The following is a 115343-nucleotide window of genomic DNA, read 5'->3' as shown; positions in this document are numbered from 1 at the left end:
GCTGCGATCCCGTAGAGGGCCAGTAGCGCTGGATCACGCAGTACTCGACCGGTCTGCATGAAGAGCTGTCGTGGACTGGCCGGGCTCGGGTGGAAGTTCCGTGACGACGGCAGCAGGAGCCAGACCAGCGCAGCACACAGGACGCCGACCAGGGCGATGCCGGCGGTCGCGACCCGCCAGCCGCCGAGGTCGTCGAGGCCTCCCGTGATCAGGCGACCCGTCATACCGCCTACCGCCGTACCCGCGATGTAGAGGCCGCTGGCGCGGGCGTGACTGGACGAATGCACTTCTTCTCTGAGGTAGGCCATCGCGACGGCGGGCAGCCCGGCCATGGCGACGCCTTGCAGACCGCGCAGTGCGAGCAGGGTGTGCCAGGTCGGTGCGGCTGCGGTGAGTACGGCGAAGCCGGAGGTGGCTGCTACCGACCAGCGCATCAGCGTGGTACGCCCGACCACTTCGGAGGCAGGGCCTGCGATGAGCAGAGCGATCCCGAGTCCGAGCGTGGCGATGGACACGGTGAAGGCGCTCTGGCTGGGGGAGACGTGGAACGCGTCGACCAGTTCGGGAAGCAGCGGTTGGGTGCTGTAGAGCAGTGCGAACGTCGCCAGGCCGGCTGCGAAGAGTGCGATCGAGAGTTTGCGGTACTCGCGGTCTCCAGGGCGGTAGCCGGGCTCGCTCAGGTGCGGGGCGACGTGCATGTCTTCGACGGTCGCATAGCTTGCGCCATACGTAAAATGTCGATCTCAACAGCTACCGATACGCTTTCGGTATGAATATCGAGGACCTGCGGTGGTTCGCCGTACTCGCGGAGACCGAGCATCTGACCGATGCCGCCGCGGCGCTGGGCACCAGCCAGCCGAATCTGTCCCGGTCGTTGCGGCGGGTGGAGAATGCGTTCGGGGTCCAGCTCTTCGAGCGCGAGCATCGCGGCGTACGGCTGAACCCGTACGGACGGCTCGTCCTCGAGGCGGCCCAGGCCGGTACGGCGGCGGTCGACTCGGCCCGGCGGCGGATCGACGCATTGATCGATCCGGAGTCGGGAATGGTCCGCCTCGGGTTCCTGCACTCGGTCGCGACCAGCCTGGTGCCGGACCTGCTGAAGGCGTTCCGTGAGGTGGCGCCGAGCGTCCGGTTCGCGCTGCGGCAGGAGCCGTCCCACGACATCGTCCAGGACCTCGTCAGCGGTGAGGCCGAGATCGGCATCATCGCGCCACGACCAGATCCGGAGGTGTTCGGCTGGCACCTGATGGAGCAGCAGCGGCTGTGCCTGCAGGTCCCGCCCGGGCATCCGTTCGCGTCGCGGCGGCGGGTGGAGCTGGCGGCGGCGGCCGACGAGCCGTTCATCGGGCTGCGGCCGGGGTTCGGCTTCCGGAGGATCAGCGATGAGCTGTGCCGGGCCGCCGGGTTCACGCCGCAGCTGGCCTTCGAGGCGACCGACCTGGCCACCATCGACGGTCTGGTCGGTGCCGGCCTCGGAGTGGCCGTCCTGCCGGCCGGTGCGGTCCGTGGCAGCGACAGTGGTGCCGTGTCGGTGCCACTGGCCGGTGTTCAGGCCCGGCGGGAGATCGGTATGGCGTGGCGGCTGCGGACACAGCTCACACCGGCCGCCGAGCGGTTCCGTACGTTCGTCCGTTCCCGGCCCGCGACGTCCAGCCGACTTTCGTAGCGTCCGTCCCATTTCTGCGGTGTCGACTTGCAGAGAGAGGGCTTTCCCCCGCACAGTTTCTCCGTGAGGAAGCGTCTCAGTTCGTTCAGGCCGAGCCGGCGGCTGCTGTTCGCGGCAGGTACGGCGGCCGCGGCGTCGACTGTCGCATCGGCCGCGACGGCGACCGCCACGAGCGCCGAGGCCAGCGCGGCCGGTGTCTACGGCTCGGGAGTGCTGGGCACCTGGGAGCGGCAGGCGTACGCGATCTCCACCGAGGCGCAGATCCGCAGGGCGCAGGAGACCGACGGCGTCTACATGTTCGGCGACAGCATCGCCCTCCAGGACGCTCGCTCGCTGGCCAAGCAGCTGACGCTGGTCGGCATCAACATCGCGGCCAACAACTGGGCCGGCCGTCCGGTCACTCCGGCCGTCGATGCGCTGAACACCTGGGCCCAGGACTACGGCCTGCCGCACCGCGTCCTGATGTCGGTCGGCTCCAACGACATCTTCACGCCGCCCGCGGTGGCCGCGCAGATCGAGCGGACGATGCAGATCGTCGGCGAGGACCGCACGGTCTTCTGGGTGAACATCCAGGCGGCCCGCACGCTGTACGGTCCGGCCATCCAGGTCGCCGACCAGCGCAACAGCGCCTGGATCAACCTGCAGCTGGCCGAGGCACAGCGCCGGCACGACAACCTCCGCATCATCCAGTGGGCCGAGCATCTGGCCGCGAAGCCCGAGCGCCTGCAGCTGTACCTGCGCGACGGCCTGCACCCCTCGGTCCCGCGCGGCCAGAACGCCCGCAACGCCCTCATCGTCAAGGCGCTCAAGTCCGGCTGAGCGGCGTACGGGTAACTGCCCCGTACGCCGCCGTACCGCTGCCGGTCAGAAGCCCGCGGTGATCCGGGTGAACTCCCAGTCGGGCTGTGCGATGCCGCTGCAGTTCGAGACCACGCCTCCGCCGGCGCAGCCGCGGTCACGGTTCACCGACCAGAACGCCAGCCGGCCGAGCCCGTTGCTCTTGGCCCAGTTGGTGATGTTCTGCCAGGTCGCCGTGGTGGTCATCTCCTGCTGGTCGGACAGACCGTTCATGCCGGAGATGCCCTGGTGGGCGTAGGCGTCGGCGGTGCTCCAGCCGAAGGTCGCCTTCAGCTTGTTGTTCAGGCCCTGTGACGCGGCCACCGTGTCGTTGTAGATGTTGGCGCTGCCGAAGTCGAACGGCATCAGCGTGAAGATGTCGATGTTCGCGCCGAGCGCCGCGGACCGCTCGATCAGCCGGTTGCCGTAGTAGTTCGGGCCGGTGGTCGAGGTGCCGAAGGTCAGGATCGTCTGGATCCCGGGGTTGTTCTGCTTGACGATCTTCAGCGCGGTCAGGATCCGGTCCTGGACGGCCTCGTTCTCGAACTCGTCGGAGTTCTCGATGTCGATGTCGATCGCCTTCAGGTTGTAGGCGCTGATGACCTGCTGGTACGCGCCGGCCAGTGCCTCCGGGGTGCTGCAGTTCGGGCCGAGCTTGTTGCCGCTCCAGCCGCCGATCGACGGCACGATGTCGCCACCGGCGGCCCGGATCTGCGCGATCGCGTTGGCGTCGGCGCCGCCTTGCAGCGGCCGGTTGCCGTCCCAGGCCGGGTTGCAGCCGCCGGACGAGAGGATGAAGGCCATCGTGAACCACTTGATGCCGGTGGCATTCATCACGGTCGCCGGGTTGGGCGGGTCGCCCCAGCCCATGTAGAGGTACGGCGCGGCCCGGCGGGTGCCGGTATTGCCGCCACCGGTGGAGGTCTTCACGGAGATCGTCGTGCTCTTCGGACCCTCGCCTGCACTGTTGGAAGCGCTGACCTGATAGCTGTACGTCGTGTTGGCCGCCAGACCGGAGTCCGTGTACGACGTACCGGTCGAGCTGCCGACCTTCGTGCCGTTGCGGTAGACGCTGTAGCTGGTCGCACCGCTGGGCGCTGACCACGTCAGGCTCACCGATGAGGAGGTCGCCGTACCGGAAAGGCCGGTCGGTGCACCGGGGGCGGTGCCGCCACCGCCGCCACTGCAGGAGCCACCGTTCAGCCGGCAGGCGGCCAGACCGGGGAAGTTGCCCGGGCTGCCGTTGAAGCCGAAGGTGACCGTTGCGCCCGGGGCGAGCGGTCCGGCCCAGCTGGGCGGGGTGAAGGTGTGCGTCTGGCCGCTGCTGCTCCTGGTCGCGTCCCACGAGCTCGAGATCGTGTAGCCGGACGGGAAGTCGAGTGCGACCGACCAGGTGCTCAGTGAACTGGTGGTGCCGTTGGTGACGGTCACCTTGCCTTCGAACCCGCTGCCCCAGTCGGACACCTTGGTGAAGGCTGCGGTGACTCCTGCGGCGTTCGCCGCCTGTGCTGTCAGCAGTGCGATGACCACTGCGGTGATGGCTGCTATCGCCAGAGTGATGCGTTTCATGATGCTCCGATCAGTGGGCGGTACGTGATCAGACCCGGCCCCAGAGTGCGGGGACGTTCGGCGGCTCCCAGCCGGTCAGGGACGTGTGGCCCTGGATGCACTTGTAGGTGACGCCGTTGTAGGTCACCAGTGCACCGGTCGCGTACGTCGTGTTCGGTGCCCACGGGGTCGCCGTGGGTGGCGTCGTCGGCGGTGTGGTGGGAGGCGTGGTCGGCGGTGTAGTGGGAGGTGTCGCGGGCGGGGTGGTGGGCGGCGTGGTGGGAGGTGTCGTGGGCGGGCCGCTGCAGCCAGGGGTGTCGGCGTTGACCGCGTTGATCACGTTGTTGAAGAGCGTGACGTTCGGGTCGAGGGCCTCGAGGGAGTACATCATCGCGCCGGCCAGACCGTTGCAGTGCTGATAGTCCGCCTTGGCCTTGATCGACTGGGCGTTGTCGCCGGTCCAGAAGGTCCCGTTGCGGTAGAACCACGACGACTTGGTGGCGTCGTCGAAGTACGTGGCCGAGGGGTCGTCGACGAAGCCGGTGAGCTCCTTGTAGAACGAGACTCCCGGTACGTTGCCGCTCAGCGCGTGTCCGTCGGCGGGACCGGTAGCTGTCTGGTACTTGCCGTTGGCTGTGCTCGGAACACCCTTCCATCCCCTGTAGTAGAAGGGATACCCGATCGTCAGCTTGTTCGCCGGGAACCCGCCCGGGATGCCGTACGCCGGGTCGCCGGTGGTCCACGCCTTCACGGCACCGTCCACGGAGTACTTGCTCGAGCCCGGCGGGATCGGGTTGCTCGGGTCGTTCGGCGCCTGGTAGAGCGGGTCCTGGAAGTTCGTCGGCCCGGTGGCCTCCCAGCCGCCGTGCATGTCGTACGACATCACGTTGTTGTAGTCGAGGTACTGCCCGATCTTGTTCGTCTCGATCGTGGCGATCTTGTCCTGCCCGGCCGGGGTGGCGGCGGTCAGGTAGTACCGCTTGCCGGTCTGGTTGCCGTAGGCATCGAGCTGCGCGCGCAGCTCGGCCAGCAGCAGGGTGAAGTTCTGTTTGTCCGCGGCACTGAAGTGGTTGCCGACGTGGCCGTTCGGCGAGCCCGGGTACTCCCAGTCGATGTCGATGCCGTCGAAGATGCCGGCCGCCGTACCGGGGCCGCCGAAGCCGTCGATCACGGGCAGGTCGCCCTTGAGGAACATGTTCACGCAGGAACTGACGAACGCCTTGCGCTTGGCATCGGTGGCGGCCGCGTCGGAGAAGTACTTCGAGTACGTCCAGCCGCCGATGGAGATCAGGATCTTCAGGTTGGGGAACTGCGTCTTGAGCTTCTTCAGTTGGTTGAAGTTGCCCTGGATCGGCTGGTTCCAGACGTCGCCGACGCCGTCGACGCTGATGTCCGAGCCGTACGACTTGCCGTAGTCGGCGAACGCGTCCCCGGCGCCATCGCCGGCGTTCGGGTTGTTCTCGTCCTGCGAGGCGGCCTTGTTGGCCATGAAACAGGTGTGGTCGGTCGGGTGGACATTGGCGAACGCGTAGTTCAGGAAGTCCAGCTTGCCGGCCACGCCGGTGGTGACCAGATTCTTCGGGTAGAACGCGTTGGCGTAGATACCCCACTGGGTGAAGTACGCCGTCTTCACGCCGCCGCTGGTAGCTGCGGGGGCGAGCGGCGCGGCTGCGGCACGGGGTGCTTCGGCGCTCGCCAAGGCGACGCCGGTGGCAGCGATCAGGGCAGTGGCGGCGACAGTGGCCGTGGCGGCGAGCAAGCGTAATCGACTCATGGGCGGGTCCTCCGGAGCTGGGACGGAAGCGGTCCGGTGAAATTTAGTTAAAGACGCTTCGAAAGGAACGGTAACCGGTCACGACGCGTTGGTCGCCGCCTCGCCGTGGCGGATTCCCGCTGCTGGCGGGAAGCCGACAAGCCTTTGTCCACAGGGATCCGGTTGGTTGTCCGGAGCGGGTCCGGGAACGGCATGTTCTAGGCATGGACACAACTTCGGTTCCCACATCGGTGCTCATGGCAACTACCAACGAGGTGCTGCTCGACGACCTGCTCCGGCTGGCGGCGGCCGCATCGATCACGCCGCTGGTCGAGCACGACCTGCACGGGCTGCGGCGCAGCTGGCAGTCCTGCCCGCTGGTCGTCGTCGGCCGGGACCTGGCCGAGTTGCTGGGCACCAGGCAGCCCGATCATCGACGAGGTGTTGTCGTGGTGGGTTCGGCGCTGGACGGCGACGAGCTGTACCGGTGCGCCTTCGACATCGGTGCGGATGCCGTGTTTCGCCTGCCGGCCGAGGAGCCCGCGCTGGCAGGCAAGCTCGCGGACACCCTGGACGGTGGAGTGCGGACGGCGCTCACGCTCGCGTTCGTCGGCGGGTGTGGTGGGGCGGGTGCGACCACGCTCGCGTCGGCGGTCGCGGTGTTCGGGAATCGGCGTGGGTTCCGCACGATGCTGATCGACGGTGATCCGCTCGGTGGCGGGATCGAGCTCGCCCTGGGGATCGAGCGTGACGTCGGCGACCGCTGGCCGAAGCTGCTCAACGCGTCGGGCCGGATCAGTGCGGCCGCTCTGCGTTCCGCCTTGCCAACGGTCGACGGTCTGGCGGTGCTGTCCTGGGACCAATCCGATGTCACGGTGCTTCCGCCGGAGACGATGAGTTCGGTGTTGGGTGCCGCGCAGCGCAGCAGCGATCTGGTCGTTGTCGATCTGCCGCGACGTGCGGATCCGGCAGTTGAGGAGGGCTTCATCCGTGCCGCTGCCACGTTGCTGGTCGTGCCCCGCGACGTCCGGTCCGTCGCCGCGGCCAAGCGACTGGTGGGTCCGCTGCGGGCCGTAGCCGGTGAGCTTCACGTCGTCACCCGCGAATCACGGGTGAAGGGTCTCGCTGCCACTGACGTCGCCTCGCACCTGTCTTTGCCATTGGCAACGAATATCGGGACGGAGCGCGATCTCCCGGCTGCCATGGACCAGGGCCGCTTCGATCCTCGGCCCCGAGGTCCGCTGGCCCGCGCGGCCACCGCGCTCCTCGACCTCTTCGGCCTCCTCGAAGTGGCCGCGGCATGAACGTGTCCCGAGAGGTTCTCGACCGGGTCCGCGGCAGTCTGGCAATCACCGGTGCCGAGCCGACTCCCTCCCAGGTGGCGGCTGCGCTCCGCGCCGATGGCAGGGTCTGCGGCGACTCGATGGTCCTCGCCGTCGTCGAGGCGCTCCGCCGCGACGCGCTGGGAGCCGGTCCACTCGACACCCTGCTGTCCGAGCCAGGCATCACCGACATCCTCGTGAACGGACCCGACGAGGTGTACATCGATCGCGGCTCCGGCCTCGAGCGCGTCCTGGTGCGAACCGGCGACGAGCCCGCGGTCCGCCGCCTCGCAACCCGCCTGGCGGCTGCTGCGGGACGCCGACTCGACGACGCCACGCCGTACGTCGACGTTCGCCTCGCCGACGGCACGCGCTTCCACGCTGTGCTCTCGCCGGTTGCGGCTCCAGGCACGTGCCTCTCGCTCCGCGTGCCGGCCCGCCACGTCTTCACCCTCGACGACCTGGTCACCGCGGGCGCCCTACCTCCAGCCGGTACGGCGATCCTGCGCGATCTGCTCGAAGCCCGGGTGGCGTTCCTCATCAGCGGCGGCACCGGGACGGGGAAGACGACGCTGCTCAACTCCCTGTTGTCGTTGGTGAATCCGTCGGAGCGATTGGTGCTGGTCGAGGACGCGAGCGAACTGCGCCCCAATCATCCACACGTCGTGCGCTTGGAGGCTCGTCCGCCGAACGTCGAGGGCAGTGGCGAGATCTCACTGCGCGACCTGGTGCGGCAAGCTCTGCGGATGCGACCCGACCGCTTGGTCGTCGGAGAGGTCCGAGGCTCCGAAGTGGTGGACCTGCTCACTGCCTTGAACACCGGCCACGAAGGTGGATGCGGCACGATCCACGCCAACTCAGCGTCCGACGTTCCCGCGCGTCTGGAAGCCCTCGGTGCCTTGGCCGGCCTGACCCGGGACGCCGTACACAGCCAGGTCGCGTCGGCCCTGCACGCCGTCATCCACCTGACCCGAGGAACGGACGGGGTACGCCGCGTCGCCGAGATCCGAACCTTCGACCGCCTCCCCGGCGGCCACGTCGTCACCCGCCCAGCCGTCGAGTTCCTCCCCACCGGCACCATCAACGTCCTCCCACCAGCCCATCACTTCACCAACCTGCTAGCCGGCGCAGCATGAACCCGACGATCCCTCGCCCCACCACGGTCCCTGTGGGTGCAGCATGAACCCAGCCTTCATCGCAGGTGCTCTCGCGTTCTTCGTGGTGGTGCTGGTTCTGCCGATCCGAGGCCGCGGCCTGCATCGCCTGACCGCACGAATCCCCAGCCGTTCCGATGCCCTCACCCGCCGCTGGCTGGCCGGTCCCATCGCCGTCACGATCGCTGTCGTCTTCGGAGCGCAGATCCTCGTATCGGTGATCGCCATCGGCGTAGTCGCCGCACTCGTCGTCGTACAGCGGGCACAGCACAAACATCGGGTCGCGACGGCTGCCCGGCGTGCACAGATCATCGAGGCACTCGACGTACTGGCCGCCGAACTGACCGCGGGCCGCCCGCCCATCGACGCGCTCGAAGGCGCCACAACCATCAGCCCCGACTTCCAGATCGCCCACGCCGCAGCCCGACTCGGCGGCGATGTTCCAGGCGCACTCGAGCTGGCCGCCGAAGCCCCGGGCGCCGGTGGTCTCCGCGCCCTGGCCGCCGCGTGGCGCGTGGCCGAGGAATCCGGCGCGGCCTTCGCCTCACTGACCGAGCGTCTCTCGGACTCGCTCCGCGCCGACGAGACCATCCACCGGCAAACCGCGGCCAGTCTCGCCGGCGCACACTCAACCGCCCGCATCCTGGCCGCGCTTCCTGTGTTCGGAATCGCCTTGGGCTACTCACTCGGCGCCAGACCCCTGACCTTCCTCACGGCCACACCCGCGGGCTGGGTCTGCCTGGCCGGTGGCCTGGCCCTGACCACCCTCGGCCTCAACTGGACCACCCACCTAGCAAAGGTCTCAACATGACCCCCACCCTGTCCTCGGGGCCTGCGGTGGCTGCAGTTGCCGGCGCTCTCGCGGCCTACCTCCTCGTCCCACCCCGCTCGAATCTCCGCCGCCTGACCCCGCGCTCCCGACGTACCCGCGGCCCAACCTCACGCACGCACCGGCTTGCTGCCATCGTCGCCGCGATCGGCATCATCGTTCTGATCGGCTTCCCATGGGGCGTGCTACTCGCAGCGCTCGCGTATTACGGCGTACCTCGGGCCTTGTCCCGCCTCGAACCTGCTGAATCCAAACAACGCGCAGCCCGGATCGGCCGCGACCTACCACTAGCCGTCGACCTACTGGCCGCCTGCCTCCGCGCCGGCCGCCCACCTCAACAGGCGCTCGGTGTCGTAGCCACCGCCGTCCGCGGCCCGCTCGCCGAGCTCTTCACCAAGGTGGCCCACCACCTGGCGCTAGGCGCAGACCCAGCCGACGCCTGGGCGCATCTACGCACCGAAGCAGCCTGTGCCCCCGTCGCCCGAGCCATCGACCGCTCGATCCGCTCCGGCGCACCCCTCTCGAGGACTCTCGAACATCTGGCCGACGACACTCGTCAGTCCCATCAGCACGCCGCGGACCAACGCGCCCGTGCCGCCGAGTCACGCTCCGCCCTGCCGCTCGGACTCTGTTTCCTGCCGGCCTTCATCCTGCTGTCGATCGTCCCCACGATCGCCGACGCGTTGATCCCCTACCTGCTCCAGCCCTGAGCGTCATCCACAGCCTGAAACTCCTGTGAAAAAAGGGCATTCGACGACTGCATGTTGTCAGTGAGCGATCCGGACGAGCCGAATCGCAGTCCCGGGAGGTATCACATGTCCAAGGCACTGGTGGCCGTTCGCCACCGTCTCCGCACCCGCTCCGAACGCGGCGCCGCAACCGCCGAGTACGCGGTCAGTGTCGTCGCGGCCTGCGGGTTCGGCGGCATCCTCGTCGCGCTGCTGAAGTCCGACGTGATGATGAACGCCCTGAAGGCTCTCATCAACTACGCGCTCAAGCTCGCCGGCGTCGAGGGCGTCCAGCTCTGACCTGAAGATCCGGCGGCCGGTCGCGGGTCACCCCTTCACCGCGACCGGCCACCGCCACCCCATCGAAGGAGTACTGGATGCCATCTCGCAGAACACAACGCGGCGCGATCACCGCCGAACTGGCGATCGCTCTACCGGTCCTCCTCACCCTGCTCCTGCTGGGCATCTGGGCCATCGGCCTCGTCATCCTCAACATCCAATGCATCGACGCAGCCCGAGACACTGCCCGCGCAGCCGCCCGAGGCGACCCCTTCGACCACGCGCAGGCGATCGGCCGCCGTACTGCCCCCGGCGCGACGATCACGATCACCCGCACGGGCAACGACATCCACGTCACCGTCACGGCCGCCCCACGCCACAAACCTCCACTCCTCACCCACCTCGTCCCCACCGAACTATCAGCCGAAGCCACCCTCCAGTCCGAGGCAGCCATCCCATGACGAACCGCGCCTTCCATCACCCCAGGACACCCAACGAGCGAGGCTCCGCCACCGTCCTCTCCCTTCTGGCTGCTCTGCTCCTCCTCACAGCCCTGACCGTCGCGACCCTCTGGTCGTCGATCTCCACGGCCCGCCACAAACTCTCAGCCGCAGCCGACCTCACAGCCCTGAGCGCCGCCACAGCCCTGAGCGCCGCCCAGGCCCTGACCGCCACCACCCAATCCGCCGCCCCATGCGAGATCGCCGACCGAATAGCCACCCTCCAGAAAGTCCACCTCACGTCCTGCCACCCCACCCCCACCGCGGTATCCATCACCGTCACCCTCCAACTCCACCTCCCACCCTTCGCCCACCCCACCCTCACCACCACAGCCCGAGCCGGCCCCGTGTGAGTCCGGTCGCCCTGGTCACAGCCGCGCCGCGTCCCGTTTGGCGTCAGCTCACAACGTCACCGATCGCACCCAGTCCGCCACCCAGGAACGTACCGACGAGGGCGTCTCCTAGACCCGTCCAAGGAAGTGACCGTCACTCGAGTCGACTGAGCCGGCAGCCTTCGGGGCGTCGTGCACGTGCGGGGTTCTGAAGCGGTCGCGATCTGGTCGCAATCTGGTAGAGATGCCGCGTTGATGTGGACGAGGCGTGGGAGCGGACTCCATGATCTGGACCGAAGACCTGCCCATCCTCCCGGACGCACTTCCCCGGCGCCCGGACGGTTACCCCGGAGGCCCGTTTGCCCGACCGCATCCGGCTGTTGCTGGTCGACGACCAGATCCTCAGCCGAGGCGTCCTCAGAACCGGTCTGGAGCGCGAGCGCGATCTGGAGATCGTTGCCGAGCTCAACAGATCGGACGACGTCGTGGGCGCCGCGAAACGTCACCGCGCGAACGTCGCCCTGCTCGACGCGGCCGGCCCGGGCCACGACAGCATCACCGTCACGACCAGACTGCGGACATCGATCCCGGAATGCCGTGTCGTCATGCTCACGACGTACGGCCGGCCGATCCACCTCCGGCGTGGTCTCGACGCGGGAGCCAAGGGGTTCGCTCTGAAGGGGAGCCCGGCGCCGCAGTTGGCCGACGCGGTACGACGCGTGCACCTCGGCCTCCGCGTGGTCGACGCCAACCTGGCGGCCGAGACACTCATGTACTCCGAGACCCCGCTGAGCGACGACGAGACCGACACCTTGCGGGCTGCCCGCGACGGTGGCTCGATCGCGCTGATGGCGCGCAAGCTCGAGGTCTCCGAGCGCGTCGTCCGCACCCGGCTCTGGTCGGCCATCGGTAAGACCGGCGCCCGTACCCGCTCCGACGCGATTCACATTGCCGACCGCAACGGCTGGCTCCTCGACTGACGCCGACCGCGGGAGTCGGTGGTGCGCTAGAGGCAGAAGGGGTGGGCTGCCGGGTCGGCGTAGACGTGATGGTGTGGGCCGGGTTGGAGTTCGATGGCGCCGAGGCTGCCTGCGAGCGCGCGGGCGGATTGCAGGCTGGGCTCGTCGGCGGCGGGGACGTGGAGGTCCAGGTGGACCTGTTGCGGGTAGGCAGGGTCGGGCCAGCGGGGTGCGGGGAACTGCGCGTGCTGGAACGCGAGAGTTGGTAGGCGTCCGTCGGTCCGGGTGATGACGACTCGCTCGGAGGTGTCCAGCTCGCGCTTCGGCATGTCGAGGAGGCCGGCGTAGAAGTCGGCAAGCGCCCGCGGACTGAAGCAGTCGATCACCACACGACCAACCCGCCCGACCCCACCGAGCTCATCGGATGCGTTGAGTGCGCCGGGTTTGTCTGGTGCGTCGGCTTGGTCGGGGCTGGGCTGGGACGGGCTGTTGGTGAGCGCGGTGCGGGGGCCGGTTCGGGATTCGGGGGTGGTGGGGTAGAGGCAGAAGGGGTGGCCGGGGGGTCGGCGTACGTGCGGAAGGTGTCTTTGTCCTGGAGTTTGGAGGCACCGAGTTGTACGACGCGTTGGTCGGCGGCGTCGAGGTCGTCGACGGTGATGTCGAGGTGCATCTGTTGTGGGTAGTCCGGGTCGGGCCAGCGGGGCGGCTGGTAGTCGATCGGTCCGTCGCCGAACGCCAGGCGGAGACCGTCCGGATCGTCCTCGTGAGCGATCACGAACCAGTCCTCGCGGACGATCCGCATGCCCAGGAGGTTCGCGTAGAACTCGGCCAATGGGCGGGCGCCGCGTTCGTAGGACTCTTCCGTGTTGCCGGGGCAGGCGAACACGACGTTCAGGAGTTCGATGGTCACGGGGTTCGTCATGGCGGTCCCTCCCCGGGAGCGGTTGGGTAGGTCAGGGCTGCTCGAGTTGGTCCAGGAGCCAGCGGGGGCCGGTGGTGGTGGCGCCGGTGGGTGCGAGGCGGTCGCGGAGGCCGCGGTCCGCGGTGACCACGGTGACGTGGGCGTTGGTGATGGCGGCAGTGGTGGTGACGATCGTGTCGTCGCCGGAGCCAGGGGCCAGGACGATGCGGAGGTCCGCGGTGTCGGGAGCGTCGGGGCCGGAGATGGCGGAGCGGGCTGCGCCTTCCAGGATGACGACGATCTCGGTGTCATCGAGGCGTTCCTGGAGGGCGGTGAGCTGACGTAGCAGTCGGCGAGCGGCGCCTGGCCGATCGCGCCACCACCCGTCAGGACGCGAGCCGACCACGTTCGCCGCGTCCACCACGATCACCTGATGCGCACCACTCACCATCAGGTCAGTCTGCCTCGTCCCCGGTTCGCCGCAGGTGAAGCGGGGCGCGCGTCAGGTGCAGGTGGAGGAGCGCGTCCACCACGATCACCTGATGCGCACCGGTCGCCATCAGGTCAGTCTGCCTCGTCCTCGGCTCGCCGCATGTGAAGCGGGGCGCGCGTCAGGTGCAGGTGGAGGAGCGCGTCCACCACGATCACCTGATGCGCACCGGTCGCCATCAGGTCAGTCTGCCTCGTCGCCGGCTCGCCTCGCGTGAAGCGGGCGGGGGTCAGGTGCAGGTGGAGAGGAATTGGCCGGTGTGGGTTATGAGGGTGTGGGGGCCGGGGGCGGCGGGGAGGCGGTGGTGGGCGGACGGGACGGGGTGGCGGGTGCCGTCGGGGGTGATGACGAGGGTGTTGGGGGCGTCCAGGGCGATGAGTTCGTCGTCGGCGCGGACCAGGATGGGAGCGGTGTAGGACGTGGAGATGGCGGTGCGGCCGGCGGACAGGGCTTCCAGGGTGGCGTCGCGGAGTTCGGCGGGGCTTTCGGCGGAGGCGTCGATGGCTAACCACGTGGTGGGGGTGCCTGGTGGGGTGAGGGACGTCGGGTTGTGCCAGTCGCTGCCGCCGATGGGGATGGTGTCGAGTCCCCACGCCTGCCACCAGGCGATCGGTCCACCCCAGTGGTGGTCGAGCCACGAGGAGTGCCAGACCTCGGCCAGCCGTGGATGTTCCGGGAGCGGGTGACGCCACGAGCAGTCGCCGCCGAGCGGGTGGTTGATCGACAGCAACCCACCACGCCGGGCAACCTCGGTCACCCACGTCGCGGCCGGCTGCCGGAAGTCGATCGCCCCGATCTCACCGAAGGCGTTCGCGTGACCGGTGTCGGTCGTCACCTCCTGCCCGGGGATCAGCCCGATACCGAACCGATCGCTCAGCCCAGGCAGCTCGAGGTGGTGCGCGACCGTGTTGTGATCGGTCACCGCCAGCAAGTCCAGCCCGGCCGCGACACCCAGTGCAGCGAGGTTCGCGATCGGAGTGGACCCGTCCGAGTGCAACGAATGCGCGTGGAAGTCCCCAGCGATCCACTTCAACCCGGCAGACGCGGGCAACGTCCGGCGCGGCGGCCGAGCTGGTACGGCGACAGCCGCGGTGGCGTCGGCGTACTCCGTCAGACCAGGCACCGACGACACCGGACCAGTCACAGCCTCGACGACAAGCTCGACGCCCTCGACCGGCACACGGTGCAGCCCGAGAACGACCCACCAAGTCCCCGGCTCGAGCTCACCGGCGACATACCCAGGCGTCGCCGCGTCCGGAGTGATCGCAAAGGTCTGACGCGCACCGCCGGACCACCCGCGCCAACCACCCGCACCCTCGCAACCGATGTCGATGACCGCACCTTCGACGGGCGGGATCGTGAGCGTGACCAGCAGACCAGGGCAGTCCGCCGGGATGTCGACCGGCAGCGAATGCCAGACCGACTCCGCCCGATCGTTGAGAGTCCAGGTACGGCGGTACGTCGTGACCGCCATCAGGCGACCGTGGCCGGTTGACGGGTGAGCAGGTCACCGGACTCCCGGTCGTACAGCAGTACCCGTGATGCCGGTGCGGTGAGGACGACCGTCGTACCGGGCTCCGGCTCGTTCTCCTCCGGCACGGTGACACCGATCAGGGTGCCGTCGCAGTCGACGCTGACCAGCGACTGGGTGCCGAGGTTCTCCGCCACCACGACCTGGCCACGCAGTGTCGGCCCGCTGACGTCGCCGCCGGCGAGGGTCAGGTACTCCGGCCGTACGCCGACCGTCACCTCAGCGCCCGCGGGAGCCGAGAAAGTGGCCGCAGACAACGATCCGCCGGCCACCGAGACCGTCCCGACCTCATCGACATAGGTCTCCGGCCCCGAGGTCGACGAGACAGTGCCGGGCAGAAGGTTCATCGGCGTCGAGCCGATGAAGTTCGCCACGAACGTGTTCGCGGGCCGCGCGAAGACCTCCCGCGGGCTGCCCAGCTGGCGGAGCTTGCCGGACTCCATCACCGCGATGCGATCAGCCAGCGCCAAGGCCTCGGCCTGGTCGTGGGTGACGAAGACCGTGGTGATGCCGAGGTCGCGCTGCAGCTTCTTCAGGAACGTCCGAGCCTCCAACCGCAGCCGTGCGTCCAGGTTGGACAACGGCTCGTCCAGCAGCAGGACCTTGCCCCGGGACGCGATCGCGCGCGCCAGCGCGACGCGCTGCTGCTGACCACCGGACAGCTGCGCCGGCTTGCGTTCCAGCAGCCCGTCCAGCGACAGCTCGCCCGCGGTCCGCTCCGCCGTCTCCGCGCGAGTCGCAGCCGAGACCCGCCGTACCTTCAGCGGATAGGTGATGTTCTCCGACACACTCATGTGCGGGAACAGGGCGTAGTCCTGGAACACCATCGCGACCCCGCGCTTGCCCGGTTCGGTCCGGGTCACGTCGGCCGCGTCGATCCGGACCGTGCCCTCGGTCGCGGATTCCAGGCCGGCGATCGTGCGCAGCAGTGTGGTCTTGCCGCACCCGGACGGCCCGAGCAGGGCGAAGAACTCGCCGTCGGCCACATGCAGGTCCAGCCCGTCGACGGCGCGTACGCCGTTGGGGTAGACGGTTGCCAGGCCTTCGATGTCGATGCCCGCCATCAGCTCTTGATCCCTCCGTGGAAGCGGAACCCGTACCGCGAGTTCACCAGCAGGTACAGCACGACGACCGGGATCGAGAACAGCAGCGAGAAGACCGGCAGCACCTGCAGGTTCACGCTGCCGCCTTCGTCGGTGAGGGTCTGCATCAGCACCGCACCGGGTTGCTTCTCGATCGACCGGATGAGCAGGAAGGGCACCAGGAAGTTGCCCCAGGAGTTCACGAACGCCCAGACCATGATGGTGGCCAGGCCGGGCCGCGCCACCGGGAGTACGACGTCGCGCAGGATCTGGCCGGTGGACGCGCCGAAGACCCGGGCCGACTCCTCGTACGACTTCGGCACCGCGTCGACGAAGTCCTTCAGGATGAAGATTGCCGCTGGCAACAGACCGCCGGTCATCACCAGCGCGACCCCGAACCGGGAGTCGATCAGCCCGAGCTGGAACATCATCACGAAGATCGGCACCATCGCCGCCGTCCCGGTGACCACCGACGACAGCAGCAACAACCCGTAGAGCAAGGCGTCGCGGCCCGGAATGCGGACCCGCGACAGGGCGTACGACGCCAACGCGGCGAACGCGGTCACGGCGACCGCGGTGGTCACGCAGATCAGCAGCGAGTTGACCATCGAGTGCATCGCGTACGGATGCTCGAGCGTCTTGCGGACGTTGTCGAGCGTCCAGTCCGGCCAGTGCACGCCGAGGCCGGGATTCTTGTCGAACGGCGCGGACGCGATCCACAGCATCGGCACCGCGAAGAACAGCGTGATCGCGCAGATCAGTACGTAGAAGCCGATCCGGCGAAGGACGAAGGACGGGGTCACGAGCGCCTCCTCAGCAGCCGGAGGTAGATCAGCGAGACCAGCAGGTTCGCGATCAGCAACAGGAACGAGATGGCAGAGGAGTAGCCCAGCTCACCGCCCTGCAGCGCCACGTTGTAGATGTACACCGGCACCGTCTCGGACTCGTGGTTCGGCCCGCCCTTGGTGAGCAGGAACGGCGAGAAGTCGTTCGCCGTCCACAGCGAGATCAGCAAGGTGTTCGTCAGCACGTGCCCGCGGATGTGCGGGAACACGACGTCCCGCAGCGTCTGCCAGCCCGACGCACCGACCATCCGGGCCGACTCCAGTTGCGACGGCGGTACGGCCTGCAGCGCGGAGGAGTAGAGCATCATCGAGAACGCCGTACCGCGCCAGGTGTTGAAGAACACCAGGCAGGCCATCGGGTAGTCGATCAGCCACGCGGTCCCCGGCGTACCGAGGATGTTGTTGAGGGTGCCGCCGTCGCGGTCGAAGAACGCGACCCACAGGTACGCGACCACCGTCGACGGCAGGATCCAGGCCAGCAGCACGAACGCCTCGACGGTACGCCGGACCGCCGGGCGGGTCCGCCGCATCACCCAGGCGAGGGTGAAGCCGAGGATGTTCTGGCCGATGATCGCGGAGCCGAGGACGAACAGCAGCGTCAGCCACAACGCGTTGTGGAACAGGGCGTCGTTGAGCGCCTTGGTGTAGTTGGACAGCCCGACCATCGACGGCGAGACCGCCTCGACACCGGTCAGCCGGTAGTTGGTCAGGCCGATGTAGATGGTCCAGATCGCCGGGAAGACCAGGAACGCGCCGATCAGCAGCAGGGCGGGCGCGACGAAGCCGAGGGCCCGGCCGACGCCGAGCCCTGCGACATCGCGTGCCGGTCCCCGCACACCGGTCCGGCCGCCCCGATCGACCGGACCACGTCCCTGGACCGGGTCTGCCGGTGCAGGTGGGGAAGCCGTCGTCATCAGTTACCGGCGACCTTGTCCTTGCTGCCGGCCGCGGCCTCGACTGCCTTCTGGTACGCCTTGGCCGCCGCGTCCGTACTCTTCCCGCCGATCACGTCCGCCGTCGCCTGCTGCAGCGCGGCCGAGACCTTCGGGTACTCCGCCAGGCCCGGACGGAACTGCGTGATCGGCAGCACCTTGGTGGCGACGAAGTTCAGCATCGGGTCGCCGGCCAGCACCTCGGCGTTGACGTCACTGCGCTGGGTGATCTTGGCGGCGCCGTCCAGCGATGCCTTCACCATCTCGGCGGAGTTCCAGAACTGCATGAGCTCCCAGGCCTGCTGCGGGAACTTGGTGTTCGGGTTGATCACGGTCGCGCCGCCACCCGACATCGAGACGAAGTCCTGGCCCTTGACGCCGCCGCCCGGCCTGGCGGCCGGGATCAGCGCGTAACCCACGGCGGAGTCGCGGTCGGCCATCTTGGCCACGCCCTCCTTGGGCTCCACCACGCTGCGCCAGAAGTAGTCGCTCTCCAGCAGGATGCCGACCTTGTTCGCGGCGAACTCGGCGAACGACTTGTCCCGGCCCTTGGCCTCGCGCTGCAGCACCGGGTCGCCGAGACCCGTGCTGTAGATCTGGTGGTAGAAGTCCAGCACCTGACGCACCTGCGGGGTGTCGCCGAGCCACTTGCCGTCGGTGTTGACGGTCGCGCCGGTACCGACCAGCAGCGGCAGCACGCCCTGCATGGTGGTCGCCTCGCCCATCGCCGTACCGCCGTTGATCTGGATCGGCGTGACGCCGGACAGCTTCTTCAGCGCCTGGCCGGCGGAGATGATGTCGTCCCACGACTTCGGCTGCCAGTCGGCCGGCAGCCCGGCCTGCTGGAACAGCTTCTTGTTGAAGAACAGCACCCGGCCGTCGGTCCCGCCGGGGACGCCGTACCGCTTGCCGTTGTAGCTGCCGAGCTGCTGCACCGTCTCGGGGATCTGCTTCCAGCCGTCCCAGTCGTCCACCTTGCTCGCCTCGCCGACGGTGTCGGTGAGCGGCTTGATGTAGCCGGCCTGGGCGAACTCGCCGACCCAGATGCCGTCGATCTGGAACAGGTCCGGACCGGACTTGTTCGACAGGTCGAGCGACAGCTTCTGCTTGTAGACCTCGTCGTCGGAGCCGTCACCCTGGAACTTGACGGTGACGTCGACGCCCTTGCCCTTCTGCTCGGCGACGAACTTCGGGATCAGCACGTCCTCGATGAACGTTGCCCCGGCGCTGCTCTTGCCGCCCTTGATCGAGTTCGACCCGATGGTCAGCTCGACCTTCTTGGCATCGGCGTTGCGGTTCGTGTCCTGGTCGCCGCTGTCGGATGCGGACGAGCCGAGGCAGCCGGTCAGCAGCAGGGTTGCGGCGACGCCGAGGAGGGCGGGCGCGGAGAACCGCGGGAGAGATCGCATCAAAGCTCCTAGCGAGATCGGTACTGCGGAGTGCCGGTCAAACATTGGCACTCGTCGGCGACTTTGTGAAGACTTTTTCCCAACCCGGAGGAGAACGTTGACAGGGGCTGTAGGCAACCAGTCGCGAACTGTCAAGTCGGGGTCCCACGGGAAGCGTTGCGGAAGGGTTAAAGGATGCTCAAGGTTGTGTGGCAACCAGTAGTGGACTAGATACAGAACGTGACAGCGAGCGGTACGGTCTTGCCGATCGGTTCAGCGGATCGGAGGTGAAAGACATGGGGCTGCTTTCTTGCCTTCTGGACGACCTGCTCAGTCATTGCCACCACTGGTGCCATCACCACTGTTGGTGGTGACACCGGCCGGCTGGTGACGGCCGCGGAGGAGGTGGGTCGACGGTGACGACGACGCAGGGCTCCCGCTGACGCGCAAGCAGCGGGTAGCTCGAGGTCACTCCCCGAGCATCGGATCCCACGACCGACGAGGTTCACCAGACACTGCACTACCGAACAACCGAATGGCGTCGATCACGAAGGAGTGAGAAAACAACCGGCCCCGACATCGTCGGGGCCGGTTGTCCTCTGTCCGGCTGAGGATCCTCCTTGCGGATCAGCGCTGTGCCAGCTGCATCATCTGCTTCGGCAGCACCGTCAGCTGAGCCGGGATCGGTGTCGCCGGCCGAACCAGCTCGAGCAGGCTGGACGCGGCCTTCGCGATCGGCAGCGGCAGGGCCAGGCCCAGGGACGCCAGCAGCGCGTTCACGAGTGCCAGTACCGCACCCAGGATGTCCAGGCCCGGCAGCGGCAACGCGCTCCAGCCCTGGACCGGTGTGCCGGCCGTGGACATGCTGCCGGTCGGCTGCGCCTGCTTGGCCTTCCCCTCGCCGAGCAGGGATGTCAGGGCGAGACCGCTGGCGGTGTTCACGAACGTGCCCGCGCTCTCGTCGTAGGTCCATTTCTGTCCGTCGCCGTCACGGCAGGGCAGCACCAGCAGTGGTGCCGAGGCCGGCACCTTGGCCAGGTCCGCACCGCTGTCCAGGCAGGCGCCGGTCTTGGCAAGGGCGCCACCGACGCTCTTGCTCATCGCGACCTGCAACTGGCCGGACTCGGTGTAGATCCACTCCTGGGTCTTGCCCTCCTTGCCCGGTGCGCACGCCATCATGACCGCCATCGGGACCTTGGCGGCCGCGACGAAGGTGAGGCAGTACCGCGTGTCGGCGCGGGTGGCGATCTGTTTGGCCACCCCGACCTCGACGCCCGGGGCCGCGGCCGATCCGCCCGTCGACGGGTTCGCCGCCTGGGCCGGGACCGCGGTGGCCAGTGCGACGCTGACCGCGAGCACGGCCACGCCGGTACGGCTCAACAATTTACGGATGATCAAGACAACCTCCAGAGGTCGTGCCATCTCGCGGCGTCAGGTCGTCGGGACCCCGTGGCGCGAGCCGGTCCGGTTCCGGGAACCGCGACGAACACCCTTTTGCGCGGAGGGCGAGCTGCGGGTCGATCCCCCGTGAGGAGGCGGTGTGGCCCGGAAGGCCGACTGTGACTCAACGCGACGTTGACGCCACAACCAGTAATGCACAGGTGGGTCGGCGGTGGTTATGGCGAAGCCGCGAAACTTGATGCCAATGGCAACTAACTGCCAGGCCAAAGTCGTTGCGTAGGGCACCGAAATCCGGCCGCAGGGCCGTCGTGCCACCGCTGAGCGGAGGCTGTGCGCCGATCGAGATGTTACCGTACGCCGGGGAAACTCCGGTGGCGCAACGCGTTAGTTGATGCCGTGGGCAACAGAGTGGTCAGTGGGGCTGCTTGGTGTCAGTGGGATCCTCGGCGACGTGCCGCTCAGTCGCTAGCCGCTCGTCGGCGCCAGGCTCGCGCTCAGGAACGGCGCGCTCAGGAACGGCGCGCTCAGGCCCGACCGGATCGGGCTCGGTGCGGTCGGGCACGGCGCTGTCGGACTCGGTGCGATCGGGCGCCGCCGTGACCTCGGGAGCGGTGTCACTCGTGGTGACCGCCGCCGGTTCGGTGGTCGCGGCCTGTGCGCGGAGCTCGCGCATCTCCTTGCGCCGCCGGTAGCCGCGGGCAAGTCCCTTCTTCGTCAGCCACAGCCCGAGGGCAAGTGCGATCCCGGTCAGCGCGCCGAGCAGGAACACGGTCGGCACCGAGACGCCGAAGTCGATACCGAACACCTCCATCGTGGTGGAGGCGGTCGAGGTCACCGAGACACCCAGACCGAACAGCACGGCCAGGACGATCAGGACGATTCCGAGGACGGCCATGGCATGCTGCCTCTCCGCCAGCCCGGGGCTGGCTGTTCAGGCCTCACTGCTGAGTAGTGCGGTGAGCAGCGCCACCGCGCCGCTCTTGTCGAGTGGGTTGTTCTGGTTCCCACATTTGGGTGACTGTACGCACGACGGACACCCATCAATGCACTCACAGTGTGCAATCGCCTCACATGTCGCCGTCAACCATTCGCGCGCCGCGGCGTAGCCGTGTTCCGCGAATCCGGCGCCGCCCGGGTGGCCGTCGTACACGAAGACGGTGAGGCGGCCGGTGTCGGCGTGCCGGGCGGTGGAGACGCCGCCGATGTCCCAGCGGTCGCAGGTGGCGAACAGTGGGAGCAGTCCAATCGACGCGTGCTCGGCCGCATGGGCCGCACCGGGTACGTCGTACAGCCCGAGTGCCTCGACCGCGGAGTCGGGCATGGTCCACCAGACGGCCTTGGTCCGCAGCGTGCGCTCCGGCAGGTCGAGGGGCTGCTCGTCGAGTACGTCGCCGGTCGCGATCAGCTTGCGCTGGTACGAGATCACTTGGCTGGTCACCTGGACCCAACCGCGCGACAACTCCGCCGTACCCCAGGTGCAGGTCTCCTCGGTCGCCAGGATGCTGATCTCGGTCACGTCCCGGGCGAAGGTGGTGTAGTCCGGCGAGGCCGGCTCGACCACGGCCGCGTGACCCTCGAGGTCCAGCGTGCGCACCAGGTACGACTCGCCCGCATGCACGTAGACCGCGCCCTCGTGGACCGAGGCGTGGGCCGAGCCGCCGTCGACTGTGCCGAGCAGCCGGCCGGTCTGGTCCTCGACGATCTGCACTGTCTTGCCGCCGGCCGACCGGATGTCGATGGCGTCCACAGCGCGCTCCCGCCGTGTCCAGAACCATCCATGCGGTCGCTCACGCAGCAGCCCTTGGCGGACCAACTGCTGGATCACGGAGGGCGTCGTACTGCCGAAGATGTCGTAGTCCGCGTCCGTCAGCGGCAGCTCCTGCGCGGCCGCGCACAGCTGTGGGCCGAGGACATACGGGTTCTCCGGGTTGAAGACAGTCGCTTCCACGGGTCGGCCGAAGATCGCGTTCGGGTGCCGGACCAGATAGGTGTCCAGCGGGTCGTCGCGCGCCACCAGCAGCGCCAAGGCATCCCCGCCGGCTCGACCCGCCCGTCCGGCCTGCTGCCACAGCGATGCGCGCGTGCCAGGCCAACCGGACAGCAGTACGGCGTCCAGTCCGGCGATGTCGATGCCCAGCTCCAGAGCGTTGGTCGCCGCGACACCGGTGAGCTCACCGCTCTGCAACATGCCTTCGAGCCGGCGCCGCTCCTCCGGCAGATAGCCCGCCCGGTACGCGGACACCTGGTCCATCAGCGAGGGGTGAACCTCGGCGAGGTTCTCGCGGGCTGTCATCGCGACTGTCTCGGCCCCACGCCGCGACCGCACGAACGCCACAGTCCGCACCCCGCTCACGACCAGATCGGTCAGGATGTCGGCCACCTCGGCCGTCGCGGAACGTCGTACCGGCGCCCCGTTCTCACCACGTACAGAGGTCAGTGGCGGCTCCCACAGACCGAAGGAGATGCCGCCGCGGGGTGATCCGTCCTCCACCACCTCCACCATCGGCAGACCGGTCAGCCGCTCACCGGACACCGCCGGCTCGGCCACCGTCGCCGATGCGCAGATGAAGATCGGATGGGCGCCGTACTGCGCACACACCCGCCGCAGCCGACGCAGTACGCCGGCCACATGCGCACCGAAGACACCGCGATAGTGATGACACTCGTCCACCACGACGTACTGCAGGCAGCCCAGGAAGCGGGCCCAGCGCTGATGGTTCGGCAGGACCGACCGGTGCAGCATGTCCGGATTGCTGAGCACGTACGTCGCGTGGTCGCGAGCCCAGTCGCGTTCGGAGCGTTCGGAATCGCCGTCCAACGTTGTCGGCCGCAGACCGGACACTGTGTACGACGACACCGCGCGAAGCTGGTCGTGCGCCAAAGCCTTGGTCGGCGACAGGTACAGAACAGACGCCACCCGTCGATGCGGTGACGCGGCCTGCGCGATGCTCAAGGTGGCAAAGGCAGGCAGCAAGTAGCCGAGCGATTTGCCGGACGCCGTCCCCGTCGCGACCACCACATGCCGGCCCGAGTACGCCGCTTCGGCGGTAGCGACCTGATGAGTCCAAGGCGCTGTGATGCCGGCCTCCGCGAGTTGCGCGAGAACCTCGGCCGGTGCCCAGCGCGGCCATTCACACGTTTGCCCCAGTCGCGGCGGCACGGTCTCGACATGCGTGAGCCGGTCGTCCCGGCCTGCTGCCAGGCGCTTCAGCACATCCGCCGCCTCACCACCTCCGCGCATACCGCGAGCGTAGTGCCGGCCACGGACAGCACGCGCCGGGAGTGCACGGGCGTGTGCACGCGGCGGATGCACGCCTCATTTTGCGGACGGAGATCGACTTCGGTGGGACGAGATGAAAGAGTTTTCGGCAACGGTCCTACTCACGGTCCGTACATGGTTGAATGCAGCAGTTCACGGGATCGGAGGCCGAAGTGGATCTGTCGCTGACCGCGCGCGCCGAGGGCGGGCGCACCGTCATCGAGGTGGCGGGGGAGATCGACGTCTACACCGCACCGAAGCTCCGCGAGAAGATCGCAGCGCTCGTCGACGAAGGCGACTACCACCTGGTGGTCGACCTGGAACGCGTGGACTTCCTGGACTCCACGGGTCTCGGCGTCCTGGTCGGTGGACTGAAACGGGTGCGCACCCACGACGGATCCCTGTCCCTGGTCTGTACCCAGGAACGGCTGCTGAAGATCTTCCGGATCACCGGCCTGACCAAGGTGTTCGACATCCATCCGGACGTCGCCTCGGCGATCTGACGACGTGACGACGAAGTGAAAACGTGTCCCCTTCAACACGAAGAGTGAGGTAGCTGCTCGTGTACTCGGGTATGGCGTAGACCACCCTGTCGTCAGGTCTGGTCGGATACCCGTTAGAGTGACCCACCGCGCCAAGTCTCTTTGGCGCTGTGCCGTATTTTCCCAACCCTTCGGTTGCGGCAGACGGGGGCCGTCAAGCCCTGAGGGGTTGCCTACAAGGAGGACGGATGTCCGCGCTGCTTGCACAAGCGGTGGATCTTTCGTCGAGCAACACCACACTGGTGATCGTCGTCGGAGTGATCGCGATCCTCGCGGTCGCCATTGCGATGGTCTTCCGGGGCCAGGTGCTTGCCGCGAACGATGGCACCGAGAACATGAAGACGATCGCCGCGGCGGTCCAGGAAGGCGCATCCGCCTACCTGAACCGGCAGTTCCGAACGCTGGGCGTCTTCGCCATCGTCGCGTTCCTGCTGCTGTTCCTGCTGCCCGCCCACAGTGACGGCGACAACGAGACCACGCTGAAGATCTTCCGCTCCGTCTTCTTCCTCATCGGTGCGGGTTTCTCCGCGCTGATCGGCTACCTGGGCATGTGGCTCGCGACGCGCGCCAACGTCCGGGTCGCCGCCGCGGCCCGCGACGAAGGCCGCGACCCCGCGATGCGTGTCGCGTTCCGCACCGGTGGAACCGTCGGCATGGCCACCGTCGGCTTCGGCCTGCTCGGTGCGTCGGTCGTCGTCCTGCTGTTCAAGGGTGACGCCCCGACCGTGCTCGAGGGCTTCGGTTTCGGTGCCGCCATGCTCGCCATGTTCATGCGTGTCGGCGGCGGTATCTTCACCAAGGCCGCCGACGTCGGCGCCGACCTGGTCGGCAAGGTCGAGCAGAACATCCCCGAGGACGACCCCCGCAACGCGGCGACCATCGCCGACAACGTGGGCGACAACGTCGGTGACTGCGCCGGTATGGCGGCCGACCTGTTCGAGTCGTACGCCGTGATGCTGGTGGCCTCGCTGATCCTGGGCAAGGCCGCGTTCGGCGAGCAGGGCCTGATCTTCCCGCTGATCGTGCCGGCCATCGGCGCCGTCACCGCGGTCATCGGCGTCTTCCTGACCCGTCCGCGCACCGGCGAGAACGGCCTGCGCACGATCAACCGCGCGTTCTACATCTCCGCGATCGTGTCCGGTGTGCTCTGTGCGGTGGCGGCGTTCGTCTACCTGCCGAGCAGCTTCAAGGACCTGACCGGCGCGACCGACGTGATCGCCGCGCACGACGGCGACCCGCGGCTGATCGCCACTGTCTCGGTGATCATCGGCATCGTGCTGGCCGCGATCATCCTGGCCCTGACCGGCTACTACACCGGCACCGAGGACAAGCCGGTCAAGGACGTCGGCAAGACCTCGCTGACCGGCGCGGCGACCGTGATCCTGTCCGGTATCGCTGTCGGCTTCGAGTCCGCCGTCTACACCGCCCTGGTGATCGCCGCGGCCGTCTACGGCGCCTTCCTGGTCGGCGGCTCCGGTGTGGTCGGGCTGTTCGCGATCGCGCTGGCCGGTTGTGGTCTGCTCACCACCGTCGGCGTCATCGTCGCGATGGACACCTTCGGCCCGGTCTCCGACAACGCGCAGGGCATCGCCGAGATGTCCGGTGACGTGGACGGCGAAGCGGCCCAGATCCTCACCGAGCTGGACGCCGTCGGCAACACCACCAAGGCCATCACCAAGGGCATCGCGATCGCCACCGCCGTACTGGCCGCGACCGCGCTGTTCGGCTCCTACACCGACTCGATCCGGTCCTCGCTGGGCGAGAACTACGCCAAGTTCGAGGCTGAGGCGCTGGTCTTCAACCCGGGCACTCTGGTCGGCCTGATCCTCGGTGCGGCCGTGGTGTTCATGTTCTCCGGCCTCGCGATCAACGCCGTCGGCCGCGCCGCCGGTGCGGTCGTCTACGAGGTACGTCGCCAGTTCCGCGACATCCCCGGGATCATGGACGGCACGGGCAAGCCGGAGTACGGCAAGGTCGTCGACATCTGCACCCGCGACTCGCTGCGGGAGCTGGCCACTCCGGGTCTGCTCGCGCTGCTCGCGCCGATCGCCGTGGGCTTCGGCCTCGGTGCCGCGTCGCTGGCCGGCTACCTGGCCGGTGCGATCGGTGCCGGCACCCTGATGGCGGTCTTCCTGGCCAACTCCGGTGGTGCCTGGGACAACGCCAAGAAGCTGGTCGAGGACGGCAACCACGGCGGCAAGGGTTCGCCCGCGCACGAGGCCACCGTCATCGGTGACACCGTCGGTGACCCGTTCAAGGACACCGCCGGCCCGGCCATCAACCCGCTGATCAAGGTGATGAACCTGGTCTCGGTGCTGATCGCCCCGGCGGTCGTCGGGCTGTCGGCGATCGGCGACGACACCAACAGGCCGCTGCGGATCGGTATCGCCCTGGTCGCGGTGGTCATCCTGGCGGCCGCCGTGTTCGTCTCCAAGCGCCGTGAGTCGGTCATTTCCGACACCCCGGCCGAGGTGAACGCCGCCGCCTGACCGCGGTAAACGCGCAGAAACGGCCCACCGGGTTTCCGGTGGGCCGTTTCGCATGTCTGGACCAAGACCGTCCGTCCCTTTTACTGTCGTTGTACGACGAACTGCGCTACGCCGAGCGTAGGGAGGTAGCGGTGCCTCGACGACCGGCCACGGGCTCTGCTTTCCCCCGACGGGCGACGCTCGCCCGTTTGTCGGCGCTGTTGCTTCTCGCCGTGGCGGGAGTGCTCGCAACAGCGCAGCCTGCGAGCGCGAGGGCACAGCAACCGGATGCCGACTATCTCAACGCCGCCCACCAGCTCGATCTGACGATCATCCAGGCCGCCCACTCGGGGACGATCCACGGCCGGACCTCGTGCCTGAAGAACGTCGCCGCCCAGGAGGAACGCGATCATCGCAGGCTCGCCGCGCAGCAGCTCGAGGTCGCCAATCAATTCGGCATCGGATTGGTGACGCTGCCTTCGGCGGCGCAGCGTCAGCAGCTCGCCGCGCTCGCGGCCAAAGCCGGGACCCCCGAGTACGACGCCGCCTGGGTGCAGTTGCAGCGGCAGCTGCACCAGCAGTACCTGGCATTGGTCGAGGGCGAGCTGCCGAAGAGCGCGTCGCCTGCCGTCGAGTCAGTGGCCAACGGCGCCAAGCCGGTCATCGAGATGCACCTGCGCACGGTGGCGGGTCCCTGCAAGGACGAGACCGGGCCCCCGGTCGTGTCGACCGGCGACGGCGGCCAGGTCGCCGATGCCGAGCAGACTCGTTCGCGGGCCGCGATGCTGCTGCTCGGCGTCGGCGTACTGCTCCTTCTTGTCGGTAAACCGGTCCCGGTCCGGCGACGTCTGCTCGGAGTCGTAGCGATCGGTGCCGCGCTGGTCATGGTGTTCGGAAGGCCCGGTGACAGCGGGCAGGTCCCGGACGCGAGTGCGTCGGCCGTGGACCGCGAAGCCGCCGTTCCGCCGGTGCGGCTGAAGCTGCCCGGCGTGCTGGAGGCATCGGTGCTGCCGGTGGCGACCGCCGCCGACGGCCGGCTGCAGATGCCGGCGTCGGCGGCCGACGTGGGTTGGTGGGCGGCGGGTGCGGCGCCGGGCTCGTCCGGCGGTACGGTGCTGCTGGCCGGCCACGTGGACACGGCTCGCGGTCGCGGAGTGTTCGCCGCGCTCTCGGGGGTGCCGGTGGGCGCGAGGGTTGCCGTGACGGCCGGGGGCGGAGACGTGCACTGGTACCGCATCGTGGCGCGCCGGACCTACCGGCAGGAAGCGTTGCCCGCAGACCTGTTCCACGGTGCGGTGAAGCCCCGGCTGGCACTGGTGACCTGCACCGGCTCGTACAACCACAAAACCCACCGCTACAGCAGCAATCTCGTGCTCTACGGTGTTCCGGTGGACTGAACCGCGGGCGGTCCTTTTGGTAGTCACTCCCATCTACTCCCAACCGAAGTACGGCCGGTCGTCGACTTTCGGCTGATGCGGGCAGGTGGCCGGGTGGGGGATCGTCGGGGTCGTGGTCAGGGCTTTAACCGATGGTCGCCTGGCCCGGGCGGACGGCAGAATCAACCCACGGGTGGACACACCGGATCCGCCCCGGGTCCGATGTTCTGCACCGGTCCGACCTCGATACTGAACTCAATGCGAGACAACCCGCCCGACCGGGAACACTGGCGCCACCGAACGAGGAGTAGGCGATGATCGAGGCAAAGGGCCTCACCAAGCGATACGGTGCAACTGTTGCCGTTGACAACCTGTCTTTCGAGGTGAAACCCGGCAAGGTGACCGGCTTCCTCGGCCCGAACGGGGCCGGCAAGTCGACCACGATGCGGATGATCCTCGGCCTGGACACCCCGACCTCCGGCGACGTCCGGATCGACGGGCAGCGCTACCGCGACCTGCACCAGCCGCTGACCAAGGTCGGCGCGCTGCTGGATGCCAAGTGGGTGCACCCCAACCGGTCGGCCCGGTCGCACCTGGCCTGGATGGCCGCGTCCAACAAGCTGCCGAAGGGCAGTGTCGACAAGGTGCTGGAGATGGTCGGCCTGACCGCGGTCGCGAACAAGCGGGCCGGCGCCTACTCGCTGGGTATGTCGCAGCGGCTCGGCATCGCCGGTGCGCTGCTCGGTGACCCCGAGGTGCTGCTGTTCGACGAGCCGGTCAACGGTCTCGACCCGGAGGGCATCGTCTGGATCCGCACCTTCATGCACCGGCTGGCCGACGAGGGCCGGACCGTGCTGGTGTCCAGCCACCTGCTGTCCGAGATGGCGCTGACCGCCGAGGAACTGATCGTCATCGGCCGCGGCCGGCTGATCGCCCAGAGCACCACCCAGGAGTTCGTCGACCGCGCCAGCGGTACGACGGTCAAGGTCCGGACTCCGCAACTCGACCAGCTGGCCGGTGTGCTGCAACAGCAGCAGCTGGTCACCCGGATCGAGGACGTCGAGGACCAGGGCAAGGTCCTGTTCGTCGAGGGCGATCTGAGCACCGACCAGGTCGGTGAGACAGCCGCCGCGCACGGCATCGTGCTGCACGAACTGACCCTGCAGCGCGGCTCGCTGGAGCAGGCGTTCATGCAGATGACCGGGGATTCGGTCGAATACCACGCGCACGACGAGATCGCTGCGGTGACCGCGCTGGACGCGCCGACCGCCACCGAGGTGGCCGCGGGTCCGAAGGAGGACAACTGACATGTCGGTGATCACAGTCGAGCGGATCAAGCTCTTCTCCACCCGCTCGCCGTGGTGGTGCATGGTCATCGCGGCGTTCCTGACGGTCGGTTTCGCCGCACTCACCACCGGCTTCCTGAACGCCACGGACGAGCAGCAGGCGACGATCTTCATCACCCAGCCGGGCGCGCAGCTCAGCCAGATGGTGATGATGGTGATGGCCGCGCTCGCGGTCACCACCGAGTACCGGTTCGGCACCATCCGGACCAGCTTCCAGGCAGTGCCGCAGCGGGCCGCACTGCTGCTCGGCAAGACCGCGGTCGTGGCCTTCCTGGCCGGGATCGTCGGCCTGATCGCGTCGTTCGGTGCCTGGGGCATCGGCAGCCTGTTCGCCGGCAACGCGGACCTGGCCATCAACACCGGGGCCGAGTGGCGGCTGCTGGCCGGCCAGGGTCTGATCTTCGCGCTGTCCGCGGTGATCGCGGTGGCGGTCGGCATCCTGATCCGGCAGAGCGCCGGTGCGATCGCGATCCTGATCCTCTGGCCGTTGCTGGTGGAGAACCTGGTCACCCTGATCCCCAAGGTCGGCGACGACCTGGCCAAGTGGGCGCCGTTCGCGAACGGCAGTTCGTTCCTGAACCAGGGCCAGGACTTCGGGCTGGCCGGCGCGAACGCCGGCGGCAGCGACTTCGCCCTCGGTCCCTGGTGGGCCCTGCTGTACTTCGCCGGCTGGGCGGCGGCGCTGATGGCGATCGCTCTGTTCACGGCGAGCAAGCGCGACGCCTGATCGCGATGACGACGATCCCGGCCGTGGTTGAGGGGCCCTGGCCGGGATCGTGAGGCCCGGCCGGGCTGAGGGGTCCTGGCCGCGCTGAGGCCCGTGGGACATCACGTTCCACGGGCCGACCCTTGTCCGGGGCGGTCGCCGTACCACTGCGTAGGGGTGGCGGGCGCGGCGGGAAAGCGTCTAGCCTGCCGCGCATGACCGACTGGGCGCAGGTGCGCGCCGATGACTTCTTCGTCCCGACCGATCGGCCGCTCACCGAGCTCGTCGCCGAGTTGTCCGCGCTGCTGCGCTCCCCGGATCCGGTGCTGCGCGACTCCCAGGCGTACTCGATCCTCGCCACCTGGATCGGCCGCGGCGTACTGTCCGCCGACCAGCTGCGTGCCCTCGGAGACGAGATGGTCGCGCGGTTCGCGGACCCCGAGACACAGGCGCGCACGTTCGCGCCATTGATCCTGGACTGCATCGTCACCGCGGGTGTCTTCGAGCCGCACTGGGTGCCGCCGTTCGAACGCTGGTACGTCGCCGAGGAGGACCTGCGCGGGTACGACGCCAAGCTCGGCTGGCTGCACGCGATCGCGCACGGCTCCGACCTCCTGGGCGCCCTCGGGCTGCATCCGGCCGTCGAGCCGGTGCAGATGCTCCGGTTGGGCATAGGCCGCATTCTGACGCCGACACAGCACGTCCTGCGGGACATGGAGGACGACCGCCTCGGCTACGCCCTGGCGACCACCCTGACCCGCGCGGACCTCACCGAGACCGATGCCACCGACTGGCTCGACCCCGCCGTCCGTATCCTCGCCAATCCGCCCAGCGAGGGCATCACTCCGGAGGTCACCAACACCATCCGCACGCTGCGGGTCCTCTACCTGCTGGTCGACCACGGCGTTCGCGTTCCGGCCTCCGGCCCGGTCACGCAGATCCCCCATCGCGACCTCGTGAAGGCGAAGATCACCGAAGTCGTTCGGATGGTGACGCCGTACTACCTGTGATCTCCGGGCGGACGGGTGTTGACTTGGTCACATCCATGACACGGTCGACGAAGGATGAGACCCGCATCCGACTTTCGGCTGAGATTTCCCTGAAGTGTCCCCGAGGTACGGCGTGCCGCGGTCCAGGGCGATGTACAGGTGGTTTCCGGTAGAAGCAGAGATCTCGTTCATGACAAGGTCTGTGCTGGCATTGCCGTGGTCCCCTCCCATGGTGGTGCCAACGCCACTATCGCAGTAGTGCCAACACCATCAGATCTGCTCCTTGGCAACGCTACTTTTTAGGTGACGAAAGCCGTCGGGGGCAAGCGGTTCAGAGAGGGCGCGTGGAAGTCATGGTTGCGACATACCTGAAGAGATGGGTCGGCAGCCGGATCTTGAACAGAACCACCCGCAAGGGTGGTCTCGACCTGTCGAAGATGCGGATGTTCCCCAGCCAGGTCTCGATGCCGCTGCGCCGTCACGGCGTGAACCCGGTGCCGGAGCTGGGCAAGGTGCGCGAGGCCGAGCCCGTGCACAAACTGGCGCATCTGTTCGGGCTCAACGTCTGGGTGGTGAGCGGGCACGCGGAGGCGAAGGCCGTGCTCGCCGACTCGACGAACTTCAGCAACGACATCCGGCCGCTGGTCGGCTCGGACCCGAACAAGCCGTCGGAGGGGATCGGGGGGCTCGGGTTCACCGACCCGCCGGACCACACCCGGCTGCGGAAGCTGCTGACACCGGAGTTCACCAAGCGGCGGCTGGCGCGGCTGGAGCCGGCGATCGAGAAGATCGTCCAGGACCAGCTGGACCTGATGGAGGCCAAGGGCCCGGTCGCCGACATCGTGTCGGACTTCGCCTTCAACGTGCCGTTCCTGCTGATCGCCGACCTGCTCGGTGTCGAGGAGTCGGACCGCGATCGCTTCCGGGCGCTCGGGCCGGCGCGGTTCGACCTGTCCGGTGGTGGGATCGGGGTGTTCGGTTCGGCCAGCGAGTCCCGCGACTTCCTGTTCGAGATCGTCCGCAAGCAGCGCAAGAACCCGGGTGACGGGCTGATCGGGTCGATCATCCGCGAGCAGGGTGACGACATCGACGACGTCGAGCTCGGTGGGCTCGCCGACGGCGTGTTCCTGGGTGGGTACGAGACGTCCGCGAGCATGCTCGCGCTCGGCACGCTGGTGCTGATGCGCAACCCGGAGAACTTCGAGCGGATCCGCAACGAGCCGGGTGCGGTCGACGCGATCGTCGAGGAGTTGTTGCGGTACCTGACCGTCGTCCAGGTGGCGTTCCCGCGCTTCGCGCGGCACGACCAGGAGTTGTTCGGTCAGCAGGTGAAGAAGGGCGACCTGGTCGCGGTGTCGCTGTCGGGGGCCGACCGCGACAAGGAGGTGTTCGGTCCGGACGCGGAGGAGTTCTGGCCGCGTCGTGCACCGGCGGCGCACCTCGCCTTCGGCCACGGCATGCACCGCTGCGTCGGCGCCGAGCTGGCTCGGATGGAACTCCGGGCCGCGTTCTCGGCGCTGGCTCACCGCTTCCCCGACCTGTCCCTCGCCATCCCCGAGGAACAGCTTCGTTTCCGCGACTTCTCCATCGTCTACGGCGTCGAGACTCTCCCCGTCCAGCTCCACGCCGCAGAGCCCGAGCAGGTAGCCGGCTGACGTGCAGTCCACCGAGCAGTACGCCGCTGGGTTGCCGCGGAAGCGGATGGCGGCGGGGGTGTTGTTCCGGGGTGAGGACGATCGCGTTCTGCTGGTGGAGCCGTCGTACAAGCCGAACTGGGAACTGCCCGGGGGTGTGGTCGAGGCGAACGAGGCGCCGTGGGTCGCGGCAGCCCGGGAGCTGAGGGAGGAACTCGGGGCGGAGCGGCCGATCGGCCGGTTGCTGGTGGTCGACCACGTGCACGCGTACGACGGCCGCCTCGAAGGCATGATCTTCGTCTTCGACGGCGGAGTGGTGACGGAGGCGGATCTGGCCGCGTTCACGTTCCCCGACGGGGAGATCCTGTCCGTGGGTCTCTACTCCCTGACCGACGTACGCGCGCGCGTCAAGCCGCTGTTGGCCGATCGCCTCGGCGCCGCTCTCGACGCCGTGCACGAGGGCACGACGGCCCTCTGCGAACACGGCGTACGCGTCGCCTGAGCTGTCAGCTCGGGGTCAGGGCGAAGCGTTCGGCGAAGGCGGAGAGCTGGTCGCGTTGCTCGGACAGGTCCGGGCTCGACGTGCCGACCACCAGACGGGTGACTCCCTGGGCGGCGTACGCCTCGAGCGAGGCAGGGGTCAGCTCGATCGAACCCCAGCGGGTGTAGTCGAGCCTACGGTCGCCTGCCGTGGATTGAGCCAGCTCCCATTGGGCCGCGCGTTCGTCGCCCATCAGCGCGCCGCCGGCGAAGTACCCGTCACCGCGCAGTCCCGCCCGCCGGGCCGCGGCGCGGCTCGACCCGCCGACGTGGATCGGCAGTGGGGACAGAGGCTTCGGAAAGCTGTAGACGTTCTTGAATTCGAAGAACTCACCGGAGTAGCTGGCACCGTCGGCCTCGTCGGACCAGAGCAGCCGCAGTACGTCGATCGACTCGTCGGCGCGGCGACCGCGGGTGCTGAAATCCACGCCCGCCGCGACTGCCTCGCTCGGCAGAACACCGACGCCTACGGTGAGCAGTCGCATCCGGCCCTTCGAGAGCACGTCGATCGTCGCCAGCCGCTTCGCCAGCATCACCGGCTGGTAGTACGGCAGCAGCAACACTCCGGTCCCCAGCAGGATCCGCTCGGTCGCGGCGGCGGCGTACGTGAGCAGGTCGAGCGGAGCGCCGTACGGCAGTGTCATCGGCAGCTCGGCACCGCCGAACGTGTCACCGGTGGTCAGCGCCACCCTCTCGGGCACGTAGATCCCTTCGAATCCGCACGCCTCCGCGTGCTGCGCGAACGCCGCCAGGTGGTCCGGATCCACCCCGAACATGGGCGTGCTGTAGCTGACCGCGAACTTCATCCCGTTCCCTTCCGCCGTGGGGGCAGCACCTTAGAACGTTGCCCCCAGGGTCAAGGCAACTGGAGGGGATCTTGCCGAGGCTCTGGATCGGAGTCGAGAGACCGTCGGCGTGGCCGGAGAGTTGCACCGCCGGGTTTTGGTGAACTTTGGGGTCCGGAATGGCGGTGGGTAGTTTTGGGGTGGCACTAGGTGGTCGTTGGCCGGATCGGGTCGTGACAGAGGTGGGGGTGGGTGGTCACAATGGGCGGTCCGGCCCGAGGTACGGGTGAGGATCAGGGAAGGCCGCCGGCGGGTATGGGGAGTGGCGAGATGGCGACGGGCGACGAACTGACCGCCCGGATCGCCGCCGCAATGACATCGGCTCAGTCCGGTGGGCATGCGAGCGCGGCTGCCGAGATCGAGCTGATCCGGGCCGAGCTGGGCGGCGTGCCGAGCTACCAGCTGGCCGCGGCGGAGTACGTGCGTGGTGTCACGGCGCACCATGCGAGCGACGCGGACGAGGCGCTCAAGGCCGTTGACGCATGTGTCGCGGTCGCGAAGGCGATCGATGAACCGGGCTGGGAAGCGAACGCACTGCCGATCCGCATCATCAACCTCGCCCGCAGTGGCCGAGGTGGTGACACGGTCAACGACCTCGTCGCCGCCGAGCACGCGCTGAGCCGCACGAAGGATCCCGGCCTGACCGCCTGGGCACACACCGGCCTCGGCTATGCGTACGACGTACTACGCCTCTTCGAGCTGTGCATCCCGCACTACGAGCAGGCGGCCCGGGCGGACGCGGACGTGTTCGAGCTGGCCGAGTCGGAGGCGATCGACCGGCTGAATCTCGCCGAGACCTATCTCCGCTGGGCGCATGAGCTCGAGCGGCTTGGCGATCCGTCGTACGTCGGGGAGATCCGCGAGCGGCTCGCATCGGCGGCGTACTGGGCGCGCGAAGGTGAGCGGGTGATCGTCGACGACGAGAGCCAGGAGTTCTGGCGGTTGAGTGCGCGGCTGTGGCTGGCCGGCGCGGCGACCGACCACGATCCGGATTCGGCGGTCGCCGAACTGACGGAATGCCGCGACGAGATCAGCAAGCTGGGTGAGACCGAGCGGCTCGCGATCGCCGGCGCCTACCTGGCCAGGGCTCTGCAGGCACAGGGCAAGTCCGAAGAGGCGAAGGCGGCGGCCGATCGGGCCGCGGACGACCTGATTCCCTTGGCGGATCCGGCCACGCACGTGCTGGTTCTGCAGACCCGATCGGAGATCGCGGCCGCGTCCGGTGAGCCCGGAGCCGTTGCAGGGTTGGAGTATGCGCGTTCGGTGGCCCGTGGTTGGTGGAAGGAGCGGCAGCGCGCACTGACCGCCGTACGGCATGCGCTTGCCGCGCGCGACCTTTCGGCGCGGCACGACGCCGAGTGGCATGCGGCGCGACAGGATCCCCTGACCGGCGTGGGGAATCGGCGCGCGCTCGACGAGCGGCTGACGGCGGCGCGTGACTCGGGGCGGGCCGTGACCGTGCTCGCCATCGATGTGGACAACCTGAAGGTGGTCAACGACACCTTCGGGCACGCCTGCGGGGACGAATTGCTGCAGGTTGTGGCAAACCTGCTGGTAGAACAGGCGCGAGCAACCGATGCCGTGGTTCGATCGGGTGGCGACGAGTTCGTCGTGGTGCTCGATCAGCCGGACGCCAAGGGCGGTGCGCTGCTGGCACTGCGGATCCGGACCGCGGTCAGGGCGATCGCGGCGGCGACGGACAAGCCGTGGCTGCGGCGGCTCGGTTTGAGCATTGGGTACGCCGCGACGGCAGAAGGTGTTGCGGTGGACCAGCTGATCGCGACGGCGGATCGGCGGCTGTACGGCGACAAACGCCGTCAGCGGTGAGGCAGGCACTCAGGGGAGGTTTCTTGCGCGAGACGTCGGGGGTGACGGCGCGGATCGCGGCGGCGATGACACGGGCCCAGTCGGGGAGTCCGGCCGAGGCGGCGACCGAGATCAACCGGTTGCTGGACGAACTCGGGCCGGAGCCCACACACGAGCGCGCAGCGGCCGAGTACGTGCGAGCTGTCGCGGCGCACCACGGCGCCGATGCGATGGAGGCTCTGGACGCGGTCGACGCCTGTATCCGGGTCGCGCGGGCGATCGACGAGCCGGGCTGGGAGGCCAATGGGATCGCGATCCGGATCGTCACGCTGATCCGGACCGGCGAGGGTGGCGACTCGGTGGCCGACCTGGTCGCGGCGGAGAACGCGCTGTCGCGGACCCGCGATCTCGGCCTGGCCGGCTGGGCGCACACCGGACTCGGGTATGCCTACGACCTGCTGCGCCTGTACGAGCTGTGCATCCCGCACTTCGAACTCGCCGCCGAGGGCGACCACGACCCGCTCGGGCTGGCCGAGGCTCCGGCGATCAACCGGCTGAACCTGGCCGAGTCAAACCTCCGCTGGGCGCACGAGCTCGAGCGGCTCGGCGACACGTCGTACGGGGAGGAGATCGCCGAACGCCGGCGGGAGGCGCGCCGATGGGCCGGTGAGGCGATCGAGGTGATCGTCGGCGCCGACCTGCTCGGGTACTGGCCGATCGCCGGGCGGATGTGGCTGGCCGCCAGCAACGACGACAGCGAGGCGGCCGAAGCCACGGTGATCCTGAAGGACTGCCGGGACCAGTTGGCGAAGCTGGGCGACCTGGAGCTGGCCGCGATCGCGGGCGCCTATCTGGCCAAGGCGTACGCCGCCATGGGGCAACTCGACGACGCGATGGAGGCCGCTGACCAGGCCGGCACGGATCTTCCGCCCACCTCGGATCCGCCGGTGGAGGCGTTGATCCGGCACACCGCCGTACAGATCGTCGCCGAGTCAGGTGACGCGGGAGCCGCGACAGGGCTGCAGTACGCGCGGGCGATCACCAGGGGGTGGTGGGCGGAGCGGCTGCGCGGTCTGTACGCCGTACGGACCGCACTGGCCAACCATGAGCTGTCGATCAGGCACGACGCGGAATGGCGTGCGGCGCGCGAGGATCCGCTGACCGGTGTGGGCAATCGGCGGGCGCTGGACGAACGGATGTCGGTGGCCCACGACGCGGCGCGGTCGGTCGCGGTGATCGCCATCGACGTCGACAACCTGAAGGTCATCAACGACAGCTACGGGCACGCCTGCGGCGACGCCGTACTGCGCCGGGTCGGCCAGCTCCTCACCGAGCAGTGCCGGGCCGAGGACGTGGTCGCACGGGCCGGTGGCGACGAGTTCGTCGTGGTGCTGGACAACCCGGACGAGCGCGGCGCGCGGGAGCTGGTCGAGCGGATCAAGTCCACGGCCGAGAGGGTCGCGGCGAGCGCGATCGAACCGTGGTTCACGATGCTGCGGCTGAGCATCGGCCAGGCCAGCAGCACCGACGGCATCGCGGTCGGCGAACTGCTGACCGAGGCGGACCAGCGGATGTACGCCGAGAAACGCCGCCGCCGCGGACAGGTCTAGTGCCCTGCGTCGGAGATCCCTTGGCGCTTGCGGCGCCCAGGCACTAGTAGTCCAGGAAACCTTCGACGACCAGGCGGCGAATCTGCGGCAGGTAGTCCTGCAGGACTTCCACCGCCGGACGGTCCAACAGGTCGGCAAGGGCAGCGAGGATCTGCCCCGCACTCAGGTCGCCGTCACACGCACCGACGAAGCCGGCCAGCACGGTGTCGACCTGCTCCGCTCGCCGCATCCCTCGCTGGCGCCGCAGCACGATGGCCGCGGGATCCTCCGCGCCTGGCCGTCCGGTCGTCTCCTGGATCACGTCGTCCGCGACCACCAGATGCAGTCCGGTCAGGTCGGCCGGCATTCCCTCCGCCCGCTCGAACCGCCGCAGGACGTGCGGACCGATCGGCTGCTCGATCTCGTACGGCCACTCCTCGGCGTCGAGCGTCCCTGCCACGTTGTGCAAGGTGATCCAGCCCATGCCGATCGCTTCCACCGCCTGTGCGTCCAGCCAGCGCATCCAAGCGTCGTACTGAGCGGTGTACGACGGTGTGCCGGGGACACCGGCGTCGCGGAGCCAGAGTTCGACGTACTCGGAGGGGTCGAGCAGCTCGCGCTGCACCGCCCAGGCGGACCGATCGCCTGTCCACGCAGCGATCCGGTCACGCCAGTCCTCGCCGCGGATGTACGTCCAGTTGGCGAGCAGCTGGCACCAGCCGCCGTCGGTCAGGTGGTTCGGCGCCTGCCGCACCAGTTGCTCGACGAGCGTGTCGCCGGCGAATCCGGTCTCGCGGTACGTCAGCTGATCCTCGCCCGGCGGTGAGATCACGTACGGCGGGTTGCTCACGATCAGGTCGAAGCGCTCGCCCCGGACCGGTTCGAACAGACTGCCTTCGCGGACGTCGAGCTCGATCCGGTTCAGCGCGGCCGTCCACCGGGCCAGCCGGAGCGCGCGCGGATTCACGTCGGTCGCGACGACCTGGTTCACCCGGTTGGACAGATGCAGTGACTGGATCCCGCTGCCGGTGCCGATGTCGAGAGCCCGTTCGGCCTTGATCGGCACCGTCAGGTTGACCAGGCTGAGGCTGGCTGACGAGATCCCGAGAGCGTAGTCGCTGCGCATCGGCTCACGACGTCCGTCCAGGCCGGGCGTCAGGTCCGCGATCACCCACCACTGCCGGTCGTCCTCGGCGTACGGCCTGATGTCGAGGAGTGCCCGGGCCGAGCCGCCGTCGACCGCGATGATGCCGAGAGCAACCAGATCTACGCCCGGAAAAGCCTGCAGGACAAGAGCTTCCGGTACGTCGCGTTGCAGCAGGAACAACCTGATGATCGTGTCCAGGGCGTCGCCGGACGAGGTGCGCCGGCCCGCGAGAGTGGTCTCGTTGCGGGCCAGCGCACCATTCGCCTGAGGACCGAGCCGGGCGGCAACTCCCTCAACCGTGTACCCGGCTTGTCCGAACGCCTCACGCAGCACGTCCACGTCGGTCCCCGTCAACTCGATCATCCCTCATCCTCCCATCCCCGGCCGCCCGCATTTGAACGGACAGCCCCCTGAGGTGGGCTGGGCGGGCGGTGTGCAGGTCGACAGGTAGTGCACCGGCGAGACGGTGTACATAGAGGGGCGCGAGCGCTCAGCTGCACTAGGTAGGGCTCGACATCTCCTGTCCATCTGCACGCCGTCCAGCCGAATCGACGGCGGGGTGGGGGCTATGGGTTGCAGCTCAGCTTGGCCTCCGCCCAGTCGGCGTGATCGCTGGTTACGCCGTCGCCGCCGTCGGTGACTTGCAGCGTGAGCGTCTGGCCTCCGGTCACGTCCACCGAGACGTCCGCGGTCGGCGACGTGCCGGTGAGCAGATCCGAGGTGTACTTCGCGGTCCCGTCGACGAGGACCTTGAAGCCGACCTTGCCGCGGTCCTCCATCTCGTCGTCGACCCCGGCCTTGGCGGTGAAGGTCTTGCAGTTGCCGCCCATCCGGACACTCACCGACGACGCCGCGTGGGTGCCGAGACCCTTCGCGTACTGCACGCCGTCGAGGGTGATCGGACCGCCGTCGCCGGCGCCGTCCTCGCCGTTGCTGTGGTCCCGTTCGACCGGACCCCAGCCGTTCGTCGAGTCGAGGAACTCCAGGTCGCTCACCCACTGTTCACCGGTCGGTGCCGGAGGCAACGGTTTGTCGGCGATCGTGGCGGCGAAGAACCCGAGCCCGCCGCCGGGCAGCTTGATCGCCTTCACCGTCTTGCCAGGATCGAGCGGTACGGCGGTGTAGAAGACCCGGTAGTCCGTCGTGGTGTTGGCGAGACCCGCGGGGGTGTAACGACCCTTCACCGACACCGCCAGCTTGGCGCCACCGGTGGCTGGGTCCTGACAGCACCAGTTCGGGAGCTGGAACGTGCCTTGGGATTCCGTCCCGTCGGTGTAGATGATCGTCACCGTGCCCCGGGCGTTGAGACTCGCGCCCGCGCCCAGGAGGGCGAGATGCGAACCGGTGCCGGAGACAAGGATCGGAGCGGGCTGGTTCTTCACCAGGTTGGGCGTTCCGGGTGCTCCGGTCGGCCAGGTGAACTCGGCATCCTGGACGGTCACCGTCGCGCCAGGTGTGTAGCCGACGGCCGCGAGTGCCTCGCCGTTGTAGCTGTTGCCGGATCCGTCGAAGTTGCCTTGGGCGTAGGTCGTCGCGTCGCTGATGCCGACAACATTCGCCGCCTGCGACAACGATGCATAAGGCAACTGAGCCGTCGCGACGGCACTGTTCGTGTAGCTCTTGCCCTGCGCAACATAAGACGCGGCCAGCTCGAGCGTGAAGCTCGCCGGTTTCACATCGGCGCCGGGAGTGACCTGCAGCTTGGTCGTGACGGTTTGCCCGGGCTGGACGGTGTCGAACACCTTCTGCCCGGCGACGGTCCAACCAGCCGGCGGCTGGAGCGCGAGGTTCACGTTGCGCATGGTGGTCGGGCTGCCGTTCCGGAACGTCGCAGTCACCTCGGTGGCCTGGCCCGGAGCGTTCCACAACGACGGCGTGGTGAGCTCTGGCGTGCCGAAGGTGTTCGCCACATCGGGACCACCGACGGAAGACGTCCCGCTGAGTCGGACCACCGCGGTGCGTGCGGTGGAGATCGGCGCGGTCTGTACCCGGACCACTCCGTTCTCATAGGTCCAAGTCGCCTTGCGGCCGTCCACGGTGACCTCGTGCGGTGCGGTGCCGGTGTGGACCGTCAGCTCGTACGGACGGGTTGCGGGCTTGCCGGCGTACGTCCCGGCACTGGCGCCGATCTTGACTGTCACGTCGCCGCGGGACTGCTTGGGTGCGTCGACCGTGAAGGTCTGGGTGGCGGAGTTCTGCGAACGAGTGACGCGGTCGTCCTCGTAGAGGCTGAACGACGACTTGCCCTGCGGGTAGATGTCGAGAGTGAGCCGATCCCCGAAGCCCTGCTCGGCCGCGGAGTTGATGCCCTGCTTCCACATCGGTACGACGGTACCCGCCTTCACGAACAGCGGCAGCGTGTCGAGCGCGGCGTGGTAGCCGTTGATGGTCGTCGGACCCTGGTAGACCCGGCCGGTCCAGTAGTCGACCCACTGGCCCTTCGGTAGGTAGATCCCGCTCTTCACCTCGTCCGCACCCCACATCGGCGCGACCAGGAAGTCCTGACCGGCGAGGAACTCGTACTTCGTGGTGTCGTCCCACGTCTTCGGGTCGTTCGGGTACTCCAGCACCAGCGACCGGTTCAGTGGTGCGCCGGTGCGGTGCGCCTCGGCGGCGTACGTGTAGAAGTACGGCAGCAGGCGCTCGCGGAGCTTGAGGTACTTGCGGTTGATCGAGGTGTACGGCTCGCCGTACGCCCACGGCTGCTTGATCGCCGGGGTGGCCCAGCCGGACATCGTCATGAACGCCGGGTTGAACACCTTCCATTGCATGTCGCGCACATACGAAGTGGCCGAGCCGCCGAAGATGCCGTCCACGTCGCCGGCGCTGTAGGCGATACCGGAGTTGCCGGAGCCGGTGATGGCCGGGATCTGCCACTTGATGGCGTCCAGCGAGCCGCTGTGGTCACCGGTCCATTGCACCGCGCACCGCTGCGCACCGGCCCAGCCCTCCACCATCCAGGCGAAGCCGCGGGCGTTGCTGTACTGCTCGATGCCGTCGTGTGCGGTGTCGCAGGCGCTCAGCGCGTGCCGGTAGCCCGGACCGACCCAGGCGACGTCCAGCTTGCGTACCCGCACTCCGGCCTCGCCGACCTCGTCCGGCTGCCGGTCCAGCGACGACTGCGTCCACAGACCCATCTGGATGTCGCGGTCGCGCAGTGCGTCACCGGTCTGCTTGAGCGCGGGGATCTCCCGCTTGCCCCACCAGGTGCCGTCGACCTGCTCGGAGTCGGTGTCGTCGGAGTAGCCGCAGCCGTAGTCGTCGTTGACCAGCATCCAGCCACCGGGCATGTCCTCGTCCTTGAACCGCTGCGCGACCTTGACCGCGTCCAGCGTCGTCACCTTGTCCGGGTGCACCTTCCAGTCGTTGCTGGGGTCGGGGTCCGTCCCGTAGTGACCGCGGTTGTAGCAGTCCGAGTCGCCGTACTCGAGTCCGTAGATCGGCGGCATGAACGGGCGGCCGGTGAGCTCGGTGTAGCGGTCCAGTGAGGTCTTGAGGTCGCCGATGAAGTAGTACGCGTCGAACCGCTTCTCGTCGTGCTTGGTGACGACGGGGTCGGTGAAGCTGTAGCTACCGGGGCTGAACGTGTTGCGCAGTACGCCGTACCCCGCCGTACTCATGTAGTACGGCGAAGCGTTCGGGTTGCCGCCGTCCTCCCAATTGAAGTCGCGGGCGATGGTGATGGTCTGGTCGCGGTGCGAGAAGCGTCCGTTCTGCATACCGCCGCCGAAGAACTGCTCGCTCGGTCCGCGGCCCAGCGACTGGGTGGTGGACGTGTCGTCCCAGGACAGCGGAGCCGTCTCGGCCCAGACCAGCTGGCCGTTGTCGCGGTAGACGCTGAACTTGAGCGGGTGCTTCTGCGCGCGGACCTCGACCTTGCCGCTCGTGAGCGAGTAGTACGAGCCGCGGTCCCGCCAGGACGTGTGCGGCGTGCCGTAGTCGGTCTTGGTGACGATTGTCGACGCGGGCTCGTTCGGGTCGGTGGGCGGCGTACCGGCCGGGTCGGTGAAGTTCCCGTCGGGCGCCAGCCAGAGCCGGAACACGTCGTCCTTCAGGAAGACGACACGGACCTTCGCGGCACCGGCCGTCAGTGTGTACGTCGCCTTGTCGGCGGTGAAGCCGGTGACGTCACCGAGCGCGGTGCTGTCGGCCCGTGCGGGGGCGGCCGTGTGCACAAGAGCGCCGGCGATCAGAGCCAAGGCGACTAATGAACGTTTCATGCGGGCGGAGATGTTCACGACTGCCTCACTTCACGCATCTATGAACAAGAGTGCGCTCATTGAAGCTCACCCGTCGGCGGTTGTCATCAGCTCGCCGTCATGAAGTTGAGACGAGGTCGCCATCACGGGGTGAAATGTGGCCGTGACGATGAGTCGCATGGCGAACAGGCGTCCCATCCGCACCATCAGTCACACAGTCACCACGCCGGTGACCAGGCCTGTGACAAGGCTTGTGACAAGGCGCGGTGTGCTGACGGCAGGGCTGGCCGCAGGCTTGGCGATGGCCGCTCCCGGCGTCGCGCGAGCCGTTCGGTTCGACCCGGAGCAGGATGACCCCGACTTCCACCCGGTGACCTTCGAGCTACCGGCGCCGACCGGGCGCAAGGCGCTCGGGACGACCGCCGTCCACCTGATCGACCAGTCCCGGCCGGACCCGAGCATGCCGAGCGGCCGGCGGGAGCTGATGATCAGCATCTGGTACCCGGCCTCGGTGGTCGGCTCGGCGCCGTTCGCGAAGTACATGCCGGCCCGGACCGCCCAGGAGGTGGACAACACCTGGACCGGTGAGTACGGCCTCGCGCTGCCGCCCGGCTCGTTCGACTTCGCCGGCACCGAGACGCACTCCCGCATCGACGCGCCGATGCAGCCGATGCGGCATCCCGTCGTACTGTTCTCTCCCGGCTACCAGTACAGCCGTTTCGTGAACACCGCACAGGTCGAGGAGCTGGCCAGCCGCGGGTACGTCGTGGTGACGATGGACCACACCCACGAGACTCCGGTCGAGTTCCCGGGTGGGCGGTTCCTGCCCGGTGTGCCCGCGTCCCAACTGCCGGATCCGGTCTTCACCCGCAAGGCGGTCGAGACCCGCACGGCCGACGCGCGGTTCGTGCTGGACCAGCTGGAACTGATCGCCGCCGGGCAGAATCCCGGTGCCGAGGGCAACGATCTGCCGCCGGGGATGGCGGCCGGACTCGATCCGCGGCGGGTCGGCATGTTCGGGTTCTCGCTCGGCGGCTACGCGACCGCGAACACGCTGCTCGAGGACCGCCGGATCTCGGCCGGCCTGGACCTGGACGGCACCTTGCAGGACGACCCCGCGAAGGGGCCGCTCGGCGAGGTCGCGCGCAAGGGTCTGGACCAGCCGTTCCTGCTGTTCGGCTCGGACACCACACAGCGGACCGATCCGGACCAGGAGTACTACGACAAGTCCTGGGCCGGCTTCTGGGAGGCCCAGCGCGGCTGGAAGCTGAACCTCAGGCTGGCCGGCGCCAAGCAGAAGGCGTTCACCGACTACCAGTTCGTCTTCGACCAGTTGTTCCGTTCGATCTACGGCGACGACCCGATCATCACCTCGGTGATGACGGCCCTCGTCGGCAAGGCCGACCCGGCCCGCAGCGTGCTCGCGCAGCGCGAATACCTCGTGGCGTTCTTCGACCAGACCCTGCGCCGCCGGCCCGGGCTGCTGCTGCGTGGCGACTCCCCGAAATACCCGGAGATCCGTTTCGCCCGCTGAGACGGCGTACCCTCGGGGCATCATCGGGGGCCGGAGGTGGCCTCGCCGCGACGCGCGACGACTGTGGGTGGTTCGCCACTTTCTGAAACCCTGGGAGGCGGACCGGGGGTGGCAGCGGTTACCGTGCGTTGAGAAATGTGTTGCCGTCGGCCGTACCCTGTCCTCGGACGGGGTCGGTCTGTGCCCGGGGGAACAGACGTCCGGTCATGGACGTTGCCGCAGGACGAGAGCGAGAGCAAGGAGCGCAGTGGCAGGGGCAGCAGGGACGAAGACATCGGCGGGCAGCCGCCTGGTGATCGTCGAGTCGCCGAAGAAGGCGCGGATGATCGCCGGCTTCCTGGGGTCCGGATACGTGGTGGAGTCGAGCTTCGGCCACATCCGCGACCTGCCGAGCGGGGCGGACGAGATCCCGGCGAAGTACAAGGGCCTGCCCTGGGCGCGGCTCGGCGTCAATGTCGAGGACCACTTCGACCCGCTGTACGTCGTACCGGCGGACAAGCGGGCCCAGATCCGCAAGCTGAAGGACCTGCTCAAGGGCGCCGACGAACTCTTCCTGGCCACCGATGAGGACCGCGAGGGCGAGGCGATCGCCTGGCACCTGCTGGAGGAGCTGAAGCCGCGGGTCCCGGTGAAGCGGATGGTCTTCCACGAGATCACGCCTAAGGCGATCCAGGACGCGGTCGGCAACGCCCGCGACATCGACGAGGCGCTGGTCGACGCGCAGGAGGCGCGCCGGATCCTCGACCGGCTGTACGGCTACGAGGTCTCGCCGGTGCTGTGGAAGAAGGTCATGCCGAAGCTGTCGGCGGGCCGCGTGCAGTCCGTCGCGATCCGGATGGTGGTCGACCGGGAGCGGGAGCGGATCGCGTTCCGCAGCGCGTCGTACTGGGACCTGGACGCCACCCTCGACGCGGGTGAGGGGCGCTCGCCCCGGCAGTTCCCGACCCGGCTGATCTCGGTGGACAGCCGACGGGTCGCCCAAGGGCGCGACTTCAGCTCGATCGGTGAGCTGAAGAGCCAGAACACGGTCCACCTGAACGAGGCGACCGCGACGGCACTGGCCGGCGCGCTGCGCGACTCGCAGTTCTCCGTCCGGTCGATCGAGTCCAAGCCGTACACCCGCAAGCCGTACGCGCCGTTCCGGACCACCACGCTGCAGCAGGAGGCCGGCCGCAAGCTCGGCATGTCCGCCTCGCAGACCATGCAGATCGCCCAGCGGCTGTACGAGAACGGCAACATCACCTATATGCGGACGGACAGCGTCACGCTGTCCGACACCGCGATCACCGCGGCCCGGGCCCAGGTCCGGGAGCTGTACGGCGCGTCGTACCTGCCGGACAAGCCGCGCGTCTACACCTCCAAGGTGAAGAACGCGCAGGAGGCGCACGAGGCGATCCGGCCGGCCGGTGAGGTCTTCCAGACCCCGGCGCAGACCGGTCTGTCCGGTGCGGAGTACCGGCTGTACGAGCTGATCTGGATGCGCACGATCGCGTCCCAGATGAAGGACGCCGAGGGCCGCAGCGTCTCGATCCGGATCGACGCGACCGCGTCGACCGGGGAGAAGTGCGAGTTCACCTCGTCCGGCCGGGTGATCACCTTCCACGGCTTCCTGAAGGCGTACGTCGAGGGCGCGGACGACCCGTCCGCCGGGACGGACGACCAGGAGACCCGGCTGCCCGACGTGAGCGAGGGCGACGTACTGCCCGCGGTCGAGGTGCTCGCCTCCGGGCACGAGACCAAGCCGCCGGCCCGCTACACCGAGGCCACGCTGATCCGGGAGATGGAAGAGCGCGAGATCGGCCGCCCGTCGACGTACGCCACCATCCTCGGCACGAACGTGGCCCGCGGGTACATCTACAAGAAGGGCCAGGCGCTGGTGCCGGCCTGGCTGGCGTTCGCGGTCGTGCGGCTGCTGGAGGAGCACTTCACCCGGCTGGTCGACTACACGTTCACCGCGTCGATGGAGGACATCCTCGACGAGGTCGCGGCCGGCAACCTGCAGCGCGAGGGCGTGCTCGGCCGGTTCTACTTCGGTCACGACGATGTCGAGGGCCTGCAGTCGATGGTCAGCGACCTGGGCGACATCGACGCCCGGGAGATGTCGACGTTCCCGGTCGGCGGCGACGACTCCGGGGTGGTGCTCCGGGTCGGTCGCTACGGGCCGTACGTCGAGGACAAGGACGAGCGGCGCGCCAACGTGCCGGAGGACCTGCCGCCGGACGAGCTGACCGTGGAGAAGGCCCAGGAGCTGCTCAGCCAGCCGTCCGGGGTCGAGCACGAGCTGGGTAACGCGCCCGACACCGGGCTGAAGGTGGTGGCGAAGGCCGGGCGGTTCGGGCCGTACGTGACCGAGGTGCTGCCCGAGGACGCGCCGAAGAGCGCCAAGCCGCGGACCGGCTCGCTGCTGAAGTCGATGACGCTGGAGAGCATCGACCTCGGCGACGCGATGAAGCTGCTGTCGCTGCCGCGGGTGGTCGGCAAGGATCCGGACAGCGGCGACGAGATCACCGCGCAGAACGGGCGCTACGGGCCGTACCTGAAGAAGGGCACGGACTCGCGGTCGCTGTCGTCCGAGGAGCAGATGTTCGACATCACCCTCGAGGAAGCGTTGAAGATCTACTCCGAGCCGAAGCAGCGTGGCCGTCGGGCCGCGGCGCCGCCGCTGAAGGAGCTGGGCGAGGACCCGGAGTCGGGCAAGCCGGTGGTGGTCAAGGAGGGCCGCTTCGGTCCGTACGTGACCGACGGCGAGACGAACGCGACCCTGCGCAAGGACGACTCGGTGGAGACCATCTCGCTGCTGCGCGCGGCCGAGCTGCTCGCCGACAAGCGGGCCCGTGGACCGGTGAAGAAGACGGCCCGGAAGTCGCCGGCGAAGAAGACCGCGGCGAAGAAGACGGCGGCCAAGAAGACCACCACCAAGAAGGCCGCCGCGAAGAAGACGGCGACCAAGAAGACGGCGACGAAGAAGTCCTAGGATCCGTCGTGAGGAGGCCGATGTGACGAGTGCTGTCGAGGTCACCGCGCAGCGGCTCCGGGACCGTGGCGAGCGGGTCACACCGGCACGGCTGGCGGTCGTCGAGGTGCTCGCCGGTACGGAGGAGCACCTCAGCGCCGAGCAGATCGGCGAGCGGGCAGAGGAGCTGCGTCCGGGGATCCACCGCGCCACCGTCTACCGGGCGCTGGACGCGCTCGGCGAGTTCGGCCTCGTCACCCACGTCCACCTCGGCCGCGCGGGGACGACGTACCACCTGGCCGGGGATCTCGCGCCCCGTCACCTGCACCTTCGCTGCTCCGAGTGCGGCACCGTGTACGACGCCCCCGGCGACATCCTCGAGGCCGCCCGCAAGAAGGTCCAACGCGACCTCGGCTTCCACCTGGCCCCCGAGCAGGTAGCCCTCGTCGGCGTCTGTGCGGACTGCCAGCGCTGACCCCACCCCCGCCCCGTACCCGACACTGCCGGCCCCCGTCTGGTGGGTCGGCCCATCAGAGCGTGGGTTGACCCACGGCGTGCGGCTGGCCGACCCCCCGTCTGATGGGTTGACCCACCAGGCGGGGGGACGGGTGGGGGTGTGAGGGCCTGGGGTGGGGTGGGGTTGTCCATATCTGTTCATCGGTGTGGATTCGTGAGCAAGGTTGGCTTAGGGTCGGTCGGTGTGACGGATGACCTGAGCTATGTCGAGGACTTTGCCCCCGGTGCGGGCGTACTTCCCCCGCGGGCCTGGCTGGACGACGACGCTGAGCGGATCCCGCTCAGCGGGGACTGGAGCTTTCGGCTGTCCCCGAGCGTGGCCGACGCCCCCGACGACCTGAAGGACCCGGACACCACCGGGTGGGACACCATCGCGGTGCCCGGGCATTGGCAGCTCAGCGGGTACGGCGCCCCGGCGTACACCAACGTGGTCTATCCGTTCCCGCTCGAGCCGCCGTACGTGCCGACGGACAACCCGACCGGTGACTACGTCCGGACCGTGACGATCCCGGCGGACTGGGCCGGTGCGCGGGTCGTGCTGCGGTTCGAGGGCGTCGACTCCCGGTTCGCCGTCCACGTCAACGGCTCGATGGTCGGCTGGTCGTCGGGTTCGCGGCTGCCGTCGGAGTTCGACCTGACGGAGTTGGTTGCTCCGGGCAAGGAAGCGCGGATCGCCGTCCGTGTGCACCAGTGGTCGGCCGGCAGCTATGTCGAGGACCAGGACATGTGGTGGCTTTCCGGGATCTTCCGCGAGGTGAATCTGCTCGCGCTCAAGCCGTCCGCCCCCACCGACGTCTTCGTGAAGGCCGCCTGGGATCACCTCGACGGCGCGGGCACGCTGCTCGTCGAGTCCGACGTACCCGGCACGGTCTCCGTGCCCGAGTTGGGGCTGGAGTTGCCGACCGGCGAGCACACCCGGATCGAGGGTGTGCAGCCGTGGAGCGCCGAGGTGCCGCGGCTGTACGACGGTGTGTTGCGGACCGACGGTGGTGAGGTGCGGCTGCGGATCGGCTTCCGTACGGTCGCGATCGTCGACGGCGTCCTCGAGGTCAACGGCAACCGGGTGCTGTTCAACGGCGTCAACCGGCACGAGTTCCACCCCGACCGCGGTCGGGCGCTGACCGAGCAGGACATGCTGGACGACGTACTGCTGATGAAGCGGGCCGGGATCAACGCGGTCCGGACCAGCCACTACCCGCCGCACCCGCACTTCCTGTCGCTGTGCGACTCCTACGGCCTGTACGTGATCGACGAGTGCGACCTCGAGACGCACGGGTTCGGGTACGAGCCCGAGCCGCCGAACCTGCCGAACCCGGTGATGGACCCGCGGTTCCGCGACGACCTGGTGGCGCGGATGGCGCGCACCGTGCACCGGGACAAGAACCACCCGTCGATCATCATCTGGTCGCTCGGCAACGAGTGCGGAATGGGCGAGAACCTCCGCGCGATGTACGACCTGGCGAAGGAGATCGACCCGTCCCGGCCGGTGCACTACGAGCGCGACACCGAGGCGGAGTTCGTCGACATCTACTCGCGGATGTACACCTCGCCGGAGGGGTGTGCGGAGATCGGGGCGGACACCTCGTTGTACCGCAATCTGCCGTTCATCCTGTGCGAGTACGGGCACGCGATGGGCAACGGGCCGGGTGGGTTGCTCGACTACCGCGAGGTGTTCGACAAGTACCCGCGCTGCCAGGGCGGCTTCATCTGGGAGTGGATCGACCACGGCATCCGGACCACGATCGACGGGCGCGAGGTCTACGCGTACGGCGGTGACTTCGGCGAGACGATCCACGACGGGAACTTCGTCTGCGACGGACTGCTGTTCCCGGACCGGACGCCGTCGCCGGGCATGCTCGAATACATCAAGGTGATCGAGCCCCTGCGGATTGTTGCTGACGGCAACGGTGGGGTCGCGGTGACGAACCGCTACGAGGTGCTGGACACGAGCCACCTGACGTTCCGGATGGTGCTGGAGGTCGCGGGTGAGCGGGTCGGCGAAGGCACGCTGCCGGTGCCGGTGCTCGCGCCGGGTGAGACCGCCACGGTCGTGCTGCCGCCGGGCGTGCACAAGCGGGTCGACGGGGGCGAGTCCGAGATCTGGGTGACCGTGACTGCTGAGCTGACCGAGGCCACCTCCTGGGCCGAGGCCGGTCACCGAATCGCATGGGGTCAGCTCCGGGTGGACGAGCCGGCTCGCCCGGCCGAGGTTGGCGCGGGGGTGCCGGCTACCAACGTGGTGGCCGGCGTCGGCGGGATCTCTTTCGGAGATGTGCGGAACGCTCGGCTGGATGTTTGGCGGGCGCCGATCGACAACGACGCGAACCCGGGGGTTGCGGACGCTTGGCGCGAGCAGGGACTGCACCGGGTGCAGCACCGGATCGTGTCGCAGGGCGAACGTGATGGTGTTTGGGAGGTCGTCACCCGGACCGCGCCGCCTCAGCTGCAGTGGGGTCTCGTCAGCACCTGGCGCTGGACCACTGTCGACGGTGCGGTCGTTCTCGAGCTGAACGTCGTACCTGAAGGGCAGTTCCCGGAGGTGCTGCCGCGGCTCGGCATCACGTTCGAGCTGCCGAAGGTGGGGCGGGTCGAGTGGTTCGGCACCGGCCCGAACGAGGCGTACGTCGACACCCGCGAGGCCGCGGCGGTCGGCAGGTACTCGGCCACGGTCGCCGAACTGCAGACGCCGTACGTCCGCCCGCAGGAGAACGGCCACCGCATCGACACCCGCTGGGCCACCCTCGACGGCCTCCGGATCGAAGCGCTCGGCCCCCTCTTCGGCCTCACCGTCCGCGACTGGACGACCGAGGCCCTGGAGACCGCTAAACACACAGCGGACCTGACCCCCGGTGACACCACGTACGTAACCCTCGACATCGCCCAAACCGGCGTAGGAACAGCCGCCTGCGGCCCAGCCCTCCCAGACCGAGACAAACTCAAAACCGCCCCCGCCACCCTCACCCTCCGCTTCACTACCGCGTAGGACGTGGACCGCCAGGCCATCACAACTGGGCAACCCGAGCGGCTCCCGCCCACGGGTCTCGACGACTCCGCGATTGTGATGGCCTGGCAACCCGCAGGTGGCTTCAGATCGCGATGGTCGGCCGGGGATGTACGCGGGCGGCTGGGGGGTGGTAGGTGGACCAGGCGGTGGTTAGGCGGGCCACTGCCTCTGTGAGGGCTTCGGGGGTGGCTCGGAAGTGGAGGCGGAGGTAGGGGTCGCTGGCGCCGGTCACGTCCAGGCCGGTGCCGGGGAGGATGGCCAGGCTGTGGCGGAGGGCGGATTGGGCGAAGGAGTTGCCGTCGCCGTGGGGGAGGCGGGCCCAGAGGGTCTGGCCGCCGCGGACGGGTGGGACGTGCCAGGTCGGGAGGTGCTCGGCGAGGAGGGCGTGCAGGTGGTCGTGGCGGGTCTCCAGCTCCTGCGGCAGGCCTAGGTCGTCGAGCTGCGTCACTAGGTGTGCGGCGGCCAGTTGGGTGGGGACGTTGCCGCCCAGGTCGTGGACGGCGCGGACGCGGGCCAGGCGAGTAACGAGCGGAGCCGGTGCGCGGACCCAGCCGATGCGTAGGCCGCCCCAGATGCTCTTGCTCAGTGAGCCGACCGAGATCACCGCATCGCTGTACGCCGCCAGCGGCTTCAACCGCGGCTCACCAGGAAAGCCGAGGTCCGCCGGCACCTCGTCCTCGATCAGCGGTACGTCCGCCGCCGCAGCCGCCCGCGCCAACCGCTGCCGGGCCAGCGGAGACAGCACGGACCCGGTCGGGTTGTGGTACGTCGGGATCACATAAGCCAACGCCGGACGCCGTTCCCGCACCGCCGCCTCGAAGCCCTCCAGACCAACCGGCAGCCCACGCAGCACCGCCGCCCCCTCCCGGAACGCCTCCAGCGCACCCGGGTACGTCGGAGCCTCGACCAGGACCTGATCCCCAGGAGACAGCAGCGTGTGCGCCAGCAACGAGAGCGCCTGCTGACCACCGTTCGACACCAGGATCTGCTCCGGCACCGTCGGTACGCCGTACTCCGCATAACGCCGAGCGATCGCCTCCCGCAGGACCGGTACGCCGTACGGGTAGTAGCCGATGTCGCCGCTGATCTTCCCGAGTTCCGGCACGATCCGCGCGTACGCCTCCGCGACCTGCGGCGGCGGATCCTCCGGCGCGGCACAGATCGCAAGCAGTACGCCGTCGTCGTGGGACTCCAGCGAGTCGAGGAAGATCGGGTCCACCGGCGCGTCCTCGACGGCGGCCCCAGACGGGACTCCAGCCACTCGCGTCCCGCTGCCCTGCCTCCGAGTGATCCGCCCCTCGGAGCGCAGCAGCTCGTAGGCAGCCACCACCGTCGTACGGCCGACCGCGAGCGCTCCAGCCAGCGCGCGGTCCGGCGGCAGCAGTGCGCCCGCAGGCAGCTCACCGTCGTCGATCAGCCGGCGCATCCTGGCCGCGAGCAGCACGTACAGCGGGCCGCGGCCCGACGACCAGCGCCCCAAACGCTCACTCAGCTCGATTGGTCTCATCTGCAAACCAATTGTGCCGGATTGGCTCTGGGGTCGCCAGGGCCGGTCCCGGACGATGGCGGCATGGCCACCTTCCCGCGCAACGACATCGTGTCCCTGACCGACGAAGAGTCCCGCCATGAGCTCGGCGAGAGCTACGGACCCGACCTCCGGCTCTCGGACCTGCTCACCCCGGAGCTGGGCGACCTGGAGCTGAGCTACGGCACCGCCGCCGGCGACCTCCGGCTGCGGACCGCGATCGCCGGCGCGCACGGCGTACGGCCCGATCAGGTGGTCGTCACGGTCGGCGGGATGCACGCGATCTTCCTGCTCGCCTATCTGCTCGCGGATCACGGCGGTGAGGTCGTCACGACCGCACCGCTGTTCCCGCTGACCAGCAACGCCTACGAATCCGTGGGTGCCGACGTCCGCGTGATCCCGCTGACCTTCGACGACGGCTACCGACTGACCGCGGACGCAGTCCGCGAACGCCTTACCCCACAGACGAAACTCGTCAGCCTGACGACACCGCAGAACCCGTCCGGGGTCGCCGTACCGCTGGAGACCCTGCGCGAGATCGTCGCCGCCATGAGCGAGATCTGCCCCGACGCGTATCTGATGGTCGACGAGACCTACCGCACCGCGACGTACGGCGATGATCCGGTGGCGGAGACCGCGATCCACCTCGGCGTGAAGGTGGTGACGGTCGCGTCGCTGTCGAAGTGCCACGGCGCGGCCGGGCTGCGGGTCGGGTGGATCGTCAGCACCGACGCGGATCTCGTCGATCAGCTCGTGACCGCGAAGTTCAATACGGTGGTGTCCGCGTCCCCGGTGACCGAGGCGTTGGCCGTCCGGGTGTTCGAGCTCGAGGACGAGATCCTCGCCGTACGACGCGCGTGGCTGGCCGAAGGAGTCGCCAGCACGGAGGAGTGGGTGCGGGCGCACAGCGACCTGATCGAGTGGGTCCGGCCGGATGCCGGCGCGTTGTGCACGGTCCGGCTCAGGCCGCAGGTCGACCTCGATCGGTTCCGGGCCGCGATCGCTGAGCTCGGCGTACGGCTCGCCGACGGCGACTGGTTCGGCGACGAGCCGCGGGTGTTCCGCCTGGGCTTCGGATTCCCGCCGCCAGTGGAGCTGAAGGCCGCTCTCGACGCCTTGGCGACCGCACTGCACCGGGCTGTCGATGCTGACGACTAGGCTTTGGGTGTGCCGGAGGTATATGACCCGCTGACCGATCCCGCACCGGCGCATGACGTGCGCGCGGTGTTGCGGATCCGGGCGTTCCGGCGGCTGTGGATCGCCTTCGGGCTCTCCAGCCTCGGTGACTGGATCGGCCTGCTGGCGCTGACCGCGATGGCGAAGGCGTTCGCCGGTGACGACTACCAGGCGGCGAACTTCGCGATCGGCGGCGTGCTGTTCCTGCGCGTGCTGCCCGCACTGGTGATGGGACCGGTGGCCGGCTGGATCGCGGACCGGCTGGACCGGCGCTGGACGATGATCATCGGCGATCTGGTCCGGGCCGCGTTCTTCGTCAGCATCCCGATCGTCGGCACCCTCACCTGGGTGCTGGTGGCAACGGTGCTGATCGAGATCGTGAGCCTGATCTGGGGCCCGGCCAAGGACGCTAGCGTGCCCAACCTGGTGCCCCGGCACCGGCTCGAGGCGGCCAACCAGATCAGCCTGATCACGACGTACGGGACCGCTCTGCCGGCCGCCGTCATCTTCACCGCGATCACCCTGATCTTCCGCTGGGCCGGCGACTTCTCCATCGACCTGGCCGTGTACGTGAACGCCGCGACCTTCGTGATCTCGGCTCTCGCGATCGTCTCGGTCGCGGAGATCGGCCGCGCGGTGCACGAGCACGAGGACCACCCGACGCTGTGGCGGACCATGGTCGAGGGCTGGTCCTACGTCACCGGTACGCCGGTGGTCCGCGGGCTGGTGGTCGGCATCTCCGGGGCGTTCGCCGCCGGTGCGGTGGTCATCGGTCTCGGCCGCACGTACGTCGAGGACCTCGGCGCCGGCGATCCCGGGTACGGCGTGCTCTTCGGTGCCGTGTTCGGCGGCCTGGCCCTCGGCATGGGGTTCGGACCGCGGCTGTTCTCCGGTCTGTCCCGGCGCCGGCTGTTCGCGGCCGGGCTGGTCGGGTCCGGGATCTGCCTGACCGGACTGGCTTTGATCCAGCAGATCGAGATCGCCACCATGATCGCGATCCTGCTCGGATTCTGCGCCGGTGCGTCCTGGGTCTCCGGGTACACGCTGCTCGGTCTCGAGGTGCCGGACGCGGTTCGCGGTCGCACCTTCGCCTTCGTGCAATCCGCCGTACGCACGGTGCTGGCGGTGACGTTGGCGATCGCGCCGTTCGCCGCCGGTGCGATCGGCCGGCACACGTACTCGATCGGCGGCAAGTCGGTCACCTACAACGGTGCCTCGATGACGATGCTGATCGCGGCGATCGTGGCCGGGGTGATCGGCCTGATCGCGTGGCGGCAGATGGACGACCGCCCGGGCGTCCCGTTCTGGCGTGACCTGCGGCGCAGCTTCGGCAAGACCCCGGGCGTGTACCCGACGACAGGCCTGTTCATCGCGCTCGAAGGCGGTGAGGGCGCCGGGAAATCGACCCAGTCCGCGCTGCTGGTGAAGTGGCTGAAGGAGCACGGCCAGCAGGTCCTGCTCACCCGCGAGCCCGGCGCGACCGACCTCGGCAAGACGCTGCGGCAGATCGTGCTGGACCCGGCCACCGGCGACATCTCGCACCGGGCCGAGGCGCTCATCTACGCCGCCGACAAGGCCGAGCACGTGGACTCGGTGATCAAGCCCGCGCTCAAGGCGGGCGCGGTCGTGATCACCGACCGGTACGTCGACTCCGCGCTGGCCTACCAGGGATCCGGGCGCGATCTGGACCTGTCCGACGTGGAGCGGGTCAACCGCTGGGCGACCGACGACCTGCGGCCGAACCTGACCATCCTGCTCGACCTGCCACCGCGGAGCGGGCTCGGCCGGTTCGCGGAACGGGATCGGATCGAGGCACAGTCGCACGACTTCCACGAGCGGGTCCGCAACGCGTTCCTCGAGCTCGCGGCCGCGGAGCCGCAGCACTACCTCATCCTCGACGCCACCCAGGACCGCGAGGACATCGCCCAGCAGATCAGAGCCAGACTCCAGCCGATGCTCCCGAAGGTGGACCTATGAGTGTGTGGGACGACCTCGTCGGGCAGGAACCGGCGATCGCCGTACTCAAGAAGGCTGTGGCCGGGGCAGAGGCCGGCATGCGCGGGGAGACCGGCGCGGCGGTGGCCGGGATGACGCATGCCTGGCTGATCACCGGGCCGCCCGGATCCGGCCGATCGAACGCCGGGCGTGCGTTCGCGGCCGCACTGCAGTGTGCGAACCAGGGCTGTGGCGAGTGCAACCAGTGCCGTACGGCACTCAGCGGTGCGCACCCCGACGTGTCGCTGATCCGCACCGAGCTGCTGTCGATCCGGGTCAGCGAGATCCGCGAACTCGTCCGCCGGGCCGCGATGAGTCCGACCCAGGGCCGCTGGCAGGTGATGGTGGTCGAGGACGCGGACCGGCTGACCGAGCAGGCCGCGGACGCGTTGCTGAAGAGCATCGAGGAGCCGGCGCCCCGGACGGTCTGGGTGCTGTGCGCACCGACCGTGGAGGACGTCGTACCGACGATCCGGTCGCGGTGCCGGCTGCTGGTGCTGCGGACGCCTCCGGTGGCTGCGGTGGCGGACATGCTGACGACCAAGCTCGGGGTGGACGCGGAGCTCGCCGGGTTCGCGGCGCGGGCCGCGCAGGGGCACATCGGCCGGGCCCGGGCGCTGGCGCGCGACGAGCAGGTCCGGGAGCGCCGTACGAAGGTGCTGGAGGTCCCGTTCGCGCTGCGGGACATCGGAGCTTGCCTGAAGTCGGCGCAGCAACTGCTCGACGCGGCCAAGGAAGAGTCCAAGGCGAGCGCCGAGAAGGTCGACGAGAAGGAGCGGACCGAGCTCGAGCAGGCGCTCGGCGTCGGCACGAAGGGCGCTCGGCCACGCGAGGCGGGCGCCGCGATCAAGGAGCTCGAGGAGCAGCAGAAGGCTCGGGCCAAGCGCTGGGAACGCGACGTGCTGGACCGGTCACTGGTCGACCTGATCGCGCTCTACCGGGACGTGCTGGTGGTGCAGACCCAGGCCGGCGCCGAGCTGATCAACGCCGAACTCAGTCGCCCGATCGAGCAGTTGGCAGGCCGGACCACACCGGAGCAGACCCTGCGACGGATCGATTCCCTGTCGGGCTGCCGGGAGGCGATCGTGACGAACGTCGCCCCGCTGATGGCGCTGGAAGCGGTCATGATCGCGCTGTTCGAGGGCTCGGCCAGCCCGTTCGTGAGACTGGCGTCCGACTAGCGGGCAGTCGTGGCGTCCGGTTAGCGGGCGGCCGATGTAACACCGAGACCGGCGAGTCCGATGACTGGGTGTCCGGGCAAAACAGAACGCTCGGCGGTTTTTGCCTGAACGGACCAACATGACCCAGCCGCCCTCTCCGATCCAGCCTGCGCGGCCGTCGCTGCCGTCAGCAGAGTCCTGGCTGGAGGGCGTCCCGACGCCGGCCCAGCAACGGCAGGACCGATACGCCGTTGCGGCTTTTGTGACAAGCCTGCCCGGCTTGGTGCCGGTGGCGCTGGTCCTGGCCGTGATCGCGCTGCGCCGGATCAAACGCACCGGCGCCCGCGGCAAGGGCCTCGCGTACGGCGCGCTGGCGATCACGCTCTGCTGGGTGATCGCTACCAGCGTCGCGGTCGGCCTCAACCTGTACGGCGAACGGAAGGCGGGCATCGGCCGCACGGTGGGCATCGCGGAGGTGCGCGTGGAGCAGTGCTTCGACGCGGACCTGGAGGCGGAGACCCTGCGGCTGGTGCGGATCCAGGACTGCGCGATCTCGCACACCGGCGAGGCGTACGCCAAGGTTCGGGCGAACCTGGCCGGCCTGTCCGCGGAGGAGACCCAGACGGTCGCGACGCAGCAGTGCGCGACGGCGTTCAAGACGTTCGTCGGGAAGCCGTACGAGCAGTCCGAGCTCGACATGTACTACGTGGTGCTGGAGGATCGCGCTGTTGCTGACGGCAACGTCCTGTGCCTGGTCGGGATGCCGGGGACCCGGTTGACCGGTACCATGCGCGGGTCGCAGCGGTAGCTGTCGCGGCGGATTGCTGGGGGAAGCGTGAGCCAACCACCGTACGGTCCGGAGCCGGACCGGCCACAGGACACGCCGAGGTCGTTCCCGACCTACGGCCGTGCCGGACGACCGCCTGCCCAGCAGCCAGGCCCCGGCCAGCAGCCGGGTGCTCAGCAGCCGGGAGCCGCGCCATGGGTGGCGCCGGGGCAACCGCAGTCACTCCCCGGGCAACCGGCTTACGGGCAGCAGCCTTATGGCCAGCAGCCTTATGGGCAGCCGGCGCCGTATGGTCAACCACAGCAGGGGTATGGGCAACCGCACTACGGGCAACCGCCGTACGGACCGCCTGCGTATGGGCAGCCGGGGTATGGGCAGTTTCCGGCGGCGTACGGGTACGGGTATCCGGGGGCGGCGACGAACGCCACCAATTCGCTCGCGACCGCGGCTCTGGTGACCGGTCTGGGCAGCATCGTGTTCTCGCTCGCGGCGCCGGTCGCGGTCGGTCTCGGCATCGCGGCCCTCGTGCAGATCAAGAAGCGCCGGCAGAGCGGTACCGGGCTGGCGATCACCGGCATCGTCGTCGGCGGCCTGGTGACGATCTTCTGGCTGGGCTTGATCGTGGTGATGATCGCGGTCGGTTCGGACCGCGACGACGACTACTACGGTGCGCCCCAGCCCACCTCGTCGTACCCCACCACGACGACCACCTACGTGGACGAGTTGGCCGTCGGTGAGTGCTTCGACGACGGGAACGTCGAGGGCGAGGCCGTTCGCCAGCCCTGCTCGGAGGCACACGACGGCGAGATCTTCGGCAACCTCCAGCTCGCGGACGGTCCGTTCCCCGGCGAGGACGAGGTGGACCTGGAGGCGGAGAGCACCTGCTCGGCGGCGTTCACCACGTACGTCGGCAGGAGCACAGCCACCTCCGAGCTCGAAGTGTCGTACTGGGCTCCGGACGAGTACCAATGGAACAACCACGACCGCCTCGCCGTCTGCGCCGCCTACGGCCCCGGAGGCGACACCCTCATCGGCACCGTCAAAGACAGCAAGCGCTGAGCATCTGAGGCCCTGGCCAGTACTCTGGCTGGCGTGGGCATGGTGATGGCGGTGTCGTTCGAGCGATACGGGCGGCTGTACTACCTGGACCCCGGCCCGCATCGTCCGCGCGTCGGGGACAAGGTCTTGGTGCCGACCGACGACGGGCCGGAGGTGGCTGAGTGCGTCTGGGCGCCGCAGTACGTGACGGAGGAGATCGGCGGGCTGCCGCTGTGTGACGGCATTGCCACCGCCGACGACCTGGACCGGGACGAGGCGAACCGGGTGCGCCGGGCCGATGCGCGGGTGATCGCGAAGCGGCTGATCCGCCAGCACGGGCTGCCGATGAAGGTGGTCGGCATCGACTTCGTCGACCGGCGGCCGGATGTGGACCAGCTGGTCATCGTGTACTTCTCCGCGCCGCACCGGGTCGACTTCCGCGAGCTCGTCCGGGATCTGGCCCGCGGGCTCAGGGCGCGGATCGAGCTGCGTCAGGTCGGTGCCCGCGACGAGGCCCGGCTGCAGGGCGGCATCGGGCCGTGCGGGCGGGACCTGTGCTGTGCGACGTTCCTGAAGGACTTCGAGCCGGTCAGCGTGCGGATGGCGAAGGACCAGGACCTGCCGCTGAACCCGCTGAAGATCTCCGGTGCTTGCGGACGGCTGATGTGCTGCCTGAAGTACGAGCACCCGCTCTACCAGGAGTTCAACGCGAAGGCGCCCTCCGTCGGTACGCCGGTGGAGACCCCCGCGGGTGACGGAGTGGTGGTCGGACACAACGTGCCGAGCGACACCGTGGTCGTCCGGCTGGCCGCATCCGGCCGGCGCTGTGCGTGCAGCCGCGCGGACGTGTGCTCGCCCCGCCAGCAGTACGAAGCCTCGAGTACGACGACGCCCGACGCGCCACTGCCCGAGGACCTGGCGGACGTCGTACCGGACGAGCCGGAGGCCGCGCCGAAGACGGTGCCGATGTCTGTGCCGACCCCCACTCCGGAGACCATGGCAGAGCACTCGGCCGCGGAGGACCCCGCGGCCACGGCGGAGGAGACCACGGAGCAGCGGCGCCGCCGCAAGCCCCGGCGCCGCCGGCGCCTGCACCACGAGGACGAGGGAGACGCCCCGCAGTGAAATTCCGCATGACTACCGTGTTGTTGGCAGCCGTTGCGGTACTGGCGAGTGGATGTGGGGTGGCGAGCCGGGCCCAGGATGGGGAGAACGGCGGGACGGCCGGCTCGAGTCCCGGCCAGCCGAAGGGGCCGGCCGGCCCGATCCCGGCGGGGCTCGAGAAGTTCTACCAACAGCAGCCGGACTGGGAGCGCTGCGGTTCCAACCAGCAGTGCGCGACCATCACCGTGCCGCTCGACTACTCGAAGCCGGCCGGTCAGACGATCGAACTGCGGGCGCGGAAGGTGCTCGCCCGGGACCGTGCCGGGAAGATCGGGACCCTGTTCATCAACCCCGGCGGGCCCGGTGGGTCGGGGCTGGAGTTCGCCGCCTCGGCCGGGTTCGTGCTCGGGCAGTCGCTGCTGCGGAAGTTCGACGTGATCGGCTGGGATCCGCGCGGCGTCGGCGAGTCGACCCCGGTGAAGTGCCTGGACACCGAGCAGCTGGACAAGTTCATCGCGGCCGACGGCAGCCCGGACGACGACGCCGAGATCAACGAGCTGAACAACGAGGCGAAGACCCTCGCGGACGGCTGTGAGCAGCGCTCCGGCGAGCTGCTGCCGCACGTGTCGACCAAGGATGCCGCCCGCGACATCGACGTACTGCGGGGCATCGTCGGCGATCCCCAGCTGTACTACCTCGGCATGTCGTACGGCACCTACCTGGGCGCGACGTACGCCGAACTGTTCCCCAAGAACGTCGGCCGGCTCGTGCTCGACGGCGCGGTCGACCCGTCGAAGACGTCGGAGCAGAACAACATCGCCCAGGCGAAGGGCTTCGACACCGCGCTGGACGCGTTCGCGGAGGACTGCGCGCAGCGGTCCTGCCGGCTGGGCAGCACCAAGGCGGAAGTGCTCGCGAAGGTCGACAAGCTGATCAACGACAGCGACGCGAATCCGCTGCCGGGCGACGGGAAACGCCAGGTCACGCAGGCCCTGGTGGTGCTCGGGGTGATCTACCCGCTGTACCTCAAGGACTTCTGGCCGCGCCTCGAGGATGCGGTCCTGGACGGCCTCGACGGCAAGGGCGCGCGCCTGCTGGCTCTCGCTGACGAGTACACCGGCCGCAAGCCGTCCGGGTACGAGAACAACCAGAACGAGGTCATCTACGCGGTCAACTGCCTGGACCGGCCGGACATCACCTCGGTGGCGCAGGCCAAGGCCGAGGAGCCGGAGTACCAGGCCGCCTCACCGCGGTTCGGGTCGTTCCTGTTGTGGGGCTCGGTGGCGTGCGCGAACTGGCCGGTGAAGCCCGAAGACAAGCCGCATCCGATCAAGGCGGCTGGGGCCAAGCCGATCGTGGTCGTCGGCACGACCCGCGACCCGGCCACGCCGTACGCGTGGGCCGTCGGCCTCGCGCACCAGCTGGAAAGCGGTGTCCTGGTCACCCGGGACGGTGACGGGCACACCGGTTACAAGGCTGGGAACGAGTGCGTCGACAACGTGGTGGAGACCTACCTGCTGCAGGGCACGGCCCCGACTGCCGACATCAAGTGCTGACGTCAGTTCGGGCGGTTGTCGCCGCTTGACGACGGCAGCTGGAGGGACTGGGTGGCGCGCTCGAGTACGGCGCGCAGGCCGGCCTCGTCCTGCGGGCGGCCGCCGACGGTGATCTCGATCGCGGAGCTCTCGCCGCCATCGGTGGAGACGAAGCGCGACAACCCCATCCGCGGGCCGCGGTTCTGGTCGACGTAGGTGTAGATCAGCGTGCCGTCGGCGCGGCTGATCACGTCCAGGTCCTGCTCGTCGATGCTCTTCGCGCGGTTGTCGACCAGCTTGTCCGGCGACGACTTGCTGCCGCGCGTGTCGAAGCGGATCTGCCAGACGCCGGCCGGATCCATGAAGCGCGGGCGGGTGCCGGCCTGGCTGCTCTTCCAGCCGGCCGGGACCTCGGCCGAGACGGGCGCCTTCTCGGTGCCGAACGTCTGCTCGGTGTAGCGCAGGGAGTCGGCCTGCAGTCCGTCGGAACGGGTCGTCGTGCCAGGGGTCGGTTGGCTGTTCACGATCCCGGCGGGCTTGTCCCCCGCCAGCGGGTTCCCGTTGATCGCCAGCACGCTGCCGAACACGGCTACGCCGACGGTCATTCCCGCCAGCGTCATCAGCAGCGCCTGGTGCCTGGGCGTGAGCATCCCGACCTCGCTTCCCGATTCTCGAGCCTGATTATCGTCCACACAGGGGGCGACCCCACAAATCGGCGCGTACGCTGGCACGTCGTGAACATGCTCGGCCCCCCACAAGATCAGGCTTTTCAGCAAGCACTCCAACGGTACGACGCCGGTACGGCCGAGCGCACCGACCTGAAGCTGCTCACCAAGCAACTGCTGAAACGCCTCGTCGCGAAGGCTCCCGGTCATGCGGTCGAGGTCCGCGTCCCGCCGTACGGCGCGGTGCAGTGCATCGAAGGCCCTCGGCACACGCGAGGCACCCCCGGCGCGGTGGTCGAACTCCCGCCGGAGCTCTGGATCGACCTCGCGCTCGGCCGCACCACCTGGATCGAGGCTCGCGCCACCGGCAAGCTCCGCGCCAGCGGTGAACGCACAGACCTGACCGCGTACCTCCCGCTGGCCTGAAGCGCGATCGACGCCAACGGCAACCAATCGGTCCCGAGGGATGGATAAAGCTTTTCGCCGGAGCCGCGATCCGATGTCACTATGTGCCGGTGGCGTCAAGTGTCCGTGAGCGGCTGGGCCGGCTGCGCGTCGATCTGACGCCCTGGCGAGGCTCTCGCGATTTCCGCATCCTGGTGGTCTCGGGCTCGGTCTTCTTCCTCGGCGGCATGGTCGGGTACGTCGCCCTGCCCTACCAGCTGTACCAGATCACCGGCTCCAACTTCGCAGTCGGTGCGATGGGTCTGGTGACGATCGCGCCACTCGTCGTGTTCGGCCTGTACGGCGGTGCCCTCGCGGACCACGTGGATCGCCGCAAGCTGCTGATCGGCACCGGGGTCGCACAGGCCCTCATCTGCGCGACCCTGCTCGGCAACACCCTCCTCGCCAGCCCGCGAGTGTGGCTCATCTACGTCTGTGGTGCCCTGAACGCGATCGCCTCGTCGCTGCAGCGCCCCAGCCGCGAAGCACTGCTCCCGCGGGTGGTCAAGCATGCTGAGATCCCGGCCGCTGTCGCGCTGAGCTCTCTGACCATGCAGGTCGGGCAGCTCGCCGGGCCGGCGCTGGGCGGCGTGCTGGTCGGGTCGGTCGGCGTGACCTGGGCGTTCGCGGTCGAGCTCACCGGGCTGGTTGTCGCCACCGGGCTCTACCTCCGCCTGGGTTCGTACAAGACGAGTGAGCACAGCACGCCGCCGAGCCTGCGCGCGATCGGCGGCGGGATCGTCTACGCGTTCCGCCGCAAGGACCTGCTCGCCACCTACCTGGTCGACATGGTCGGCATGTTCCTGGCGATGCCGATCGTGCTGTTCCCGGCGTTCGCCACCGAGATCCTGCAGCAGCCGAAACTGCTCGGTCTCCTGTACAGCGCTGAAGCGATCGGGGCGATGGTCGCCAGCCTCACCAGCGGCTGGGCGAAGCACGTCCACCACCAGGGCCGGGCCGTCGTACTCGCGACCATGACCTGGGGTGCCGCGGTCGGTGTCGCGGGGCTGGCACCGGACATCTGGTTCGCGATCGCCTTCTTCGCCGTGGCGGGCGCCGCGGACATGGTGTCGGTGCTGTTCCGGTCGGTGATCTGGAACCAGACCATCCCGGACGAGATGCGCGGTCGGCTGGCCGGGATCGAGATGCTCGGCTACTCGCTCGGCCCGCTCGGCGGCCAAGCGCGATCCGGTCTCGTCGCCGACCTCACCGGCGTTCGGACCGCGATCGTCAGCGGCGGCATCCTCTGTGTCGCCGGCGTGATCGGAACCGCGGTCTGGCTGCGCGAGTTCTGGCAGTACGACTCCCGCACCGACGAACACGCGGTGCGCGAAAGGGAGCTGCGCACAGCGGGTTAGGCTCGGTCATCATGCGTATCCGCCGTGTTGTGATCGCCGGGCTGACCATGGCCGCCCTTGCGGGTTGCGGCGGACCGGGTCAGGAGACGGCGCCGAACGTGCCGCCGCTGGTCTCGGTGAGCACGCCACCCACCGAGACGCCCTCGGAGACACCGTCGGCGACCCCGAGTGGTCCGGCCACCTCCAAGGTTGCGGACACCCTGTGCGTTCGGATGGATCAAACGCTCGTGCAATCGACGCTGGCGGTCCCGGTGGTGCAGATCCAGCCCAAGGCGATCCCGGCGGAGTTCGGCCTGCCGACGTACGACGTCTGTCAGCTCGGTCTGAGCGCCAACCCGAGCGGCCCGGTCCTGCGGGTCGGGATTTCGGTGCTTCCGGCAACAAAAGCGACACTGACCGCGACGCAGCGCGCGTACGCCGCGACCAAGCGGCAGCCGGCCAAGCCGGCGGCCGTCGGTGAGGGCGGGTTCGGGACCAGCACCTTCGTGGTGTTCCTGCTCGACGGACGGCTGTACAAGGTCAGCGGTCCGTCGGCGACGCTGGCGAAGTACGTCCTCCTCGGTCAGGAAGTGGCCCGGCAGGCGCCGGGACTGCCGGAGCCGCCGCCGCAGATCACCCGCCCGGACTGCGAACGCGGTACGTCGGCCGCGGAGAGGGTGCTCGGCGCGCCCGCGATGATCCGGCGCGACGGCGAAACCACCCTCGGCGATCTCGTCTGCGGCTGGGTCAACCCGACCAGCGTGCTCTCGACGTCAGTACGGCGTACTCCGAAGGCGGAGGCCCTGATGGCGCCGATCCGCAGGGCCGCGACCTCACAGTCGATCCCGCTCGGCGACGAGGGGTACGTCGACACCGCCACCGGCCGCACCATCATCAGGGTCGGCGACGACAAACTGGTCGACCTGGTCCCGCTTCCGGCCCGGGCGGTCGACCCCGACCTGATGACGAAGTTCGCCCTCGCCATGTCCCCGCTCTACACCCGCTGAGATCGGTACCGAAGGACGGGTAGTAGTGCGCCGGCTCGCGCCTCTTCACGCTGCGGAGGTGGCGCGGAGCCCCACTACTACCCGTTCTTGAGTACGCCTGCCACGGTGGCGATCGCCTCGGCGACTTCGGTGGGGGTGCGGGCGGCGTAGCCGAGGACGAGGCCGGGGGCGTGGGGGAGTTGGCAGTGCCAGGAGAGTGGGTGGGTCTTGATGCCCTTCTGGAGTGCCCGGGCGGCCAGATCGACGTCGTTCAGCGTGTCGTCGAAGGTGATGGTCAGGTGCAGCCCGGCCGCGGCGCCGTGGACTGTGGCGGTGGGCAAGTAGTTGCTGATGGCATCGACCATCGCGTCGCGGCGGGTCCGGTGGCGACGGCGGAGGAAGCGGAGCTGGCGTTCGAGCTCGCCGGACTCCATCAGCTGTGCGAGCGTGAGCTGCGGGAGCGCGGCGTTGCCGAGGTCGGCCAGGCGCTTCATGCCGATCAGCGCGTCCTTGTACTGCGGTGGCGGCAGCATCCACCCGATCCGCAGCGACGGAGCGAGCAGTTTCGACACGCTGCCCGCGTAGATCACCTGATCGGCCAGCATCGCGCGCAGCGCCGGAACCGGCGGACGGTCGTACCGGTGCTCGGCGTCGTAGTCGTCCTCGATGATCAGCCCACCCTCGGCCGCCCACTGGATCAGCTCCCGCCGCCGCTCACCTTCCAGTACGACGCCCGTCGGAAAATGGTGCGCCGGAGTCGCCATGACCGCTCGGGTACCCGACTCGCGCAGCAGGTCGACCCGCAGTCCGCCGGCGTCCACCGGGATCGGGGGCGTGCACATCCCCCAGTTCTGCAGATGCTGCCGGGATCCGAGCGACCCCGGATCCTCCACCGCGATCTCGTGGATCCCGCGGTCCTTCAGCACCTGCGCGACCAGCCCGATCGCCTGCGAGACCCCGGCGACGATGATCAGGTCGTCCGGGTCCGCCGCGATCCCCCGGTTGCGAGCCAGCCAGTTCGCGACCGCGCGACGGAGCGCCGGCGTACCGGACGGATCGCCGTACCCGAACTCGGACGACTCGAGATCGCTGAGCACCGCCCGTTCGGCCCGTAGCCAGGCGGCCCGCGGGAAGGCCGCGAGATCGGGTACTCCGGGCGTGAGGTCGATCCGAGCCGGAGCTGCCCGCAAACTGTCGAACACGTCCAGGCCGGGCTCCGGTACGACGGTTGGTGGCGTGATCCGGCCCGCTCCAACGCCCGGCTCGGCGACGACCGGAACTGCGACGACCACCGTGCCGGCGCGGCCGCGGCCGGCGACCTGGCCGTCCTCGGTCAGGCGCTGGTAGGCCTCGGTGACGACACCGCGGGAGAGGCGGAGTTCGGTGGCGAGGAGGCGCGTGGAGGGGAGCCGGCTGCCGATCGGGAGGCGGCCGTCGGAGATCGCGGCGCGGAGGCTCTCAGTGAGCCAGTCCGACAACCCGCCGGGCGGCGCGTCGGCAGGGTTCAGCTGCAAGAAGTCCGTACCGGCGTTGACCAGTCCTTTGGACCTACCACTTTGGCTCGGATTGGACCTGTTCACTGGACCATTGTGGCGGCACGTTGGAGGTATGGGAACTGACTACGTGCACGGCTACACCCCGGCCGAGACCCGCCGGCTGACCGACCAGGCGCAGACGCTCGCCGATCTCCTGCACGGCGGTACGACGTACCCGCCCGGGAGCCGGGTCCTCGAAGCGGGCTGCGGCGTCGGCGCGCAGACCGTCCAGCTGGTCACCCGGAGCCCGGGCATCGACCTCGTCTCGGTCGACATCTCCGAAGAGTCGCTCGCCCGGGCCAAGGCCCGCGTCGCCGCCGTCGCGCCCGAGGCGAGCGTCGACTTCCGGCACGCCGACCTCCGGGACCTTCCGGAGGAGGAGTTCGACCACGTGTTCGTGTGCTTCGTCCTCGAACACCTCGCGGACCCGCACACCGCCCTGGTCGCCCTGCGCCGCCTGATCAAACCCGGCGGCACGATCACCGCGATCGAGGGCGATCACCAGTCGGCGTTCTTCCACCCTCGCAGTACGGCGGCACAAGCGGTCATCGACTGCCTCGTCGACCTGCAGGCCGAGGCAGGCGGCGACTCCCTGATCGGCCGGCGGCTGCAGCCGCTCCTGAAGGACGCCGGGTACGCCGACGTCCGGACGCACCCGTGCACGGTGTACGCCGACGAGACCCTGCCGCACCTGGTCGACGGGTTCACCCGGAAGACGTTCATCGCGATGGTCGAGTCGGTCCGGGAGCGTGCCCTCGCCGCCGGGATGCGAACCCCGGCCGAGTGGGCGCAGGGCATCCGCGACCTGGAGAAGTCCGCGGAGTCCGGCGGGACCTTCCACTACACGTTCTTCAAGGCGGTGGGCGGAACATGATCGCTCTGCTGATTCTCGTCGTACTGATCTGCTGGGGACTCAACCGCAACCAGCGGCGACAGCTTCGGACCCTCTCGCCCAACGGCGTACCGGACCGGGATCTGGAGCGACTGGTCGCCGACCTGCGAGCGCTCGGCTGACCAATTCATGAACGCCTGGTAAACAAGAGGTATGGCGCCGACTGAGCAGCTCGAGATCGAGACCAAGTACGACGTCGACGACGGCGCGGGTCTGCCCGCGCTGCACGAGCTGCCTGGGGTCGCGAGTGTGGCGCAGCCGGTGGAGCTGGACCTCGAGGCGGTGTACTACGACACCGAGGCGCTGGACCTCGCCGCGAACAAGGTGACGCTGAGACGGCGGACCGGCGGCGAGGACGACGGCTGGCACATCAAGTTCCCGAAGGCCTCAGGCGAACGGCTGGAGATCCACCACCCGCTCGGACGGTCGGTGCGCAGCGTGCCGATCGCGCTGGTCCGCACAGTGCGGGTGCATGTCCGGGACCACAAGCTGATCCCTGTCGTCACGCTGCAGACCCACCGGGTCGTGCACAGGCTGCTGGATGCCGACGGCAAGGTGCTCGCGGAGCTGGCCGACGACCGCGTCACCGCGACGGTCGAGGGTGCCGAGCCGGAGAGCTGGCGGGAATGGGAATTCGAGCTCGTCACCGGCGAGCGTGAGCTCCTCGAGGCCGTCGACCCCGTACTGCGGTCGGCCGGTGCCGAGCCCGCAGCCGGACCGAGCAAACTCGCGCGGGCGCTCGGCGACCGTGTGCCCAGCCCGGCCGGCTGGGAGCTGCCGAAGAAGCCGCGGACGTCGGACATCTTCCGTGCGTACGCCGGTGAGCAGGTGCAGGCGATCCGGGACCGCGATCCGCAGGTACGCCGTGACGTCCCGGACTCGATCCACAAGTTCCGGGTGGCGACCCGGCGGCTGCGGTCCGCGCTGGCGACGTACCGGCCGGTCGTGGACCGCGAGGTGGGTGACGAGATCCGGGCCGAGCTGAAGTGGCTGGCCGGGGAGCTCGGTGTCGCCCGGGACGCCGAGGTGCAGCGTGAGCACTTCGCCGCGGAAGTGGCGGAGCAGCCCGTCGAGCTGGTGATGGGCCGGGTCGGCGGCCGGATCGACGACCATCTGCGCGGGGTGTACAAGGAGGGCCGGGCGGGCGCCCTGGCCGCTCTGGAGAGCGAGCGGTACTTCCAGTTGCTGGACACGCTCGACGAGCTGATCGCCAAGCCGCCGCTGACCGGCGACGACCGGAAGGCGGCCAAGCAGATCGGCGACCTGCTGCACCACGACTGGAAGCGGATGCGGAAGGCGGTCCGCCGCGCCCAGGACGCGGAGAGCTCGGCCGAGCAGGACCACGAGTTGCACGAGGTCCGCAAGGCAGCCAAGCGGCTGCGGTACGCCGCGGAGTCCGCCGTACCCGTGCTCGGGGACGAAGCGTCGGACCTGGCGGCTCGGACCGAGGAGGTCCAGGAGATCCTCGGCGAGCACCAGGACAGCGTCGTCTCCCGGGAGCTGCTCCGTCAGCTCGCGATCCAGACCCACCTCGACGGCGGCAACGCCTTCACCTTCGGCCGCCTGCACGCCGCCGAAGAACTCCGCGGCACCCGCTCCCGCGACACCTTCCTCACCCTCTGGCCCACCCTCAAGCTGTCCTGACAACGCGAGACGGACCCGGCCAGGGGTACCGGGTCCGTCTCGAGGGGCGGTGGTGGGGCTGCCAGGCAGGATCGCGTACGGTCCGCAGAGCCTGCCTGACAGGTCTGGAATCACCTCAGTGCTGGACCGCCTTCTCGGCGCCCGCGCCGGTGAGGGAGCGGACCTCCATCTCGGCGAACTTGTCGGTGTCGACCGGCTCCTTGCTGGTGACCGTGCCGAGCCAGCCGAGCACGAAGGCCAGCGGGATCGAGACGATGCCGGGGTTGTCCAGCGGGAACCAGTGGAAGTCGATGCTGGTGTCGGTGATCATCGACAGGCTCTGTCCGGTCTTCGCGTCGACCTTGCCGGAGACGACCGGGCTGAACGCGATCAGGATGATCGCCGAGCCCAGGCCGCCGTAGATGCTCCAGAGTGCGCCGCGGGTGTTGAACCGGCGCCAGAACAGCGAGTACAGGATCGTCGGCAGGTTCGCGCTGGCCGCGACCGCGAACGCCAGCGCCACCAGGAAGGCGATGTTCTGGCCGTTGGCGAAGATGCCGCCGATGATCGCGACGATGCCGATCACGACCGCGGTGTACCGAGCCACCCGGACCTCACCGTCGCCGCTGATCTGGCCCTTCTTGATGATCGAGCCGTAGATGTCGTGGGCGAACGACGTACTCGCGGTGATCGTCAGGCCGGCCACGACCGCCAGAATCGTGGCGAAGGCGACCGCGGAGATGACGCCGAGGAGCAGCTCACCGCCGAGCTCGAACGCCAGCAGTGGTGCGGCCGAGTTCGCCTTGCCGGGCGCGGCCTTGATCGCGTCCGGGCCGACGATCGCGGCAGCGCCGTACCCGAGCACCAGTGTGAACAGGTAGAAGATGCCGATGATCCAGATCGCCCAGCTGACGCTGCGCCGGGCCTCCTTGGAGTTCGGCACCGTGTAGAACCGCATCAGGACGTGCGGCAGACCGGCGGTGCCGAGCACCAGTGCCAGCGCCAGTGAGATGAAGTCCAGCTTGCTGATCCCCGTTGCGCCGTACTGCAGACCCGGGTTGAGCAGCTTCTCGCCTGCCGCCGGGCTGTTGTCGACGGCTGCACCGAGCAGACCGGACAGGTTGAACGAGTACTTCGCCAGCACCCACAGCGTCATGATGCCCGCGCCGATCACCAGCAGGACGGCCTTGATGATCTGCACCCAGGTGGTGCCCTTCATGCCGCCGACCAGGACGTAGGTGATCATGATCGCGCCGACCACCGCGATCACGATGCTCTGGCCGGTTCGGCCGGAGACGCCGAGCAGCAGCGCGACCAGACCGCCGGCGCCGGCCATCTGCGCCAGCAGGTAGAAGAAGCAGACGCCGAGCGTGGAGATCGCTGCCGCCATCCGGACCGGCCGCTGCTTGAGCCGGAAGGACAGTACGTCGGCCATCGTGAACCGGCCGGTGTTCCGGAGCAGCTCGGCGACCAGCAGCAGGGCCACCAGCCACGCCACCAGGAAGCCGATCGAGTACAGGAAGCCGTCGTACCCGTTCAGGGCGATCGCGCCCGCGATGCCGAGGAAGGACGCGGCGGACAGGTAGTCGCCGGCGATCGCGATGCCGTTCTGCGGGCCGGTGAAGGACCGGCCGCCGGCGTAGAAGTCGGCCGCGGTCCGGTTGTTCCTCGACGCCCGCAGCACGATCGCGAGGGTGGCCAGCACGAACAGCCCGAAGATGATGATGTTGACGGTCGGGTTGCCGATCTCGGTTGCCATGGGCAACATCAGTGGGGCGGTCACTTCGGCTCTCCCTCGATCTGGTGGCGCATCCGCTCGGCGTCCGGGTCGATCCGCCGGTCGGCCCAGCGGACGTAGATCATCGTGATCGCGAACGTCGACACGAACTGACCGAGGCCGAACAACAGGGCCACGTTGATGTTGCCGCCGACCTTGTGCGACATGAACCCGGGTGCGTAGGCGGCGAGCAGGACATAGAGGAAGTACCAGACCAGGAACAGTCCGGTCATCGGGAACACGAAGCGCCGGAACCGGCGACGCAGTTCGGAGAAGTCCGGCGAGAGCTGGACGTCCCGGTACGTCGTCAGGTCCGGGTCACCCGCGGATCGCGTATCGGACATCGCGGGACCTCCAGACGGTGATCAGGCCGGGCGGATGGGCCAGGCAGGGGCTGCTGCTGGTCCGTACTGTGTCCTCGGTCACTGTCGCCTGACAGCTCCCACACGCATCGAGCGCTCAGCGGACCACACCAGTCGCCCGGTGGATCACTCCGCTGCGGCGAGCGGTAGGAATCCCACGACGAGCGGTCTCAACGAAACGGCAGTCCGCGGTCGACGTCGACGGCTTCGGGGGTGTGGAGGCGGACCATGCTGCGGGCGGCGCCGGCGGGGATCTTGTCGGGGGTCAGCTTCGACACCACGATCACGGTGATGAACGCGAGCGGCATCGTCCACGCGGCCGGCTGACCGACCAGTGCCTTCGGCCAGCCGCCGTCGGGGCCGCCGAGCACGTTGATCAACGCGGCGGCACTCGCGGCGACTCCACCGACCACCAGGCCGGCCGCGGCGCCGGTCGTGGACATCCGGCGCCACCAGATCCCCAGCACCAGCAGGGGACAGAACGTCGACGCGGCGACTGCGAACGCGAGGCCCACAGTGTCGGCCAAACTCAGCGAGCCGGTCATCAGAAACGCCAAGTAGGGAACGGCCATCGAGAGCACCGCAGCGATCCGGAAGCTGTTCACCGCCACGTAGTCGCCGCCCGTCCACCGATGCAGCCGGCTCCGGAACAGGTCCTGGTCGATGACTCCGGCGATCGCGACCGTCAATCCCGACGACGTCGAAAGGAACGCGGCGAACGCCCCGGCCGCGACCAGTGCACCGAGCAGATCCCCTGCTGTGCCAGGAAGAATCCGGTTCGGCAGTTCGAGTACGACGGTGTCCGCGCCCTCACTCACCAGGTCGGGCGCGAACGTCCGGCCGAGTACGGCGTACATCGGTGGGAAGAGATAGAAGAGTCCGAGCAGTGCCAGGACGACGACCGTCGTACGGCGGGCCGCACGGCCGTCCGGATTCGTGTAGAAGCGGACTAGGACGTGCGGAAGGCCCATCGTTCCGAAACAAAGGGCCAGGAGCAACGAATAGGTCGCGTACAGCGGGTGGTCCCGGCCGCCCGCGCGGGACAGCGGTTCGGACCATTCGGCGGCCGCGCCCTGCAGCGACTGCAGTACACCGGCCGAGTGATCGCCGGCTCGCCACGCGATCAGGATGACGAAGATCGGCGTGGCCAATGCGGTGAGTTTCAGCCAGTACTGGAAGGCCTGGACGAAGGTGATCGAGCGCATGCCGCCGGCGGCGACGTTGAAGACCACGATCACCGCGACGACCGCGGCACCGACGTCGGGCGGCGCGCCCGTGACGGTCTGCACGGTGAGCCCGGCGCCGTGCAACTGGGGCAGCAGGTACAGCGTGCCGATGCCGACGACCAGACCCGAGCAGATCCGGCGGACCACAGCCGACTCGAACCGGGTCTCGGCGAAGTCCGGCAACGTGTAGGCACCGCTTCGCCGCAGCGGTGCCGCGACCAGGACCAGCAGCATCAGATAGCCGACGGTGTAGCCGACCGAGAACCAGAGCATGTCGGCGCCGTTGACCAGCACGAGACCGGCAACACCGAGGAACGACGCGGCCGACAGGTACTCACCGCTGATCGCGGACGCGTTCCAGCGTGGCGAGACCGCACGGCTCGCGACGTAGAAGTCGCTGGTGGTCCGGGAGATTCGCAGCCCGAACAGGCCGATCCCGATCGTTGCCAAGACCACCAATCCGATGGCGGTCAGACTCATCGCCGGTGACATCTACTGCCGTCCGACGAACTCGGTGAACTCGGCCTCGATCCGTTCGGCGTTGCGGACGTACACGCGGGCGGCGATGTACACGACCGGGTAGACCACGATGCCGAGGATGACCCAGGGCAGCGGCAGTCCGAGGACGGACAGTGTGCGGGTCGCGGGGACGAGAGCGAACAGTAGTGGGATGCCACCGAGGATGACGGCGGCGCCGGCGATCACCGCGAGGGTGAGGCGGAGCTGGGCCTGGATCAGCGAGTGCATGTAGATCTCGCCGAGCCGGGTCTGCTCGTCGATCTCACGGGTCCCGGTGGGGATCACGGGTCGCCGGGTGGCGGTTCTGCGCGGGCTGGTGACGCGAACCCGTCTCGGACTGTCCGGCGTACTCATGTCAGCCGCGCAGGGAGGTCGAGCGGACCAGGAGGTCGCGGAGCTCGCGGGTGTGGCGGCGGCTGACCGGGAGCCAGTCGTCGCCGACCCGGACCGCGCACCGGCCGCCGTCGACGCGCATCTCGTCCACATGTGCGAGGGCAACCAGCGTGCTGCGGTGGATGCGGGTGAACCCGGCGTCGCCCCAGCGTTCCTCCAGCGTGCTCAGTGGGATCCGGACCAGGTGCGAGTTCTGGCCGGTGTGCAGCCGGGCGTAGTCGCCCTGCGCCTCGACGTACCGCACCGTGGAGCGCTGGACGAACCGGGTCACCCCGGCGAGCTCGACCGGGATGACCTCGTCGTCGGTTTCGTCCGGCGTCTGCAGCGCCGCCGGCGCACCCGCGGTGACGACCCGGCGGACCGCCTCGGCCAGGCGCTCGGCCCGGACCGGTTTCATCACGTAGTCGGTGGCCTCGAGCTCGAAGGCCTCCACCGCGTGTTCGTCGTACGCCGTGACGAAGACGATCTGTGGGCGTGGCGGGCGGAACTTGGAGATGACGCTGGCCAGGTCGATGCCGTCGAGCCCGGGCATCTTGATGTCGCAGAACACCACGTCCAGGTCGGCCGCCTGCAGGATCTTCAGCGCGTCCGGCCCGTTCGACGCGGTCCGGATCTCCCCGATCCGGTCGTCCCGCTGGAGCAGATACACGAGCTCGGCCAGCGCGGGCTCCTCGTCGTCCGCGACCAGCACGCGCAGGGGAGTCTCGGCCATGGCATCACAGTAATGCCAGGGGATCCGGAATTGGAGCTGCCGGCGAGGCCCCCGCGACCGGCAGGCGGGCGCTCAGGACAGCATGTGCGGGGCGTGGTCGGGCTGGTGTTCCCAGCGGAGGCGGCTCGAGCCGAAGCCGGCGGCGTGGACGCCGTCGTGACCGCTCGGCCGCCGGCAGTAGTAGTGCGGCGAATACAGGTCGCGGCACGAATCCTGGTACGCCGTGTAGGCGAACTCGAGGTCCAGTCGCTCGTCACTGCTCATGAAAGTCGCTCTCGTCGAACCTGGCCTTCCTTCGCAGTATGACTCGGCCGGTGCGGACGACGGGAGCCGGACCCTGCGCCCGGCTCCCGTCCATCGCGCCTCTACTTGATCAGCCCGTGTGGGTCGAGCACGTACTTCCGTGCCGCGCCCTTGTCGAAATCGGCGTACCCCTGCGGTGCCTGGTCCAGCGGAATGACCGTGGCGTTCACGTTCTTCGCGATCTGCGTACGGTCGTGCAGGATCGCCTGCATGAGCTGGCGGTTGTACCGCATGACCGGACACTGGCCGGTCGTGAACGCCAACGACTTCGCCCAGCCCAGACCCAGGCGGATCGACAGCGAGCCGGTCTTCGCGGCCTCGTCGCTCGCACCGGGATCACCGGTGACGTAGAGGCCGGGGATACCGACTGCACCACCGGCACGAGTGACGTCCATGACCGTGTTCAGCACCGTGGCCGGGCGCTCGGACCGGGCGTCGGTCCCGTGGCCGTGGGCCTCGAACCCGACGGCGTCGATCGCGCAGTCGACCTCCGGTACTCCGAGGATCCGGTCGATCTGGTCCTTCGGATCACCCTCCGACACATCGATCGTCTCGCAGCCGAAACTGCGTGCCTGCTCCAGCCGTTCCTTCTGCAGGTCGGCGACGATGACCACCGCCGCACCGAGCAGGAACGCAGAGGTGGCCGCGGCCAGGCCGACCGGCCCCGCGCCCGCGACGTACACGGTCGAACCGGTCCCGACACCCGCCGTGACGGCACCGTGGTACCCGGTCGGGAAGATGTCCGACAGCATCGCCAGGTCGCGGATCTTCTCCAGTGCCCGATCCTTGTCGGGGAACTTCAGCAGGTTCCAGTCGGCGTACGGCACCAGCGCGTACTCCGCCTGGCCGCCGACCCAGCCGCCCATGTCGACGTACCCGTAGGCCGACCCGGGCCGGTCGGGGTTCACGTTCAGGCAGACGCCGGTCTTGCCCTCCTTGCAGTTGACGCACCGCCCGCAGGCGATGTTGAACGGGACGGACACCAGATCGCCGACCTTGATGAACTCGACGTCGCGGCCGACCTCGGCCACCTCACCGGTGATCTCATGGCCCAGAGCGAGTCCCGGCGGTGCCGTGGTCCGGCCGCGAACCATGTGCTGGTCGCTGCCGCAGATGTTGCTGGCCACCACCTTGAGGATCGCCCCGTGCGGAATCTGCCGCCCCACGTTCGCAGGATTGACTCCTGGACCGTCCTTGAGTTCCAGACTCGGGTAGTCGATCGTCTCGACCGCCACGTCGCCCGGCCCCTTGTAAATCACTGCCCTGTTACCTGGCACGAGTAGTGCTCCTCTCCATCCGGGCTCGACCAGCCCATCGGCACTCTTCGTGGGCCGCGATCGCCTCGTACAGAAAGCGATCCGGCCGTCACCCGCCCCGTCCAGGTGAATCCACTCGTCTCGACGCTCGCGCGGACGCGCATTCCCAGCGCCGTAAGGGGATTGCCATCGACGCTAGTCCGCGCCACTACTACGGTCAACGGCGCAGAGGACTACGGCGTGGCGTGTACTCCCGAGGAGTATTTGGGCACCCGGAAGGTGACCTTGGTGCCGGCGTCGACCGCGGTTTCGACGACCAGGCCGTACGTGTCGCCGTACACCTGCCGGAGCCGGGCGTCGACGTTGCCGAGGCCGACCGAGTCGCTGCCGGACTCGCCGGACAGCGCGGCCCGGATCACTTCCGGATCGCTGCCGGAGCCGTCGTCCTCGACGCTGATCTCGGCCTCGTTGATCCGGTCCCGGGCCCGGATCGTGATGTGCCCGACACCGGTAGTGCCCTCCAAGCCATGGCGTACGGCGTTCTCCACCAGCGGCTGCACAACCAGGAACGGGATGACCACCGGCAGTACCTCGGGCGCGATCTGCAGCGACACCTTGAGCCGGTCGCCGAACCGCGCCTGCTCGAGCACCAGATAGCGCTCGACGTTGCGCAGTTCGTCGGCCAGCGTGGTGAACTCGCCGCCGCGCCGGAGTGCGTACCGGGAGAAGTCCGCGAACTCCAGCAGCAGCTCCCGCGCGCGGCCCGGGTCGGTCCGGACGAACGACGCGATCGCGGCCAGCGCGTTGTAGATGAAGTGTGGGCTGATCTGCGCCCGCAGCGCACGCAGCTCCGCCTCGATCGCGCGGGTGCGTTCCTTGTTGAGCTCGGCCAGCTCCACCTGGCCGGACACCCAGCGGGCGACCTCCTCGGTGGCCCGGACCAGCGCTGCCGACGAGCGGATGCTGTACGCGACCAGTACGGCGACCACTCGCTCCTCGGTGACGATCGGCGCGACCACCGCCGTACGGATCGGGCACTGCGGGTCGCTGCAGGCCACGTCATGCGCTCCGAGCACCGCCGTACGTCCGGAGCGGAGCGTGGGCGCCGCGAGGGCCTTCGCATCGCCGCGGTGGTTGCTCTCGTACGGTCCGCCGACTCCGTCCCACGCCAGTACGCCGGACGAGTCGCAGATCGCGATTGCCGCCGTACCGAGGAGGTCTCTGAGGTGGCGGCTCGCCTTGCCGGCCGCTGCGGGCGTCAGACCCTCGCGCAGGTGGGGAGAGGCCAGCGAGGCGGTATGCAGGGTCGCATACGTCGCCTTGTCAGCCGGAGTCCCGAAATGCTTCCGCCGCCGTGCGAACACGTGTCGACGGTAGCCGGTCAACCCTCCGCGCGGGGTCTGAACGCGTCCAGGGCCTCGGTGTCGGAGTAGTTGGTCAGCAGGTACTCCTCCACCCACTCCTGCCGGCCCGGGTACGTCGACTCCGTGGTGATGCGCTCCGCGGCCTTGACGGCGTCGAGGGGTGCGCGGCGGAGCTGTACGCCGTCCGCAGTCAGGAACGCCCAGCTCGGGCCAGGAGCGCCGTACGGCATGCCGACGCTGCCGGCGTTGACCACGAGCCGCCGGTCCACCTGCCTGGCGAACGGCATGTGGGTGTGGCCGCACACCACCGTCCGGACGTCCTCAGACAGCCCGGTGAAGACCTCGGCCCAGCGGGAGATCGGGCTGTCGACCAGCACCATCTCCTCGTCGCCCCGTGGCGTCGCGTGGCAGAACAGCGCGTCCCCGATGGTCACACTGGTCGGCAAGGGCGCCAGCAACTCCACCTGGTCCGGCCGCAACTGCTCTGCTGCCCACGGGCTCACCGCATCCGGCGGTTCGCCCGTGAACGCGGCCCGGGCCATCTCCACCAGCTCCCGGTCGGCGTTCCCCCGCACCCACACCACGCGGTCGCCCAGTGACGTCAGCAGATCCAGAGTCTCGACCGGCTGCGGCCCACTGGCGATGTCCCCGGCCAGCACGATCGCATCGGCCGACCGTACGTCGTCCTCCGCCAGCACCGCCTCCAGAGCGGGCAACACTCCGTGCACATCAGCCAGCACCGCAATGCGTTCCATGCGGTCAGTCTGCCCCCGAAACCCTTGCGACACAGGGTGATCTGCTCTCGGCAGATCAGCTGCCGATCCGCAGATTGCCCTTGGCCGGCGGAGTTGCCTGCTCACACGCGCCGGTGACGGTCGAGCAACGGATGATCGAGGCCGCGCTGTCCGGGCCGTCGTCGGCGAGCAGGAGCAGGTGCTGGTCGTCCTCGGCGATCGACTGCCGGAACGTGCCGGTCCACTCGTGCAGCAACGCGCCGGTCTTCGCATCCAGGGCTGATGCGATGCCATCGGCGTACCCGTCCCGGTAGAAGGGTGCTCCGATCGCGGTGCGGCCGTCGCGGGTGAAGCCCACGACCTGGTACTCGCAGGTGCGCCAGAGGCGTTTGCCGCCCTCCACGGTGACGACGTTGGTGCAGCTGCTGTAGTCGGTGAGGTTGATCAGTGAGGCGGCCGTCGAGCCGTCGGCGGACAGCGCGGTCGGCTTCGGGATCGACTTGACCACAGTGGCCTTGGACGCACCCGGGACCCATTCGTACAGGTTCCAGGCGAGGGCGCCCTCGGCGGTCTCGGCCCGGAAGTAGACCTTGCCGTTGACGTAGCCGAGCGGGAACGCGTCCCAGACGTCCGGCACCGTGATCTTCCTGACCGATTCCTGCTCCGCGTAGACCACGGCACCCGGAAGTGCCGCGCTCTGCTCGGACCGGCGAGTGGCGACGTACGCGGCGGCCAGGCCGTCCTCGGTGGTCACGATCCCGGTGACGTCAGGGGTGGTCCGCAGGACCTTCCCGCTGCTGTCGATCGTCAGCATCTCCGTGTCGGTGCCCTTGCTGACGACGGCCAGCACGGACTGGTTCAGGCGGGCGACGTCCCCGATGTCACCCGAACCCGGGATCTTCACCTCCTGGCCGGGGCCACCCTCGACGGTGCGGCCGGACAGGTAGGTGACCTGCGGGCTGCGTCCCTTCGGCAGCTTGGCCAGGTTGACCTTCGACTTGACCGGACCGCTCTTGGTCGCCGTCGTGGACGGCGGAGGTTTGGGAGTCGTGGCCGATGGAGTCACCGACGGCGTGGGGGTGGGCGTCGCGATCGGCTCGGCCGTGGGAGACGGGGAGCCGCTGAGTGGGGCTGCGTCGGCTTCCGCGACCTGAGGGCCCTGGCGGTAGGCGATGGCTGCGCCGATGGCGACCGCGGCGACCGCGATCGACGCGACCAGGGCCACGAGGCGGCCGTTCTTGTTCCGCATCACGGCGCTCCTAACACGATGGACCCTGCTCTCATGATCCGAGCAACAGGGGTTCCGGGGACAGGGGTGTGGCCAGCTCGCACTGGCCGGTGCTGATCGTGCAGCGCACCACAGCGGAGCGGGACTGTGGTTCCTGCTGGTCGTGCCACTGCAGGAGGACGTGGTCGTCGTCCTCCGCGACCGCCGCGCGCAGGGACGGCGCGGTCCATTGCCGGAGCAGCTTGCCGGTCTTCCCATCCAGGACCGCGGTGCGCTTCTCGCCGTACGGCTCACCAGTGCCGGGCGGCAGGCCGACGACGTACGCGCCGCCCGGGCTGAACCGGTCGAGCCGGTACTCGCAGGTCCGCCAGCGTTGCAGTTGGCTGGCCACGTCCATGACGGCCGTGCACTGGCCGCTGTCGGTGAAGACGGTCATTCCAGCCGCCAGACTGCCGTCGGCCGTCATCGAGACGGGTGACGTGACCTTGGGCAGCTTGCGGACCGTCATCTTCTCGGTGTCCCAGCGGTACAGGTCCCAGGAGTCACCCGGCTTCGTGCCGCCGTGGAAGTACACGGCATGACCGACCACTGCCAGGACCGCGACATCGGTGAGCTTCGGTTGCCGCAGTACGTCGGCCGGCCCGGTGGTGTGCTCCTGGAAGTACAGCGTGCCGCCGGACCGGTAGTCGGAGAACCGGCCACCCGAGGCGAAGGCGACATACTTGCCGTCGGCACTGGTCACCAGGGAGTCGACGCTCCGGATCTCGTTCACGACCTTGCCGGTGTGGTCCTGCACCATCAGGAAGCTGCTGGTGGCGGTAGCGACCTGCACGGTCATGGTGGTGTCCCACAGCCGCGCCACGGCGATGATCTCCTTCGTACCGGGCACGCGGACCGGACTGCCGACTCCACCCAGGACCGTGCGGCCGCGGACGTACGTCAGCTGCGGACTCCTGCCGGTCGGGAGGTTCGTCGCGTCGATGATCCCGTTGGTGGCGCTCTTCGCTGCGACGGGGGAGGTCTTCGCAGCGGCGGATGCGGACAGGGGAGCGGCAGCAGCGCCGGTCTGGTCCTGTGGTCCGCGCAGCGTGGCCAGCAGCCCGCCGCCCACGACAGCGACCACCGCGATCGCGGCCGGCACCGCCACCAGCGACCGATTCCAGCTCGGCACCCGTCCCGTATCCATCCCCGTTTGTGACGCATCGGAACATGCTTTGGTTCGCTCCGGCGAACCAGTCGCACGAGCGATCGAGCATAATGCGTGCATGGACCAGCCAGCGCGGATCGGCCGGTACGCCCTGGTCCGCCGGGTCGGTGCCGGTGGTTTCGCGACGGTTTGGCTGGCCCGGGACGAGCAACTCGACGCCGAGGTGGCGGTCAAGATCCTGTCCGACCTGTGGGTCGACGACGAGGACGTCCGCCGGCGGTTCCTGGCCGAGGGACGCTTTCTGCGCAAGGTCGACTCGCTGTACGTCGTCGGGGTGCACGACATCGGTGAGGCCGAGGACGGACGCCCGTACATGGTGCTCACCTACGCCGACGGCGGGACGCTCGCGGACCGGATCAAGGCCGGCTCGCTCGAGCTCGGCGAAGCGGTCCGCGTCATCACCGAGGTCGGCAAGGGCCTCAAGCACCTGCACACGCGCGGCGTCCTGCATCGCGACGTGAAGCCGGCCAACGTGCTGTTCCGCACCGAGCCGGGTGGTGACCGCGCGATGCTCGGCGACCTCGGTCTGGGTAAAGCGGTTCAGGACGTGTCCCAGCTGACCATGCCCGGCGGCACTCCGGCGTACGTCGCTCCGGAGCAGGTGCGCGGTGAGCGGCTGGACCACCGGGCGGACCTCTACTCGCTCGGAGCGGTCGCGTACGCCGCCTTCACCGGCCAGGCACCGCATGGTGTGGCCAGCCTTGGCGCGGTCATGCGGATCGAGTCACCGCCGCCGTCGATGACGACGCTGCGCGCGGACGTCTCGGACGCGATCGACGTCGTCGTACGTCGTGCACTCGAGCCGGACCGGGACAAGCGGTGGCCGGACCTGGACAGCTTCCTCAACGCGTTGCGGGAGGCCCACACCACCGGCAAGGTCCCAGTCGGCCTGGTGCCTGCGGCCGAGATGCCGACGCCTGTGCCCAAGACGGCCGGTGGGGTCGACCAGGAGACCGCTCTGGTCAGTGCCAACGAGCCGACCGTCGCGGTTCCCCCGAAGCGGTCCGGCCGGTCCCGGGTGATCGCCACTGTGCTGGCCGTCGTACTGGCAGTCGGCGGCGGGTACGGCGGCTATCGGTACGTCTTGAGTCGCCCGGTGAAGGTGGAAGCCAACGGACTGTCGGTGGAGGTCCCGCGCGAGTGGTCCCAGAAGGCACAGGCAGACACTCAGTTGCTGGTGGCCACCGAGACCGCCGGATGGCAGACGGATACGAGCGTCGAGGGTGTCTACCTCGGTCTGGTGGCCTCGTCGACGCTGCCCACGAGCGCGACGGCGCCCGAGGGCTGTACGTCGCTGACTCCGGAAACCTCGGACACGACCGCGACCTTCCGGTACAGCTGCAACAACGTGCCGACCGTTGTGGAGCAGTACCGGAAGGTGGGCGCCTCGACTCTGCTCCGCGTCCAGGTCCGTGAGGACAACCCGAAGAAGCGTCAGGCAGTGCTGGACTCCGCGGAGTACAAGCCTTAGGGGACCAGGGACGTCAGGGACGAGATCGAGGCCTTGTGCAGCCGGGGAATGACGTTGAGGGTGGCCGGGTCCGAGGCGTAGAGGTGTGAGCCGGACTCGTAGACCAGGTACGCCGTTCCGTTGTACTCGGTGATGCCCTCGGTCATGCTCGGCGCCCGGAAGCAACTGAGTGCGGCCGCGTCCAGATCCTTCTGGCCGCGCTTCACGACGTACAGGTTGCTGCGGTTCCCGCGCCCGTACGACGTGCTGTAGATGAAGTGGTTGGCGGTGACCGTCAGGCCCTGCGTCTTGGTCGGCACCTCCCACGCGCCGGCCAGTGTGGTCAGCGTTCCGTCGTCCGCGATCTTGTACTCGTACATGGTCCCGCGGCCGGTGTCGTTGAACGTCCCGGAGAACAGCGAGTCCCCGTAGCTGCCGATGAACGACGCGCCGGCCACGTCCCGCGCGGTCCCCACCTGCGCGAGGTACGGCGTACCCGCTGCCTTCATGGCGTCGCGCAGCGAGGTGAGGCTGTACTTGCGGATGCTGCTGCCGGCGCCGGACACGAAGGCCCAGCCCTTGCTGACGGTGATGCCGCCGACGTGCGACTCGGCGATCGCGACCACGCCGACGGTCGATCCGGTGGCCGGGTCGATGCCGTAGATCTGCGAGTCGGCGCCGGCGCGGTACGAGCCGACCAGCAAGAGGTTCTTGCCGGAGCCGTCCCAGTTGTACCAAGTGCCCGCGCCCTGTGGGGTGTAGGTGCTCAGGTTGGGGATGCTCGCGCTGTTGCTGAACCGGGCGTCGTACTTCTTCGACGCGGACGGGCCGTCGTAGAACGTCGCGCCGCCGGTGGTGGCGGTGTCGCAGGTGATCGCGGCACTGGCGGGCAGTGCGGCGGTGAGTGCGGCCGCGGACGTGACGACGGCGGTCAGGAGGGCGAGGGGGCGACGGGCCATGAGTGAAGTCCTCTTCGGTCGGGCGGAAACCTACGAGAGCCTTAGGGTATGACGGCAATGACTAACATGACCAGTTACGAGCACAGCATTCCGGGCGGCAGGCCGGCGAACGGACGCCGTACGGTAGGCGCATGACCGATCTGTCCGCGGCGATCGACCGCGTTCTGCCCAGTGTCCGTGCCGACCTCGAGGACCTCGTCCGGATCCCGTCGGTCAGCTACGAACCCGCCCGCGCGGCCGACGTCCAGCGCTCCGCCGAGGCGACCGCGGCGCTGTTCGAGGCCGAGGGGTTCACGGTGAAGATCGTCCGGGCCGGCGACGGCGCGCCCGCGGTGATCGCGAAGAAGGCCGCGCCGGCCGGCAAGCCGACCGTGCTGCTGTACGCGCACCACGACGTCCAGCCGACCGGGCCGGTCGAGCAGTGGACCTCGGACCCGTTCGTGCCGACCGAGCGCGGCGACCGGCTGTACGGCCGGGGTGCGGCCGACGACAAGGCCGGCATCGCCGCGCACCTGGCCGCCGTACGGGCCTTCGGCAACGATCTGCCGGTGGGCGTGACCGTGTTCGTCGAGGGCGAGGAGGAGATCGGCTCGCCGACCCTGCTGCAGTTGCTGGACGAGTACTCCGAGGAGCTCGCCGCCGATGCGATCGTGATCGCCGACTCGGGCAACTGGGACGTCGGCCGGCCGGCGCTGACCGTGTCGCTGCGCGGCCTGGTCGAGGCGTACGTCGAGGTGCGGACGCTTGATCACGCGGTCCACTCGGGGTTGTTCGGCGGGCCGATCCCGGACGCGCTGTCGACGCTGTGCCGCCTGCTCGCGACCCTGCACGATGACAAGGGCGACGTCGCGGTGGACGGGCTGCATGCTTCGCGGGCGGCGGATGTGGACTATCCCGAAGCGCGGCTGCGCGCCGAGTCGAGTGTGCTGGACTCCGTCCGGCTGACCGGATCGGGTTCGCTCGTCGACCGCCTGTGGACGCGGCCGTCGATCGCCGTACTGGGCATCGACGCGCCGTCCGTGGCGGAGGCCAGCAACACACTCGTGCCGGTCGCGCGGGCCAAGGTGAGTCTGCGGGTCGCGCCGGGCGACGACGCGATCAAGGCGAGCGCGGCGCTGAAGGAGCACCTCGAGAACCACGCGCCGTGGGGTGCGCAGGTGACCGTCACCGAGGGACAGAACGGCCAGCCCTGCAGCGTGAACGCGCGCGGCGCCGGGTACGAAGCGGCCCGGTCCGCCTTCCAGACCGCGTGGGGTGTCGAGCCGATCGACATGGGCATGGGCGGGTCGATCCCGTTCATCGCGGAGTTCCAGCAGACCTTCCCGGAGGCCTCGATCCTGGTCACCGGCGTGGAGGATCCGGACACCCGCGCCCACGGAATCGACGAGGGCCTGCACCTCGCCGAGTTCACCAAGGTCTGCCTGGCCGAGGCCCTTCTCCTTCAGAACCTGGCGAACCAAGCGTGACCGGGCTTTCCGGCGACCCAGTGTTTGGCATAGGTTTCGGCGAGTGAAGATCGCAGTCGTACGGGAGACCAGACCGGCGGAGCGCCGGGTTGCGCTGGTGCCGGAACAAGTCGCGAAACTCATCGAGCTCGGCTACGAGGTGGCGGTCGAGCCGGCCGCCGGCGAACGGGCCCTGTACTCCGACGACCAGTACCGCGATGCCGGCGCCGAGGTGGCCTGGGGTGCCGACCACGCGGCCACCATCGTGGCGTCGGTCCAGCCGTTGGAGCGGGAACGCCTGCAGCGGCTGCACGCTGGTACGGCGCTGATGTCGTTCCTGCCCACGAATCCACCGGATGTGGTCCGCACCGCAACCACGGCGAAGCTCACCGCGTTCGCGATGGAGCTCGTCCCGCGGATCTCGCGCGCCCAGTCGATGGACGCACTGTCGTCCCAGGCGCTGATCGCCGGGTACCGCGCCGCGATCGTGGCGGCCGAGCGGCTGCCGCGATTCTTCCCGCTGAACATGACCGCGGCGGGCACCGTGCCGCCGGCCCAGGTCCTGGTCCTCGGCGCCGGCGTCGCCGGCCTGCAGGCCATCGCGACCGCCAAGCGGCTCGGCGCCGTCGTCAGGGCGTACGACGTCCGGACCGCGGCCGCCGAGGAGATCGCCTCGATGGGCGCGCAGCCGATCGAGCTCGAGCTCGGCACCCTGGACGGCCCCGGCGGGTACGCGCGCGAGATGACGCCGGAACGGGCCCAGCTCCAGCGTGAGCTGCTGACCCCGTTCGTCGCCGCCGCGGACGCCCTCATCACGACCGCCGCCGTCCCCGGGCGGACCGCGCCGGTGCTGGTGTCGCGAGCGATGGTCGAGCAGATGAAGCCGGGTTCCGTCGTCGTCGACCTGGCCTCCGAGCAGGGCGGCAACGTCGAGGGTTCGGTGGCCGGCACCGAGCTCACCATCGGCAACGCGCTGGTCTGGGGTGGCGCGAACGTCGCCAGCCAGATGGCCGGACCGGCCAGCCGGCTCTACGGTCAGAACATCGCGAACCTGATCCGCCTGATGACCCGGAACGCCTCGTTCGATCCGGACTTCAACGACGAGATCGTCCGCGGCTGCTGCGTCACCCACGACGGCAGCGTGCTCCACGAGCCGACCCGCGAGCTCCTGAAAGGACAGTCCCTGTGACCGAGTCCATCGCGCTGCTGACGATCTTCGTCCTCGCGGCGTTCGTCGGCGTCGAGGTGATCAGCAAGGTCTCGTCGACCCTGCACACCCCGTTGATGTCCGGCGCGAACGCCATCCACGGCGTCATCCTGGTCGGTGCCATCATCGTCACCGGGCAGGCCGACTCCGCGATCGTGGTGGTCGTCGGGCTCCTGGCCGTCGTCCTCGCGACCGTCAACATGGTCGGCGGGTTCGTCGTCACCGACCGGATGCTGCAGATGTTCAAAGGCCCGGGGGCACGCAAGAAGGAGCTGCGCAAGTGATCCCCACCTGGGCCCAGATCGGTTACCTGGTCGCCGCGGTCTGCTTCATCGTCGCGCTGAAGGCGCTGTCGTCGCCCCGCAGCGCGCGGGCCGGCAACCTGCTCGGCGCCGCCGGTGCGGTGCTCGCCGTGATCATCACCTTCGTCGCCTACAAGCCCGATCACCTGACGCCGATCCTGATCGCGCTGGCGGCCGGCACGGTCGTCGGTGTGGTCGGGTCGCGCCGGGTGCAGATGACGCACATGCCGCAGCTCGTTGCCCTCTTCAACGGTGTCGGCGGTGGCGCGGCCGCGCTGGTCGCGTTGATGGAGCTGAGCGAGGTCAGCGACGACGCGACGGTGGCCGCGATCGCGACCGCGTTCACCATCCTGGTCGGTGCGGTCAGCTTCTCCGGCTCGATCGTGACGTTCGCCAAACTGCAAGAACTGATGACCACCCGGCCGGTGACGTTCCCCGGTCTGCCGGTGCTCTTCATCGCCTCGGTCATCGGCGGGATCGCGCTGGCCGGCTGGCTCGTCTCCGATCCGCGTGTGTGGGTCGGCGTACTGCTCTGCCTGGTCGGTCTCGCGGTCGGTGTGATGCTGGTGCTGCCCGTGGGCGGTGCCGACGTACCGATCGTCATCTCGCTGCTGAACGCCTTCACCGGCCTCACCGTGGCCGCGGGCGGTTACGTGCTCGGCAACACGCTGCTGCTGGTGGCCGGCACGCTCGTCGGCGCCGCCGGTACGTTGCTGACCAAGCTGATGGCGGACGCGATGGGCCGGTCCGTCTTCAACATCCTCTTCGGCGCCGTCCGCGGCGGGTCGACTCTGGGCGGCGGTACGGCGTCCGAGCGGCCAGTCATCTCCGGTGGCGCGGAGGACGTCGCCATCCTGCTCGGGTACGCGAACAAGGTCATCATCGTGCCCGGGTACGGGCTGGCCGTGGCGCAGGCGCAGCACACGCTGCGCGACCTGGTCGACGAGCTCCAGAGCCGCGGCGTGAAGGTCGACTACGCGATCCACCCGGTGGCCGGCCGGATGCCCGGCCACATGAACGTGCTGCTGGCCGAGGCCCAGGTGCCGTACGACCAGTTGCGCGAGATGGACGACATCAACGGCGACTTCAAGTCGACGGACGTCGTCCTGGTGGTCGGCGCCAACGACGTCGTGAACCCCGCCGCCCGGAACACGCCCAGTGCCCCGATCTACGGCATGCCGATCCTGAACGCCGACGAGGCGCAGCGGGTGATCTTCCTCAAGCGCTCCATGCGTCCCGGATTCGCCGGCATCGAGAACGAACTCCTCTACGACCCCCGAACGACCCTGCTGTTCGGCGACGCCCGCGAATCGCTCACCAAGCTTCTGGCCGCACTGAAGACCGTCTGAGCGGGAGCGGTCAGACCCAGCCGCGCTTCGCTGCCGCCACGCCCAGCTCGAAGCGGCTGGCGGCGTTGAGGCGCTCCGACAGGGTCGCGGTGATTCGCCGGGCCGTCCGCAACGAGATGCCCAGCAGCCGCGCGACCTGCTCGTCCTTCGCGCCGCCCGCGAGCAGCCGTAGTACTTCGGCCTCGTGGGGCGTCAGGGGTGCGTTGTCCTCCCGGTCGTCCGCGTCGAAGAGCTCGGTGGCGCGGGCCCAGTAGGAGTCGAACAAGGCGAGCGCGACCGAGACCACGGCGGGGCTGCGGTGGATGACCGCGCCGATGGTCGGGTTCTCCGGGTCCATCGGCATGACCGCGATCTCCTGGTCGAAGATCAGCAGCCGCAGCGGCAGCGTGGGCGTGGCCCGGATCTCGCCGCCGAGCTGGTGCATGGCCGCGGCGTAGTCCAGCGCCTGCTTGGACGAGGTGATGCTCTGGAGATAGACGGTCCGCATCCGTAGCCCGCGCTCGAGCAACGGGACATCCGGCGACTTGTCGAACGGGTGGGTGACGTCGTCGATGTGCGCGGGCACCAGGCCCCACAGCGTGTCCTTGGCCTTCAGGCCCAGCTCTTCGATCCGCCGGGAGGCGTTCGCCCGGCCGTTGAGCACCTCGACGTCCCCACTGCTGCGGGCGGTCAGGAGCTCGTTGTACTGCTCGGCCAGCACCTCGGCCGAGGCTTCGGCTTCCTTGAGCTCTCCGAGCATCTTGTTCAGCTCGGTCCGGCGCCGCTCGGCCAGGCCGGTCAGGCCGACCCGCGGGTGCACCGCGTGCTCACCGTCGGGGTTCGTCCAGGTCGGGACGAGCAGCTCCAGCTTGCGGAGCTTCTCCATCAGCTCGTGAACCTCGGTCACCGGCCTTTTTACTAGCGCGGCAATGTTCTCGGGCGTACTGTCTGGGTGGCTGAGAAGGGCGTGATAAACCGCGAAGGTGGCTTCATCAACACCCAGCGGCTCGAGCACGTCCTCCTCCTTCTCAGTCTTGTCGGAACCGACCATATACAGAGCGCGTCGACACAGAGCACTCCTCAGCCGGTTCCGGCTCATTTTCGAAGGGACAGATGTGTGATCAGGAAATTGCTCATTGTAGTTGGTGTGGCCGCGGTGCTGACACTGGGCGGCGCCCCACTGACCGCGTCGGCGGCCGGAGGCAGTGAACCGGGCTGTATCCCGGTGCTCTGCTGGTGACCGTAGCTTTCCACTGAGTAGTCGTACGACGGGTTCCCTGTGCCCGGCCACCGGATCGGGCCAGGGCACCCCGTGACGTCCCGTAGACTGACGCCGTGGCTCGTGGCGATGGTCGGCTAACCCATGACCTTGACCCGCAGGACCTTGGACCCCAGGACGCGTGTGGCGTCTTCGGGGTCTGGGCGCCGGGGGAAGAGGTTGCCAAACTCACCTACTTCGGGCTCTACGCCTTGCAGCATCGAGGGCAGGAGTCGGCTGGCATCGCGGTCAGCAACGGAAGCCAGATTCTGGTCTACAAGGACATGGGTCTGGTCAGTCAGGCGTTCGACGAGGCGACTCTCGCGTCGCTGCGCGGACACATCGCGATCGGCCACTGCCGGTACTCGACGACCGGGTCCAGTGTCTGGGCCAACGCGCAGCCGACGTTCCGGTCCACCGCGACCGGGTCGATCGCGCTCGGGCACAACGGGAACCTGACCAACACCGGTGAGCTGGCCGAGAGCCTGAACGGCGGCGGCGACCTCGATCTCGGCCTGGACGCCGACGTCGAGCACGCCAAGGCGAACGCGAAGCACGGCGCCTCCTCCGACACCGACATCCTCACCTCGATGCTCGCCGGGTACCCGGACCTGACCATCGAGCAGGCGGCCGCCAAGGTGCTGCCGAAGGTCAAGGGCGCCTACAGCCTGATCTTCATGGACGAGAACACCCTGTACGCCGCTCGCGACCCGCAGGGCATCCGCCCGCTGGTGCTGGGCCGGCTGGAGCGCGGCTGGGTGATCGCCAGCGAGACCGCCGCCCTCGACATCGTCGGCGCCTCGTTCATCCGCGAGGTGGAGCCGGGCGAGATCGTCGCGGTCGACGCCGACGGCCTGCGCTCGACCCGGTTCGCCGAGCCGGACCCGAAGGGCTGCCTGTTCGAGTTCGTCTACCTGGCCCGCCCGGACACCCAGATCTCCGGCCGGCGGATCTACTCCACCCGCGTCGAGATCGGCCGCCGGCTGGCGGGCGAGCACCCGGCTGACGCCGACCTGGTCATCGCCACCCCCGAGTCCGGGACGCCCGGCGCGATCGGGTACGCCGAAGCCTCCGGCATCCCGTACGGATCGGGCCTGGTCAAGAACGCGTACGTCGGCCGCACGTTCATCCAGCCCAGCCAGACGATCCGCCAACTGGGGATCCGGCTGAAGCTGAACCCGCTGCGCGAGGTGATCGAGGGCAAGCGGCTGGTCGTGGTCGACGACACGATCGTGCGCGGCAACACCCAGCGCGCGGTGATCCGGATGCTGCGCGAGGCCGGCGCGAAGGAGATCCACGTCCGGATCACGGCGCCGCCGGTGAAGTGGCCGTGCTTCTACGGCATCGACTTCGCCAGCCGCGCCGAACTGATCGCGAACGGGCTGAACACCGAGGAGATCTGCCGCTCGCTCGGCGCCGACTCGCTCGGCTACATCAGCCTGGACGGCCTGATCGCGGCGACCACAGTGCCGAAGGACAAGCTCTGCCGCGCATGCTTCGACGGGGTCTACCCGGTCGCGCTGCCGGATCCGGAGCAGCTCGGCAAGCACCTTCTGGAGCTGCCGGTGTCCACCGACGTCGACGGCCTGGCCACGGTCTCCGGTGGCGCCGGTGCCGCCGACGCCCTGAGCCGTCCGTAGGCAGATCAGACCGGCGTACGTCGTACCGCCGGAGTATCGAGGAGATGAACGTGAGCGAAGGCGCGAGCTACGCCGCTGCCGGAGTCGACATCGAGGCCGGTGACCGGGCCGTCGAGCTGATGAAGGAGTGGGTGGCGAAGGCGACCCGCCCGGAGGTGGTCGGTGGGCTCGGCGGGTTCGCCGGGCTGTTCGACGCGACCGCGCTGACGTCGTACCGGCGGCCGCTGCTGGCGACCTCGACGGACGGGATCGGGACCAAGGTCGCGATCGCGCAGAAGCTGGACAAGCACGACACGATCGGGTTCGACCTGGTCGGGATGGTCGTCGACGACCTGGTCGTCTGCGGCGCCGAGCCGCTGTTCATGACCGACTACATCTGCACCGGCAAGGTGGTCCCGGAGACGATCGCGCAGATCGTGAAGGGCATCGCCGAGGCGTGTGTGGAGGCCGGTACGGCGCTCGTCGGCGGGGAGACCGCGGAGCACCCGGGCCTGCTCGAGCCGGACGAGTACGACGTGGCCGGTGCGTCGACCGGTGTGGTCGAGGCCGACGAGGTGCTCGGTGCGGAGCGAGTCCGCGCGGGCGACGTCGTCGTGGCGATGGCGTCCTCCGGCCTGCACTCGAACGGGTACTCCCTCGTCCGCCACGTCTTCTTCAACCGCGCCCGCTGGACGCTGGACCGGGTCGTGCCGGAGCTGGGTACGACGCTGGGCGAGGTGCTGCTGACTCCGACTCGGGTGTACGCCAAACACTGCCTCGAACTGATCGCGGAGCTGAACGGCGACGTCGAGGGTGACGCGAAGCCGCTGCACGCGATGTCGCACATCACCGGTGGTGGGTTCGCGGCGAACCTGGCGCGGGTCATCCCCGACGACCTCTCGGTCCGCATCGACCGGTCGACCTGGGCGCCGGCGCCGATCTTCGGCCTGGTCGGGCTGCTCGGCGACGTCGCGCTGCCCGAATTGGAGAAGACGCTGAACATGGGTGCCGGCATGATCGCCGTACTCGACCCGTCGTCGGCTGACGCCGCGATCGCCGAGCTGGCGTCCCGCGACATCCCGGCCTGGGTCTGCGGCGAGGTCACCGCGACGCCCGGCGGCACGGTCGCTCTGGAAGGCACCTACGCCAAGTAAGGACCCGCGCAGGTAGCTCTCAGCTGGTGCCGGCCCAGTCGCCACCCGCTCGAGCAACCGATTTCTGGGTAGGCTCGATCGCTCCGGGTGGTGCTGGTGTGGTGGAACACGTCGGGCGCACGGTCGACCTGCTCAGCGCCCGAGGGCACTGAGCAGGTCAGCCGAGCTGTCGTTGCTTACCGACGGGGGTGGTATTCGTCGGCGTCGTATTCGTCGCCGTCGTTGTCGCCGTTCGCAGAACGGTCGCCACCCTGGTCACCGGACAGCTCTTTCTTGAGCTGGTCCAAGTCGGTGTCCCAGGTGCGGTACTTCAGGTCGCGAGCGACCTTCGTCTGCTTGGCCTTTGCACGGCCGCGCCCCATAGCGTCGACCCCCTCGCACAAGTCAACCGGGTACGCAGCGTGGCGCCCACGGATCAGTCGTCAGTAATCGTGCTTCTAGGTTACCCGGACCCGGGGATCGACACACGCACCGCCCCCTGGCTGAACCACCGAAGAGGTCCGATCACCCCGTCGGCGGGGTGGGCCGGTCCCCTCAAACCGGCCCACTCCGCCGCGTCGGACCCCGTTTACTTGACCTCGCGACGTGAGCTTGCCCACAGTCCGACGATGGTCGGGACAACGATCCAGACTGCGATCGCGGTCAGCGTCTCGGGCAGCATGCCGTGCAGGTCACGGTCCGCGATCCGGCCGAAGGCGCCGAACACGTCCAGCCAGTTCGCGTTGTCCATGAACAGCGCCGGCCCGGCCAGCGACCACGCGGTCGGGGCGATGAAGTAGACCAGAATCGCGACAGCGGTCTGGGCGATCACAGCGCCGAAGGCAGCGGCCATCACCACGTTGAGCGCATTGGTCAGGTACGACCCGGCCAGTGCCCCGCCAAGTCCGGAGTACGACGCACCGTCGCCGCCGACCGCGCCGCCGACCGCGGTGCCGGCCAGCGCCAGCAGGTTGGTCACGGTCAGGACGACGACGCTCATGATGAGCGCGGAGACGAATTTGGCGATCTGCACCCGGACCCGCCGGGGCGACAGCGTGAAGGTGGTCAGCGCGGTGCGCTGGGTCCACTCACTCGTCATCGCCATCACGCCGATGACCGGCAGCAACAGCATCACGCCGGTCGAGGCGGCACCGAGGAAGCGGTCGGCGGCGGCCGGGCCGTCCGGCAGGTGGGTCAGCTCCCAGCCGATCGCGAGCAGGGCCAGCGCCACGATCGCGCCGATCAGCAACTTGCCGCTGCGGGTGTTCACGGACTTGCGCAGTTCGATGCCGACGAGTTTCAGGAAGGACTGCCCGCGGACGGGCGGAAGACTGGTCGTCGCCTCGGCCCGGTGCTTCGCCGGGGTGGTGGGCGCGACGTCGGTCACGGTGGTCATGGCTGTGAGCTCCAGGAAGTAGAAGTGGTCAGGCCGCTTCGGCGGCCGGAGTGGTGAGCTGGAAGAACAGGTCCTCCAGGCCGGCGCCGTCGCTCTGGCGCAGTTCGAGCAGGACCTGGCCCGCGGCCGCCGCGGCCCGGCCGACCTGCTCGGCGGTGGCGTCGACGCGCAGCGCGCCGTCGTGCAGCGGCTCCGGCCGCAGACCGGCCGCGGTCAGGGCCTCGTTCAGGCCGATCGGGTCGAGGCCGCGGACGAGCGTGCCGCTGCCGGCCAGCAGTTCTTCCAGCGAGCCGTTGGCGACGATCCGGCCGCCGCCGATCACGACCAGCCGGTCGACGGTCGCCTGGACCTCGCCCAGCAGGTGGCTGGACAGGATGACCGTGCCGCCGCGGGACGCGAAGTCCTGGAGCAGTCCACGCATCCACCGGATGCCCTCCGGGTCCATCCCGTTGGCCGGCTCGTCCAGGATCAGTACGGCGGGATCGCCCAGCAGCGCACTCGCGATACCGAGCCGCTGCCGCATGCCCAGCGAGTACTGCCCGACCCGGCGCTTGGCGGCGTGGCTGAGGCCGACGGCCTCGAGCATCTCGTCCACGCGGGTCTTCGGCACCCCGAGCAGGCTGGCGTTGAGCAGGAGCGTCTCCCGTCCACTCCGGCCCGCGTGCTGCGCGGCGGCGTCCAGCATGACCCCGACGACCCGGCCCGGGTTCGGCAGGTCGGCGTACTTCTTGCCGTTGATGGTCGCGGTGCCCGACGAGGGCGGCGTGAGGCCGGTCAGCATCCGGAGGGTGGTGGACTTGCCGGCGCCGTTCGGGCCGAGGAAGCCGGTGATGCTTCCGGGCTGGACGGTGAAGGACACGTCCTGGACGGCAGTGGTGCTGCCGTACCGCTTGGTCAGGTTCTCGACGGTGATCATGACGTCGAGTCAACCGTCACCGACCCCCTCGGCACATCGGACGACAGGCTCGACCAACCCCCTACGAAAGTCTCTCGGGGACATCCCCGACCCCCACCTGATGGGGGACGAGACGGCGTACTCCGGGCAACTACGCTGACAGAATGCGACGGTTGCGCCGGTGGTACGCCTGGTGGGTCAGGCATGCCCCGCGCCTGCGCGACTTCCTGTACGTCGGCTTCAGCCTGCTCACGATCGTTCTCCAGGCGGCCTCCGACAACGGCGGCTGGGACGTCAAGGACTGGTACGTCCTGGGCGCCGGCGTGGTGGCGTCGGTCGCGCTGTTCTGGCGCCGGCGGTTCCCGGCCGTCGTGACCGTCATCGGCGTGCTCGCGATGCTGACGGCGGGTCTCGTCGTACCGATGGGTCTCGCCCTGCTGACCCTGGCGATCCGCCGCCGCGATCTCGTCCTCGCGATCCTCGGACTGGCCGGCTACGCCGCCTACGTCCTCAACATCTGGAGTGAGGGCGGCGGGTTCTGGGTGTCGGTCTTCAGCGGACCGTTCCTGATCGGGAGCTGGATCGCGGCCGGTGCCTACATCGGCGCCCGCCGGGATCTGATGGTGTCGCTGCGAGACCGGGCCGAGCGCGCCGAGGCGGAGCGCGAGTTGCGCAGTGAGCAGGCGCGGCTGGGCGAGCGGGCCCGGATCGCCCAGGAGATGCACGACGTACTGGCGCACAAGGTGTCGCTGATCGCCCTGCACGCCGGCGGCCTCGAGGTGAACCCGGCCGTCGGCCCGGACAAGGTCGAGGGGTCGGCCCGGTTGATCCGGGAGACCGCGCGGCAGGCGATGGAGGATCTCCGCGAGGTTCTCGGCGTACTGCGATCCGACGTCAGCGTCGACGGGGCCGACCTGACCCCGGTGCCGCGGGCCGCGGACCTGGAGCGCCTCGTGACGGCGTCGCGGGATGCGGGCGTGAGTGTGGCAGGCGAGTTCACGCTGCCGGACGACGTACCGGTGTCGATCGGACGGACGGTCTACCGCGTCGTCCAGGAGTCGCTGACCAACGTGCACAAGCACGCCCGGGGTGCGTCGACCGAGGTCCTCGTGTACGGCGACCGCGGCGACGGCGTGACGGTGAGGGTGACGAACGTGCGTCCGGTGGCTGCTGGTTCACTGCTCCCGGGCGCCGGTGCCGGACTGGTAGGGCTGCGTGAGCGGGTCCAGCTGGCCGGTGGGCGGCTGTCGACGGGACCGACGCCCGAAGGCGGCTGGCGGGTCGAGGGCTGGCTGCCCTGGCCGGACAACCGGGAGAGTGCCGAGCCTGTGCGTGTGGACGAAGGGGAACGATGACGCGGCTGCTGATCGTGGACGACGAGGCGCTGGTCCGAGCCGGACTGAAGATGATCCTGGAGTCGGACGACGAGCTCGAGGTGGTCGCCGAGGCCGAGGACGGTGCCGACGCCGCCCGCATGGTGAAGGAGCACCGGCCCGACGTCGTACTGATGGACATCCGGATGCCGCGGCTGGACGGGCTGGCCGCCACGCGTGAGGTCCAGGCGTTGCCGGATCCGCCGAAGATCGTCGTACTGACGACGTTCGACCTGGACGACTATGTGTTCCGGGCGCTGCAGGCCGGCGCGAGCGGGTTCCTGCTGAAGGACACTCCGCCGCGCGAGCTGGTGCAGGCGATCAAGGTGGTGGCGGCCGGGGACGCGATGCTGTCGCCGGCGGTGACCCGGCGGCTGATCGGGCACTTCGCCGCCGACCCGCGGGCGGACCGCCGGCGGGCGGCGAAGGAGCGGATCGCCAAGCTGACCGATCGCGAGCGCGAGGTGCTGGTCGAGGTCGGCCGCGGCCTGCAGAACTCCGACATCGGCAGGACGCTGTTCATGAGCGAGGCGACGGTCAAGGCGCACGTGTCGCGCGCGCTGGTGAAGCTGGATGCCACCAACCGGGTCCAGGTCGCGATCCTCGCCTACGAGGCCGGTCTGCTGGACGGATAGAGAAACCGGCCCAGGCCGTCGGAGGGGTGGGGGACGACGGCCCGGACCGGTTTCGGGGTCAGCGGCGCCCGTGGGGGGAGGAGACGCTGACGGGTCGGACTCAGACGCGGCCGAAGGCCACCTTGCTGGTCCAGATCTTCGCCTTGGCGACCGGGCGGCCCGGCCTCGAGGCGTGCCACAGCAGGTTTCCGCCGGCGTAGATGCCGACGTGGTAGACGCGGCCACCGCTCTTGAAGAAGACGAGGTCACCCGGCTTCGCGGACCTGCGGCTGATGTGCTTGGTCGCGGAGTACTGTGCGCGCGACGTACGCGGCAGCTTCTTGCCGGCCTTCTTGTAGACGTAGCCGGTGTAGCCGGAGCAGTCGAAGCCGCGCGGGGTCGTGCCGCCGTAGCGGTACGGCCTGCCCTTCAGCTTCGCGGCCTCCCTGAGCACCCTGGCCCGGAAGGTCGACGCGGCGGGCTTGCCGTACGGACCGTAGAGGATCCCGCGCTTCGCGGCCCAGGTAAGCCGGCCCCAGGTCTTCGGGTCCGTGTACCCGGTCGCGCGAATGCCCCAGGAGCGCTGGAACTTGATCAGCACCCGGTAGGTGCTGGTGCCGAAGTAGCCGTCCGGCCCGAGGTGCAGGGCACGCTGCACGTACGAGACCGTCTTGCCCTTGTCCCCGCGCCGGAGGTACGGGTGGCTGTTGATCGGCGCGTTGCCGCGGATCTGGGCCGGGGTCAGGGCGGTGGTGGCCGCCGAAGCGGGCGCCGGGCCGGTGGTGACGCTGATCGCGGCTCCACCGCCGACAGCAAGGCCGACCGACAGGACTGCGGCGGCCGCCCCCCGGGGTGCGCCGGACTTGGTGTTCTTGCGGTGTTTGGCGACGGTCCGGCCGATCGGCCGGACGGTACTGGCCTCGCTGGGCTGGCTGACGGCGCGCGAAAGCGACGTCCGCCGGGCAGTGACGGGCATGGTTGTCTCCCGACGCCTGTGAAGTTAGCTGTCGGGTTCGGGCTGGGAAATCATCGCCCGGTCCGCTCCCGCGGACTTCACCCCAGGGTTCCGACCACTCACGGTCGAGACCCAACCTCCTGGGTCCCCCACCTCTGCCATGGTTCTTGAGGGGAGCACAGGTGCCTGGCAGAGCTCGGCGCTGACACATGTGCGGTCCGTGTTGTTTACCGAACCGCCGACGACTGTATTACAGAACGATCACGGCGCAAACCCTCAGATCCACAGGGACCCTCTGGAAAGGCCCTCAAGGGGTCTCTGACGGATCAGGAAGTCCGGGTGAACACCACGTGTCCTGAGCGCGTCTGAGCGAGGCTCAGACGCCAAATCAGCGGACTAGTGTGACCTCGGTCACATTCCCTCGTGGCACTCTGTGACAATGGGCACAGCGAGTACACAGGGCTGCCTAAGGTGCTTGCGGATTCAGCTATCTCCGAGCAGCTCGCGGAACCGGTCCAGCCCCACGTTCCCGCCGGACAGCACCACCCCGACACGCTCCGGCAGACCCTGGATCCGCCCGGCCAGTAGTGCCGCCAACGCGCTGGCCCCGCTCGGCTCCAGCACGATCTTCAGCCGCTCGAACGCGAACGCCATCGCGGCCACGATCTCGTCGTCACTGACCAGCTCGAAGCTGTCCACCAGCCGACGGTTCACCGCGAACGTCAGCTCGCCGGGTGACGAGATCGCCTGCCCGTCCGCGATCGTCCGCGGTACGTCGATCTCCACCCGCTCGCCCGCGGCCAGGGACCGGGCATGGTCGTCGCCCGCCTCCGGCTCGACGCCGATCATCCGGATCCCCGGCGACAACAGCGTCGCCGCGGTGGCGCAGCCGGCCATCAACCCACCACCCCCGACCGGGACCAGCAGCGCGCCGAGTCGGCCGACCTCCTCGATCAGCTCGAGCGCAACCGTCCCCTGCCCCGCCATCACGTCGTAGTGGTCGTACGGCGGAATCAGCGTGAGTCCGCGTTCGGTGGCCAACTCCTTGGCCAGCGCGGCCCGGTCCTGCGTGTACCGGTCGTACGTGACGACCTCGGCGCCGTACCCACGGGTGGCCGCGAGCTTCGTCGGGGGAGCGTCCTCGGGCATCAGGATCACCGCGGCCGTCCCCGCGATCCGGGCCGCGAGAGCAACGGCCTGCGCGTGATTCCCCGACGAGTACGCCGCCACGCCGTGCTGGAGCTGGTCGGCGGACAACCGGCTGACCGCGTTGTAGGCGCCGCGGAACTTGAACGCGCCGATCCGCTGGAAGTTCTCCGCCTTGAGGAAGACGTGCGCTCCGACCCGCTCGTCCAGAGTCCTCGAGGTGAGGACCGGCGTACGGTGGGCGACCCCGGCGATGCGCTCGGCGGCGGCCCGGACATCTGTGAGACTCAGCTCGGCCATGGGGCGACGCTATCGCGATGTCAAGATCGCCCGGGCGGCTCCGTACTCATCGTCGAGAGGCCCCGAACCGGGGCTGTGGTGAAGGAGAGATCGTGAAGTACCTACTGATCATGAACATCAACCCCGACGTTCTCGCCGCGCTGAGTGAGGAGGAGCAGCAGGCGATCGGCGCCGGTCACCAGAAGGTGATGGCGACCATGAAGGAGTCGGGCGAGTTCCACAGCACCGTCGCACTGGCCGAGCCGGCCAGGTCCACGGTGGTCAAGGTCCGCGACGGCGTACCGGCGGTGACGGACGGGCCGTTCGTGGAGGCGAAGGAGTTCCTCGGCGGCTACTACCTGATCGACGTGGCCTCGCCGGAGCGGGCCCAGGAGCTGGCGGCGATGATCCCGGACGCCGCGATCGAGGGCCTCGGCGTTGAGATCCGGCCGGTGGTCTTCGAGGAAGGTCTCTGACCGTTGCCGACAGCAAAGGGGTTCTCCACAACCTGTGGAGAACCCCTTGTTTTCTGTGGGTTTCAGTCCGTCTGGTCGTCGATCTTCGCCTCGGCGGCGTTCTTCTGGATCGACTCGATCCCGTTCAGCGCCGCGGCCTTGCTCGAGTAGCTCTCGCTGCTGGTCGCGATCACCTCGCCGTTGCCGGCCTTCAGCCGGAACCGGAACTCGCCCGACTTGTCCTTGTAGAGCTCGAACTTCCCCGCCATCGGTCTACCTCCGTGAGGATTGGTGTCACTGTCCGTGTCGGGAGCGTAACGCTGTCAGCCCGCCGGAACCTCGCGCACCACGCCGGGCGGGCCGGACCAGCCCGGCCACGGACCGGGCGACGGGCCGTCGCCGTCGGGGCGTTCCTCTTCCACTGTCTTGTACGGCTTCAGCCCGCGCGCCTGGTAGTTGGCCAGCGCGGCCGGACCGTCGAGCGTGTTCGTGTTCACCCAGACGCGGGTGATCGGATCGACGCCCTCGTGCCGCTCGTGCATGGTCCACGCGTTCCGCAGACCGACCGTCAGCAGGTGGCCGCCGAGTCCGCGGCCGATGAATCCGCGCAGCAGTCCGAAGTTCTCGATCTCGACCTCGCTGCCGACCCCGCGCAGCGCGACGTACCCGGCCGGAACGCCGCCGGCCCACGGGACGTAGGTCTCGAAACCGGGACGGCTCAGCCAGTCGACCCACTGGTCCCAGTTCCAGCCGAGCTTGCCGATCCAGTGCCAGTGGCCGCCGACCGCGGTGTAGAGGTACCGCGCGAACTCCGGTGACACCTCCTCGACCCGCCTGATCTCCACCGGCTGCTCCCGGGCCGGGATCAACTCGTCCGGGCTGTGCTGCTGCAGGTAGGTCATGACGCTGAGTGCCAACTACTGCTCCTTCTTCAGTACGCCGCAGATGCCGGCGACCACCAGTTCGATCCCCAGGGCGTAGTAACGGTCGGGCGAGGTCGGGCAGATCAACGTGTCCGCGGCAGCCGTGATCAGCGGGTACTTCCGCGGCGACAGGGCGGCCAGGGAGGCACGCTTCATCCGCAGAGAATCCTCGCGCGCGACCGGGTCAGTCACCTCGCGAGTGATCGGGTCCGTGGTCACCAGGGAGATCAGCGAGCAGACGGACTGCCTGCCGACCTCGGCCGCGTCGTCGATCGAGAATCCGCCCTCGGTGAGCAGTTCCATGATCCGCTCGGACATCGCCAGTCCCGCCTCGGAGACCAGGATCCGGGTCAGCGTGAGGTCGGCCAGCTTCGGGTGCGCACGGAGCGCCGTCACGAACGCCGTGAGCACCTCGGTCAACTGCTCGTCCCAGCGCGCGCCGGTCGGCTCCGGCACCACGACGTCCGCGAGCAGCCGGTCGCCGAGGGCGGCCAGCAGATCGTCCTTGTCCTTGAAGTGCCGGTACAGCGCCATGGGCGTGACGCTGTGCTGGGTCGCCAGACGGCGCAGGGTGACCGAGGCCGGTCCCTCCACGTCCGCGAGGGCCAGCGCGCTGTCGACGACCTTGTCCGGATCCAGGCGGCGAACGGGTTCTTTGGCAATCACGTTGACAAGTTTACACCGTAGACCTACCGTCTACAGGGTACGCATACAGCGTATACATACAACGTAGACTCTCGTTCTGAGTGAGGTAGGCATGCGACGCAGTCCCTGGGCCACCCTGGCGGTGCTGGCCCTAGCGCAGTTCATCGTGGTGCTCGACGTGACGATCGTGAACGTCGCGCTGCCGCACATCCAGGCGGACCTGAACTTCTCCGCCGACTCCCTGCAGTGGGTGATCAACGCCTACACCCTGCTCTTCGGCGGCTTCCTGCTGCTCGGCGGCCGGATGGCCGACCTGCTCGGGCCGCGCCGGGTGTTCGTCGGGGGCCTGCTGCTGTTCGGTGTCACCTCGCTGGTGGCCGGGTTGTCCAACTCACCCGAGTTCCTGATCGGTGCGCGCGCCGTACAGGGTCTCGGCGGTGCGCTGTTGTCGCCGGCGGCGCTGGCGATCCTGACCATGACGTTCGCGCACGGGCGGGAGCGGAACATCGCGATGGGCGTGTGGGGCGGGCTCGCCGGTCTCGGTGGAACGCTCGGCGTCGTGGCCGGCGGTCTGCTGGTCGACTCGCTCAGCTGGCAGTGGGTGTTCTTCGTCAACGTGCCGATCGTGCTCGCACTGGTCGCGCTCATCCCGGTGTTCGTCCCCGACGTACGGCACCACTCCGGACGGCGTACGTTCGACACGCTTGGCGCAGTGCTCGGTACGGCGGGTCTGATGGCGGTCGTGTACGGCGTCGTGCGGTCGGAGCCTGCTGGTTGGGGTTCGTTCGAGGTGGTCGGCGTACTGGTCGCCGGAGTGGCGCTGCTGATCTCCTTCGTCGTGGTGGAACGACGGTCTGCTGCTCCGTTGGTGCCGCTGCGGCTGTTCCGCTCGCGTGCGTTGAGTGTTTCGAGCGCATCGCTTGCTCTGAACGGTGCTGGGTTCCTCTCCATGTTCTTCCTGACTGCTATCTACCTACAGCAGGTCCGTGGAGACAGTGCGCTCGACGCCGGTGTGCACTTCCTGCCCATGGGTGGTGCGGCGATCGTCGGTGCGATCCTGGCTTCGCAGCTCGTGCAGCGCGTCGGTACGCGCACCGTGCAGCTCTCCGGCGCAGTACTGAGCGTGGGCGGTCTGCTGCTTCTCTCGCAGGCCGATGCGTCCGGCAGCTACGCTTCCCAGTTGCTCCCCGGGTTCATCATCTTCGGCTTCGGCATCATCGGGGTCGGCGTACCTGGTCAGATCACGGCTGTCTCCGAAGTACAGCCGCAGGAGGCAGGCGCTGCTTCCGGTGTGGTCAACGCGATGTACCAGGTCGGTGGCGCACTGGGTCTGGCCATCGTCACCACGCTGTCCATCACCCACACCACGAACGAACTGGCCGCCGGCGCCACCCAGCAACACGCCCTCGAGGCCGGCTTCCAACGAGGCCTCCTGGTAGCCGCCGCCTTCGCCGTGGCCAACGTCCTCCTCACCCTCGCATCCCCCCAGCTCCAACCCACCTCAGAACAACTAGCCGAAGCCACCGCCGCCGCCTGACCCACCCCACAGCCCCGGCCACCCGCGGCCGGGGCTGTGGGTTTCAGCCGGTCAGCGGGATGTTGCGAGCAGGGCGGCGTTCTGGCGTTCGAGTGCTTTGACCGAACCGGCGGTCCAACCCGACTCCAGAGCTGCTGACAACGGGTCGGGGAAGATCTCCTCGTCGCCGGCCGCCACGCCGTCGAAGATCGCTCGTGCGACCGACTCCGGAGTCGCCTTCGGTATTTCGAGGTCGCGGGACATCTCGGTATCCACCGGCCCGGCCAGTACGGCGTACACGCGGACACCGCTCGGGGACAGCAACGCGCGGAGGGACTGGGTGAGCGAGAACGCCGCGGCCTTGGAGATCGAGTACGCCGGGCTGACGGGCACCGACGCAAGCGCCGCCGCCGACAACACGTTCACGACGGCACCCCGCGATCGCGTCAACTGAGGCAGGAACGCCTGGGTGGTGGCGTGCGTGCCGAAGAGGTTGACCGCCAGGTGCCGCTCGAGGATCGCGCGATCTCCGAGGTCGTCGTACTGCAACAGGCCGGCGTTGTTGATCAGGACGTCGAGCGCGTCGACGCTCTTTGCGGCGAGCTCGATCTGGACGTCGTCGGTCACGTCCAGACTCAGCGCGGTGACGCGTTCGTCCGGGTGATCGAGCGGCCGCCGGGCGCGTACACGCGGGACGCGCCGCGACGCAGCGCCTCCTCGACCAGGGCCTGGCCGATGCCTCGATTGGCGCCGGTGATCAGGACGGACCGGTTCGCGATGGGGTCTTCCGACATGGTGTCTCTCTCCTTCGGATTTGGCTTGCTGAGGAGACAGACAGGGCGGGCCCGGGAAACTGGGCGCTGCGGGAGCGACCAGTTCTGTCCATGGCCGGTGTCAGTATCGGTATGGAGGTGACGGATGGACTCGTTGTTGCAGCGCGCGCGGGCGGGTGACCGGGACGCGTTCGCGGAGTTGGTGGAGCCGCATCGCCGGGAACTGCAGGTGCATTGCTACCGCATGCTCGGATCGTTGCAGGACGCCGAGGACGCGTTGCAGGAAACGTTGCTCTCGGCATGGATCGGGCTGGACGGGTTCGAAGGGCGGTCCTCGGTCCGGACCTGGCTGTACCGGATCGCGACCAACCGTTGCCTGAACGTCCTGCGATCGTCTTCACGCCGACCGGTGGCCGCGACACCGTTCCCGGTCACGCCACCACCGGAGCCGTCGCGGATGGGTGAGGTCCCGTGGCTGCAGCCGTATCCCGACCTGCTGCTCGACGGTCTGCCGGACGACGACCCCGGGCCCGAGGCTCGCTACGAGTCCCGCGAGGCGATCTCGCTGGCGTTCGTGACCGCCGTACAACTGCTGCCGCCGAACCAGCGCGCGGTGTTGCTGCTGCGCGACGTCCTCGGATACCGGGCTCGCGAAGCCGCTGAAATCCTTGGCCTGACCGAGCCCGCCGTGAACAGTGCACTCAAACGAGCCCGTACGACGATGGACGCTCAGTCAACCGGCAGGCCGGCGCGCGGTCCTGAGGATCCTGACCTGGTCGAGCGCTTCGTCGCCGCCTTCACCGCGCAGGACGTCGACGCACTCCTCGCTCTGATGGCCGACGACGTCTGGGTCCGGATGCCACCGCTCCCGTTCGAGTACGGCGGCACCGAAGCCGTCCACCGCTTCTTCACCGTCCTCGCCGGACATCGCCGCGAGATCGCGAAGATGGTCCCGGTCGGCGCGAACGGCCAACCAGCTTGGGGCGAGTACATCCGCGACCCCGTCACCGGCGCCCTCCACATCGTCGGCGTACTCGTCATCGGCATCAGCGGAACCCACATCCACGAACTGACCCACTTCGAAACAACCCTCGCGCCGTACTTCGGCCTGCCCCGGACCCTGGACTGACACCTGTGCTGAACTGGCCGAACTGCACCAACGCGCGAGACCTCGGCGGGCTGCCCTTGACCAACGGCGGCCGAATCCGCGCCGGCACGCTCATGCGCAGCGACAACCTCGATCAGCTCACCGACGCCGGCGTGGCCGCCGTTCGTGCTGCCGGTGTGAGCCGCATCGTCGACCTGCGCAGTGCCTGGGAGTGCGAGACGTTCCCGTCCCCGTTCACCCACGACGACCGCTGGCTCAACGTCCCCCTCACCGACCCCGCCGATCCCGACGTACCTGAACTCGACCTCTTCGAGCTCTACCGCATCCTGATCGACAGCTACCCTGAGCGCTTCGCCGCCGCCATCACCGCGATCGCGGAGGCGCCACCCGGCGCCGTACTCCTGACCTGCCACGCCGGCAAAGACCGCACCGGCCTCGTCACCGCCCTCACCCTCGCCTTGACCGGCGTACCTCACGACGCCATAGCCACCGACTACACCATCACCAACCTCACCGAACCCCGCCCCGGCTTCGCCCTCCCCACCGCCGAAACCATGCTCCAGCTCCTCGCCCACGTGGACACCAAGTACGGCGGCCCGGCCCCGTACGTACTGGCAGCCGGCACAACTCCCACCCACCTGACGTCCCTCAATGCCCGCCTCCGATGAACTCGGTGTCGTCAGACCGCGCCAAGGTCTGGCCTGCGCCTGAACCGCGTTCTGCGTCTCGCCGGCTTCGTACCGAACCCGCATGACGTCCAGGTCGACAGCCCGAGGTCGGCGAGTGCATCGGGTTCGCTGCGAACGTGGATATCGCGCTGGAGCGTTCGCTGCCAACTGGCCTCATCCTCCTGCCACTGCATGACGAACTCCACACAGAGCTTGGCCGGGATGCTCGCTGCTCGCGTCTTGGCCGTCTGCAGGGATTGCTGCGCGTCCAGCATGTCCAGGTAGTCGACCGGACTGACGCTGGGCTGCTCGCGGGCGAGTGCATCGAGGGTCTCATCGATCAGGGCCAGCCGAATCTCGGTGAAGTCCTCCCAGTAGCTTGGTCGCTTGGCGGCTGCCAACTGCTCTTCGAAGGTCCAGCCAGGCGTGTTGTCGAAGATCGCATAGAGCCCCTCCGCCAGCAAGTCGCCGAACTCTTCTTGATCCGCGCGCGTCGGTTCGCCGAACGGCTCGTACTTCGCTTGCCTCACCTCACCGACCTTCGGCAAAGATCGAGCGGCGGCGTGACGTGCGAAGAAGAACCAGTCCTCGTTGTAGATGTCCGCGAAGAAGGACAGCCCGGGCTCGCGCAAGTTGACCCCCAGCGTCGCGCCACTGACGAACACATCCTGCTTGAACCCGGCGAGGCGACGCGCGTGGCAGACCACCGAGTTGTCGGGGAAGTACCGGGAGATCATGGACGCCACCGGATGCCGATTGAGGTGGCCGGTCATCCGCGCGACAGCCAACGGAGTGATCCGACTGATGTCGTCGTCGACGAACATGATCTTGTTCCAGCCGCGCATCAGCCCGAGCAGCAGGCCGAGGTTTCGCTTGACACTGAGATCGCTGGACCTGCCGGCCGAAGCCTCCTTGAACTCCGGTCTCGAAGTCCCCGGGCTCAAGTAAGGCAAGCTGTAGTTCTCGGCCACCTCGACCACGAGCGCGCGTGCGTTGAACGTCCTCTCCACGCGTTCTACAACCTGGGCGACCTGTGCTTGCCGGCTGCACAGGATGACGAGCGGTAGTGACACTGAAGCGGACAGGGTGATGATGTCCTATAAACCCGACGCCGGTCGTGCGGCCGGCACCACGATGGCGTCCAGTCGCGTGCGCGCTCGCGGCACCCGGCGCGCCTGCTCATCGCGAAGCAGTGATGCGTGCGACGGCCCCTGGCCGAACTGGCGGCTCACCCGTCCGGCTCCTCTGGACACCACTCGAAGAGTCGGTTCTGCGGGATCTCGAGATCTGGAGTCATGGCTGTGCCGTTGACCACCGGGACACGGAGGAGCAGCGCATAGGATCCGCCGGGGAAGCGGTGCGCGAGGTACGCCTCGTTTTGCTCGCGGACCGCGGCATCGGTGAGGGTCCGGACGGCGCCCACTACGCCGCGACTGTAGACACCGTTGCAGATGGTGATGGTCCGGCTGTGGTTGAACGGATTGCGCAGCCGGACGAGGAGCGCCACGTCCTCGACCAGTTCTCGCGGTTGGCTGTCGCCCGAGGCGTCCCACAACGGCCGATACTCCGCGCCGTCGCGTGATCGGAAGATCTCGCCGTCGTTCAGGTCGGGTGCTGCCACCTGCCGGATCGGGAGTTCGTCCAGCACGCGCATCAGCCGGCCGGTGAGGCTGTTGAACGCGATGCCGCCGAGCAGAATCAGATGACCGGACAGATCGTCAGCGTTGATCTCGGTGGGCAGACGGTGCTGTACGGGAAGCTCTGGGTTCGAAGCGCGTAGGTGACCCCATAGCTCGATCAGCGCGTCGAGGTCGGCATACCTGTACAACCGCGTGTGGTTCGCGTTGTCCTGCTCCGCCAGTGGAGAACGAATCTCGGCCGGCAGCTCCGGACAGATCACCGTGACGGGGCCGGATTCGAAGTCGAGGGTGTATTGCGCATCGATCAGCGGATCGACCTGGTGGCGAACGCAGTCACGCAGGCCGAGCAATTCACGATGCAGCGTCTGGAAGCGTTCCCGCTCGTCGGCAGTCAACTCATGCTCACGGCGTACTCGCGGAGACGTGTCGTCAGTCAGCGTCGTGGAGAAGAGCAGGGCGTACGCGCGTAGCCGTTCCTCCGGAGGCAGTTTGGGGCTGGACTGCGACTCCCACGAGCTGATCGTCGCAACCGCGACACGTGAGTCGGTACTGAGTGCGCGCGCCAGGTCGGACTGGGTCAGTCGCTGGGATTCCCGTAGCTCTCGAAGTCTCCTGGCAAGTCGCACGGCCTCGGGCGAAGGGGCCAAGATGCACTCCCGGGAGATCTCTCGTCATGCCAGCCATTCGCGCCGCCGCGCGGAAACGCTGCTGAGCGCTCGGTCACCTAAATTATGCCCTAGGCGACCAAGCGCTGAAAGCGCTACTCCGAGTGCGCACGCGACCCGACTGGCTCGAGGTGCTTTTGGTACTCTTGTTCGCGCCTGCGGCGGCCGTTCGACTTGATATCTTGTACGACCGGCGTTCGGGTGTAACCCAGTCGTAAATAGAAATCTCGAGCCGAGTGATTCTCGATGAAGACCCAGAGTCGCAGCTCTGGCGCTCCCTCCGTCGCCGCAACGCTCTCCAGCGCCGAGACCAGGATCCCGCCGACTCCCCGGCGCCGCATGTCCGGAGTCACCCACAGCGCCTCGAGATGCAGGTCGTCGAGTGCGCGAGCGTTGCAGTTCAGTTTTACAAGACCGATTTGTCTCGTATTCGACGTGGCCGTGAGCCAAACGTTGAGATCAAGCTCCTGGCGCCAGTGTTTCTCGCTGTAGTCCCGCTCGGCGGACATCTCACCGAAAAATGAGTCAGGGGAATCCGCCAGTGCCTGCAGTCGCAATTCTCTGAGGGTCCGCCAGTCGTCCGCACCCAAGCGGAAGACAGAAGTCCGCGATTGGCCAACCTGTAGGATTTCTTGCACCGTAGATCCTTTTGTAGGTCGACGCTTCCAAGTCGGTCGAAGCGGCGACGCCGGCAAGCAACTGTTTGTCTGAACTGTCCTGATGCTGCTACGTCTGGCCGTACGGACGGCTCGAGATCACGTGGCGACGATCCAAGGTCACTCGCCCGCCTCATCGTCCGGTGACCACTCGAACAGACGGTTCGCGGGCGTCTGCAGGTCAGGCGCCACCGCGCCGCCGTTACTCGTCATCTCAACCCGCAGGAGCATCGCGAACGATCCACTCGGGAATCGATTGGCGATGTAAGCCTCGTTCCGATCGCGGACCTTGGTGTTCGTGAGCGCACGAACCGCTCCCAGCACTCCTCGGCTGTACACGCCGCTGCAGATGGTGACGGTGCCTTGGGCCATGTAGGGATTGCGCAATCGGGCGAGGAGCGCGACGTCCTCGACCAGTTCGCGGCGGCGGCCGTCACGCCATACGTCTTCGGCCTGCTCCGCTGCGATTCGCCTCTGGTCAACGGTCTTCGGGCCGTCGTTCTCGATCTCCATCCACTCAGGACGGAACTCTCGACCGCCCCGCGCGCCCAGCCTGAAGATTTCGCCGTTCTCCAGGTCCGGGACGACAACCTGCCGAATCGGGAGATCCGCCAGCTTTCTCTGGAGACGAACAGCGACCCGGTTCCAGCCGATGCCGCCGAGCACGATCAGGTGACCGTTCAGGTGGCTGTCTCCGACCTCTGTCGAGAGCACGTGCTCCACCGGCAGTTTCGGATTGGAGGCACGGACCTGGCCCCAAAGCTCGATCAACGCATCGAGGTCTGCGTAACGGTACGCCCAGGCATAGTTCGGATTCTCCTGCTTGGCCAGCGGAGAGCGGACACTGTCCGGCACCTCGGGGCAGACGATCGTGATCGGGCCGCTCTCGAAGGTCCAGATGGAGCCGCCGGACGATGGCGCGACCACGCCGCGAACCGCGTCGCGAAGGTCGATGAGCTCTTGATGTAGCGCGTTGAACTGGTCGCGTTCGGTGGCGGTCAGGTCCTGCTCGCGGGGCAGACGTGGAGTGTCGCCCGCGCTGGTCTTCGAGAAGACAAGAGCATAGGAACGCAAGCGGTCCTTGGGGGGCAGCTTGGGGTTGGTCAACGACTCCCACGAGCTGATCGTCGGCACAGCAACCCGGACGTCCTTGCTGAGCGCTTCCGACAAGGTCGCCTGAGTCAGGCCGCGAGATTCGCGCAGATCCCGCAGACGTCTGGCGAGTCGCTCCGCCTCTGCTGAGGGCGCCACAGTCACTCCCGAAGGTCAGCCGGCGCAGGTAGCCAGCATCCGATCACCATACTGTCTACTTCTCTACCGGGCCACAGCCGAAGCCCGGTAGAAGGAGAGTTGCTGGCTACCTCCCTTGGCGAAGGGGTCAAGGCTGATCACTAATAGTATCGTCATGTGACTCTAATGTGACGACACGCGATATTGCAAGCGAGGATCGAGTCCGCGTTCTATCTTTATACCTAAGTACACCTGAAGACAGGTGAAGCCACGCGGTTCAGAAGGAGAGATTCACTTCGATCTCAGCCGGCGTCATCGTTTGACCGAAGCAGGTGCCACATGAGCAGGTTCTTCGCCGCAGCACACATGCTCACCGTGAAGCCTTCGCCCTTCGTGGGCGTTCGGCCCCACCTCGTTTCATCACAGCGAGGAAGCTTCGTCATCCAGGACCACGGCGCAACGGGGCGCGTAGGTCACGACGTACTTTCACGGCCATGAACGCCGCTCCAGGCGAGATCGCCGCGATCAACGAACTGGAGCTCGGCAACTGGCGCACCGCCTGGCGCATCCTCGCCGCAGGCGACTTGACGGATGCGTACACCGGCGCCGATCTGAGGACGATCGCCCGAGCGATGTCGTATCGGGCGGCCGGTGACTTCAGCCTTGCCTGGTCGGCGCTCGGCGTCGCGGCAGCGAGTGTCCATCGCCGTCAGCCGGGCATCCCTGTCGCATCGCCGCAAGGGACCGATGTCGTCCGGTTCGCCTTGCCTCCGGACCCCGGTCCGCGGGCGGGAGCGGCGTACCGGACGGTCCGGCTGATCTGGCGCGAGCAGGGCGAGTTGCACCGGCTACGTCGTCAAGCGGCCGAGCGCCCGATCGGCATGACCCAGGACAGGCACATCCTTCTGCTGGCATTCGTCGAGTACCTGTGCTGGGTCGAGTGCGATCGAGAGAGCTGGCTGCAAGAGGCGGCCACGGACGACGAGAGCGCGTCGGTCGAGGCGCGAATCCACGAGTTCCGCGAACGCCGGCGCGAAGGCTTCCTCCGTGGTGCCACCGATCTGCGACGGCTGGATCGTCCCACGGCCGGGGTGATGACTCGGACGGTCTGGGATCGCATCGACCAGTACTACGGGCTGCGCCGGCTGGCGATGCAGGAACTCGGGCGACGTCCAGCACCGCCATGGGTCGACTCGGTCGTACCGGAGGGGACGCCGGCACGCAAGGGTGCCTCGGTCGCGTGGACGATGGCTCAGCCCGCTTGAGCCGCGCGGTCTTTACCTGCCGATCGTTGGGCCATAACCTTTGGGGAACCGTGTTCCATCGCATGGTCGCCGTTCAGATCGTTGAGATCGTCAACGATCGGAAGACCGGTCGGCAGCGCGCGAGGAGGGGTCGAGACGATGATCGCGATCCTCACCGCGCCCGGGACCTGCACCTCCGAGCCCGAGATTCGCCTTGCCGGGTCGAAGCCTGCCGATCTGTTCAGGACGACTGACCTCGGTTCCGGCATCGGGGTCGAGGTCGACCTGTCCGAACCCGAACGATGGCGTTCCGTCACTGTGCACCGCTGGGAGCGGGCCGACCTGGTTCTGCTGCGCGCGGTCATCGGACCGGACGCCGTACAGGATCTCGAGCGATGGCGCGACGAGCGGATCGCCGCGGGCTCCCGACGGCTCGAAGCCGATCTGTCTGTCGACTTCGCCCCTGCCCGTCCCTGGCTCAGGGCCGCCGTGATCGATGCGCTGGACTGGTGGCTTCAGCTTCCTCTCGATCAGGCCTTGCTCGACGCCGAGCGGGCGGTCGTCCGCGCCCGGGCGGCACGGTCGCTGCCGGCCGGCTCACTCCGCCGGGACGTCGCGGACCAGTCGCTCGTCCTCGCGCGGCGTTCCGCGAGCGGATTCGTCGACTATCTGGACGGCCTGACGGGATCGGCAGAATCGTTGCCTCGAGCCCTGTTCTCCGGACTCTCCCGCCTCGCCAACGGATATGCGGCGCTCGGTCGGCGGGTCGTCGACGGCCCGGACGACGACCTGGACGCTGTGGCTGATGCGTGGCTCAGGCTGAGGGCGGTTGTTCCCGTTGTCGCGACGTTCAGGCTGCCCGATCACTCCATGACCTATCGGCTGAGTGATCGGCCGCTGATCAACACGACACCGCTGAGGAGCTCGGTGGACCCGCGTCAGCTGCGGGCGCGCATCGTCGATACCGACGTACAGGCGCAGGAGATTCGCATGGTCATGTCAGGCGAAGGCTCCGTGCGCGTGATCGTGCCGGCCTTCGGTACGCGTCAGCAGCCGGCCCTCCTGGCGGATCGCCTGATGGTCCGACTGGTCGACAGCCGGTCGGGCGCGGCACAGGAGCCGGTGCTGCTGACTTTGAGGTCGGGCAGCGAAGCCGAGCGGTTCGGTGTGGCGACTCCGGTGTTCACCGAGATGGTTCCGCTGCGCGGCGCATCGCCTGAGTACCTGCGCGCGGATGTGTTCGACCCCGACAGCCAGGCTTCGCCGGCGCGAAGCGACACCGACGACGAATTGCTGCGCCAGCGCCGGGCGCAGTTCGTCCTGGGTGAATGGCGCCGCGCTGCGGCCGAGTCGCGCCTCTCCCGGGGTGTGAGGGTACGGCGACGCCGTCTGACGCAGTTGCTCGACGTGCTGACGCAGGCGAGCGCTGACTCCGAGCAGCCGGCGTTCCTCGGAGGTCCGACGCCGGCGGAGATCGCACAGCTGATCGGCCACGCAGGCGCGGGGCCGGAGACCGGTCACCCGTGGTTCGCGTCGACCGAAGGAGCCGGGGAACTGCTCGTCGCCGAGCTCGCAGCGGTGCACGCAAACCGTTGATCGGGTTTGGGCTTTCGGCTCGGCGATGCCGTCGCGGCATCGTTGTTGGCCCTGCACACCAGGGGTACGGCGTACTGGGAGTCAGGAGCGCGGCCGTGAACGGGCACAGGCCGCGCTCCGTTGACCCGGGAGCACCCCATGGCCCTCACCAGAGCAAGAAGGCGGGATCCGGCGCTGGTCCGTCCGGCCGGCGCCACCGACGTCCAACGGCCGGATGGCCTGATACAGCTGGGGACGCGAATGGCTTCCCGACCTTCGATCTCGCTCTGGTTCGTGATGGCCGCCGACCTGGCAACGGTGGTCTGGATGTACACGGTCGGTTCCTGGCTGGACCACACCTCGAAGTTCACCGCCACGTCGACACTAGGCGGCCATCACATCCTCGTTCTGGTGCTCGCCGCCCTCGCCTTCGCGACACTCGCAGTCCTCGCCCTGATCACCGACGGCTTCACGAACACGACCCCACGCCTGTCCCTCATCAAGAACTTGGCCTGCATCCTCTCCGTCGTAGCGCTGACCGGCCTGGTAGCCCTTATCCTCGCCAGCCTTCTCAGCCGAATCGTCTTCGGCCGCCTACGTCCTTGAATCCGCCCGCCCGCACCCCTACTTCGCCCTACCCCCGCACATCGACTGGCAACCGGCGTACTGTCGGAGTAGGGGACGGAGTTGGAGGCTCCGTGGGGGAGGTAGTCATGACTGCAACACAAGGCGATCTCGCACTTCTGCAGGATCCGGTCGCACAACGACTCCTGGGATCACGTGAGCCGGCACGGCTGGCGTACACCTGGACCGATGGGACTCCGCGCGTGGTGCCGATCTGGTTCACCTGGACCGGGGACGAACTCGTGTGCGGTACCCCGCCGAGGGCGCCGAAGCTGAAGGCGTTGGCGGAGGTCACCGACGTCGCGGTCACGATCGACGACTCATCCGCGTGGCCGTACAAGGTGTTGCTGCTGCGCGGGATCGCGAACGTCGAGATGTACGACGACGTCGTACCGGAGTATGCGCGATCCGCCGATCGCTACCTCGGCGCCGAGCAGGGTGCGGCGCTGATCTCGCAGATGCGGGGCCAACCGATGGCCCGCGTCGCCGTCAGGCCGACCTGGGCCGCGGTCCTCGATTTCGAGACCCGGTTCCCGAGCGCGCTTTCGCTGTAGTCAGCACGCCTGGGAGGGCGCGGATAGGCTGCGGCGTATGGCATCCGAGACGATCGATATCACCATGCCCGACGGCGTCGCGGACGCCTACCTCGCACGACCCTCTGGCGACGGAGATCATCCCGGCGTGCTGTTCGTGATGGATGCGTACGGCGTGCGGCCGCAGATCGAGCGGATGGTGGATCGGATCGCCGAGCACGGGTACGTCGTACTCGCACCGAACGTCTTCTACCGCTCCGGACGGTCGCCCGTGGTCCCGCTGGACGAGATCAGCGATCCGGGACTGTTCGCGCGGCTCCGGCCGATGTTCAACGAACTGACGCCTGAGCGGATCGTCAGTGACGGCCGCGTCTACCTGGACACCTTGGAGCGCGTCGCACCCGGCCCGGTCGCGATCACCGGCTACTGCATGGGCGGGCGGGTCGGCTGGCGGATCGCAGCGGCGTACCCGGATCGCGTCTCCGCACTCGCCGGATTCCACGTCGGCGGCCTGGTCGCCGATGGCGACGACAGCCCCCACCTGTCTGCCGGCAATCTCACCGCCGAGGTCTACCTGGGCTTCGCAGACAACGACCGCAACGCCACCTCCGAGCAGATCGCCGAACTCGACCGCACCCTCACCGACGCCGGCGTCCCGCACCGCGCCGAGGTCTACCCGGGCGCCGCCCACGGCTACACCATGGCCGACACCTCCGCTTACAACGAGGCCGCTGCCGAACGCCACTACACCGAACTCTTCGCCCTACTCGACCGGACGCTGCCGTCTAGCTGAAGCGGTGCTGATACTCAGCCGGTGTCATCCCGAGGCTCCTCTGGAAGTGCCGATGCAGATGGCTCTGATCGGCGAACCCCGTAGCTTCGGCGGCTTGGGCGATGGGCATGCCCGCCTCGAGCAGACGACGGGCCGCCCGGATCCGATGAGCAAGCTGCAGCGCATGAGGTGGAAGCCCAGTGCGTTGCCTGAAGAGCCGAATGAGCCGGAACTTCCCGATCCCCGCCACCCCGGCAAGCTCGTCCAGCCCGACGTTCCGCTCAGGCTGATCAGCGAGGTACTCGAAGGCTCGGTGCAGCGCCCGCCCGTCGTGCGGGGTGAGCGGTGGGTGCGCTTTTTGGATGGATGAGGTTCGGTCGATGAGGAGGCGTAGCCACTCGACCAGCTGCTCGTCCTGCTCGAGCCGTGAACTCGGCCCCTCGAGCGTGGCATGCAACCGCAGGAACCCGGCAGCCAACTCGGGATCACTCAACACCGGCTCCGGGAACAGTACGTCGGCCAACGGATCAGCCTCCGCATCCTCAGCCAGCGCCGCCAGATCAGCCACCTCGATGACCATCAACCGCGCATCCCACGGCCGGCCCTCGTCGACCGATCGCCCCGAATGCGCGTACGACGGATCCCAGGCAACCAACTGCCCCGGCCGCACCACCCGCTGCTCCCGCCCCCGCCAGGACCGCATCGGCTCGCCACCGACGACACCGAACACGTACTCACCCCGCGGATCCACCGCGTACCGAGTGGTGCGCCCCGCCATCAGCAGCACCCGCCCTTCACCCGGCGCCCGCCACATCCGAACCTGCTCCACCTCGCCATGCTAGGCGCCCGCAAGAACGTTCAAGACACCCTCGACGGCGGCGGCCTAGGTTGCTCGACATGTCGATCACCCCGCACATCGTCGTCCAGAACGCCGACCGCGCCGCGGCCTTCTACCGCGAGGCCTTCAACGCCGAAGAACTGGAACGAATCCCCACCCCCGACGGCCGACTCATGTCTGTCCAACTCCGCATCGGCGACTCCCTTCTCCACCTCGCCGACGAGTTCCCCGAAATGAACGTGCTGGCGCCGCCCACCATCGGCGGCACCGCCGTAGTCCTGGCCCTCGACGTGGCGGACGCCGAAGCCGCCCTGGCCCAGGCTCTGACCGCCGGCGCCGAGATCCGGCATCCCCTCCAGGAAACCTTCTGGGGCACCCGCCACGCTCAACTGACCGACCCCTTCGGCCATATCTGGAACATCGACCAGCACCTGCACGACGTACCTCACGAAGAAGTAGTAGCCGCCGCGGCCCGAGCCTTCTCCTGACCTACCTGAACGTCTTCTTGTAGAACGTGGCGGAGTCTTCGTAGCCCAAGGCAACGTAGAAGTCGCCCGCCCGCCGGCTGGCGAGTGCAAGGTAGGCAGCGCCGGTCGACTGGGCCCAGTCCTCGACATGCTCCATCAGTTGGCGCCCCACGCCCATCCGACGGGCACCCTCGTCGACCATCACTTCCTCAACCCAGGCGACAGGACCGTTGGCGAGAAAGGTCGTATGACTGTTACCTAGCAGGTACCCGACAACACCCCGGCCAGGCACCTCTGCAACCAGCAACAGCGTGTGCGCCGCGGTCAGAAGCCTCGCAAAGGATTCGTCGAACGCCGAACGCTCGGGCACGAACGAGGTTGCGAACTCCCGCGCAAGCCCCCAGACCTCGTCCCGATCGCCCGCCCCAGCACCCCGAACAACCACCCGATGATCAGCCACGCGGCCCACCCTGCCAGGCAGACGCCTCTGGGCGCATCCGATTTCAGCCGCCGGCGCCCGATCCGGGCATATGCAGCAAGCATTTGATCACTACCGCTGCTGGTATTTGAGCGAGCACTCAAGGTCGTCGATGTGACGCTCATTAAAATGCCTGTGTGCCGACGCGGGTGCAGCGGTATTATTGGATTAGGCGAAATATCAATCCGCGGTGCGAGTCTTCGGCCGGCGGAAACGAAGTGGCCGTGCCTCGGGCCACCGAGCCTCAGCGAAGGCCCTGTGCCTGTTGCGCGACCTGGCATCATCTGCCGGTCGTCGCGGATCGCGGCCGACCGGCCGGGGGAAGGCAGGGTGCAGGATGTCCGATGATCCTGCGGTGCGCGCGGAGTTGCGCGCTCGAATCGACACAAGGCGGGCGGGTATCACCGCCTTTCTGCACGACGTCCGTCCACGCCGCAATCGACTGACCAATATCAGCATCGTCAGCAGCGCGCTGGCGGCGGTTTTGGTGGCAGGCCCGGCCGTCGGCGGCCTGGCATTCACAAACAGCGTAAAAGAAGAACTGTCAATCGCTACCGCTGCGGGCGTTTGGAGACCGCTCTGCGTGGCCGCATTGATCGTCTCTTTGGTGTCGGTGATTTCCGCCAACCTGAGCAAGTCGCAGGATCTCGCCGCACGCGTCACCGCCGCGGAGGTCTGCAACACGGAGCTCGAGGGGGTGGCGACTTCCCTCCAGTTCGGCCACCTCACCGTGGAAGAGGCTGCCGAGCAGTACCACCAGTCCGTCAGCAAGATCCCCTTCGTAGAGGACCTGTCGGACAAACCGCGTACCTTCGAACAGACCTGATCCCCGCTCCGGCAGCATCGAGACTTCGAGCCTGCCGGAGCGAGTCAGCTTGCTTCGAGAACGAAGGAACCACTCCGGTGGTGGGCGGTAGCAGCTAGCGCGGAGCCTCGGGGGAGAACGGCGCCTCGGCGAGACCGGAGCTGCGAAAGCTCGCCTCGGTGAACGCTTAACGCGCCCGCGGGGGTGCCGTCGAACCCAGTCACGATGGACCCCTTGGCTCGCAGCGCCGCAGACAGAGGCCCAGAACCGCACCCAGCATCGAGAACCCGGCGCGCCTTGACGTCCCCCGCTCTCAGCAAATCCGTCATAGTGATCAGCCTTCACCAAGTCCTGACTCATTCGAGTCTGCCAGCGGCTGCGATGCCTTCAGCCCGCCAACCTGATCGCCGCGCTAGGCCACCTTGGCAATCTTGCATTCAATGCCTGCCGGTCCGATGGGAGCTTGCGCTGGAGTGGTTCCTCCGAAAGTCGTCGTCCCGCGAACCTCGAAGGTCTGACCGCCGATCCTCTGATGTGAGGCTGCATCCAAGACGTC

Annotated in this window: 107 protein-coding genes and 1 riboswitch (2 of these 108 running past the window's edge); of the genes, 57 read left to right on the top strand and 50 right to left on the bottom strand. The window is 68.6% G+C overall.

The annotated features are described in order from the left end of the window. A protein-coding gene (locus ACGFH6_RS37865; RefSeq protein WP_393394307.1) for an MFS transporter crosses the window boundary here: on the bottom strand, positions 1-698 show its 5' portion. The gene continues 529 nt to the left of window position 1, outside the view; the window shows 698 of its 1227 coding nt (coding positions 1-698); it begins with the start codon at positions 696-698; the stop codon falls past the left edge of the window. Positions 699-769: 71 nt separating this feature from the next. Here ACGFH6_RS37865 and ACGFH6_RS37860 point away from each other — a divergent pair, with 71 nt between their 5' ends. Then, positions 770-1666 (top strand): LysR family transcriptional regulator, encoded by an 897-nt coding sequence (locus ACGFH6_RS37860; protein ID WP_393394304.1) that lies wholly within the window; start codon positions 770-772, stop codon positions 1664-1666. A 63-nt stretch (positions 1667-1729) separates the two neighbouring features. Continuing rightward, positions 1730-2485 (top strand): hypothetical protein, encoded by a 756-nt coding sequence (locus ACGFH6_RS37855; protein ID WP_393394301.1) that lies wholly within the window; start codon positions 1730-1732, stop codon positions 2483-2485. A 45-nt stretch (positions 2486-2530) separates the two neighbouring features. On the opposite strand, the gene ACGFH6_RS37850 is transcribed toward ACGFH6_RS37855, so the two are convergent. Further along, positions 2531-4072 carry a cellulose binding domain-containing protein gene (locus tag ACGFH6_RS37850; RefSeq protein ID WP_393394298.1) on the bottom strand — a complete coding sequence of 514 codons (1542 nt, stop codon included), beginning with the start codon at positions 4070-4072 and terminating at the stop codon, positions 2531-2533. A 28-nt stretch (positions 4073-4100) separates the two neighbouring features. Further along, positions 4101-5825 (bottom strand): glycosyl hydrolase family 18 protein, encoded by a 1725-nt coding sequence (locus ACGFH6_RS37845; protein WP_393394295.1) that lies wholly within the window; start codon positions 5823-5825, stop codon positions 4101-4103. Positions 5826-6028: 203 nt separating this feature from the next. On the opposite strand from ACGFH6_RS37845, the gene ssd reads away from it, so the two are divergent. The 8 genes from ssd (at position 6029) to ACGFH6_RS37805 (ending at position 11928) form a co-directional block, all read left to right on the top strand. Next, on the top strand, positions 6029-7108 hold the full coding sequence (gene ssd, locus ACGFH6_RS37840) for a septum site-determining protein Ssd (protein ID WP_393394292.1): 1080 nt from the start codon (positions 6029-6031) through the stop codon (positions 7106-7108). Beyond that, positions 7105-8262 (top strand): TadA family conjugal transfer-associated ATPase, encoded by a 1158-nt coding sequence (locus ACGFH6_RS37835; protein WP_393394289.1) that lies wholly within the window; start codon positions 7105-7107, stop codon positions 8260-8262. Before ssd ends, ACGFH6_RS37835 begins: the two co-directional genes overlap by 4 nt. A gap of 43 nt (positions 8263-8305) precedes the next feature. Further along, a complete protein-coding gene (locus ACGFH6_RS37830; RefSeq protein ID WP_393394287.1) occupies positions 8306-9091 on the top strand; it encodes a type II secretion system F family protein in 786 nt (261 codons plus the stop codon). Then, positions 9088-9819 (top strand): type II secretion system F family protein, encoded by a 732-nt coding sequence (locus ACGFH6_RS37825; RefSeq protein ID WP_393394284.1) that lies wholly within the window; start codon positions 9088-9090, stop codon positions 9817-9819. Before ACGFH6_RS37830 ends, ACGFH6_RS37825 begins: the two co-directional genes overlap by 4 nt. A 105-nt stretch (positions 9820-9924) precedes the next feature. Then, positions 9925-10137, top strand: coding sequence for a DUF4244 domain-containing protein (locus tag ACGFH6_RS37820; RefSeq protein ID WP_131361499.1), 213 nt, complete (start codon positions 9925-9927; stop codon positions 10135-10137). Between the two features lie 77 nt (positions 10138-10214). Further along, positions 10215-10577: a TadE family type IV pilus minor pilin gene (locus ACGFH6_RS37815; protein ID WP_393394280.1), complete on the top strand. Its 363-nt coding sequence runs from the start codon at positions 10215-10217 to the stop codon at positions 10575-10577. Continuing rightward, a complete protein-coding gene (locus ACGFH6_RS37810; protein ID WP_393394278.1) occupies positions 10574-10969 on the top strand; it encodes an Rv3654c family TadE-like protein in 396 nt (131 codons plus the stop codon). Before ACGFH6_RS37815 ends, ACGFH6_RS37810 begins: the two co-directional genes overlap by 4 nt. Before the next feature lie 338 nt (positions 10970-11307). Next, a complete protein-coding gene (locus ACGFH6_RS37805) occupies positions 11308-11928 on the top strand; it encodes a response regulator (protein WP_393394276.1) in 621 nt (206 codons plus the stop codon). A 26-nt stretch (positions 11929-11954) separates the two neighbouring features. Here the strand turns inward: ACGFH6_RS37805 and ACGFH6_RS37800 are convergent, their stop codons facing one another. The 11 genes from ACGFH6_RS37800 to ACGFH6_RS37750 form a co-directional block, all read right to left on the bottom strand. Beyond that, positions 11955-12296, bottom strand: coding sequence for a VOC family protein (locus ACGFH6_RS37800; RefSeq protein WP_393394274.1), 342 nt, complete (start codon positions 12294-12296; stop codon positions 11955-11957). Further along, positions 12290-12829 (bottom strand): VOC family protein, encoded by a 540-nt coding sequence (locus tag ACGFH6_RS37795; RefSeq protein ID WP_393394271.1) that lies wholly within the window; start codon positions 12827-12829, stop codon positions 12290-12292. Before ACGFH6_RS37795 ends, ACGFH6_RS37800 begins: the two co-directional genes overlap by 7 nt. A 31-nt stretch (positions 12830-12860) precedes the next feature. Then, entirely contained in the window at positions 12861-13259 is a 399-nt protein-coding gene (locus tag ACGFH6_RS37790) for a hypothetical protein (RefSeq protein WP_393394268.1), read from the bottom strand. Between the two features lie 268 nt (positions 13260-13527). Further along, entirely contained in the window at positions 13528-14772 is a 1245-nt protein-coding gene (locus ACGFH6_RS37785) for a CehA/McbA family metallohydrolase (protein WP_393394264.1), read from the bottom strand. Further along, the gene (locus ACGFH6_RS37780) at positions 14772-15893 is read right to left on the bottom strand and encodes an ABC transporter ATP-binding protein (RefSeq protein ID WP_393394261.1); all 1122 of its coding nucleotides are present in this window, start codon (positions 15891-15893) and stop codon (positions 14772-14774) included. Before ACGFH6_RS37780 ends, ACGFH6_RS37785 begins: the two co-directional genes overlap by 1 nt. After that, positions 15893-16714 (bottom strand): carbohydrate ABC transporter permease, encoded by an 822-nt coding sequence (locus tag ACGFH6_RS37775; protein WP_360442516.1) that lies wholly within the window; start codon positions 16712-16714, stop codon positions 15893-15895. Before ACGFH6_RS37775 ends, ACGFH6_RS37780 begins: the two co-directional genes overlap by 1 nt. Further along, positions 16711-17670 carry a carbohydrate ABC transporter permease gene (locus tag ACGFH6_RS37770; RefSeq protein WP_393394257.1) on the bottom strand — a complete coding sequence of 320 codons (960 nt, stop codon included), beginning with the start codon at positions 17668-17670 and terminating at the stop codon, positions 16711-16713. Before ACGFH6_RS37770 ends, ACGFH6_RS37775 begins: the two co-directional genes overlap by 4 nt. Next, on the bottom strand, positions 17670-19097 hold the full coding sequence (locus ACGFH6_RS37765) for an extracellular solute-binding protein (protein WP_393394255.1): 1428 nt from the start codon (positions 19095-19097) through the stop codon (positions 17670-17672). Before ACGFH6_RS37765 ends, ACGFH6_RS37770 begins: the two co-directional genes overlap by 1 nt. A gap of 606 nt (positions 19098-19703) precedes the next feature. Next, positions 19704-20474: a hypothetical protein gene (locus tag ACGFH6_RS37760; protein ID WP_393394253.1), complete on the bottom strand. Its 771-nt coding sequence runs from the start codon at positions 20472-20474 to the stop codon at positions 19704-19706. Between the two features lie 415 nt (positions 20475-20889). Continuing rightward, the gene (locus tag ACGFH6_RS37755) at positions 20890-21372 is read right to left on the bottom strand and encodes a hypothetical protein (RefSeq protein ID WP_393394250.1); all 483 of its coding nucleotides are present in this window, start codon (positions 21370-21372) and stop codon (positions 20890-20892) included. A gap of 36 nt (positions 21373-21408) precedes the next feature. Beyond that, on the bottom strand, positions 21409-23718 hold the full coding sequence (locus ACGFH6_RS37750; RefSeq protein WP_393394247.1) for a DEAD/DEAH box helicase: 2310 nt from the start codon (positions 23716-23718) through the stop codon (positions 21409-21411). Positions 23719-23909: 191 nt separating this feature from the next. On the opposite strand from ACGFH6_RS37750, the gene ACGFH6_RS37745 reads away from it, so the two are divergent. The 8 genes from ACGFH6_RS37745 to ACGFH6_RS37710 all read left to right on the top strand — a co-directional run bounded on the left by ACGFH6_RS37745 (position 23910) and on the right by ACGFH6_RS37710 (position 33299). Continuing rightward, positions 23910-24239, top strand: a complete 330-nt coding sequence (locus ACGFH6_RS37745; protein WP_393395096.1) for an STAS domain-containing protein — start codon at positions 23910-23912, stop codon at positions 24237-24239. A 227-nt stretch (positions 24240-24466) separates the two neighbouring features. Beyond that, positions 24467-26767: a sodium-translocating pyrophosphatase gene (locus tag ACGFH6_RS37740; protein WP_393394244.1), complete on the top strand. Its 2301-nt coding sequence runs from the start codon at positions 24467-24469 to the stop codon at positions 26765-26767. Positions 26768-26979: 212 nt separating this feature from the next. After that, positions 26980-28143, top strand: coding sequence for a DUF4142 domain-containing protein (locus ACGFH6_RS37735; RefSeq protein WP_393394241.1), 1164 nt, complete (start codon positions 26980-26982; stop codon positions 28141-28143). 293 nt (positions 28144-28436) lie between these two features. Continuing rightward, a complete protein-coding gene (locus ACGFH6_RS37730; protein WP_393394238.1) occupies positions 28437-29429 on the top strand; it encodes an ABC transporter ATP-binding protein in 993 nt (330 codons plus the stop codon). A gap of 1 nt (position 29430) precedes the next feature. Next, the gene (locus ACGFH6_RS37725; protein WP_393394236.1) at positions 29431-30195 is read left to right on the top strand and encodes an ABC transporter permease; all 765 of its coding nucleotides are present in this window, start codon (positions 29431-29433) and stop codon (positions 30193-30195) included. Positions 30196-30389: 194 nt separating this feature from the next. Then, entirely contained in the window at positions 30390-31184 is a 795-nt protein-coding gene (locus tag ACGFH6_RS37720) for a DUF2785 domain-containing protein (RefSeq protein ID WP_393394233.1), read from the top strand. Between the two features lie 374 nt (positions 31185-31558). Beyond that, positions 31559-32818, top strand: a complete 1260-nt coding sequence (locus ACGFH6_RS37715) for a cytochrome P450 (RefSeq protein ID WP_393394231.1) — start codon at positions 31559-31561, stop codon at positions 32816-32818. A 1-nt stretch (position 32819) separates the two neighbouring features. Next, positions 32820-33299 carry an NUDIX domain-containing protein gene (locus tag ACGFH6_RS37710; protein ID WP_393394228.1) on the top strand — a complete coding sequence of 160 codons (480 nt, stop codon included), beginning with the start codon at positions 32820-32822 and terminating at the stop codon, positions 33297-33299. Positions 33300-33303: 4 nt separating this feature from the next. On the opposite strand, the gene ACGFH6_RS37705 is transcribed toward ACGFH6_RS37710, so the two are convergent. Continuing rightward, positions 33304-34143, bottom strand: coding sequence for a TIGR03619 family F420-dependent LLM class oxidoreductase (locus ACGFH6_RS37705; RefSeq protein WP_393394226.1), 840 nt, complete (start codon positions 34141-34143; stop codon positions 33304-33306). Between the two features lie 309 nt (positions 34144-34452). On the opposite strand from ACGFH6_RS37705, the gene ACGFH6_RS37700 reads away from it, so the two are divergent. Together ACGFH6_RS37700 and ACGFH6_RS37695 are read left to right on the top strand one after the other, a co-directional pair. Next, a complete protein-coding gene (locus ACGFH6_RS37700; protein ID WP_393394223.1) occupies positions 34453-36009 on the top strand; it encodes a diguanylate cyclase in 1557 nt (518 codons plus the stop codon). A gap of 23 nt (positions 36010-36032) precedes the next feature. After that, positions 36033-37598 carry a diguanylate cyclase gene (locus ACGFH6_RS37695; protein ID WP_393394220.1) on the top strand — a complete coding sequence of 522 codons (1566 nt, stop codon included), beginning with the start codon at positions 36033-36035 and terminating at the stop codon, positions 37596-37598. A gap of 43 nt (positions 37599-37641) precedes the next feature. On the opposite strand, the gene ACGFH6_RS37690 is transcribed toward ACGFH6_RS37695, so the two are convergent. After that, a complete protein-coding gene (locus ACGFH6_RS37690) occupies positions 37642-39087 on the bottom strand; it encodes a methyltransferase (protein WP_393394217.1) in 1446 nt (481 codons plus the stop codon). Between the two features lie 203 nt (positions 39088-39290). Then, positions 39291-42944, bottom strand: a complete 3654-nt coding sequence (locus ACGFH6_RS37685) for an NPCBM/NEW2 domain-containing protein (protein ID WP_393394214.1) — start codon at positions 42942-42944, stop codon at positions 39291-39293. Positions 42945-43191: 247 nt separating this feature from the next. Between ACGFH6_RS37685 and ACGFH6_RS37680 the strand changes: the two genes are divergently transcribed. From ACGFH6_RS37680 to ACGFH6_RS37665, 4 genes are all read left to right on the top strand, one after another. Next, positions 43192-44457, top strand: a complete 1266-nt coding sequence (locus ACGFH6_RS37680) for a hypothetical protein (protein ID WP_393394212.1) — start codon at positions 43192-43194, stop codon at positions 44455-44457. Between the two features lie 247 nt (positions 44458-44704). Next, entirely contained in the window at positions 44705-47431 is a 2727-nt protein-coding gene (gene topA / locus ACGFH6_RS37675) for a type I DNA topoisomerase (protein WP_393394209.1), read from the top strand. Between the two features lie 22 nt (positions 47432-47453). After that, the gene (locus ACGFH6_RS37670; RefSeq protein WP_393394206.1) at positions 47454-47885 is read left to right on the top strand and encodes a Fur family transcriptional regulator; all 432 of its coding nucleotides are present in this window, start codon (positions 47454-47456) and stop codon (positions 47883-47885) included. A gap of 225 nt (positions 47886-48110) precedes the next feature. After that, the gene (locus tag ACGFH6_RS37665; RefSeq protein WP_393394203.1) at positions 48111-50909 is read left to right on the top strand and encodes a glycoside hydrolase family 2 TIM barrel-domain containing protein; all 2799 of its coding nucleotides are present in this window, start codon (positions 48111-48113) and stop codon (positions 50907-50909) included. A 103-nt stretch (positions 50910-51012) separates the two neighbouring features. On the opposite strand, the gene ACGFH6_RS37660 is transcribed toward ACGFH6_RS37665, so the two are convergent. Beyond that, complete coding sequence (locus tag ACGFH6_RS37660; RefSeq protein WP_393394200.1) at positions 51013-52437, bottom strand: PLP-dependent aminotransferase family protein; 1425 nt, start codon at positions 52435-52437, stop codon at positions 51013-51015. Positions 52438-52500: 63 nt separating this feature from the next. On the opposite strand from ACGFH6_RS37660, the gene ACGFH6_RS37655 reads away from it, so the two are divergent. From ACGFH6_RS37655 to ACGFH6_RS37625, 7 genes are all read left to right on the top strand, one after another. After that, on the top strand, positions 52501-53613 hold the full coding sequence (locus ACGFH6_RS37655; RefSeq protein ID WP_393394197.1) for a pyridoxal phosphate-dependent aminotransferase: 1113 nt from the start codon (positions 52501-52503) through the stop codon (positions 53611-53613). Positions 53614-53622: 9 nt separating this feature from the next. Beyond that, a complete protein-coding gene (gene tmk, locus ACGFH6_RS37650; RefSeq protein WP_393394194.1) occupies positions 53623-55608 on the top strand; it encodes a dTMP kinase in 1986 nt (661 codons plus the stop codon). Then, positions 55605-56807 (top strand): DNA polymerase III subunit delta', encoded by a 1203-nt coding sequence (locus ACGFH6_RS37645; protein WP_393394191.1) that lies wholly within the window; start codon positions 55605-55607, stop codon positions 56805-56807. Before tmk ends, ACGFH6_RS37645 begins: the two co-directional genes overlap by 4 nt. A gap of 118 nt (positions 56808-56925) precedes the next feature. Next, positions 56926-57594, top strand: coding sequence for a DUF4190 domain-containing protein (locus ACGFH6_RS37640; RefSeq protein ID WP_393394188.1), 669 nt, complete (start codon positions 56926-56928; stop codon positions 57592-57594). 27 nt (positions 57595-57621) lie between these two features. Beyond that, the gene (locus ACGFH6_RS37635; protein ID WP_393394185.1) at positions 57622-58632 is read left to right on the top strand and encodes a DUF4190 domain-containing protein; all 1011 of its coding nucleotides are present in this window, start codon (positions 57622-57624) and stop codon (positions 58630-58632) included. A 39-nt stretch (positions 58633-58671) separates the two neighbouring features. Then, entirely contained in the window at positions 58672-59736 is a 1065-nt protein-coding gene (locus tag ACGFH6_RS37630; RefSeq protein WP_393395093.1) for a stage 0 sporulation family protein, read from the top strand. 8 nt (positions 59737-59744) lie between these two features. Beyond that, complete coding sequence (locus ACGFH6_RS37625; RefSeq protein WP_393394182.1) at positions 59745-61271, top strand: alpha/beta hydrolase; 1527 nt, start codon at positions 59745-59747, stop codon at positions 61269-61271. 2 nt (positions 61272-61273) lie between these two features. Here the strand turns inward: ACGFH6_RS37625 and ACGFH6_RS37620 are convergent, their stop codons facing one another. Beyond that, positions 61274-61900 carry a hypothetical protein gene (locus tag ACGFH6_RS37620; protein ID WP_393394179.1) on the bottom strand — a complete coding sequence of 209 codons (627 nt, stop codon included), beginning with the start codon at positions 61898-61900 and terminating at the stop codon, positions 61274-61276. A gap of 90 nt (positions 61901-61990) precedes the next feature. Between ACGFH6_RS37620 and ACGFH6_RS37615 the strand changes: the two genes are divergently transcribed. The 3 genes from ACGFH6_RS37615 to ACGFH6_RS37605 all read left to right on the top strand — a co-directional run bounded on the left by ACGFH6_RS37615 (position 61991) and on the right by ACGFH6_RS37605 (position 64703). Beyond that, complete coding sequence (locus tag ACGFH6_RS37615; protein ID WP_393395091.1) at positions 61991-62341, top strand: sterol carrier family protein; 351 nt, start codon at positions 61991-61993, stop codon at positions 62339-62341. 89 nt (positions 62342-62430) lie between these two features. Further along, positions 62431-63717, top strand: a complete 1287-nt coding sequence (locus ACGFH6_RS37610; RefSeq protein WP_393394176.1) for an MFS transporter — start codon at positions 62431-62433, stop codon at positions 63715-63717. A gap of 11 nt (positions 63718-63728) precedes the next feature. Continuing rightward, the gene (locus tag ACGFH6_RS37605) at positions 63729-64703 is read left to right on the top strand and encodes a hypothetical protein (RefSeq protein ID WP_393394173.1); all 975 of its coding nucleotides are present in this window, start codon (positions 63729-63731) and stop codon (positions 64701-64703) included. Positions 64704-64780: 77 nt separating this feature from the next. On the opposite strand, the gene ACGFH6_RS37600 is transcribed toward ACGFH6_RS37605, so the two are convergent. Beyond that, positions 64781-66262 carry a PLP-dependent aminotransferase family protein gene (locus ACGFH6_RS37600; RefSeq protein WP_393394170.1) on the bottom strand — a complete coding sequence of 494 codons (1482 nt, stop codon included), beginning with the start codon at positions 66260-66262 and terminating at the stop codon, positions 64781-64783. Positions 66263-66290: 28 nt separating this feature from the next. On the opposite strand from ACGFH6_RS37600, the gene ACGFH6_RS37595 reads away from it, so the two are divergent. From ACGFH6_RS37595 to ACGFH6_RS37585, 3 genes are read left to right on the top strand one after another with little or no spacing between them, the layout of a single operon-like run. Beyond that, on the top strand, positions 66291-67091 hold the full coding sequence (locus tag ACGFH6_RS37595) for a methyltransferase domain-containing protein (protein ID WP_393394167.1): 801 nt from the start codon (positions 66291-66293) through the stop codon (positions 67089-67091). Beyond that, positions 67088-67231: a hypothetical protein gene (locus ACGFH6_RS37590; protein WP_393394165.1), complete on the top strand. Its 144-nt coding sequence runs from the start codon at positions 67088-67090 to the stop codon at positions 67229-67231. Before ACGFH6_RS37595 ends, ACGFH6_RS37590 begins: the two co-directional genes overlap by 4 nt. A 31-nt stretch (positions 67232-67262) precedes the next feature. Beyond that, positions 67263-68753: a CHAD domain-containing protein gene (locus ACGFH6_RS37585; protein WP_393394162.1), complete on the top strand. Its 1491-nt coding sequence runs from the start codon at positions 67263-67265 to the stop codon at positions 68751-68753. A 115-nt stretch (positions 68754-68868) separates the two neighbouring features. Here ACGFH6_RS37585 and ACGFH6_RS37580 read toward each other — a convergent pair whose 3' ends face one another. From ACGFH6_RS37580 to ACGFH6_RS37530, 11 genes are all read right to left on the bottom strand, one after another. After that, positions 68869-70500: a cation acetate symporter gene (locus ACGFH6_RS37580; RefSeq protein WP_393395088.1), complete on the bottom strand. Its 1632-nt coding sequence runs from the start codon at positions 70498-70500 to the stop codon at positions 68869-68871. A gap of 11 nt (positions 70501-70511) precedes the next feature. Then, a complete protein-coding gene (locus ACGFH6_RS37575; protein ID WP_393394159.1) occupies positions 70512-70853 on the bottom strand; it encodes a DUF485 domain-containing protein in 342 nt (113 codons plus the stop codon). 188 nt (positions 70854-71041) lie between these two features. Beyond that, on the bottom strand, positions 71042-72577 hold the full coding sequence (locus ACGFH6_RS37570) for a cation acetate symporter (RefSeq protein WP_393394156.1): 1536 nt from the start codon (positions 72575-72577) through the stop codon (positions 71042-71044). A 12-nt stretch (positions 72578-72589) separates the two neighbouring features. Then, entirely contained in the window at positions 72590-72901 is a 312-nt protein-coding gene (locus ACGFH6_RS37565) for a hypothetical protein (protein ID WP_393394153.1), read from the bottom strand. Positions 72902-72971: 70 nt separating this feature from the next. After that, on the bottom strand, positions 72972-73721 hold the full coding sequence (locus ACGFH6_RS37560; RefSeq protein ID WP_393394150.1) for a LytR/AlgR family response regulator transcription factor: 750 nt from the start codon (positions 73719-73721) through the stop codon (positions 72972-72974). A 72-nt stretch (positions 73722-73793) separates the two neighbouring features. Continuing rightward, a complete protein-coding gene (locus tag ACGFH6_RS37555; RefSeq protein WP_360442386.1) occupies positions 73794-73985 on the bottom strand; it encodes a hypothetical protein in 192 nt (63 codons plus the stop codon). A gap of 101 nt (positions 73986-74086) precedes the next feature. After that, complete coding sequence (fdhA, locus tag ACGFH6_RS37550) at positions 74087-75301, bottom strand: formaldehyde dehydrogenase, glutathione-independent (protein ID WP_393394147.1); 1215 nt, start codon at positions 75299-75301, stop codon at positions 74087-74089. 212 nt (positions 75302-75513) lie between these two features. Further along, positions 75514-76644 (bottom strand): histidine kinase, encoded by a 1131-nt coding sequence (locus tag ACGFH6_RS37545; RefSeq protein WP_393394144.1) that lies wholly within the window; start codon positions 76642-76644, stop codon positions 75514-75516. A 17-nt stretch (positions 76645-76661) separates the two neighbouring features. After that, positions 76662-77399, bottom strand: coding sequence for a metallophosphoesterase family protein (locus tag ACGFH6_RS37540; protein WP_393394141.1), 738 nt, complete (start codon positions 77397-77399; stop codon positions 76662-76664). Positions 77400-77454: 55 nt separating this feature from the next. Next, positions 77455-78627: a hypothetical protein gene (locus ACGFH6_RS37535; protein ID WP_393394139.1), complete on the bottom strand. Its 1173-nt coding sequence runs from the start codon at positions 78625-78627 to the stop codon at positions 77455-77457. Positions 78628-78658: 31 nt separating this feature from the next. Next, on the bottom strand, positions 78659-79777 hold the full coding sequence (locus tag ACGFH6_RS37530) for a hypothetical protein (RefSeq protein WP_393394136.1): 1119 nt from the start codon (positions 79775-79777) through the stop codon (positions 78659-78661). A 94-nt stretch (positions 79778-79871) separates the two neighbouring features. On the opposite strand from ACGFH6_RS37530, the gene ACGFH6_RS37525 reads away from it, so the two are divergent. After that, a complete protein-coding gene (locus ACGFH6_RS37525; RefSeq protein ID WP_393394133.1) occupies positions 79872-81284 on the top strand; it encodes a serine/threonine-protein kinase in 1413 nt (470 codons plus the stop codon). On the opposite strand, the gene ACGFH6_RS37520 is transcribed toward ACGFH6_RS37525, so the two are convergent. Beyond that, entirely contained in the window at positions 81281-82222 is a 942-nt protein-coding gene (locus ACGFH6_RS37520; RefSeq protein WP_393394130.1) for a hypothetical protein, read from the bottom strand. The two genes, ACGFH6_RS37525 and ACGFH6_RS37520, sit on opposite strands and share 4 nt — an antisense overlap. A gap of 131 nt (positions 82223-82353) precedes the next feature. On the opposite strand from ACGFH6_RS37520, the gene ACGFH6_RS37515 reads away from it, so the two are divergent. The 4 genes from ACGFH6_RS37515 to ACGFH6_RS37500 are packed head-to-tail and all read left to right on the top strand — an operon-like array spanning position 82354 to position 86525. Then, positions 82354-83688 carry a dipeptidase gene (locus ACGFH6_RS37515; RefSeq protein ID WP_393394128.1) on the top strand — a complete coding sequence of 445 codons (1335 nt, stop codon included), beginning with the start codon at positions 82354-82356 and terminating at the stop codon, positions 83686-83688. Positions 83689-83731: 43 nt separating this feature from the next. Beyond that, positions 83732-84856, top strand: a complete 1125-nt coding sequence (locus tag ACGFH6_RS37510; protein ID WP_393394125.1) for an NAD(P) transhydrogenase subunit alpha — start codon at positions 83732-83734, stop codon at positions 84854-84856. Then, on the top strand, positions 84853-85158 hold the full coding sequence (locus ACGFH6_RS37505; RefSeq protein WP_131361547.1) for an NAD(P) transhydrogenase subunit alpha: 306 nt from the start codon (positions 84853-84855) through the stop codon (positions 85156-85158). The genes ACGFH6_RS37510 and ACGFH6_RS37505 overlap by 4 nt, the downstream gene beginning before the upstream one ends. Next, positions 85155-86525 (top strand): NAD(P)(+) transhydrogenase (Re/Si-specific) subunit beta, encoded by a 1371-nt coding sequence (locus ACGFH6_RS37500; RefSeq protein WP_393394121.1) that lies wholly within the window; start codon positions 85155-85157, stop codon positions 86523-86525. Before ACGFH6_RS37505 ends, ACGFH6_RS37500 begins: the two co-directional genes overlap by 4 nt. Before the next feature lie 10 nt (positions 86526-86535). Here the strand turns inward: ACGFH6_RS37500 and ACGFH6_RS37495 are convergent, their stop codons facing one another. Continuing rightward, positions 86536-87519, bottom strand: coding sequence for a LuxR C-terminal-related transcriptional regulator (locus tag ACGFH6_RS37495; protein ID WP_393394118.1), 984 nt, complete (start codon positions 87517-87519; stop codon positions 86536-86538). Between the two features lie 320 nt (positions 87520-87839). Here ACGFH6_RS37495 and purF point away from each other — a divergent pair, with 320 nt between their 5' ends. Further along, the gene (purF, locus tag ACGFH6_RS37490; protein WP_360442350.1) at positions 87840-89402 is read left to right on the top strand and encodes an amidophosphoribosyltransferase; all 1563 of its coding nucleotides are present in this window, start codon (positions 87840-87842) and stop codon (positions 89400-89402) included. A gap of 44 nt (positions 89403-89446) precedes the next feature. Continuing rightward, complete coding sequence (gene purM, locus ACGFH6_RS37485) at positions 89447-90535, top strand: phosphoribosylformylglycinamidine cyclo-ligase (protein ID WP_393394114.1); 1089 nt, start codon at positions 89447-89449, stop codon at positions 90533-90535. 176 nt (positions 90536-90711) lie between these two features. Here the strand turns inward: purM and ACGFH6_RS37480 are convergent, their stop codons facing one another. The 3 genes from ACGFH6_RS37480 to ACGFH6_RS37470 form a co-directional block, all read right to left on the bottom strand. After that, positions 90712-90897 (bottom strand): DUF3073 domain-containing protein, encoded by a 186-nt coding sequence (locus ACGFH6_RS37480; RefSeq protein ID WP_393394111.1) that lies wholly within the window; start codon positions 90895-90897, stop codon positions 90712-90714. Between the two features lie 206 nt (positions 90898-91103). Beyond that, positions 91104-91910: an ABC transporter permease gene (locus ACGFH6_RS37475; RefSeq protein WP_393394108.1), complete on the bottom strand. Its 807-nt coding sequence runs from the start codon at positions 91908-91910 to the stop codon at positions 91104-91106. Positions 91911-91938: 28 nt separating this feature from the next. Further along, positions 91939-92826: an ABC transporter ATP-binding protein gene (locus ACGFH6_RS37470; protein WP_393394105.1), complete on the bottom strand. Its 888-nt coding sequence runs from the start codon at positions 92824-92826 to the stop codon at positions 91939-91941. Between the two features lie 143 nt (positions 92827-92969). Between ACGFH6_RS37470 and ACGFH6_RS37465 the strand changes: the two genes are divergently transcribed. Both ACGFH6_RS37465 and ACGFH6_RS37460 read left to right on the top strand, forming a co-directional pair. After that, complete coding sequence (locus ACGFH6_RS37465) at positions 92970-94160, top strand: sensor histidine kinase (RefSeq protein WP_393394102.1); 1191 nt, start codon at positions 92970-92972, stop codon at positions 94158-94160. Then, a complete protein-coding gene (locus ACGFH6_RS37460; protein ID WP_393394099.1) occupies positions 94157-94813 on the top strand; it encodes a response regulator in 657 nt (218 codons plus the stop codon). Before ACGFH6_RS37465 ends, ACGFH6_RS37460 begins: the two co-directional genes overlap by 4 nt. 100 nt (positions 94814-94913) lie before the next feature. Here ACGFH6_RS37460 and ACGFH6_RS37455 read toward each other — a convergent pair whose 3' ends face one another. Continuing rightward, the gene (locus ACGFH6_RS37455; protein WP_393394097.1) at positions 94914-95768 is read right to left on the bottom strand and encodes an NlpC/P60 family protein; all 855 of its coding nucleotides are present in this window, start codon (positions 95766-95768) and stop codon (positions 94914-94916) included. Beyond that, positions 95768-95959: riboswitch (cyclic di-AMP (ydaO/yuaA leader) on the bottom strand. Its footprint overlaps the gene before it by 1 nt. Before the next feature lie 271 nt (positions 95960-96230). After that, positions 96231-97193 (bottom strand): threo-3-hydroxy-L-aspartate ammonia-lyase, encoded by a 963-nt coding sequence (locus ACGFH6_RS37450; RefSeq protein ID WP_360442330.1) that lies wholly within the window; start codon positions 97191-97193, stop codon positions 96231-96233. A 92-nt stretch (positions 97194-97285) separates the two neighbouring features. On the opposite strand from ACGFH6_RS37450, the gene ACGFH6_RS37445 reads away from it, so the two are divergent. Further along, a complete protein-coding gene (locus tag ACGFH6_RS37445; RefSeq protein WP_393394094.1) occupies positions 97286-97648 on the top strand; it encodes a YciI family protein in 363 nt (120 codons plus the stop codon). Positions 97649-97710: 62 nt separating this feature from the next. On the opposite strand, the gene ACGFH6_RS37440 is transcribed toward ACGFH6_RS37445, so the two are convergent. From ACGFH6_RS37440 to ACGFH6_RS37430, 3 genes are read right to left on the bottom strand one after another with little or no spacing between them, the layout of a single operon-like run. Continuing rightward, positions 97711-97896 (bottom strand): YegP family protein, encoded by a 186-nt coding sequence (locus ACGFH6_RS37440; protein ID WP_393394091.1) that lies wholly within the window; start codon positions 97894-97896, stop codon positions 97711-97713. Positions 97897-97950: 54 nt separating this feature from the next. After that, a complete protein-coding gene (locus tag ACGFH6_RS37435; RefSeq protein ID WP_393394088.1) occupies positions 97951-98544 on the bottom strand; it encodes a GNAT family N-acetyltransferase in 594 nt (197 codons plus the stop codon). Further along, on the bottom strand, positions 98545-99216 hold the full coding sequence (locus ACGFH6_RS37430) for a TetR/AcrR family transcriptional regulator (RefSeq protein WP_393394085.1): 672 nt from the start codon (positions 99214-99216) through the stop codon (positions 98545-98547). It lies immediately after the preceding gene. Between the two features lie 91 nt (positions 99217-99307). On the opposite strand from ACGFH6_RS37430, the gene ACGFH6_RS37425 reads away from it, so the two are divergent. After that, on the top strand, positions 99308-100732 hold the full coding sequence (locus tag ACGFH6_RS37425; protein ID WP_393394082.1) for an MFS transporter: 1425 nt from the start codon (positions 99308-99310) through the stop codon (positions 100730-100732). 51 nt (positions 100733-100783) lie between these two features. On the opposite strand, the gene ACGFH6_RS37420 is transcribed toward ACGFH6_RS37425, so the two are convergent. Further along, positions 100784-101338 (bottom strand): SDR family NAD(P)-dependent oxidoreductase, encoded by a 555-nt coding sequence (locus ACGFH6_RS37420; RefSeq protein ID WP_393394079.1) that lies wholly within the window; start codon positions 101336-101338, stop codon positions 100784-100786. Between the two features lie 8 nt (positions 101339-101346). Beyond that, complete coding sequence (locus ACGFH6_RS37415) at positions 101347-101505, bottom strand: hypothetical protein (RefSeq protein WP_393394076.1); 159 nt, start codon at positions 101503-101505, stop codon at positions 101347-101349. A 124-nt stretch (positions 101506-101629) separates the two neighbouring features. Between ACGFH6_RS37415 and ACGFH6_RS37410 the strand changes: the two genes are divergently transcribed. Both ACGFH6_RS37410 and ACGFH6_RS37405 read left to right on the top strand, forming a co-directional pair. Further along, on the top strand, positions 101630-102613 hold the full coding sequence (locus ACGFH6_RS37410; protein ID WP_393394073.1) for an RNA polymerase subunit sigma-70: 984 nt from the start codon (positions 101630-101632) through the stop codon (positions 102611-102613). A 5-nt stretch (positions 102614-102618) separates the two neighbouring features. Further along, positions 102619-103260 carry a tyrosine-protein phosphatase gene (locus ACGFH6_RS37405; RefSeq protein WP_393394071.1) on the top strand — a complete coding sequence of 214 codons (642 nt, stop codon included), beginning with the start codon at positions 102619-102621 and terminating at the stop codon, positions 103258-103260. An 11-nt stretch (positions 103261-103271) separates the two neighbouring features. Here the strand turns inward: ACGFH6_RS37405 and ACGFH6_RS37400 are convergent, their stop codons facing one another. The 4 genes from ACGFH6_RS37400 to ACGFH6_RS37385 form a co-directional block, all read right to left on the bottom strand. Further along, a complete protein-coding gene (locus ACGFH6_RS37400) occupies positions 103272-104270 on the bottom strand; it encodes a hypothetical protein (protein ID WP_393394068.1) in 999 nt (332 codons plus the stop codon). Positions 104271-104488: 218 nt separating this feature from the next. Beyond that, positions 104489-105547 carry a helix-turn-helix domain-containing protein gene (locus tag ACGFH6_RS37395; protein WP_393394066.1) on the bottom strand — a complete coding sequence of 353 codons (1059 nt, stop codon included), beginning with the start codon at positions 105545-105547 and terminating at the stop codon, positions 104489-104491. A gap of 113 nt (positions 105548-105660) precedes the next feature. Next, positions 105661-106203 (bottom strand): GNAT family N-acetyltransferase, encoded by a 543-nt coding sequence (locus ACGFH6_RS37390; RefSeq protein ID WP_393394063.1) that lies wholly within the window; start codon positions 106201-106203, stop codon positions 105661-105663. A gap of 138 nt (positions 106204-106341) precedes the next feature. After that, positions 106342-107472, bottom strand: coding sequence for a hypothetical protein (locus ACGFH6_RS37385; protein ID WP_393394061.1), 1131 nt, complete (start codon positions 107470-107472; stop codon positions 106342-106344). Positions 107473-107945: 473 nt separating this feature from the next. Here ACGFH6_RS37385 and ACGFH6_RS37380 point away from each other — a divergent pair, with 473 nt between their 5' ends. The 5 genes from ACGFH6_RS37380 (at position 107946) to ACGFH6_RS37360 (ending at position 112220) form a co-directional block, all read left to right on the top strand. Continuing rightward, positions 107946-108716 (top strand): hypothetical protein, encoded by a 771-nt coding sequence (locus ACGFH6_RS37380; RefSeq protein WP_393394058.1) that lies wholly within the window; start codon positions 107946-107948, stop codon positions 108714-108716. A gap of 138 nt (positions 108717-108854) precedes the next feature. Further along, entirely contained in the window at positions 108855-110291 is a 1437-nt protein-coding gene (locus ACGFH6_RS37375) for a hypothetical protein (protein ID WP_393394055.1), read from the top strand. Positions 110292-110531: 240 nt separating this feature from the next. After that, a complete protein-coding gene (locus ACGFH6_RS37370) occupies positions 110532-110876 on the top strand; it encodes a hypothetical protein (protein ID WP_393394052.1) in 345 nt (114 codons plus the stop codon). Between the two features lie 107 nt (positions 110877-110983). Beyond that, positions 110984-111448, top strand: a complete 465-nt coding sequence (locus tag ACGFH6_RS37365) for a pyridoxamine 5-phosphate oxidase (RefSeq protein ID WP_393394049.1) — start codon at positions 110984-110986, stop codon at positions 111446-111448. A gap of 37 nt (positions 111449-111485) precedes the next feature. Continuing rightward, positions 111486-112220 carry a dienelactone hydrolase family protein gene (locus ACGFH6_RS37360; protein ID WP_393394046.1) on the top strand — a complete coding sequence of 245 codons (735 nt, stop codon included), beginning with the start codon at positions 111486-111488 and terminating at the stop codon, positions 112218-112220. On the opposite strand, the gene ACGFH6_RS37355 is transcribed toward ACGFH6_RS37360, so the two are convergent. Continuing rightward, on the bottom strand, positions 112213-113028 hold the full coding sequence (locus ACGFH6_RS37355; protein WP_393394044.1) for a helix-turn-helix domain-containing protein: 816 nt from the start codon (positions 113026-113028) through the stop codon (positions 112213-112215). The two genes, ACGFH6_RS37360 and ACGFH6_RS37355, sit on opposite strands and share 8 nt — an antisense overlap. 68 nt (positions 113029-113096) lie before the next feature. On the opposite strand from ACGFH6_RS37355, the gene ACGFH6_RS37350 reads away from it, so the two are divergent. Further along, positions 113097-113525: a VOC family protein gene (locus tag ACGFH6_RS37350; protein WP_393394041.1), complete on the top strand. Its 429-nt coding sequence runs from the start codon at positions 113097-113099 to the stop codon at positions 113523-113525. Position 113526: 1 nt separating this feature from the next. On the opposite strand, the gene ACGFH6_RS37345 is transcribed toward ACGFH6_RS37350, so the two are convergent. Further along, positions 113527-113964 (bottom strand): GNAT family N-acetyltransferase, encoded by a 438-nt coding sequence (locus ACGFH6_RS37345; protein WP_393394038.1) that lies wholly within the window; start codon positions 113962-113964, stop codon positions 113527-113529. Positions 113965-114319: 355 nt separating this feature from the next. On the opposite strand from ACGFH6_RS37345, the gene ACGFH6_RS37340 reads away from it, so the two are divergent. Further along, entirely contained in the window at positions 114320-114808 is a 489-nt protein-coding gene (locus ACGFH6_RS37340) for a hypothetical protein (RefSeq protein WP_393394035.1), read from the top strand. A gap of 391 nt (positions 114809-115199) precedes the next feature. On the opposite strand, the gene ACGFH6_RS37335 is transcribed toward ACGFH6_RS37340, so the two are convergent. Next, on the bottom strand, positions 115200-115343 hold the 3' portion of the coding sequence (locus ACGFH6_RS37335) for a hypothetical protein (protein WP_393394032.1). 195 nt of this gene lie beyond the right edge of the window; 144 of the gene's 339 nt are visible here — the last part of the coding sequence; its start codon lies off the right edge, out of view; it ends in the stop codon at positions 115200-115202.

Origin of the sequence: Kribbella sp. NPDC049227, assembly GCF_043197265.1 — a bacterium.
Classification (GTDB): domain Bacteria; phylum Actinomycetota; class Actinomycetes; order Propionibacteriales; family Kribbellaceae; genus Kribbella.
This window is presented reverse-complemented; position numbering and strand designations above follow the sequence as displayed.

Bases quoted from the DNA above. Each gene is read 5' to 3' on its own strand.
- ACGFH6_RS37860 (WP_393394304.1), top strand. From the start codon at position 770: ATGAATATCGAGGACCTGCGGTGGTTCGCCGTACTCGCGGAGACCGAG.
- ACGFH6_RS37850 (WP_393394298.1), bottom strand. From the start codon at position 4,072: ATGAAACGCATCACTCTGGCGATAGCAGCCATCACCGCAGTGGTCATC.
- ACGFH6_RS37845 (WP_393394295.1), bottom strand. From the start codon at position 5,825: ATGAGTCGATTACGCTTGCTCGCCGCCACGGCCACTGTCGCCGCCACT.
- ssd (WP_393394292.1), top strand. From the start codon at position 6,029: ATGGACACAACTTCGGTTCCCACATCGGTGCTCATGGCAACTACCAAC.
- ACGFH6_RS37835 (WP_393394289.1), top strand. From the start codon at position 7,105: ATGAACGTGTCCCGAGAGGTTCTCGACCGGGTCCGCGGCAGTCTGGCA.
- ACGFH6_RS37830 (WP_393394287.1), top strand. From the start codon at position 8,306: ATGAACCCAGCCTTCATCGCAGGTGCTCTCGCGTTCTTCGTGGTGGTG.
- ACGFH6_RS37825 (WP_393394284.1), top strand. From the start codon at position 9,088: ATGACCCCCACCCTGTCCTCGGGGCCTGCGGTGGCTGCAGTTGCCGGC.
- ACGFH6_RS37820 (WP_131361499.1), top strand. From the start codon at position 9,925: ATGTCCAAGGCACTGGTGGCCGTTCGCCACCGTCTCCGCACCCGCTCC.
- ACGFH6_RS37815 (WP_393394280.1), top strand. From the start codon at position 10,215: ATGCCATCTCGCAGAACACAACGCGGCGCGATCACCGCCGAACTGGCG.
- ACGFH6_RS37810 (WP_393394278.1), top strand. From the start codon at position 10,574: ATGACGAACCGCGCCTTCCATCACCCCAGGACACCCAACGAGCGAGGC.
- ACGFH6_RS37795 (WP_393394271.1), bottom strand. From the start codon at position 12,829: ATGACGAACCCCGTGACCATCGAACTCCTGAACGTCGTGTTCGCCTGC.
- ACGFH6_RS37790 (WP_393394268.1), bottom strand. From the start codon at position 13,259: ATGGTGAGTGGTGCGCATCAGGTGATCGTGGTGGACGCGGCGAACGTG.
- ACGFH6_RS37785 (WP_393394264.1), bottom strand. From the start codon at position 14,772: ATGGCGGTCACGACGTACCGCCGTACCTGGACTCTCAACGATCGGGCG.
- ACGFH6_RS37780 (WP_393394261.1), bottom strand. From the start codon at position 15,893: ATGGCGGGCATCGACATCGAAGGCCTGGCAACCGTCTACCCCAACGGC.
- ACGFH6_RS37770 (WP_393394257.1), bottom strand. From the start codon at position 17,670: ATGACGACGGCTTCCCCACCTGCACCGGCAGACCCGGTCCAGGGACGT.
- ACGFH6_RS37765 (WP_393394255.1), bottom strand. From the start codon at position 19,097: ATGCGATCTCTCCCGCGGTTCTCCGCGCCCGCCCTCCTCGGCGTCGCC.
- ACGFH6_RS37755 (WP_393394250.1), bottom strand. From the start codon at position 21,372: ATGGCCGTCCTCGGAATCGTCCTGATCGTCCTGGCCGTGCTGTTCGGT.
- ACGFH6_RS37750 (WP_393394247.1), bottom strand. From the start codon at position 23,718: ATGCGCGGAGGTGGTGAGGCGGCGGATGTGCTGAAGCGCCTGGCAGCA.
- ACGFH6_RS37740 (WP_393394244.1), top strand. From the start codon at position 24,467: ATGTCCGCGCTGCTTGCACAAGCGGTGGATCTTTCGTCGAGCAACACC.
- ACGFH6_RS37730 (WP_393394238.1), top strand. From the start codon at position 28,437: ATGATCGAGGCAAAGGGCCTCACCAAGCGATACGGTGCAACTGTTGCC.
- ACGFH6_RS37725 (WP_393394236.1), top strand. From the start codon at position 29,431: ATGTCGGTGATCACAGTCGAGCGGATCAAGCTCTTCTCCACCCGCTCG.
- ACGFH6_RS37720 (WP_393394233.1), top strand. From the start codon at position 30,390: ATGACCGACTGGGCGCAGGTGCGCGCCGATGACTTCTTCGTCCCGACC.
- ACGFH6_RS37705 (WP_393394226.1), bottom strand. From the start codon at position 34,143: ATGAAGTTCGCGGTCAGCTACAGCACGCCCATGTTCGGGGTGGATCCG.
- ACGFH6_RS37700 (WP_393394223.1), top strand. From the start codon at position 34,453: ATGGCGACGGGCGACGAACTGACCGCCCGGATCGCCGCCGCAATGACA.
- ACGFH6_RS37690 (WP_393394217.1), bottom strand. From the start codon at position 39,087: ATGATCGAGTTGACGGGGACCGACGTGGACGTGCTGCGTGAGGCGTTC.
- ACGFH6_RS37685 (WP_393394214.1), bottom strand. From the start codon at position 42,944: ATGAAACGTTCATTAGTCGCCTTGGCTCTGATCGCCGGCGCTCTTGTG.
- ACGFH6_RS37660 (WP_393394200.1), bottom strand. From the start codon at position 52,437: ATGAGACCAATCGAGCTGAGTGAGCGTTTGGGGCGCTGGTCGTCGGGC.
- ACGFH6_RS37655 (WP_393394197.1), top strand. From the start codon at position 52,501: ATGGCCACCTTCCCGCGCAACGACATCGTGTCCCTGACCGACGAAGAG.
- ACGFH6_RS37645 (WP_393394191.1), top strand. From the start codon at position 55,605: ATGAGTGTGTGGGACGACCTCGTCGGGCAGGAACCGGCGATCGCCGTA.
- ACGFH6_RS37640 (WP_393394188.1), top strand. From the start codon at position 56,926: ATGACCCAGCCGCCCTCTCCGATCCAGCCTGCGCGGCCGTCGCTGCCG.
- ACGFH6_RS37630 (WP_393395093.1), top strand. From the start codon at position 58,672: ATGGTGATGGCGGTGTCGTTCGAGCGATACGGGCGGCTGTACTACCTG.
- ACGFH6_RS37625 (WP_393394182.1), top strand. From the start codon at position 59,745: ATGACTACCGTGTTGTTGGCAGCCGTTGCGGTACTGGCGAGTGGATGT.
- ACGFH6_RS37620 (WP_393394179.1), bottom strand. From the start codon at position 61,900: ATGCTCACGCCCAGGCACCAGGCGCTGCTGATGACGCTGGCGGGAATG.
- ACGFH6_RS37615 (WP_393395091.1), top strand. From the start codon at position 61,991: ATGCTCGGCCCCCCACAAGATCAGGCTTTTCAGCAAGCACTCCAACGG.
- ACGFH6_RS37605 (WP_393394173.1), top strand. From the start codon at position 63,729: ATGCGTATCCGCCGTGTTGTGATCGCCGGGCTGACCATGGCCGCCCTT.
- ACGFH6_RS37595 (WP_393394167.1), top strand. From the start codon at position 66,291: ATGGGAACTGACTACGTGCACGGCTACACCCCGGCCGAGACCCGCCGG.
- ACGFH6_RS37590 (WP_393394165.1), top strand. From the start codon at position 67,088: ATGATCGCTCTGCTGATTCTCGTCGTACTGATCTGCTGGGGACTCAAC.
- ACGFH6_RS37585 (WP_393394162.1), top strand. From the start codon at position 67,263: ATGGCGCCGACTGAGCAGCTCGAGATCGAGACCAAGTACGACGTCGAC.
- ACGFH6_RS37580 (WP_393395088.1), bottom strand. From the start codon at position 70,500: ATGTTGCCCATGGCAACCGAGATCGGCAACCCGACCGTCAACATCATC.
- ACGFH6_RS37575 (WP_393394159.1), bottom strand. From the start codon at position 70,853: ATGTCCGATACGCGATCCGCGGGTGACCCGGACCTGACGACGTACCGG.
- ACGFH6_RS37570 (WP_393394156.1), bottom strand. From the start codon at position 72,577: ATGAGTCTGACCGCCATCGGATTGGTGGTCTTGGCAACGATCGGGATC.
- ACGFH6_RS37560 (WP_393394150.1), bottom strand. From the start codon at position 73,721: ATGGCCGAGACTCCCCTGCGCGTGCTGGTCGCGGACGACGAGGAGCCC.
- ACGFH6_RS37555 (WP_360442386.1), bottom strand. From the start codon at position 73,985: ATGAGCAGTGACGAGCGACTGGACCTCGAGTTCGCCTACACGGCGTAC.
- ACGFH6_RS37540 (WP_393394141.1), bottom strand. From the start codon at position 77,399: ATGGAACGCATTGCGGTGCTGGCTGATGTGCACGGAGTGTTGCCCGCT.
- ACGFH6_RS37535 (WP_393394139.1), bottom strand. From the start codon at position 78,627: ATGCGGAACAAGAACGGCCGCCTCGTGGCCCTGGTCGCGTCGATCGCG.
- ACGFH6_RS37525 (WP_393394133.1), top strand. From the start codon at position 79,872: ATGGACCAGCCAGCGCGGATCGGCCGGTACGCCCTGGTCCGCCGGGTC.
- ACGFH6_RS37520 (WP_393394130.1), bottom strand. From the start codon at position 82,222: ATGGCCCGTCGCCCCCTCGCCCTCCTGACCGCCGTCGTCACGTCCGCG.
- ACGFH6_RS37515 (WP_393394128.1), top strand. From the start codon at position 82,354: ATGACCGATCTGTCCGCGGCGATCGACCGCGTTCTGCCCAGTGTCCGT.
- purM (WP_393394114.1), top strand. From the start codon at position 89,447: ATGAACGTGAGCGAAGGCGCGAGCTACGCCGCTGCCGGAGTCGACATC.
- ACGFH6_RS37480 (WP_393394111.1), bottom strand. From the start codon at position 90,897: ATGGGGCGCGGCCGTGCAAAGGCCAAGCAGACGAAGGTCGCTCGCGAC.
- ACGFH6_RS37475 (WP_393394108.1), bottom strand. From the start codon at position 91,910: ATGACCACCGTGACCGACGTCGCGCCCACCACCCCGGCGAAGCACCGG.
- ACGFH6_RS37470 (WP_393394105.1), bottom strand. From the start codon at position 92,826: ATGATCACCGTCGAGAACCTGACCAAGCGGTACGGCAGCACCACTGCC.
- ACGFH6_RS37465 (WP_393394102.1), top strand. From the start codon at position 92,970: ATGCGACGGTTGCGCCGGTGGTACGCCTGGTGGGTCAGGCATGCCCCG.
- ACGFH6_RS37460 (WP_393394099.1), top strand. From the start codon at position 94,157: ATGACGCGGCTGCTGATCGTGGACGACGAGGCGCTGGTCCGAGCCGGA.
- ACGFH6_RS37455 (WP_393394097.1), bottom strand. From the start codon at position 95,768: ATGCCCGTCACTGCCCGGCGGACGTCGCTTTCGCGCGCCGTCAGCCAG.
- ACGFH6_RS37450 (WP_360442330.1), bottom strand. From the start codon at position 97,193: ATGGCCGAGCTGAGTCTCACAGATGTCCGGGCCGCCGCCGAGCGCATC.
- ACGFH6_RS37440 (WP_393394091.1), bottom strand. From the start codon at position 97,896: ATGGCGGGGAAGTTCGAGCTCTACAAGGACAAGTCGGGCGAGTTCCGG.
- ACGFH6_RS37425 (WP_393394082.1), top strand. From the start codon at position 99,308: ATGCGACGCAGTCCCTGGGCCACCCTGGCGGTGCTGGCCCTAGCGCAG.
- ACGFH6_RS37415 (WP_393394076.1), bottom strand. From the start codon at position 101,505: ATGTCGGAAGACCCCATCGCGAACCGGTCCGTCCTGATCACCGGCGCC.
- ACGFH6_RS37410 (WP_393394073.1), top strand. From the start codon at position 101,630: ATGGACTCGTTGTTGCAGCGCGCGCGGGCGGGTGACCGGGACGCGTTC.
- ACGFH6_RS37380 (WP_393394058.1), top strand. From the start codon at position 107,946: ATGAACGCCGCTCCAGGCGAGATCGCCGCGATCAACGAACTGGAGCTC.
- ACGFH6_RS37375 (WP_393394055.1), top strand. From the start codon at position 108,855: ATGATCGCGATCCTCACCGCGCCCGGGACCTGCACCTCCGAGCCCGAG.
- ACGFH6_RS37370 (WP_393394052.1), top strand. From the start codon at position 110,532: ATGGCTTCCCGACCTTCGATCTCGCTCTGGTTCGTGATGGCCGCCGAC.
- ACGFH6_RS37365 (WP_393394049.1), top strand. From the start codon at position 110,984: ATGACTGCAACACAAGGCGATCTCGCACTTCTGCAGGATCCGGTCGCA.
- ACGFH6_RS37360 (WP_393394046.1), top strand. From the start codon at position 111,486: ATGGCATCCGAGACGATCGATATCACCATGCCCGACGGCGTCGCGGAC.
- ACGFH6_RS37350 (WP_393394041.1), top strand. From the start codon at position 113,097: ATGTCGATCACCCCGCACATCGTCGTCCAGAACGCCGACCGCGCCGCG.
- ACGFH6_RS37340 (WP_393394035.1), top strand. From the start codon at position 114,320: ATGTCCGATGATCCTGCGGTGCGCGCGGAGTTGCGCGCTCGAATCGAC.